This is a genomic window from Micromonospora chalcea, assembly GCF_002926165.1.
Taxonomy (GTDB): Bacteria; Actinomycetota; Actinomycetes; order Mycobacteriales; family Micromonosporaceae; genus Micromonospora; species Micromonospora chalcea.
This window is the reverse complement of sequence record NZ_MAGP01000103.1, coordinates 1-93,857: the sequence shown is the minus strand read 5'-3', so window position 1 is coordinate 93,857 and position 93,857 is coordinate 1. Positions and strand designations below refer to the sequence as shown.

General features: G+C 72.9%; 85 protein-coding genes. 29 read left to right on the top strand and 56 right to left on the bottom strand.

All coding sequences use genetic code 11. From position 1 onward, the window contains the following. Position 1: 1 nt before the first annotated feature. A complete protein-coding gene (locus BAW75_RS11685) occupies positions 2-655 on the bottom strand; it encodes a DedA family protein (RefSeq protein WP_104113582.1) in 654 nt (217 codons plus the stop codon). Positions 656-679: 24 nt separating this feature from the next. Beyond that, positions 680-1,036, bottom strand: coding sequence for a VOC family protein (locus BAW75_RS11680; protein ID WP_104113581.1), 357 nt, complete (start codon positions 1,034-1,036; stop codon positions 680-682). A 156-nt stretch (positions 1,037-1,192) separates the two neighbouring features. Here BAW75_RS11680 and BAW75_RS11675 point away from each other — a divergent pair, with 156 nt between their 5' ends. The 3 genes from BAW75_RS11675 to BAW75_RS11665 all read left to right on the top strand — a co-directional run bounded on the left by BAW75_RS11675 (position 1,193) and on the right by BAW75_RS11665 (position 5,549). Beyond that, positions 1,193-4,048: an aconitate hydratase gene (locus tag BAW75_RS11675; RefSeq protein WP_104113580.1), complete on the top strand. Its 2,856-nt coding sequence runs from the start codon at positions 1,193-1,195 to the stop codon at positions 4,046-4,048. 264 nt (positions 4,049-4,312) lie between these two features. After that, positions 4,313-5,269, top strand: a complete 957-nt coding sequence (locus BAW75_RS11670) for a trypsin-like serine peptidase (protein WP_233607910.1) — start codon at positions 4,313-4,315, stop codon at positions 5,267-5,269. Between the two features lie 73 nt (positions 5,270-5,342). Continuing rightward, the gene (locus BAW75_RS11665; RefSeq protein ID WP_043329680.1) at positions 5,343-5,549 is read left to right on the top strand and encodes a hypothetical protein; all 207 of its coding nucleotides are present in this window, start codon (positions 5,343-5,345) and stop codon (positions 5,547-5,549) included. 205 nt (positions 5,550-5,754) lie between these two features. Here BAW75_RS11665 and BAW75_RS11660 read toward each other — a convergent pair whose 3' ends face one another. Next, positions 5,755-6,159: an SRPBCC family protein gene (locus BAW75_RS11660; protein WP_043329676.1), complete on the bottom strand. Its 405-nt coding sequence runs from the start codon at positions 6,157-6,159 to the stop codon at positions 5,755-5,757. An 84-nt stretch (positions 6,160-6,243) separates the two neighbouring features. Here BAW75_RS11660 and BAW75_RS11655 point away from each other — a divergent pair, with 84 nt between their 5' ends. Further along, positions 6,244-6,714, top strand: a complete 471-nt coding sequence (locus BAW75_RS11655) for a YfbM family protein (RefSeq protein ID WP_205797677.1) — start codon at positions 6,244-6,246, stop codon at positions 6,712-6,714. 79 nt (positions 6,715-6,793) lie between these two features. Continuing rightward, positions 6,794-7,570, top strand: a complete 777-nt coding sequence (locus BAW75_RS11650; RefSeq protein ID WP_104113579.1) for a hypothetical protein — start codon at positions 6,794-6,796, stop codon at positions 7,568-7,570. 146 nt (positions 7,571-7,716) lie between these two features. Here BAW75_RS11650 and BAW75_RS11645 read toward each other — a convergent pair whose 3' ends face one another. Continuing rightward, the gene (locus BAW75_RS11645) at positions 7,717-8,448 is read right to left on the bottom strand and encodes an SDR family oxidoreductase (RefSeq protein ID WP_104113578.1); all 732 of its coding nucleotides are present in this window, start codon (positions 8,446-8,448) and stop codon (positions 7,717-7,719) included. Between the two features lie 95 nt (positions 8,449-8,543). Here BAW75_RS11645 and BAW75_RS11640 point away from each other — a divergent pair, with 95 nt between their 5' ends. Further along, positions 8,544-9,392 carry a LysR family transcriptional regulator gene (locus tag BAW75_RS11640; protein WP_104113587.1) on the top strand — a complete coding sequence of 283 codons (849 nt, stop codon included), beginning with the start codon at positions 8,544-8,546 and terminating at the stop codon, positions 9,390-9,392. A 9-nt stretch (positions 9,393-9,401) separates the two neighbouring features. Here the strand turns inward: BAW75_RS11640 and BAW75_RS11635 are convergent, their stop codons facing one another. The 8 genes from BAW75_RS11635 to BAW75_RS11600 form a co-directional block, all read right to left on the bottom strand. Then, complete coding sequence (locus BAW75_RS11635) at positions 9,402-9,884, bottom strand: GNAT family N-acetyltransferase (protein WP_104113577.1); 483 nt, start codon at positions 9,882-9,884, stop codon at positions 9,402-9,404. 11 nt (positions 9,885-9,895) lie between these two features. Then, positions 9,896-10,504 carry a GTP-binding protein gene (locus BAW75_RS11630; protein WP_043329666.1) on the bottom strand — a complete coding sequence of 203 codons (609 nt, stop codon included), beginning with the start codon at positions 10,502-10,504 and terminating at the stop codon, positions 9,896-9,898. Beyond that, positions 10,485-10,874 carry a DUF742 domain-containing protein gene (locus tag BAW75_RS11625; RefSeq protein ID WP_030503284.1) on the bottom strand — a complete coding sequence of 130 codons (390 nt, stop codon included), beginning with the start codon at positions 10,872-10,874 and terminating at the stop codon, positions 10,485-10,487. The genes BAW75_RS11630 and BAW75_RS11625 overlap by 20 nt, the downstream gene beginning before the upstream one ends. Then, on the bottom strand, positions 10,871-11,296 hold the full coding sequence (locus BAW75_RS11620; protein ID WP_030503283.1) for a roadblock/LC7 domain-containing protein: 426 nt from the start codon (positions 11,294-11,296) through the stop codon (positions 10,871-10,873). Before BAW75_RS11620 ends, BAW75_RS11625 begins: the two co-directional genes overlap by 4 nt. A 65-nt stretch (positions 11,297-11,361) precedes the next feature. Then, positions 11,362-13,842, bottom strand: coding sequence for a sensor histidine kinase (locus tag BAW75_RS11615; protein WP_104113576.1), 2,481 nt, complete (start codon positions 13,840-13,842; stop codon positions 11,362-11,364). Positions 13,843-13,922: 80 nt separating this feature from the next. Beyond that, entirely contained in the window at positions 13,923-15,464 is a 1,542-nt protein-coding gene (locus BAW75_RS11610) for a prenyltransferase/squalene oxidase repeat-containing protein (protein WP_104113575.1), read from the bottom strand. Then, a complete protein-coding gene (locus tag BAW75_RS11605) occupies positions 15,461-16,336 on the bottom strand; it encodes a terpene synthase family protein (protein ID WP_104113574.1) in 876 nt (291 codons plus the stop codon). The genes BAW75_RS11610 and BAW75_RS11605 overlap by 4 nt, the downstream gene beginning before the upstream one ends. Beyond that, positions 16,333-17,670, bottom strand: a complete 1,338-nt coding sequence (locus BAW75_RS11600; RefSeq protein ID WP_208635234.1) for a cytochrome P450 — start codon at positions 17,668-17,670, stop codon at positions 16,333-16,335. Before BAW75_RS11600 ends, BAW75_RS11605 begins: the two co-directional genes overlap by 4 nt. A 311-nt stretch (positions 17,671-17,981) precedes the next feature. On the opposite strand from BAW75_RS11600, the gene BAW75_RS11595 reads away from it, so the two are divergent. Beyond that, entirely contained in the window at positions 17,982-18,230 is a 249-nt protein-coding gene (locus BAW75_RS11595; protein ID WP_030503278.1) for a DUF2630 family protein, read from the top strand. Between the two features lie 51 nt (positions 18,231-18,281). Here the strand turns inward: BAW75_RS11595 and BAW75_RS11590 are convergent, their stop codons facing one another. The 3 genes from BAW75_RS11590 to BAW75_RS11580 all read right to left on the bottom strand — a co-directional run bounded on the left by BAW75_RS11590 (position 18,282) and on the right by BAW75_RS11580 (position 20,952). After that, positions 18,282-19,208 carry a serine protein kinase RIO gene (locus BAW75_RS11590; protein WP_043329659.1) on the bottom strand — a complete coding sequence of 309 codons (927 nt, stop codon included), beginning with the start codon at positions 19,206-19,208 and terminating at the stop codon, positions 18,282-18,284. A 197-nt stretch (positions 19,209-19,405) separates the two neighbouring features. Next, complete coding sequence (locus BAW75_RS11585) at positions 19,406-20,050, bottom strand: HAD family hydrolase (protein WP_104113572.1); 645 nt, start codon at positions 20,048-20,050, stop codon at positions 19,406-19,408. Positions 20,051-20,106: 56 nt separating this feature from the next. Beyond that, on the bottom strand, positions 20,107-20,952 hold the full coding sequence (locus BAW75_RS11580) for a carbon-nitrogen hydrolase family protein (RefSeq protein ID WP_104113571.1): 846 nt from the start codon (positions 20,950-20,952) through the stop codon (positions 20,107-20,109). A 104-nt stretch (positions 20,953-21,056) separates the two neighbouring features. Here BAW75_RS11580 and BAW75_RS11575 point away from each other — a divergent pair, with 104 nt between their 5' ends. The 6 genes from BAW75_RS11575 to mug all read left to right on the top strand — a co-directional run bounded on the left by BAW75_RS11575 (position 21,057) and on the right by mug (position 25,350). Then, the gene (locus tag BAW75_RS11575; RefSeq protein ID WP_030503274.1) at positions 21,057-21,629 is read left to right on the top strand and encodes a TetR/AcrR family transcriptional regulator; all 573 of its coding nucleotides are present in this window, start codon (positions 21,057-21,059) and stop codon (positions 21,627-21,629) included. Positions 21,630-21,731: 102 nt separating this feature from the next. Then, the gene (locus BAW75_RS11570; protein ID WP_104113570.1) at positions 21,732-22,634 is read left to right on the top strand and encodes a TIGR04222 domain-containing membrane protein; all 903 of its coding nucleotides are present in this window, start codon (positions 21,732-21,734) and stop codon (positions 22,632-22,634) included. Next, complete coding sequence (locus tag BAW75_RS11565; protein ID WP_104113586.1) at positions 22,631-23,449, top strand: MbnB/TglH/ChrH family RiPP precursor modification enzyme; 819 nt, start codon at positions 22,631-22,633, stop codon at positions 23,447-23,449. Before BAW75_RS11570 ends, BAW75_RS11565 begins: the two co-directional genes overlap by 4 nt. Next, positions 23,446-23,892: an SCO6045 C-terminal-like domain-containing protein gene (locus BAW75_RS11560; RefSeq protein WP_104113569.1), complete on the top strand. Its 447-nt coding sequence runs from the start codon at positions 23,446-23,448 to the stop codon at positions 23,890-23,892. Before BAW75_RS11565 ends, BAW75_RS11560 begins: the two co-directional genes overlap by 4 nt. Positions 23,893-23,924: 32 nt before the next feature. Next, positions 23,925-24,686: an SDR family oxidoreductase gene (locus BAW75_RS11555; RefSeq protein WP_104113568.1), complete on the top strand. Its 762-nt coding sequence runs from the start codon at positions 23,925-23,927 to the stop codon at positions 24,684-24,686. Between the two features lie 43 nt (positions 24,687-24,729). Further along, positions 24,730-25,350 (top strand): G/U mismatch-specific DNA glycosylase, encoded by a 621-nt coding sequence (gene mug / locus BAW75_RS11550; protein ID WP_104113567.1) that lies wholly within the window; start codon positions 24,730-24,732, stop codon positions 25,348-25,350. Between the two features lie 126 nt (positions 25,351-25,476). On the opposite strand, the gene BAW75_RS11545 is transcribed toward mug, so the two are convergent. From BAW75_RS11545 to BAW75_RS11535, 3 genes are all read right to left on the bottom strand, one after another. Beyond that, complete coding sequence (locus BAW75_RS11545; protein ID WP_104113566.1) at positions 25,477-27,459, bottom strand: ABC transporter ATP-binding protein; 1,983 nt, start codon at positions 27,457-27,459, stop codon at positions 25,477-25,479. A gap of 136 nt (positions 27,460-27,595) precedes the next feature. Next, a complete protein-coding gene (locus BAW75_RS11540; protein WP_064445313.1) occupies positions 27,596-28,363 on the bottom strand; it encodes an enoyl-CoA hydratase/isomerase family protein in 768 nt (255 codons plus the stop codon). Positions 28,364-28,409: 46 nt separating this feature from the next. Next, positions 28,410-28,637 carry a helix-turn-helix domain-containing protein gene (locus tag BAW75_RS11535; protein ID WP_007072022.1) on the bottom strand — a complete coding sequence of 76 codons (228 nt, stop codon included), beginning with the start codon at positions 28,635-28,637 and terminating at the stop codon, positions 28,410-28,412. Positions 28,638-28,939: 302 nt separating this feature from the next. Between BAW75_RS11535 and BAW75_RS11530 the strand changes: the two genes are divergently transcribed. Next, positions 28,940-29,542: a cadmium resistance transporter gene (locus BAW75_RS11530; RefSeq protein ID WP_244206085.1), complete on the top strand. Its 603-nt coding sequence runs from the start codon at positions 28,940-28,942 to the stop codon at positions 29,540-29,542. Positions 29,543-29,588: 46 nt separating this feature from the next. On the opposite strand, the gene BAW75_RS11525 is transcribed toward BAW75_RS11530, so the two are convergent. Next, positions 29,589-31,196 carry an ABC-F family ATP-binding cassette domain-containing protein gene (locus BAW75_RS11525; protein WP_064445312.1) on the bottom strand — a complete coding sequence of 536 codons (1,608 nt, stop codon included), beginning with the start codon at positions 31,194-31,196 and terminating at the stop codon, positions 29,589-29,591. A 247-nt stretch (positions 31,197-31,443) separates the two neighbouring features. Between BAW75_RS11525 and ypfJ the strand changes: the two genes are divergently transcribed. Further along, positions 31,444-32,358 (top strand): KPN_02809 family neutral zinc metallopeptidase, encoded by a 915-nt coding sequence (gene ypfJ, locus BAW75_RS11520; protein ID WP_043331134.1) that lies wholly within the window; start codon positions 31,444-31,446, stop codon positions 32,356-32,358. Between the two features lie 69 nt (positions 32,359-32,427). Here the strand turns inward: ypfJ and BAW75_RS11515 are convergent, their stop codons facing one another. From BAW75_RS11515 to BAW75_RS11460, 12 genes are all read right to left on the bottom strand, one after another. Beyond that, positions 32,428-33,639 (bottom strand): RCC1 domain-containing protein, encoded by a 1,212-nt coding sequence (locus BAW75_RS11515; RefSeq protein ID WP_104113564.1) that lies wholly within the window; start codon positions 33,637-33,639, stop codon positions 32,428-32,430. Positions 33,640-33,804: 165 nt separating this feature from the next. Next, the gene (locus BAW75_RS11510; RefSeq protein ID WP_167435557.1) at positions 33,805-34,443 is read right to left on the bottom strand and encodes an acVLRF1 family peptidyl-tRNA hydrolase; all 639 of its coding nucleotides are present in this window, start codon (positions 34,441-34,443) and stop codon (positions 33,805-33,807) included. 85 nt (positions 34,444-34,528) lie between these two features. Continuing rightward, positions 34,529-38,224: a reprolysin-like metallopeptidase gene (locus BAW75_RS11505; protein ID WP_244206084.1), complete on the bottom strand. Its 3,696-nt coding sequence runs from the start codon at positions 38,222-38,224 to the stop codon at positions 34,529-34,531. Between the two features lie 216 nt (positions 38,225-38,440). Further along, a complete protein-coding gene (locus BAW75_RS11500; protein WP_104113562.1) occupies positions 38,441-39,094 on the bottom strand; it encodes a LysE/ArgO family amino acid transporter in 654 nt (217 codons plus the stop codon). A gap of 414 nt (positions 39,095-39,508) precedes the next feature. Continuing rightward, positions 39,509-39,931, bottom strand: a complete 423-nt coding sequence (locus tag BAW75_RS11495; RefSeq protein WP_064446423.1) for a metal-sulfur cluster assembly factor — start codon at positions 39,929-39,931, stop codon at positions 39,509-39,511. A gap of 11 nt (positions 39,932-39,942) precedes the next feature. Next, positions 39,943-40,416, bottom strand: coding sequence for a Fe-S cluster assembly sulfur transfer protein SufU (gene sufU / locus BAW75_RS11490; RefSeq protein ID WP_064445308.1), 474 nt, complete (start codon positions 40,414-40,416; stop codon positions 39,943-39,945). Next, complete coding sequence (locus BAW75_RS11485) at positions 40,416-41,720, bottom strand: cysteine desulfurase (protein ID WP_064445307.1); 1,305 nt, start codon at positions 41,718-41,720, stop codon at positions 40,416-40,418. Before BAW75_RS11485 ends, sufU begins: the two co-directional genes overlap by 1 nt. A 6-nt stretch (positions 41,721-41,726) precedes the next feature. Continuing rightward, positions 41,727-42,500, bottom strand: coding sequence for a Fe-S cluster assembly ATPase SufC (gene sufC / locus BAW75_RS11480; RefSeq protein ID WP_064445306.1), 774 nt, complete (start codon positions 42,498-42,500; stop codon positions 41,727-41,729). Continuing rightward, the gene (locus BAW75_RS11475; protein WP_064445305.1) at positions 42,500-42,844 is read right to left on the bottom strand and encodes a non-heme iron oxygenase ferredoxin subunit; all 345 of its coding nucleotides are present in this window, start codon (positions 42,842-42,844) and stop codon (positions 42,500-42,502) included. Before BAW75_RS11475 ends, sufC begins: the two co-directional genes overlap by 1 nt. Next, positions 42,844-43,986, bottom strand: a complete 1,143-nt coding sequence (gene sufD / locus BAW75_RS11470; protein ID WP_069089093.1) for a Fe-S cluster assembly protein SufD — start codon at positions 43,984-43,986, stop codon at positions 42,844-42,846. Before sufD ends, BAW75_RS11475 begins: the two co-directional genes overlap by 1 nt. Positions 43,987-44,042: 56 nt before the next feature. After that, positions 44,043-45,473, bottom strand: a complete 1,431-nt coding sequence (gene sufB, locus BAW75_RS11465) for a Fe-S cluster assembly protein SufB (RefSeq protein ID WP_013287447.1) — start codon at positions 45,471-45,473, stop codon at positions 44,043-44,045. Next, on the bottom strand, positions 45,470-46,135 hold the full coding sequence (locus tag BAW75_RS11460) for a helix-turn-helix transcriptional regulator (RefSeq protein WP_244206086.1): 666 nt from the start codon (positions 46,133-46,135) through the stop codon (positions 45,470-45,472). The genes sufB and BAW75_RS11460 overlap by 4 nt, the downstream gene beginning before the upstream one ends. 208 nt (positions 46,136-46,343) lie before the next feature. On the opposite strand from BAW75_RS11460, the gene BAW75_RS11455 reads away from it, so the two are divergent. Beyond that, complete coding sequence (locus tag BAW75_RS11455; protein WP_208635232.1) at positions 46,344-47,306, top strand: COX15/CtaA family protein; 963 nt, start codon at positions 46,344-46,346, stop codon at positions 47,304-47,306. Positions 47,307-47,378: 72 nt separating this feature from the next. Further along, a complete protein-coding gene (locus BAW75_RS11450; RefSeq protein ID WP_069089091.1) occupies positions 47,379-49,046 on the top strand; it encodes a right-handed parallel beta-helix repeat-containing protein in 1,668 nt (555 codons plus the stop codon). Positions 49,047-49,681: 635 nt separating this feature from the next. Here BAW75_RS11450 and BAW75_RS11435 read toward each other — a convergent pair. From BAW75_RS11435 to BAW75_RS11425, 3 genes are all read right to left on the bottom strand, one after another. Next, complete coding sequence (locus tag BAW75_RS11435) at positions 49,682-50,599, bottom strand: ATP-grasp domain-containing protein (protein ID WP_069089090.1); 918 nt, start codon at positions 50,597-50,599, stop codon at positions 49,682-49,684. 9 nt (positions 50,600-50,608) lie between these two features. Beyond that, a complete protein-coding gene (locus BAW75_RS11430) occupies positions 50,609-50,941 on the bottom strand; it encodes a hypothetical protein (protein WP_013287454.1) in 333 nt (110 codons plus the stop codon). Positions 50,942-51,160: 219 nt separating this feature from the next. Then, entirely contained in the window at positions 51,161-52,120 is a 960-nt protein-coding gene (locus BAW75_RS11425; RefSeq protein ID WP_043329632.1) for a heme o synthase, read from the bottom strand. A gap of 264 nt (positions 52,121-52,384) precedes the next feature. On the opposite strand from BAW75_RS11425, the gene tkt reads away from it, so the two are divergent. The 6 genes from tkt (at position 52,385) to pgl (ending at position 60,819) form a co-directional block, all read left to right on the top strand. Next, positions 52,385-54,523: a transketolase gene (gene tkt, locus BAW75_RS11420; RefSeq protein ID WP_104113557.1), complete on the top strand. Its 2,139-nt coding sequence runs from the start codon at positions 52,385-52,387 to the stop codon at positions 54,521-54,523. Between the two features lie 16 nt (positions 54,524-54,539). After that, positions 54,540-55,718, top strand: coding sequence for a transaldolase (gene tal / locus BAW75_RS11415; RefSeq protein WP_104113584.1), 1,179 nt, complete (start codon positions 54,540-54,542; stop codon positions 55,716-55,718). Positions 55,719-55,797: 79 nt separating this feature from the next. Then, positions 55,798-57,366, top strand: coding sequence for a glucose-6-phosphate isomerase (locus BAW75_RS11410; protein ID WP_104113556.1), 1,569 nt, complete (start codon positions 55,798-55,800; stop codon positions 57,364-57,366). A gap of 50 nt (positions 57,367-57,416) precedes the next feature. After that, positions 57,417-58,931 carry a glucose-6-phosphate dehydrogenase gene (gene zwf / locus BAW75_RS11405; RefSeq protein ID WP_043329630.1) on the top strand — a complete coding sequence of 505 codons (1,515 nt, stop codon included), beginning with the start codon at positions 57,417-57,419 and terminating at the stop codon, positions 58,929-58,931. Positions 58,932-58,962: 31 nt separating this feature from the next. Further along, positions 58,963-59,979, top strand: coding sequence for a glucose-6-phosphate dehydrogenase assembly protein OpcA (locus BAW75_RS11400; RefSeq protein ID WP_043329629.1), 1,017 nt, complete (start codon positions 58,963-58,965; stop codon positions 59,977-59,979). Positions 59,980-60,048: 69 nt separating this feature from the next. Next, on the top strand, positions 60,049-60,819 hold the full coding sequence (gene pgl / locus BAW75_RS11395; RefSeq protein WP_104113555.1) for a 6-phosphogluconolactonase: 771 nt from the start codon (positions 60,049-60,051) through the stop codon (positions 60,817-60,819). A gap of 65 nt (positions 60,820-60,884) precedes the next feature. Here pgl and BAW75_RS11390 read toward each other — a convergent pair whose 3' ends face one another. The 8 genes from BAW75_RS11390 to rapZ form a co-directional block, all read right to left on the bottom strand. After that, a complete protein-coding gene (locus tag BAW75_RS11390; RefSeq protein WP_018788218.1) occupies positions 60,885-61,229 on the bottom strand; it encodes an RNA polymerase-binding protein RbpA in 345 nt (114 codons plus the stop codon). Positions 61,230-61,359: 130 nt separating this feature from the next. Continuing rightward, positions 61,360-61,620: a preprotein translocase subunit SecG gene (secG, locus tag BAW75_RS11385; RefSeq protein ID WP_043329626.1), complete on the bottom strand. Its 261-nt coding sequence runs from the start codon at positions 61,618-61,620 to the stop codon at positions 61,360-61,362. A 95-nt stretch (positions 61,621-61,715) separates the two neighbouring features. Further along, a complete protein-coding gene (tpiA, locus tag BAW75_RS11380; protein ID WP_043329625.1) occupies positions 61,716-62,507 on the bottom strand; it encodes a triose-phosphate isomerase in 792 nt (263 codons plus the stop codon). Next, on the bottom strand, positions 62,508-63,707 hold the full coding sequence (locus tag BAW75_RS11375) for a phosphoglycerate kinase (RefSeq protein ID WP_104113554.1): 1,200 nt from the start codon (positions 63,705-63,707) through the stop codon (positions 62,508-62,510). It lies immediately after the preceding gene. After that, on the bottom strand, positions 63,704-64,708 hold the full coding sequence (gene gap, locus BAW75_RS11370) for a type I glyceraldehyde-3-phosphate dehydrogenase (RefSeq protein ID WP_104113553.1): 1,005 nt from the start codon (positions 64,706-64,708) through the stop codon (positions 63,704-63,706). The genes BAW75_RS11375 and gap overlap by 4 nt, the downstream gene beginning before the upstream one ends. Before the next feature lie 263 nt (positions 64,709-64,971). Beyond that, complete coding sequence (gene whiA, locus BAW75_RS11365) at positions 64,972-65,952, bottom strand: DNA-binding protein WhiA (RefSeq protein WP_030503240.1); 981 nt, start codon at positions 65,950-65,952, stop codon at positions 64,972-64,974. A gap of 54 nt (positions 65,953-66,006) precedes the next feature. Next, positions 66,007-67,014, bottom strand: coding sequence for a gluconeogenesis factor YvcK family protein (locus tag BAW75_RS11360; RefSeq protein WP_043329623.1), 1,008 nt, complete (start codon positions 67,012-67,014; stop codon positions 66,007-66,009). Then, the gene (gene rapZ / locus BAW75_RS11355; protein WP_043329622.1) at positions 67,011-67,934 is read right to left on the bottom strand and encodes an RNase adapter RapZ; all 924 of its coding nucleotides are present in this window, start codon (positions 67,932-67,934) and stop codon (positions 67,011-67,013) included. Before rapZ ends, BAW75_RS11360 begins: the two co-directional genes overlap by 4 nt. Before the next feature lie 171 nt (positions 67,935-68,105). Between rapZ and recQ the strand changes: the two genes are divergently transcribed. Beyond that, on the top strand, positions 68,106-69,977 hold the full coding sequence (gene recQ / locus BAW75_RS11350; protein ID WP_104113552.1) for a DNA helicase RecQ: 1,872 nt from the start codon (positions 68,106-68,108) through the stop codon (positions 69,975-69,977). A 103-nt stretch (positions 69,978-70,080) separates the two neighbouring features. Here recQ and BAW75_RS11345 read toward each other — a convergent pair whose 3' ends face one another. The 5 genes from BAW75_RS11345 to rsgA all read right to left on the bottom strand — a co-directional run bounded on the left by BAW75_RS11345 (position 70,081) and on the right by rsgA (position 78,357). Next, positions 70,081-70,737 carry a C39 family peptidase gene (locus tag BAW75_RS11345; protein ID WP_104113551.1) on the bottom strand — a complete coding sequence of 219 codons (657 nt, stop codon included), beginning with the start codon at positions 70,735-70,737 and terminating at the stop codon, positions 70,081-70,083. Between the two features lie 769 nt (positions 70,738-71,506). Continuing rightward, a complete protein-coding gene (gene uvrC, locus BAW75_RS11340; RefSeq protein WP_104113550.1) occupies positions 71,507-73,456 on the bottom strand; it encodes an excinuclease ABC subunit UvrC in 1,950 nt (649 codons plus the stop codon). 75 nt (positions 73,457-73,531) lie between these two features. Further along, positions 73,532-74,020: a Rieske (2Fe-2S) protein gene (locus BAW75_RS11335; protein WP_064445299.1), complete on the bottom strand. Its 489-nt coding sequence runs from the start codon at positions 74,018-74,020 to the stop codon at positions 73,532-73,534. A 100-nt stretch (positions 74,021-74,120) separates the two neighbouring features. Further along, the gene (uvrA, locus tag BAW75_RS11330; RefSeq protein ID WP_104113549.1) at positions 74,121-77,069 is read right to left on the bottom strand and encodes an excinuclease ABC subunit UvrA; all 2,949 of its coding nucleotides are present in this window, start codon (positions 77,067-77,069) and stop codon (positions 74,121-74,123) included. A 208-nt stretch (positions 77,070-77,277) separates the two neighbouring features. After that, positions 77,278-78,357 carry a ribosome small subunit-dependent GTPase A gene (gene rsgA, locus BAW75_RS11325; RefSeq protein WP_104113548.1) on the bottom strand — a complete coding sequence of 360 codons (1,080 nt, stop codon included), beginning with the start codon at positions 78,355-78,357 and terminating at the stop codon, positions 77,278-77,280. A 221-nt stretch (positions 78,358-78,578) separates the two neighbouring features. Between rsgA and BAW75_RS11320 the strand changes: the two genes are divergently transcribed. Both BAW75_RS11320 and BAW75_RS11315 read left to right on the top strand, forming a co-directional pair. Further along, a complete protein-coding gene (locus tag BAW75_RS11320; protein WP_104113547.1) occupies positions 78,579-79,295 on the top strand; it encodes a maleylpyruvate isomerase family mycothiol-dependent enzyme in 717 nt (238 codons plus the stop codon). 8 nt (positions 79,296-79,303) lie between these two features. Next, positions 79,304-79,957, top strand: a complete 654-nt coding sequence (locus BAW75_RS11315) for an MBL fold metallo-hydrolase (RefSeq protein WP_043331130.1) — start codon at positions 79,304-79,306, stop codon at positions 79,955-79,957. Positions 79,958-80,002: 45 nt separating this feature from the next. Here the strand turns inward: BAW75_RS11315 and BAW75_RS11310 are convergent, their stop codons facing one another. Beyond that, positions 80,003-80,611, bottom strand: a complete 609-nt coding sequence (locus BAW75_RS11310; protein ID WP_069089083.1) for a DedA family protein — start codon at positions 80,609-80,611, stop codon at positions 80,003-80,005. 89 nt (positions 80,612-80,700) lie between these two features. Continuing rightward, positions 80,701-81,375, bottom strand: coding sequence for a class I SAM-dependent methyltransferase (locus BAW75_RS11305; RefSeq protein ID WP_043331125.1), 675 nt, complete (start codon positions 81,373-81,375; stop codon positions 80,701-80,703). Positions 81,376-81,556: 181 nt separating this feature from the next. Here BAW75_RS11305 and BAW75_RS11300 point away from each other — a divergent pair, with 181 nt between their 5' ends. Next, positions 81,557-81,760 carry a cold-shock protein gene (locus tag BAW75_RS11300; RefSeq protein WP_013287480.1) on the top strand — a complete coding sequence of 68 codons (204 nt, stop codon included), beginning with the start codon at positions 81,557-81,559 and terminating at the stop codon, positions 81,758-81,760. A gap of 51 nt (positions 81,761-81,811) precedes the next feature. Here the strand turns inward: BAW75_RS11300 and BAW75_RS11295 are convergent, their stop codons facing one another. The 5 genes from BAW75_RS11295 to BAW75_RS11275 all read right to left on the bottom strand — a co-directional run bounded on the left by BAW75_RS11295 (position 81,812) and on the right by BAW75_RS11275 (position 87,070). Continuing rightward, entirely contained in the window at positions 81,812-83,086 is a 1,275-nt protein-coding gene (locus BAW75_RS11295) for an MFS transporter (protein WP_244206083.1), read from the bottom strand. Between the two features lie 52 nt (positions 83,087-83,138). Next, on the bottom strand, positions 83,139-83,714 hold the full coding sequence (locus tag BAW75_RS11290) for an ArsR/SmtB family transcription factor (protein ID WP_104113545.1): 576 nt from the start codon (positions 83,712-83,714) through the stop codon (positions 83,139-83,141). A gap of 97 nt (positions 83,715-83,811) precedes the next feature. Beyond that, positions 83,812-84,720, bottom strand: a complete 909-nt coding sequence (locus tag BAW75_RS11285; protein ID WP_043329608.1) for a hypothetical protein — start codon at positions 84,718-84,720, stop codon at positions 83,812-83,814. Between the two features lie 170 nt (positions 84,721-84,890). Then, entirely contained in the window at positions 84,891-86,543 is a 1,653-nt protein-coding gene (locus BAW75_RS11280) for a CocE/NonD family hydrolase (protein WP_104113544.1), read from the bottom strand. Between the two features lie 2 nt (positions 86,544-86,545). Further along, the gene (locus BAW75_RS11275; RefSeq protein WP_064445294.1) at positions 86,546-87,070 is read right to left on the bottom strand and encodes a MarR family winged helix-turn-helix transcriptional regulator; all 525 of its coding nucleotides are present in this window, start codon (positions 87,068-87,070) and stop codon (positions 86,546-86,548) included. 134 nt (positions 87,071-87,204) lie between these two features. Between BAW75_RS11275 and BAW75_RS11270 the strand changes: the two genes are divergently transcribed. Beyond that, on the top strand, positions 87,205-89,340 hold the full coding sequence (locus tag BAW75_RS11270) for an MMPL family transporter (RefSeq protein WP_104113543.1): 2,136 nt from the start codon (positions 87,205-87,207) through the stop codon (positions 89,338-89,340). A gap of 74 nt (positions 89,341-89,414) precedes the next feature. Here BAW75_RS11270 and BAW75_RS11265 read toward each other — a convergent pair whose 3' ends face one another. Then, entirely contained in the window at positions 89,415-90,287 is an 873-nt protein-coding gene (locus BAW75_RS11265; protein WP_104113542.1) for a lytic transglycosylase domain-containing protein, read from the bottom strand. Positions 90,288-90,319: 32 nt separating this feature from the next. After that, a complete protein-coding gene (locus BAW75_RS11260) occupies positions 90,320-91,777 on the bottom strand; it encodes a DedA family protein (RefSeq protein ID WP_104113541.1) in 1,458 nt (485 codons plus the stop codon). Between the two features lie 131 nt (positions 91,778-91,908). Between BAW75_RS11260 and typA the strand changes: the two genes are divergently transcribed. Next, a complete protein-coding gene (gene typA / locus BAW75_RS11255; RefSeq protein WP_043329598.1) occupies positions 91,909-93,777 on the top strand; it encodes a translational GTPase TypA in 1,869 nt (622 codons plus the stop codon). Positions 93,778-93,857 lie beyond the last annotated feature (80 nt).

Below are 93,857 nucleotides of genomic sequence, written 5' to 3'. Positions count from 1 at the left end.
GTCAGCGGTCAGCCGCGGGGACCGGGTCGGAGGTGTCGGGGCTGTCCAGGGGCTGCAGGCGCTTGGCTCGGCGGCGCAGCCACGCGGTGCTCACCACGCCGGCCAGCACGGCCAGCACCAGCCCGGCCCAGGAGATGTCCTTGAGCCAGTGCTCGGCGGCCTGCCCCAGATAGAACAACAGGTAGGTGGTGCCGAACGCCCAGACCAGCCCGCCCGCGGCGTTGGCGACCAGGAACCGGCGGTACGGCACGCGCAGCGCTCCGGCGAGCGGCCCGGCGAGGATGCGCAGCAGCGCGACGAACCGCCCGAAGAACACCGCCCAGACACCGTGCCGGGCGAAGCTCAGCTCGGCGCGGGCCAGGTGCGCGGGGCCGAGGTGTTTCGGGAAGCGCCGGCCGAGCCGCTCCAAGAGGGGACGGCCACCGCGGCGGCCGACGGCGTACCCGACGGAGTCGCCGAGGATCGCGCCGGTGGCTGCGGCGGCGGCCACCCACTCGGGCCCGACGGCGCCGGTGGCGGCGAGCAGGGCGGCGCTGACCAGCACGATCTCGCCGGGCAGCGGGATGCCCATGCTCTCGACGCCGATCACCACGCCCACGAGCAGGCAGATCAGGCCCGGTGGGAGGGCGGCGAGCCAGTGCTGTACGTCGACCACCCCGCCGACCCTACCCGCGCCCGGTCACCCGGCGGGGGCCAAGAACTCCAGCCGGTTGCCGTGCGGGTCGTGCGTGTGGAACCGCCGCATGCCGGGAATCTCCTCGTCGCCCCAGGTCACGGCGTGGCCGCCAGCGACCAGGCGGGCGGCCAGCTCGTCCAGGTCGGGCCGCATCAGGGCCGGGTGGGCCTTGCGGGCGGGGCGGAAGTCGTCCTCGACGCCCAGGTGCAGCTCGGCGTCGTACCCGGTGAACCAGCAACCACCGCGGGCGGCGAGGGCCGGGGGTTTGGGCTTCTCGGTGAGGCCGAGCAGGCCGGTGTAGAAGGAGCGGGACAGATCCTCGGAGCCGCGGGGGCAGGCGAGCAGGACGTGATGGATCATGGTGGCACCTCCTCGTCCCGCAGCGTGGCACGAGGTTGCGTGAATAGCAAGACGGACGTACGGTTTTGTAGAGACCGACGCAGGTAAGTGTTGCCTAAGCACGGCGGCGCTCCGGTCGGTGCGACAAACTGCTCAGGACTACTCACGGTCGCTGGTGTGAAGGAGTACGACGTGGCGAGCCTCGACACCTTCGGTGCGAAGACCCAGCTACGCGTCGGAGACGCGAGCTACGAGATTTTCAAGATCGACAAGGTGGAGGGCCACGAGCGACTGCCCTACAGCTTGAAGATCCTGCTGGAGAACCTGCTGCGGACCGAGGACGGCGCGAACATCACCGCCGACCACATCCAGCAGCTCGGCGCGTGGGACGCCACCGCCGACCCGAGCGTGGAGATCCAGTTCACCCCGGCGCGGGTGCTGATGCAGGACTTCACCGGCGTGCCCTGCGTGGTCGACCTGGCCACCATGCGCGAAGCGGTACGCGACCTCGGCGGCGACGCCACGAAGGTCAACCCCCTCGCTCCGGCCGAGCTGGTCATCGACCACTCGGTCATCGCCGACCTGTTCGGCCGCGAGGACGCCTTCGAGCGCAACGTCGAGCTGGAGTACGAGCGCAACAAGGAGCGCTACCAGTTCCTGCGCTGGGGCCAGACCGCGTTCAACGAGTTCAAGGTCGTCCCGCCGGGCACCGGCATCGTGCACCAGGTCAACATCGAGTACCTGGCCCGTACGATCATGGAGCGCAACGGCCAGGCGTACCCGGACACGGTCGTCGGCACCGACTCGCACACCACCATGGTCAACGGCCTGGGCGTGCTGGGCTGGGGCGTCGGCGGCATCGAGGCCGAGGCCGCGATGCTCGGCCAGCCGGTCAGCATGCTGATCCCCCGCGTCGTCGGCTTCAAGCTCTCCGGCGAGATGCCGGCCGGGACCACCGCCACCGACCTGGTGCTGACCATCACCGAGATGCTGCGCAAGCACGGCGTGGTCGGCAAGTTCGTCGAGTTCTACGGCCCCGGCGTGAGCGCCGTGCCGCTGGCCAACCGCGCCACCATCGGCAACATGTCGCCGGAGTACGGCTCCACCGTGGCGATCTTCCCGATCGACGCCGAGACCGTCCGCTACCTGGAGCTGACCGGCCGCGACGCACAGCAGGTGGCGCTGGTCGAGGCGTACGCCAAGGAGCAGGGCCTCTGGCACGACCCGGAGCGCGAGCCGGAGTACTCCGAGCGCCTCGAGCTGGACCTGAGCACCATCGAGCCGTCGCTGGCCGGCCCGAAGCGCCCGCAGGACCGGGTGCCGCTGGGCAGCGCCAAGACGCTGTTCCGCTCCGCGCTCAGCGACTACGTGGCCGCCGACGAGACCGGTGGCGACCCGGGCCGCAAGCCGGGCGTGCCGCAGCAGGAGAAGCCGTTCGGCGCCGACGGCCCGGCCGACGAGGCGTCCGCCGAGTCCTTCCCGGCCAGCGACTCCCCCGCCAACGGCGTGCCCGACCGGGCGGACGCGCCGCGCGACCTGGAGACCGCCGCGGTGGGCGCGGGCGGCCGGGCCAGCAATCCGGTACGCGTGACCGGCGCCGACGGCGTCGAGTACGAGCTGGACCACGGCGCCGTGGTGATCGCCGCGATCACCTCCTGCACCAACACCTCGAACCCGCAGGTCATGATCGGCGCCGCGCTCCTGGCCCGCAACGCGGTGGAGAAGGGCCTGGCCCGCAAGCCGTGGGTGAAGACCACCCTCGCGCCGGGCTCGAAGGTCGTCATGGACTACTACGACCGCGCCGGCCTCACCCCGTACCTGGAGAAGCTCGGCTTCAACCTGGTCGGCTACGGCTGCACCACCTGCATCGGCAACTCCGGCCCGCTGCCGGAGGAGGTCTCCGCCGCCGTCAACGAGGGCGACCTCGCGGTCGTGTCGGTGCTGTCCGGCAACCGCAACTTCGAGGGCCGGATCAACCCGGACGTCAAGATGAACTACCTGGCGTCCCCGCCGCTGGTGGTCGCGTACGCGCTCGCCGGCACCATGGACATCGACCTGGCCAACGAGCCGATCGGCGAGGACGCCCAGGGCAACCCGGTGTACCTGCGGGAGATCTGGCCGAACAGCGCCGAGATCCAGGACGTCATCGCCTCCGCGATCGGCGCGACCGGCTTCAGCGCCGCGTACGCCGACGTGTTCGCCGGTGACGAGCGCTGGCAGTCGCTGCCGACCCCGACCGGCGACACGTTCTCCTGGGACGGCGAGTCGACGTACGTGCGCAAGCCCCCGTACTTCGAGGGCATGCAGCAGGAGCCGGCCCCGGTGCAGGACATCGCCGACGCGCGCGTGCTGGCGAAGCTGGGCGACTCGGTGACCACCGACCACATCTCCCCGGCCGGCTCGATCAAGGCGGACTCCCCCGCCGGCAAGTACCTGGCCGAGCACGGCGTGGCCCGGCACGAGTTCAACTCGTACGGCTCCCGCCGGGGCAACCACGAGGTGATGATCCGGGGCACGTTCGCCAACATCCGGCTGCGCAACCAGCTCGTCCCGGGTGTCGAGGGCGGCTTCACCGTCAACCACCTGACCGGTGAGCAGACCTCGATCTACGACGCCTCGATGGCGTACCAGGAGGCGGGCGTCCCGCTGGTCATCCTGGCCGGCAAGGAGTACGGCTCGGGCTCGTCGCGTGACTGGGCCGCCAAGGGCACGATGCTGCTGGGCGTGAAGGCGGTCATCGCCGAGTCGTACGAGCGGATCCACCGCTCGAACCTGATCGGCATGGGTGTGCTGCCGCTGCAGTTCCCGGGCGGCGAGACCGCCGAGTCGCTGGGCCTGACCGGCACGGAGACGTTCTCGATCAGCGGCGTGACCGCGCTGAACGACGGCGACACCCCGCGCACGGTGAAGGTCACCACCGACACCGGCGTGGAGTTCGACGCCGTGGTCCGCATCGACACCCCGGGTGAGGCGGACTACTACCGGCACGGCGGCATCCTGCAGTACGTGCTGCGCCGCATGATCGCCAGCTGATCCCGTACGGCTCACCGAGGGCCGCTTCCCGCTCCGGCGGGGAGCGGCCCTTTTGCGTGCCTCATCCACCCCGAAAAATTGCGACTGGATGGAATTCCCGCAGCGACCGATCGCACATCCGACAATGCACAGAATCGACATCCATGATTCATTGACAAGCGCCGAAGCCCGTCCATACGTTTCGGTTGTCGCGACGAACCACGGGGGCGCTCCAGTTTTCGATACGGGAATCGAAACACTGGGAAGGAATTCATGAAAACGTCGATGAGACTTCTGGCATTGCCGATCCTGATCCTGCCGACGATCCTCGCCGGCACTCCGGCTCAGGCCGCCACCGACACCACCTCCGGCACCGCCGCTCCGGCCGCGGTGACCTCGATCGAGCGCAAGGTGGGGTCGTCGGCCGGGCAGGCCAGGGCATACTGGACGGCCGAGCGGATGGCGGCGGCCACTCCCGCCGACGAGGTGGAGAAGGCCGCCGGCCCGGTCACCCAGAGCCCCACGGCGGAGCGGGTACGGCGCTTCGCGGAGGCGGTGGCGCCGAAGGACGGCAGCGGCTTCGGCGCCCAGCTCAACGAGTCGATCACGGTGGGGAAGATCTTCTACACCAGCTCGACCGACGGCCTGGGCCATTACTGCTCGGCGAGCGTGGTGAACAGCCCGGCGCGCAACATGGTCTTCACCGCCGCACACTGCGTGCACGACGGGCCGGGCCGGGACTGGCACACCGCGAACTGGATGTTCGTGCCGTCCTACCGCAACGGCGCGCAGCCGTACGGCACCTGGGACTGGTCCACGCTGGCGGTGCCCAGCGGCTGGATCAGCACCCGTGAGCGGCAGTACGACGTGGCCGTCGCGCTCGTCTACGGCAGCCGGTCGATCGTGGACGCGGTCGGCGCGAACGGCTTGCTCACCGGCGGTGGGCGCGCGTACCACTACGACGTCTTCGGCTACCCGAGCAACAAGGACAGCGGCGAGATCCAGTGGGTCTGCTCGGGCACGTCGCGGGACGCGGGCAGCAACCGGATCGAGATGAACTGCGGCTTCGGGGGCGGTTCGAGCGGCGGCCCGTGGTACTACAGCTACGACAACACCACCAGGCGCGGTGACGTGCACGGGGTGATGAGCTACTCGAGCGGCACGAACACGAACGGCTCGCCGTACTTCTCCGCCGCGGTGGTGGGGACGCTCTACAACACGTACGCGAACGACACCTGGTGAACGACGGTCCGCCTGGTGTGCCGCCGGCGCACCAGGCGGACCGGCACCGGTCGACCGGTCCGGAGGAGGCGACATGTCACATCGTGTACTGCTCGGCGCGGCCGCCGTCGCGGCGCTCGCCGTGGCTGTGGCCGTCGTGGTCGTCGCGGCGCGCGACGGCGGCGCGGCGCGGCCGGCGCCGCCCGGCCCGGTGGTCGCTACCCACAATCCGAGCCCGGGTGCCACCGACCCGTCCGAATACTGGACGAGGGAACGAATGCGGGACGCGATCGGCGACTGAATCAAGAATTGCATTCAGCGCCCAGGTACGTCGAATTTCGTCCCGCGCTCACGATCACCGGCCGAGCCCGGGTGGAGCAATTCCCATTTCAATCGGAGTCGGCGGGCGGTGGTCGGGTCGCTGTCGAGGTGGATCCGCAGCAGGGGCATGACGCGCCCTCCTTGCCACTGTCGGGGCCGGACTGCCGACTGACCACGCGCGCCTCTCAGCCGGCGGCGCTCTCCAGCACGGCTTTGAGCCGGGCCAGGTCCGCCTCGACCAGCGCGGTGTCCCGGTCGAAGTCCGTGTCGCTCATGCCGGGCATCCGGCGCAGGCTGAACACCACCTCGGTGGCGTTGCCGTCGGCGATGGCGCGCAACGGCACGTACACCGTCTCGCCCGACGGCGTCCGCACCTCGTGGTCGAGCACGCCGTACTCGTTGGCCGGGGCGAACGTGAGCCGCGCCCGCCCTTCGGGTGTGTCCACGAACCACTGGCCGTCGATGAGGTTCACCGAACCGCCGAGGCCCGGCGCCCAGCGGGGCAGGTTCGCCGGGTCGGCGGCGAAGGCGTAGACCTCCGCGACCGGACGGTCGATGTGGACGGCGAGGTGGCGGGTGTCAGTGGCCATGCGCCGATGGTGCCATGCCCGTCGCAAGCGCACGCTACGCTGCCGCCGATTCCGACCGGCACCCCTGAGAGGCACCCCGTGGGCATGATCTTCAACGCACGCCGGCTGTCCGCCGAGGAGCTGGCGGCGGTCCTCGCCGACCCGGAGAAGGTCGACACCCTGTTCCAGGGTGGCCCGGACGAGCTCGACCTCGACAAGGCGTGGCACGGGCTGCACTACCTACTGACCGGCGACACGTACGAGATCCGGGGCGACGCCGGGCCGGCCGTCCTGGGTGGTGACCCGATCGGGCCGGACCTGGGGATGGGCCCGGCCCGGCTGCTGATGCCCGACGCCGTCCGCGCTGTGGCCGGCGGGCTCGACGCGATCGACGAGGCAACGCTGCGGGCCCGCTTCGACCCGGCAGCCTTGTCGGAGGCCGAGATCTACCCGCACATCTGGGACGACGGCGCCGACGAGTTCGACGCCTACCTGCTGCCGAACTTCACCGCGCTGCGTGACTTCTACCGCGCCGCGGCCGAACAGGGGGACGGCATGCTGCTCGCCATCACGTGACCCGCCGGAAGCGTGCCTACGGAAGCGGGCCGGCGGAAACGGGTACGCGCCGACGATCGGGCGCCGGTAGCGTGCCGGCGTGGGACTCGACGCGTTCGTGTACTGCCGGTGCCGGCAGGACGGCCTCACCACGCCGTGCCCGGTCGGACCGGTCGGCATCGACGAGGACGGCTGTCTCGCGCTGTTGCGGCAGTGGGAGGGCAACGAGGCCGCGCACCGCACGTTCGACGCCTGGCTGGCGGAGGCGTGCCCGCACAAGGCCATGGAGCAGGCGAGCGAGCACGTTTCCAACTGGGCCGGCGTACGCCTGTTCCAGCAGGCGCTACGCGCCGCCGGCCCGGAGCGCTTCCCGACGCTCGCCACCGCGCTGCCGAACCTCAACGGCGGCTCGCTGCCGGCCGACCGGGCGGCGGTGGCGCTCGCCGAGCTGGACGCGTTCGCGCGCACCGATCGGATCACCGACGGGGTCGAACTGATCGACGAGGCGACCGGCCGGGTGCTGATGCAGTACGTCGAGAGCTACCACGGGGTGTTCATGCTCGGCCCGGACTTCCGGGCCGGGGTAGATCCGGACGGCTTCTTCGTCGTCGACACCGCCGACCCGCCGGTGACGCTGTTCCGGGCCGTCCGGTTCGGCCAGCGGCCGCTGCCCGGCGACCGGGTGGAGCTCACCGCCGGCGGGACGCGGACGGTGCTGGCGATGCGGCCGGTGGGCGAGCACGGCGAGCCGCCGCCCGAACGGCTCGCGGTGCGGACCCGGAGCCGGTCGGGCAACGACTTCGCCTACATCGTGGAGCCGCTGCGCCGGCTGTGCGCGGCGTCGGTGGCCACCGGCAACCCGGTGATGTGGTTCTGACGGGCCACCCTCGACAGCCGGTCCGCACCGCGCTCTGATGGACCACCGCATGTCCGGGCGTGTCGTCCGGGGAAGGTGGCGTCACCTGAGAGCGGTATACCCCGCCGTGAGCGTCACGCTCAGTCACGTCTAGAAGCTGACCGGAGTCACCACGGGATCGTGCCCGCATCCTCGAAGTAGCCGCCGGTCGGCCCGTCGTCGGGCAGCGTCGCGAGCCGGATCGCGATCGCCGCGCCCTGCTGCGGGGTCCGCACACCGCGGAAGCTGTTGAGGTCGGTGGCGGTGAAGCCCGGGCAGGCGGCGTTGATCAGGATGCCGGTGTCCGCCAGCGCCCGCGCGTACTGGATGGTCACCGCGTTGAGCATGCTCTTCGACGGCGAGTACGCCACCGACAGCGGCCCGGTCTGGTCCTCTCCGGTGGAGGCGCTCTGCCGGGTCAGCGAGCCGACACCGCTGGACATGTTGACGATCCGGGGCGACGTCGAGCGGCGCAGCAGCGGCAGCATCGCCTCGGTCACCCGGACCACCCCGATCACGTTGACCTCGACGGCGGTCCGGATGGTCGCGAGGTCGACGTCGCCCGGGTGCTGCGGCACGCCACCTGTCACGCCCGCGTTGTTGACGAGCACGTCCAGACCGCCGGCCTCCGTCTCCAGCAGCCGGGCGGCGGCGGTCACGCTCGCGTCGTCGGTGACGTCCAGCGGTACGCCGAACGCGTCCACGCCGCCCGCGCGCAGCTTCGCCACCGCCTCGGCGAGCCTCCGCTCGTCCCGGGCGCCGACGCCCACCCGCCAGCCGAGCGCGCCCAGGCCGGCCGCGATCTCGTACCCGATTCCCTTGTTCGCGCCGGTCACCAGCGCGATCGTCCGTTCGCTCATGCCCTCGATCCTGTCCGCGGGCCGCGCGGGCCTCCAACACCGCTTCGGTGGCGCGCGATACCCGGAAGGTATCGATGCGGCGGTACGGTGGCGGGATGGAGACGCGGGAGCTTCGCTACTTCGTGGCGGTCGCCGAGGAGCTGCACTTCGGCCGCGCCGCGCGCCGCCTGGGCATCGCCCAGCCGCCGCTGTCGCGAGCGATCCGGCAGCTCGAACGCCGTCTCGGCGTGACTCTGCTGGAGCGGGACAGCCGCAGCGTCGCGCTCACCGCGGCCGGGTCGGTGCTGCTGCGGGAGGGCCGGGCCGCACTCGACGCCGTGGCCGCCGCCGACCGCCGCACCCGACGCGCCGGGCAGGCCGCTACCGGTGGCCCCGGGCTGGTGCTGGCGACCAAGACCGGGGCGTCGAGCGAGCTGCTGCCGAAACTGCTCGGCGCGTACGCCGCCGAGCCGGACGCGGTCCCGGTCGAGGTTCTGCTGTGCGGCATCGGCGAGCAGGAACGGCTGCTGCGCGACGGGCGGGCCGACGTGGCGCTGCTGCACCTGCCGTACGACTCGACGACCGGGCTGGACACCGAAGAGCTGATCACCGAGCCGCAGGTGGCGATCCTGCCGGCCGGGCATCCGCTGGCCCGGCGACCGCACCTGCTGCTGGCCGAGGTGGAGGCGCTGCCGGGCCTGCCCATGCCGCGCTGGCCCCGGGCCGACGGGTCGTATCCGGACGGGCCCGGCCCCGAGGTCCGGGACCACGCCCAGTTGTTCCAGCTCATCGCGCTCGGCCGGACCGTGGTGGTGCTGCCGGAGTCGGCCCGGTCGCTGCTGCTCGCCGACCTGGCCACCGTGCCGGTGCCGGACGCGCCGGCGGTGACCACGGTCATCGCGTGGCCACCGCACAGCCGGTCCCGGGCGCTGGCCGGCCTGATCCGGACCGCCACCCGCCTCTGACGCCCGTGCCTAGGCGGGCAGGTCCTTGCGCATCTGCTGGGTGACCACCCGGTATCCCGACGTCTCGTACAGCTTGCGCGCCGTCTCGTTGGTGCCGAAGACGTTCAGCTCCAGCGCCTGGGCGCCGTGCTCCCGGGCCACCCGCTCCCCCGCCGCGAGCAGCGCCCGCCCGAGCCCCCGGCCCCGGTGCCCGGCGGCCACCTCGATGTCGTAGAGGAACGCGCAGTCGGCGAGACCGCGCGGGTGGGTCAGGCCGATCCACAGCCAGCCGACCGGTGAGCCGTCGGCAAGCTCGCCGACCAGGAACAGCATGCCGGGCGTGGCCATGCCCTGCGGCAGGAAGCCGGCGGTGGCCTCCCGGGCCCGGTCGAGCGCCTCCTCGGGCGTCCAGTTGCCGGCCGTGACGTGCTCGCGCGCGTACCCGGCGGCCAGCTCGTCCTGCCAGCTGTCGAACTCCTCCGGTGACATCGCCCGGACACTCAGCTCGGTCATGCGACGCAGCCTCAGTCGCCGGCGGCGCGGCGGCGCGCCTCGCGCAGCTTCATGGCGTGTTCCAGCAGCGTGATCAGCACCTCCTTGGCCGACTCACGCTTGCGCGCGTCGCACAGCACCACAGGTACGCCCGGGTCCAGGTCGAGCGCCGCCTGCACCTCGTCGAGCCGGAACTTCTTGGCCCCCTCGAAGCAGTTCACCGCCACCACGAACGGCGTGCCGCGCCCCTCGAAGTAGTCGATCGACGGGAAGCAGTCCGCCAGGCGGCGCGTGTCGGCGAGCACCACCGCCCCGAGCGCGCCGAGCGCCAGCTCGTCCCAGACGAACCAGAACCGGTCCTGCCCGGGCGTGCCGAACAGGTAGAGCACCAGGTCGTCGCTGATGGTGATCCGGCCGAAGTCCATCGCCACGGTGGTGGTCGACTTCTCCTCCACGCCGGACAGGTCGTCGATGCCGATCCCGGTTTCGGTCAGCACCTCCTCGGTGCGCAGCGGCTTGGTCTCGCTGACCGCGCCCACCATGGTGGTCTTGCCGACGCCGAACCCGCCCGCGATCAGGATCTTGATCGCGGTGGGCAGCGGCCCGGCGCCCGCCGGCCGCTCAGAGCGCCCGTAGTCCATTGATAACCGCCTCGAAAACGTGCTCGTCGGGAAGGCCGGCGGTGGTCGCGCGCGGCTCGCGTACCTGCACCAGACTGCGGGCGGCCAGGTCTCCGAGGAGGACCCGGACCGTGCCCACCGGCAGGTCGAGATGGGCGGCGATCTCGGCCACGGAGAGAATCCGCTGGCAGAGGCCGACTATCGCCACGTGCTCCGGGCCCAGCCCGGACTCCGACCCGACATCCGTGCGGGTCGCGGTGACCAGCGAGATCAGGTCGAACGTGCCGGTCACCGGGCGGGCCCGGCCGCCGGTGACCGCGTACGGGCGCACCACCGGGCCGGCGTGGTCGTCCACCCACTCCTGCTCCGCGGACTCCCCCCGGCCGGTCATCGTGCCGCGTTCTCGCCGAGGGGCTGTTCCCGGGTCGGTGACGCGACGAACCGGCCGACCCGGGTGACGAGCATGGCCATCTCGTACGCGATCAGGCCGACGTCCGCGTCCTCCGAGGCCAGCACCGCCAGGCAGGCGTTACGCCCGGCCGCTGTGACGAACAGGAAGGAGGACTGCATCTCGATGATGGTCTGCTGCACCTGCCCGCCGCCGAACCGCTTGCCCGCGCCACGGGCCAGGCTCTGGATGCCCGCCGCCATGGCGGCCAGGTGCTCGCCGTCGTCCCGGCTCAATCCGCGGGACGAGGCCATCAGCAGTCCGTCGGTGGAGAGCGCCACGGCGTGCTCCGCCTGCTTGACCCGGCCGACCAGGTCATCCAGCAGCCACGTCAGATCCGCGCTCGAAGCCGTCTTCTGCGCCACTCGTCGTCCTCTTCTTTCCGGCTGTGTGCCGTCAGCTTCCGGTTTCCGTCGCGTCGACGTCCCGGTCAGGTAACCTGCTCGTCCGCGTCGGCCGGCGCACCGCCGGCCCCCTGAGCCCCGCCGAGCAGGCGCGCGGCATCGGTACGGCCGCGTCGGGTGCCGCTCTGGTAGGAGCTCATCATCCGGCGCACCTGCTCCGGTGCACGCGCCGTGTCATCGTCGGCGGCGTCGTCGTCTGCCTCGGTCTGGTCGTGCCGCAGTTCCGGCGCGAGGCTGGCCTGGCGTACCCGGACCGGCAGTCCCGCGTCGGTGACCGGCGTCGTCTCCGCCTCGGTCTCCGGCTCCGTCGCCGGCGACGCCTCCGCCGCGGCGGTCGTGGCGGCGGGCCGCCGCTCCACCACCGCCAGCTCCGTGGTGGGCCCGGCCACCGCGGGCTGCCGCTTGCGGGTACGCGCCGGCAGCCCGGACGGGGTCAGCCGGGGCGCCCGCGTCACCGGCTCCGGCACCTGCGGGGCGGGCTCGGCCGGCTGGTCCGGTTCGGCGGCGCCGTCCGGGCCGGACGGGATCGCCGGCCCGTCGCCGGCCGGAGTGCTCCGCACCGGGTCCGGCGCGGGCGCCACGGGCAGGGCCGTCCCGGGTGCGGGAAGGGCCTCGGCCGCGTCGGCGCCGTCAGCGGTGATCAGTTCACGGGGGATCAGCACCACGGCGGTGGTCCCGCCGTACGCGGATTCCTTGAGCTGCACCTTGACGCCGTGCCGCTCGGTGAGCCGGCTGACCACGAACAGGCCCAGCCGGGCGGCGTCGGCCAGGTTCAGCTCGGACCGGTCGACGATGCGCGCGTTGGCGGCGGCCAGCTCGTCGGGGCTCATGCCGAGGCCCCGGTCCTCGATCTCGATGGCGAAGCCGTTCGCCACGAGCTGACCGCGAACCTCGACAGTGGTCTGCGGCGGCGAGAAGGAGAGCCCGTTCTCGATCAGCTCGGCCAGCAGGTGGATGACGTCACCGACGGCGCGGCCGGTCAGCGACACCTCGCCGAGCGGGCGCACCGTGACCCGGGTGTAGTCCTCGACCTCGGCTACCGCGCCGCGGACCACGTCGACCATCGGCACGTTGCGTCGCCAGGCCCGGCCGGGCGTGGAGCCGGAGAGCACGATCAGGTTCTCCGCGTTGCGCCGCATCCGGGTGGCCAGGTGGTCGACCCGGAACAGGTCCTCCAGCTCCTCGGCGTCGTGTTCCCGGCGTTCCATCGCGTCCAGCAGCGTGAGCTGCCGGTGCACGAGCGCCTGGGTGCGCCGGGCCAGGCTGAGGAAGACGTCGCGTACGCTGCGGCGCAGCTCGGCCTGCTCGACGGCGGTGCGGACGGCGGTCTCCTGCACGACGTTGAACGCCTTGCCCACCTGGCCGATCTCGTCGTCGCCGAACTGCAACGGCGGCGCCTCGCGGGCGACGTCCACCTCATCGCCGCGGCCCAGCCGCTCCACCACGCTCGGCAGCCGCTCGTGCGCCAGGTTGAAGGCCGCCTCGCGCAGCCGTTCGAGCTGCCGCACCAGCGACCGGGCCGTGGTGATCGAGACGACCACGGAGGCGATGACGGCGAGCAGGCCGAGACCGGCGGCGAGCACCAGCCGCACGATGACGCCGATCGCTACCGGCATCGCCCGGGACACGATGTCCTCGCCGCCGGCCAGGATCACCCCGCGCAGGTCGGCCATCGCCTGCTCGGCGGCGGCCTGCCACGCCGCTGCGGTCACCGGCGGGCGCACGTCGGCGCCCTTGGCCGCGAGGACCCGGTCCTGAAGGGTCTGCAACTGCTGGAACGCGTCGCCCTCGACCATCCGCTCGAAGCGTGCGCGGTCGGTCGGGGCGAGCTCCCGGGCGGTGCGGTCGGCGAGGAACCACTGCGCGCCGACCAGGCGGGCGAACGCGGTCTGCTCGGCCACGGTGATCCGGTTGGCCGCGATCGCGCCGGTGATCAGCGCGTCCTGTTGGGACAGCAGCTCCCGGGACCGGTTGAGGTCGATGAGCGCGGCGGTGTCCTTGGCGATCTCGTCGTCGTCGAGGCCGCCGAGCGCGTCGAAGACGGCGAAGATCGCGTCGACCGCCTCGTCGTACGCGGTGAGCGTGGCGGTCCGGTCGATGGTCTTGCGGCTCACGTCGGCGCGGACCTGGCCGATCTGGTCCAGCTCGGTCTTCAGCTCGCCGAGCCGCTGCATCAGCTCCTCGCTGGCGGGGATCTCGGTACGCCAGTCCTGCACCGAGCGCCACAGCGTGGCGGCGGTCTCGTCGGTGCGCGCGCGCTGGGCGTCCAGCTCCCGCAGCCGACTCGGGTCGGACTCGCCCAGATAGCGCAGCGACAGCCGCCGCTCGGCCTGCAGTTCCTGCAGCAGCGGGTCGCTCGGCTCGAAGACGCGCGCGTTGAGCGTCTGCACGCCGAGCAGGTTGAATCCGTCCCGCACGGTCACCCACGCGGCGAACGCCCACAGCGCGGTCAGCGACGCCAGCAGCGCGATGATCTTCGTACGGAGATTCGTACTGCGGGAACCCATCACACCGTCCTGGCCCGGTCTACGGTCGGCCCGAAATCCGATCGACTCCGGCGCACGCTAGCAGCCGTCGTGAACTACGTTCAAGCGATCCTGATCATGGTGGGTCCGGCCTCGACGGCACGGCCGGAGGCCGCCACCACCGCCGCGCGCACGATCTGTGTCGGGCGGTAGAGATCCTTGTCGTGCCATAGTGCCGGTTCGTCGTCGCATCCGTCCAGCTCGGACAGTCGACGGCGACCGCGGGCGAGCGCCGCGGCGATCCGCGCGTCCCCGGGACGGCCCGCGCCGGCCAGAGCGAGCACCGCGTACGCGGTCTCCTCCGCGGTGCCGTGCCACAGTCCCCAGGAGCCGTCCGGGCGCTGCGTGTCCAGCAGCCAGGCGACGCCCCGTTCGACGGCGGGGCGCGCCGTGCCGTCGGGCGCGTGGTCGGCCAGCGCCAGCAGCACCGCGTACGTGGCGTAGCAGGCCGAGGCGTGCCAGCGGTCCTCCCAGCGCCCGTCCGGCTCCTGCCGCTCCAGCAGCCACTCGGTGACCCGGCGGCGGGCGCCGGTGACGCCGGGTCCGCTCGGCTGCTCGCCGAGCGCGTCGAGCACGTGCGCGTTAGTGGTCAGCGACGCGCCGTCCTCCCCCGGCCAGGTGCAGAAGTGCCGCCCGGTGTCGAACCCGGCCAGCGGCCCGACGCCGGGGGCGCGGCCCAGCCGGGCCAGCGCGTAGAGCGCGACAGCGGTGGTGTCCGCGTCGGCGGGCAGGCCGGGCGCGGTGGCCGCGCCGGACGGGCCGACGGCGGCGCGCAGCTCGGTCAGCACCGGCTCGGGCGCGCCGACCGGCACACCGGCCCGGACCAGGATGCCGAGCACCCAGGCGCGCTCGAAGACGGTGATCGGGCTGGCGCAGGGCACCGGGCCGGGCCGGGCCACCGCGCGCAGGTAGTCCAGCGCCGGTCCGGGCTCCGGACGGCCCAGCCACGCGGCCGTGGCGGCCGGGGAGGCGCCCACCGCGCCGCTGGCCGAGGGACGCACTCCGGCCGCCCGGTACGCCAGCTCACCGGCGACCTCCAGCGCGTGCGCCAGCTTCTCCGGCACGGGCCGCCCGGCGGCCAGCAGCGCGCGTACCCGGGTCAGCCGGGCCGGGTCGAGACCGGCCGGCAGCGGCAGGCGGGGCCGGGCGGCCCACTCGGCCAGCCCGGGTGGCGGCCCGGCCGGTCCGGTGAGGTGCCGGTCCACGGCCGTGAGCAGCGCGGGCACGATCAGGTCGGTGGCCGGCAGGTCAGGCGGGGCGTCACCGCGCAGCGCGCCGGACAGGAACGCCAGTCCCCGGTGCGCCGCGGCGGCCGGCGCGGCGGCCGGGCCGTCGCGGCGCAGCACTGTCAGCAGCGCCTCGACCGCGCTCAGCGTCGGCACCACCGCGTACCCGCCGGGACCGCCCCAGCCGCCGTCCGGCCGCTGCCGGGCCAGCAGCCAGGCCAGGCGCCGGTCGTGGCCGTCCAGCCAGGGCGCGAGCGCGACCAGCCGGGCGGTCTCGTAGACCGACGGCGACGTCTGCCCGGCCGGCTCGCCGGTGAGCGCGGCGACCAGTTCACGCGCCGGCGCGGGCCGGGTGGCCGGGCCGGCGGTGAGCGTCACCGCACACCCCAGAAGTCGGTGTTCCGGTAGAAGCCGGTGGTGAAGCCGAGCTGCCGGGACAGGAAGTCGGCCTCCCGGGGCGCCTGGCCGGCCAGCTTCGCCAGCTGGACGCGGCAGTGCTCGACCTGCTCGGCGAACCGCCGTTCGACAGCGGCCGGGTCGTCCACCAGCAGCAGCGCGTTGAGGTCGCCGGACTCGGCGTCCCGGCGGTGGGTGCCGAGGTCGTTCACCAGCCGCAGGGCCCGCTGCACCTCGTCGCTGACGGCGACCGCGCGGTCCATCGCCTCGGCGGTGGACACCGATCCGGTGTGGATCCAGTGCGCCACGTTGACCACTGTGGCGGCGAGGTTGTCGGCGTTTGCGAGGTAGTCGGCGAGCGTGGGGCGACCGGCGCGCCGCCAGTCCCACTCGCGGGCCATCGCGTCGAGCGTGCGTCGCATCGCCGCACGCCAGTGGCCGCGCAGCGCCGGGTAGCCGGGCGCGGCGGCCACATCGTCGCGCAACTCGGCCAGGAACCGGCCCAGCGGGTCGTCGGTGTCGGCGCCGTCGAGCACGTCCAGGCAGACGCCGGTGATCCGGTCGACCTGGGCGCGGCTGGTCGCCTGATGGTCGACCAGCCAGTCCACGGCGAACCCCCAGAGCACGGCGCGGTTGGTCACCGCCAGCTCGGCCGCGCTGTGCCAGGGGGCGCTGAACGCCATCGCCTGGGCGATGCTGCTGAACAGCGTCGCGTCGAACGGGTCCGCGGGGAACAGCTCGGGATGCGCCGCGGCGGCCTTGCGCAGGCCGCGCTGGCCCTGCGCGGCGAGCGCGCAGACCCGGCCCTGCTCCGCGGCGGCGGCCAGCGGATCCGGTGTGGGCCCGTCGGTCATGCCCGCTCCGCCCGCCCGGCCGCGACGAGTGTCAGCTCCACCCGTTCGCGCGGCCGTAGCGCCGCGGCCAGCCGCAACCCGGGTACGCCGGGGCGGTGCAGCCGGAACCGGTAGCGGCTGAGCATGGTGGCGAGGATGAGCTGCGCCTCCAGGTAGAACAGGTACATGCCGAGGCACTGGTGCGGCCCGCCGCCGAACGGGAAGTGGGCGTACCGGTGCCGGGCCCGGACCCGCTCGGGCCGGAACCGCTCCGGGTCGAACTCGTCCGGGCGGTCCCAGAACTGCCGCATCCGCTGGGTGATCAGCGGGCTGACCGCCATCGTCGCGCCGGGCTCGATCGGCACGCCGTCGATGACGTCCCCGGCGACCGCGCGGCGCGGGATGATCCACCCGATCGGGTAGAGCCGCAGCATCTCGTCCAGCACCATCCGGGTGTACGTGAGCCGGCTCAGATGCTCGCGGCGTACCGGCTCGCCGCCGACCACCTCGTCGATCTCGGCGTAGAGCCGCTCGGCCACCTCGGGGTGCTGGTCCAGGTGCGGCCAGGCCCAGGTCAGCACGTTGATGGTGGTCTCGGTGGTGGCGGCGAACATGGCCACCGTGTCGTTGCGGACCTGTCGCTCGTCGAGCTGCCGCCCGTCGTCGGTGCGGGCCTGCCAGAGCGTCGAGATGACGTCGTCGCCCTGGTCGGCGGACTCGCGGGTCTCACGGACGATCGGCACCAGCACGTCGTCCACGATGCGTACGGCACGGGCGAACGTGCGGTCGCCCGGCATCGGCAGCGACAGCGGCGCGAACGGCACGATGATGCGGGGGATGACGGCGGTGGCGATCCGGTCCTGCGCCTCGATCACGCGCATCGCGTCCGGCACCGAGATGCGGTCGGCGAAGAGCACCTTCATGATCGCCCGGCTGACGATGCGCGCCTGCTCCACGCCGATGTCGACCGGACGGCCGGCGCGGCCCGGCTCGTCCAGCTCGTCGACCGCGTCGCGGATCGCGTCGGCCATGCCGTCGACCAGCGCCTCGACCCGTTTGGCGGTGAACATCGGCTGGAGCATGCGCCGGCTGGCCGACCAGATCTGCCCCTCGCCGAGGATGCCCTCGCCGAACAGCCGCTTGACCGGACGCCAGAACAGCCCGTCGCCGGCCCGTTCGTAGTTGTCCGCCCGGTCGCGCAGGACGTGCTGCACGTGCTTGGGGTGGGTGACGAGGTAGGGGCGGAACGAGCCGAGGTTCAGCCGGACCAGTTCACCTTCGGTACGGTTGCCGATGTCGATGAGCGCCCGGGCGGGGTCGCGGAGCACCGCCGGCAGGATCTGCCGCAGCGGCACGGTTCGGGGTCGGCCGGTGGGTCCCGGTGTGTCCGTTGGTTCGGGCACCTGAACGCTCCCTCGGTTGACTCAGGGTCGCGGCTTCGTATCGACCCGTGACGTTGCTCGCGAGCATGCCATCCTGAGCCGCAGATCAAAAGGCAGGTCGGAGGATATTTCACGTAACAACAATCTCTTTGTCGAGAATGGAGCCCGTGGGATGTGCGTCACTCCCGTACACAGTGGTGGTTGCGGAGCGCGAGCGGCGCTCACCTATCGCGGACGCCGGCAGAACGCGGGCGCGGACCCGTCCGCTGTGCCAAGCTTCGGGCATGGACGACAAGACCATCCTGAGCCGGATCTCGGAACTCGTCGACGAGGAGCACCGGCTGCGGGCCGACGCGCAGCAGCACGAGTCCGGCACCGACGACGAGGCCCGGGAGCGGCTGCGGGCCCTGGAGGAGTCCCTGGACCAGTGCTGGGACCTGCTGCGCCGTCGCCGGGCCGCGCGCCAGGCGCACGGCGACCCGGACGCCCAGGGCGAGCGCCCGGTGCCGGAGGTCGAGCGCTACCTGCAATGACCCGCACGGGTGGGCGTCCCGGGCGGCTCGACCACCCGGGACGCCCGCCCGTCAGCGGATCCCCGCCTCCCGCAGCAGCGCCTCGGTGAGCGCCTCCGGATCGGTGACGGTGGCCGGCATGCCGCGGGCGGCGAACCAGGCGGCCACCACCCGCACGTCCCGGCCCAGGAACTCGCCGCCCTGCGGGTTGGCCACCACGTCGACCACCTGCGGCAGGTCGATCATCACCAGCCGGCCCGCGTGCACCAGCAAGTTGTACGGAGACAGGTCGCCGTGGGCGTACCCGGCCCGGGCCAGCACGGTGAGCGCCTCGACCAGCTGATCCCACAGGTCACGCAGCTCGGCGGCGTCGGGCCGGACCTGCGCCAGCCGTGGCGCGGCCTCCCCCGCCTCGGCGTCGCCGACGAACTCCAGCATCAGCTCGGTGCCGAGCAGCTGCACCGGATAGGGCACCGCGATCCGCCCGGAGGCGGCGCCGATCTCCCAGAGCTGGGACAGCGCGGCGAACTCGGCCGCCGCCCACTGCCCGGCGATCATCTGCCGGCCGAACGCGGTCCGGCCGGTCATCGCCCGCATCTCCCGCGACCGGCGTACCCGGCGGCCCTCCAGGTAACCGGCGTCGCGGTGGAAGAGCCGGTGCTGGGCGTCGCGGTACCGCTTGACCGCCAGCAGGCACGAGCGGTCGGTGTCCGGCACGGCGCGGCGGACCAGGTGGACGTCCGCCTCCTTGCCGGTCTTGAGCACCCCCAGCTCGGTGTCCCGGGCGGCCAGTTCGGTGACCAGCCAGTCCGGGTACGGCTCGGGGCCGTGGACGGCCCGGTCCCAGGAGGACCAGCTGTCCTCCGCGTCGGGCTCGGCGTCCGGGTCGGCGAGGGTCGGCGTGGGCCGCCCCCGCTTCAGGAAGTCGGTTTCGTCGTCGTCGAAGCGGCTCTTGCCGCGGCCACGGCGCTGCGGCGCCGGGAAGTCATGATCGCGCACGGGTGGATCTGTCCTTCGATCGAGGCTGGTGGAGGCAGGTGGTACGACCCTGCGAAAACGGCCATGACCGACCTCCTCTCCTCGACCGGGCACCCCCGGCTGCGCACTCGCGCGGCACCATGCTCGTACGCGCCCCGGCGCGGGTCAACGGATTTCCGCGCGGTGCCGCCGCGCTGCCTGCCGGCCCGCGCCGCCGGTCAGCCGGCCAGCACTGCGGCGACGGCCGCGATCAGCCCGTCCTCGATCCGGGTCGGCGCGAACCGGGGGTCCGACCAGCGGCGCCCCCGGTGCAGCCAGACACTGGGCAGGCCCACCGCGGCCGCGCCGCCGATGTCCGCCTCCGGGCTGTCGCCGACCACCCACGCGCCGCGCAGCGGCATCCGGGCCCGCTGGGCGGCGAGCGCGAAGATCCTCGGGTTCGGCTTGCTGACGCCGGCCTCCTCCGAGATCACCCAGTCGGCGACGTAGCGGTCCAGGCCGGTCTTGCGGATCTTGGCGTCCTGTTGACGGGACGCGCCGTTGGTGACCACCCGCGGCACCCAGCCGGCGTCGGCGGCGATCCGCAGCGCGCAGGCCACCAGCGGATCGAGCCGCATGTGCGCCACCACGCCGTCGTGCAGCTCGTCCACCAGGTCGATCGAGGGGATGCGCAGCGCGTACCGGTCGCGGATCGCGTCCGCGACGTCCCACCGGTTGGTCAGCCCGTCGGCGTCCACCGACACCAGCCAGTCGAGGTCGGCGGGCGGCGCGCCGATGCCCGCCAGGAAGCGTTCTCCCCAGACACGGAACGGCCCGTCGCGGTCCAGCAGGGTGTTGTCCAGATCGAGCAGGAGCAACGGCACTTGGGCACCCTACGGGAACGCTCGGAGCACCGACAGGGCCCCGGGCCCAGCCACGGTCAGGCGACGAGCGCCGTACGGGCCGCGCCGGCGTCCACCGGCCGGTCGAGCAGCATGGTGTGCGCCGCGCGGGTGGCCGCCAGCGCGTCCGGGTCCAGCGTCGCCACCAGCACGTCCTCGCCGGTGTCGGCGCCCCGCGCCAGCGGCCGGCCCTCCGGGTCGTACACCGCCGCGCCGCCGTTGAACCGCCAGGGGTCCGCGCCGCCGACCGCGTTGGCGAACACGACGTACATCGTGTTGTCCAGCGCCCGGGCGGCGTAGTAGAGGTCGCGGCGGTGCGCCGAGCCGGCCAGGTAGCCGCTCGGGCAGAGGTATCCGTGCGCGCCGTCCCCGGCCGCCGCCCGCGCGTGCTCCGGGAAGCAGCCGTCGTAGCAGACGCCCAGGCCCAGCCGCCACGTGTCGACTTCGAGCGTGGCGCCCCGGCGGCCGGCGTCGAACAGCTCGCGCTCGCCGCTCCAAAGCTGCTGCTTGTCGTACGCGGCGGTGACCGTGCCGGCCGGGTCCACCACGAGCGAGGAGATGGTGCGCCGCCGGTCGGGGTGGCGGACGGCGGCGCCGTTCACCACTGCCGCGCCCGCGTCGGCGGCGGCGGTCCGCAGCGGGTCCAGCCGGGGGTCGGCGACCCGGCCGTCGGCGTCGGCGGCCACGTCGGTGCCCTCCGGGTCGGCGCCCAGCGTCGGCGGATGGTACGCCGGCAGGAACAGCTCGGGCAGCACCACGACCCGGGCGCCCTCGGCCCGGGCGACGAGGCGGGCGGCGGCGCGGGCGTTGCCGGCGACGTCACCGGGGACGGGCTGGGCCTGGACGGCGGCGACGGTGAGCGGGCGCGCGGGAAGGGCGGTCACACGCCGATCCTAACCATCGGACGCGGCCGGATGATCTTCCGAATTCGCATCTCAAGCCGTACGTACGGTTTGCATCACGCGGTTCCACCTGCGACGATCCGTTCGTGCCCAGAGTAAGTCAGGACCAGCTCGACGCGCGCCGGCAGGAGATCCTCGCGGCGGCGCGGGCGTGTTTCGCCCGGCACGGCTACGAGGGCGCCACAGTGCGGCGGCTGGAGGAGGCCACCGGCCTGTCCCGGGGTGCGATCTTCCACCACTTCCGGGACAAGGACTCCCTGTTCCTCGCCGTCGCCGAGGACGACGCCGCCGCCATGGTGGAGACGGTCGCCCGCAACGGCCTGGTGCAGGTCATGCGCGACCTGCTGGCCCGGGCGGTCTCGCCCGACACGACCGGCTGGCTCGGCAGCCAGCTGGAGGTCTCGCGCCGGCTGCGTACCGACCCGGCCTTCGCCAAGCGCTGGGCGGAGCGTTCCGAAGCCATCGCCGCGGCGACCCGGGAGCGCCTGGTACGCCAGCGCGAGGCCGGCGTGCTGCGCGACGACGTCCCGATCGACGTGCTTGCCCAGTTCCTGGAGCTGGCCTACGACGGCTTGGTGCTGCACCTGGCGATGGGCCGCCCGGCCGGCGACCTGGCCCGGGTGCTCGACCTGGTCGAGGAGGCAGTGCGCCGGCACTGAGCCCGCCGGTCTCGGTCCGGTAACTGCGCCGCTCCAGGAGATCGACTCTGGCGCGCCTGCTCCACAATGAGCCGCGACCCCTCCTCGCGACAGGAGCAGACGATGACCCCCTCCGACACCTGGGGCATCCCCGGCCCCGTATTCCTGCGCTGGTACCTCCTGCTCGCCGTCGTCCTGGTCATCGGCGCGATCGTGTACCGGCGTCGGATGCTGGCCGGCACGCCGGTGACCGATCACGGCGCGCTGGGTCCGCAGCAGGTCGCCTACCTCAACGGCGGCGACCAGCTCGCCGTCTGGGCCACGCTCGGCGCGCTGCGCCACGCGGGCGCGGTCGGCGTACGACCCGACCGGCGGCTCACCACCGGCGGTCCGCTGCCGGCCGGGGCCACCCCGCTGGACCAGGCGGTCCACCACGCGGCGAGCCGCGGCCTGCGGACCCGGGACCTGGCCGCCGACGAGTGGGTGCGGCGCGCGCTCGACGAGCTGCGCGACGGCCTGGTACGCCGGGGCCTGGCCCTGGACCAGGAGCGGCGCCGGACGCTGCGGGGCGGCGCGCTGCTGATCGGCTTCCTGCTGGCAATTGGCGTCGTGCGTGCGATCTCCGGCCTGCTCAACGACCGGCCCACCGGCTGGCTGCTGCTCAGCCTGTTCCCGCTCGGCCTCGCGTTCCTGCTGCTCAACCGCGTGCCCTGGCGTACCCGGGCGGCCACCGCCGCGCTGAACGACATGCGCCGCCGGCACGCCTGGCTGCGACCGGCCGCCTCCCCCGCGTACGCCACGTACGGCGCGACGGATGTGGCGCTGGGCGTGGCGCTGTTCGGCACCGCCACGCTCTGGACCATGGATCCGGGCTTCGCCGAGCAGGCCGAGATCCAGCGGCAGGCGATGGGCAACGTCGGCGGCGCGAGCTCCGGCACCTCCTGTGGAGGCGGCGCCTCCACGTGCGGCGGTGGCAGCTCCTGCGGCGGAGGCGGTGGCTGCGGCGGTGGCGGGTGCGGCGGATGAGCGGCCCGTCCGGCGTCGGCATCGGCTGGCGTCCCGAGATCGCCGGTTTCGTGGCCGGGCTGCCGGGGCTGCGTTTCGTCGAGGTGGTCGCGGAGGCGGTCGCACCGGCCGGGCCGCTCCCGGACGGGCTCGCCGAGCTGCGCGGACGCGGCGTCGATGTCGTACCCCACGGGGTGCGGCTGTCCCTCGGCGGCGCGGAACCGGTCGATCCGGCCCGGGTGGCGCACCTGGCCGCGGTGGCCGCGGCCCTGGACGCGCCGCTGGTGAGTGAGCACATCGCGTTCGTGCGGGCCGGCGGTCTGGAGGCCGGTCACCTGCTGCCGCTGCCGCGCAGCCGCGAGGCGGTCGCCGCGGTGGTGGCGAACGTGCGGCGGACGCAGGCGGAGCTGCCGGTGCCGCTGGCCCTGGAGCCGATCGCCGCGCTCTTCGACTGGCCCGACGACGAGCTGGACGAGGCGGACTTCCTCACCGAGATCCTCGACGCCACCGGCGCGCTGCTGCTGCTCGACGTCGCGAACGTGCACGCCAACGCCCGCAACCGGGGCGGCGAGCCGACCGCGCTGCTGGACCGGCTGCCGCTGGAACGCATCGCCTACGCGCACGTCGCGGGCGGCGCCGAACACGGCGGCTTCTACCACGACACGCACACCGACCCGGTGCCCGCCGCCGTGCTGGACCTGGTCCGCGAGTTGTGTCAGCGGCGCCGGCCGCCCGCGTTGCTGCTGGAACGCGACGGGCACTACCCGCCCGCCGCCGAGCTGCGCGCGGAGCTGGACGCGCTCGCCGCCGCCTCCGGCCACCCGGCGGTCACGTGAGCGGCGACCTGGCGGCCCGGCAGGCCGAGCTGGTCGCCGCGCTCGTCGCCGGTGGACCGCTGCCGCCCGGCTTCGCACCGGCCCCGGTCGAGGCGGCCCGCCGGGCGCTGCTGCGCAAGCGGGCCGCGGACGTGGCCCGGCACTGGCCGCTGCTCGCCGCCGGCCTCGGCGCGCACTGGCCGGCGACGTTCACCGCGTGGGCGGACGGACGCCCCTCGAACGGCTCCCTGCGCGACGGCTGGGACCTGGCCCGCGAGCTGCGCGACCGGGGCACGCTGCCGCCGCTGGGCGCGGAGGAGCTGGCCGCGCGCGAGGTTGCGAGCCGCTACGACGGCCACCGCCCGCCCCGGCCCCGCCTGATGCCGGCCGTCGCCCGGGCCGGCGGCGCCGTCGCGGCCCAGTTCGCCGGCCGGGTACGCCTGCTGCGGCCCGCCCCGCGCTGACACGCGCCCCCGGGTACGGCAGGATCGGGCGTATGGATCTCGGACTCGCCGACCGGGTGTACGTGCTGACCGGCGCCTCCGGCGGCCTCGGCTTCGCCACCGCCGAACAACTCGTCGCCGACGGCGCCCGGGTGGTCATCTCCGCGCGTACCCCGGAACGGGTGGCCGCCGCGATCGAGGCGCTCGGCGACCCGCAGCGGGCGATCGGGCTGACCGCCGACCTCGCCGATTCCGCCACCCCGGAGCGGCTCGTCGCCGCCGCCCGCGAACACTTCGGCCGCCTCGACGGCGCGCTGATCTCGGTCGGCGGCCCGCCGTCCGGCACCGCCGCCACCGTCACCGACGAGCAGTGGCGCGAGTCGTTCGAGACGGTCTTCCTGGGCAGCGTCCGGCTCGCCCGCACGGTGGCCGGCGCGCTCACCGACGGCGGCGCGATCGGGCTGGTGCTGTCCACCTCGGTACGCGGACCGCTGGCCGGCCTCGGCATCTCCAACGGGCTGCGACCGGGCCTGGCCGGCGTGGCCAAGGACATGGCCGACGAGTTCGGCCCGCGCGGCGTCCGCGTGGTCAGCCTGCTACCCGGGCGGATCATGACCGACCGCAACCGGGAGCTGCTGGCCGGTTCCGGCGATCCCGAGCGCGCCCGCGCCCAGGCGGAGGCGGCGATCCCGCTCGGGCGAATCGGCGACCCGGCGGAGTTCGGCCGGGTGGCGGCGTTCCTGCTCTCCCCCGCCGCCGGGTACGTCACCGGGGTGACCGTCCCGGTCGACGGCGGCGCGCTGCGCGGGCTGTGACAGTGGTCGCTGTGGTGGGCCGGGCGCCCGGGGCGGTGGGCCGGTGAGCGACCGACGGCGCCCGGGCGGTGGGCGGCCGGAGGCGGCCCCGGGGCCGGGCACGCCCGCCCGGCGGCACCCACGCCCCAGCCGCGAGCAGCTCGCGGCGGCGGCCGACCGGCTGCTGCCGGACGTCATCGCGCCCGGCCTGGACGTGCTCTTCGTCGGCATCAACCCGGGTCTGTGGTCGGCGGCGACCGGCTGGCACTTCGCCCGTCCGGGCAACCGGTTCTGGCCCGCCCTGCACCGGGGCGGGTTCACCCCGCGTCTGCTGCACCCCAGCGAGCAGGACGCGCTGCCCGCACTCGGCCTCGGGATCACCAACATGGTGGCCCGCGCCAGTGCCCGCGCCGACGAGCTGACCGCCGCGGAACTGGTCGACGGCGCGGCGACGCTCACCGCGAAGGTCGAGCGGTACCGGCCGCGCTGGGTGGCGGTGGTCGGCGTCTCCGCGTACCGGATCGGGTTCACCCGGCCGAAGGCCGGCTTCGGGCCGCAGCCCGAGACGCTCGGGCCGGCCCGGCTGTGGGTGCTGCCCAACCCGAGCGGCCTGAACGCCCACTTCACCCCGGAGACGCTCGGCGCCGCGTTCGCCGAGCTGCGTGCCGCGGTCGCCGCGGGTTAGGGCCCCGGTCGCCGTGAGCTAGGGCTGCGGCCGTCCGGGTCGCCACGGCCCGGCCGCTGGGTGCCCGTCCACCCGGTCGGTGCCGATCCACGCCCGTCGGCGCCGGGATTGAGGCCTCGCGGGCCGCTAGTTGGCTGCCGCCGGGGGCATGGCCTCGTGGGCGACGTAGGTGCCCATCGGCACAGTGGTCACCACCGGCTCCGGCTGCTCCGCCTCGGCGTGCGGCGCGGGCGAGTCGGTGACCGCGAACTGGGTGCGGTACAGCTCGGCGTACAGGCCGCCGACGGCCACCAGTTCGTCGTGCCGGCCGCGCTCCACGATCCGCCCCTCGTCGAGCACGAGGATCTGGTCCGCGTCGCGCACCGTCGAGAGCCGGTGCGCGATCACCAGCGCGGTACGGCCGGTCAGCGCCACCGACAGCGCCCGCTGCACCGCTGCCTCGCTCTCCGAGTCCAGGTGGGCGGTGGCCTCGTCCAGGATCACTATCGACGGGGCCTTGAGCAGCAACCGGGCGATGGCGATGCGCTGCTTCTCGCCGCCGGAGAAACGGTAGCCGCGCTCGCCGACCGTCGTGTCGAGCCCGTCCGGCAGCGCCCGGACCAGGTCGGCCACCTGCGCGCCGGCCAGGGCGGTCCAGATCTCGTCGTCGGTGGCGTCGGGCTTGGCGTACCGCAGGTTCTCGCGGATGGTCTCGTGGAACAGGTGCGAGTCCTGGGTGACCACGCCGATCTCGTCGCGCAGCGAGGCGAGCGTCGCGTCCCGCACGTCGACGCCGCCGACCAGCACCTGGCCCTCGCTGACGTCGTAGATCCGGGAGATCAGCATGGACAGCGTCGACTTGCCGGCGCCGGAGGGGCCGACCAGGGCCACCATCTGCCCGGGCTCGACGGCGAACGAGACGCCCTTGAGCACCGGCTCGTTCACCGTACGGTCGAGGGTCGAGACCTCTTCCAGCGACGCGAGCGACACCTCGGCGGCGCTCGGGTAGCGGAAGCGCACGTCGCGGAACTCGACCCGGCCGCTGCCGCGCGGCACCGGCACCGCGTCGGGCTTCTCCGCGATGCCCGGACGCAGGTCGAGCACCTCGAAGACGCGGTCGAACGACACGAGCGCGCTCATCACGTCGACCCGGACGTTGGAGAGTGCGGTGAGCGGGCCGTAGAGGCGGGTCAGCAGCAGCGCCAGCTTGACGACGGTGCCGGCGCTGACCGCACCGGTGACCGCCAGCCAGCCGCCCACCCCGTAGGTGAGCGCCTGGGCCAGCGACGCGACGAGCAGCATCGCCACGAAGAACGTCCGCGAGTACATCGCGGACTGGATGCCGATGTCGCGCACCCGCTCGGCCCGGCGGGCGAACCGGTCGGCCTCGACCTCCGGCGCGCCGAACAGCTTGACCAGCAGCGCTCCGGCCACGCCGAACCGCTCGGTCATGGTCGCGTTCATCTTCGCGTCGAGGTTGTACGACTCGCGGGTGATCTCGGCCAGGCGCCGGCCCACCCGGCGGGCCGGGATGATGAAGATCGGCAGCAGCACCAGCGCCAGCACGGTGATCTGCCAGGACAGCACGAGCATCGCGCCGGCGGTGAGCACGAGCTGGATGACGTTGCTGACCACTCCGGACAGCGTCGAGGTGAACGCCCGCTGCGCACCGAGCACGTCGTTGTTGAGCCGGCTCACGAGCGCGCCGGTCTGCGTGCGGGTGAAGAACTGCAGCGGCATCCGCTGGACGTGGTCGTAGACCCGGGTGCGCAGGTCGAGGATGATGCCCTCGCCGATGCGGGCCGAATACCACCGCTGGACCAGGGAGAACAGGGCATCGGCCACGGCGAGCGTGGCGATGATCAGGGCGAGCCGGACCACAGTCGTGCGGGCGTCCGGACCGCCGCCGGCGATCGCGTCGATGACGTCGCCGGCGAGCAGCGGCGTGGCCACGCCGATCACCGCGGCGATGATCACGGTGATCAGGAAGACGACGATGTCACGCCGGTAGGGCCGGGCGAACGCGACGATCCGCCGGGCCGTGCCGCGCTTGAGCTCGTGGGCGGAGACCTCGTCCCGGTTGCGCAGCGACCGGAGCATGCTCCAGCCGCCCATGCCGCCGCCGGCCATCGGGTGGGACACTCGTCACCTCCAGGTCGTCAGGCAGCATGAATCGTCGGAGTCCATTCTCCAGACGCCTGTGACAACCTCGCGAGTAACCCAGATCTTCCCGAACGGTCCTTACGAAAATCGCGCTCCGGGCCGGTTACTCGCCCTGGCCGGCCAGGTCCCGGATACGCCGGGTCTGCGCCTCCCGCTCGGCGCGCTGCTGCTCGGCGTGCGTACGGTCGGCCGCGCCCGCCAGGAGCGCCTTGATCTCGACGATCGCGTCCCGGTTGTTGGCGAGGAGCCCGGCCGACAGGTCACGCACCGCGGCGTCCAGCTCGTCGTTCGGCACCACGAGGGTGGCCAGGCCGATCCGGTCCGCCTCGGTGGCGTCCATCCGGCGGCCGGTGGCGCAGATCTCCAGGGCGCGCGAATAGCCGACCAGCTCGACCAGGCGGCGCGTGCCGGCCAGATCGGGCACCAGGCCGAGTGTCACCTCGGCCATCGAGAGCCTGGCGTCGGCGGCGAGCACACGCATGTCGCAGGCGAGCGCGAGCTGGAAGCCGGCGCCGATGGCGTGGCCCTGCACCGCGGCGATCGACACCACGTCCGGCCGGTGCAGCCAGGTGAAGCCGCCCTGGTACTCGGCGATCCGGTCGGCGCACTCCGCCTCCGGGAGCGCGGCCAGCTCGGCGAAGGAGCCCGGCCCGGTGGCACCGGCGACCGCCAGGTCCAGGCCCGCGGAGAAGGCGCGCCCCTCGCCGCGTACGACGACGACGCGGACGTCGCCGGGCAGGTCGCGGGAGAAGTCGCTCATCGCCCGCCACATCGCCGGGGTCTGGGCGTTGAGCACGTCGGGCCGGCACAACGTCACCGTCGCAACCGGCCCGTCGCAGTCGAAGCGCACTCCGGTCGTCTCGGCGGTCACCGGACGCCCCGGAACACTGCGCTGATGGACGACGCTGGGCGGCGGGTCACGCCTTCTTCCGGCGCCGGGCGCCGCCGCGCTGCCGCAGCTGCACGCCGGATTCGGTGAGCACACGGTGGATGAACCCGTAGGAACGGCCGGTAGAGGCCGCCAGAGCACGGATGCTCTCACCCCCGGTGTACCGCTTTACCAGGTCTTTGGCGAGCGTCTGACGCTCGGCCCCGACGATCCGGCGACCCTTCTCAGTGCTGGTGGCTGTGCCGGTGGCTGCCATGCTGATCCCTCACGTCCCAGACTGTGCGGTTCGGATACGGTCCCACCTATTAGACCGCCTCGGACGATCATGCGCCAGATATCAACTATTCGCCAACCGACACGCTACGCAATGTCAGCTTCCCGATAGAGTGATCCTTCCGACCGGCTGATCCGTACCGCCCCGCCGGACGAGCGCATCCTCCCCCATGATCGACACCACCTCCCCGAAGTGGCTGCGTCACCGTGCTCCGGACACCTCCACTTCGGCGAACTGGTGTGGATCATGCGACGGCCGGCGCGGCGGGCCGTATCGTGCCCGGGGTGATTGACGTGATCACGGCCGCGGCGGGTGCCGCCGGTGTCTTCGCCGCCACCAATCTCGACGACATCGTCGTGCTCACGGTGCTGTTCGTGGCCCTCCGGCACACCGGACGCCCCCGGCCCTGGCAGATCGTCGCCGGGCAGTACGCGGGCATCGGCGCGCTCGTCGCGGTCGCGGTGGTGGCCGCCGCCGGGCTGCTCGTGGTGCCGGACCCGTGGCCCGGCCTGCTCGGCCTGCTGCCGGTCGCGCTCGGCGTACGCGCGCTGATGTCCCGTGGCGACGACGACGAGCCGCCGGCGGTGGTCGGCAGCCTGCTCGGCGTCACCGGGGTGACCGTGGCGAACGGAGCCGACAACATCGCCGTCTACGTGCCGGTGTTCCGCTCCCTCGACCCGGCCACCGGCCTGGTCTGGCTGCTGGTGTTCGCGCTACTGGTGGCCGTGTGGTGCGCGGTCGCCGCCGCGCTCGGCGGGCACCCCCGGGTGGTGGCCCTGGTCGGCCGCGCCGGCCACTGGCTGGTGCCGGTGATCTTCATAGTCATCGGCGCGACCATCCTGCTCACCTCCGGCGTCCTCCCCCACCTGGCCGATCTCCTGACCTGACCGACCCGACCCGCCCCGACCCGGCCCACGGGGAAAAGAGGGCGGGTCAGGCCAGCTCGACCAGCTCCAGCAGGTCGTCGGACCAGGCGTCCTCGTCGCCGTCGGGCAGCAGGATGGCGCGGTCCGGCTTGAGCGCGCTGACCGCGCCCGGGTCGTGCGTGACCAGCACGATCGCGCCCGGGTAACGGGCGATCGCGTCCAGCACCTGCTCACGGCTGACCGGGTCGAGGTTGTTCGTCGGCTCGTCCAGCAGCAGCACGTTGGCGCCGGAGCAGACCAGCGTGGCCAGCGCCAGCCGGGTCTTCTCGCCGCCGGAGAGCACGCCGGCCGGCTTGTCCACGTCCTCGCCGGAGAAGAGGAACGCGCCGAGGATCTTGCGCAGGTCGGTGTCGGTCTGGTCGGACGCGGCGCTGCGCATGTGCTCCAGGATCGTCCGGTCCACGTCGAGCGTCTCGTGCTCCTGGGCGTAGTAGCCCAGCCGCAGCCCGTGCCCGGGGCGTACCTCGCCGGTGTCCGGCTCCAGCAGCCCGCCGAGCATCCGCAGCAGCGTGGTCTTGCCGGCGCCGTTGAGGCCGAGGATGGCCACCCGGGAACCCCGGTCCACCGCCACGTTGACGTCGGTGAAGATCTCCAGCGACCCGTACGACTTGGACAGGCCGGTGGCGGTCAGCGGCGTCTTGCCGCACGGGGCGGGGCTCGGGAACCGTACCTTCGCGACCTTGTCCGCGACGCGGACCTCGTCCAGGCCGGAGAGCAGGCGCTCGGCGCGCCGGGCCATGTTCTGCGCGGCGACGGTCTTGGTGGCCTTGGCCCGCATCTTGTCCGCCTGCGCCATCAGCGCGCCGGCCTTCTTCTCGGCGTTTGCGCGCTCCCGGCGGCGGCGCCGCTCGTCGGTCTCCCGCGCCTCCAGGTACGCCTTCCAGCCCAGGTTGTACGTGTCGACCACGGACCGGGTGGCGTCCAGGAACCAGACCTTGTTGACCACCGCCTCCAGCAGCGAGGCGTCGTGGGAGATCACGATCAGGCCGCCCTTGTGGTTGGCGAGGAAGCCGCGCAGCCAGGTGATCGAGTCGGCGTCGAGGTGGTTCGTCGGCTCGTCGAGCAGCAGGATGCCGCCGCCGTTCTCGCCGGCGTCGCGGAACAGGATCCGGGCCAGCTCGATGCGGCGGCGCTGACCGCCGGAGAGCGTGCCGATGGTCTGCGCCAGGGCGCGGTCGGGCAGGCCGAGGTTGGCGCAGATGCGGGCGGCCTCGGCTTCGGCCGCGTAGCCGCCGAGGGAGGCGAACTGGTCCTCCAGCGCGCCGTAGCGGCGGACCAGCCGCTCGTCGTCGGCGCCTTCGGCGAGCTTGTTCTCCAGTTCCTTCATCTGCGCCATGAGCACGTCCAGCCCACGGGCGGAGAGCACCCGGTCCCGGCCGGTGACGTCCAGGTCGCCGGTGCGCGGGTCCTGCGGCAGGTAGCCGATGGCGCTGCGCCGGTCGATCTGGCCGCCGTACGGCTGTCCCTCGCCGGCGAGCACCTTGAGCGTGGTGGTCTTGCCGGCGCCGTTGCGCCCGACCAGGCCGATCCGGTCCCCCGGCTGCACCCGCAGGGTGGTGTCGGACAGCAGGATCCGGGAACCGGCGCGCAGTTCCAGGCCGGTGGCAGTGATCATCTCGGAGTACTCGCTCTCGGGTCCGGAAGGGCTGACTCAGGGCACGCGAAAGCGCCGGCGGGTGGTGATTTCCCGTCGGCGCGGGGCGGTTCAGCCTTCGCAGCGCAGCACGGGGGCAAGTGTACCGGTCCCCGCGGGCCCTCTCCCCCGGATTACCGTGCAAGATCATCGGGTACGAAACCCGCCGTCCGGACCCGGTCCGGTACCGCAACCATCACAAACGGACACATCGGTGATCGGGGTCAACATGGAGCTGAACGAGAACGCGCGGGTCGACACCAGCCAGGTGGACGACCGGCGAGGGTCCGGCGGAGGCGGCGGGATGGGCATTCCGATCCCGATCGGCGGCGGCCGGGGCGGGATCGTGGGCATCATCATCGCCGTGCTCGTCGCCCTGGTGGGCGGCGGCTTCGGCCTCAACGCCGCCACCAACGGCGGCGGATCCGAGCAGGGCGACAACACCTCGCTGGAGCAGAAGTGCTCGGCGCAGGACGCGCTGGAGCAGCTCGACTGCCGCAACACTCTCTACGTCAACTCGATCCAGGCGTACTGGCGTACCGCGATGCCGGAGGCGTTCGGCGAGCAGTACAAGCCGTCGAAGACCGTGTTCTTCAGCCAGAACGTCAGCACCGCCTGCGGCGCCGCCGACTCCGGCGTGGGCCCGTTCTACTGCCCGGCCGACGACCAGGTCTACATCGATCTCACGTTCTACCGGCTGCTGGCCGACCAGCTCGGCGCCAAGGGCGAGTTCGCCCAGCCGTACGTGCTGGCCCACGAGTACGGCCACCACGTGCAGGACCTGCTCGGCACCGAGGCGCAGATGCGCCGCCAGCAGGAGCGTGACCCGCAGAGCGCGAACGCGCTGTCGGTGAAGCTGGAGCTGCAGGCCGACTGCTACGCCGGCGCGTGGGCGAAGAACGCCACCGGCACCGCCGACGAGCGCGGGCAGAAGATCTTCAAGAGCATCACCGAGGAGGACATCTCCCAGGCCATCGACGCCGCCGAGAAGATCGGCGACGACGCGATCCAGGAGCGTTCCGGTCGGCCGGTGAACCCGGACGAGTTCACCCACGGCAGCTCGGAGCAGCGCAAGCAGTGGTTCACCAAGGGCTTCACCACCGGTGACCCGAAGTCCTGCGACACCTTCGGCGCCGGGGCCTGATCCCCGCTCGGCGCATCGGCCCGCACCGCCACGGACGGCGGTGCGGGCCGATGTCGTTTCCGGGGCCGGTCAGGCCGGCAGTGTCACCTGAGCCGGAGTGGACCGGTTGACGGTCGTCCCGTCACCGAGCTGGCCTCCGCTGTTGTCGCCCCAGCACCACAGGCCGGCGTCGGTACGGATCGCGCAGCCGTGGTCGGTGACCGCGAGCCCGCCGGTCCAGCTGGTGGCGGTGCCGACCTGCGCGGGCGCGGACCGGTGGGTGGTGCTGCCGTCGCCCACCTGCCCGGCGGAGTTCTTGCCCCAGCACCACAGGCTGCCGTCGGTACGCGACGCGCAGGACGTGTCGCTGCTCGCGGCGATCCGGTTCCACGTGGTGGCGGTGCCGATCTGCACCGGCGCGGTCCGGTACGAGCCGCTCACGCCGAGCTGGCCGTATCCGTTCTCACCCCAGCACCACAGCCCGCCGGCGCGGACCCCGCAGGTGTGCGCGTACCCGGCCGCGACGCCGGTCCACCCGGTCGCGGTGCCGACCTGCGCGGGCGCGGTCTGCGGCGTCAGGTTGCCGAGCCCGAGCTGGCCGTCCGAGCTGGCCCCCCAGCACCAGAGCGTGCCGCCGGTCCGGATACCGCAGGTGTGCCCGTAGCCGGTCGAGACGCTCACCCAGTCGGTGGCCGTGCCGACCTGCAGCGGGGTGTTCGCGACGTACGGCGAGGCGCCGACGCCCAGCTGGGTGGTCCGGTTGAAGCCCCAGCACCAGAGCGTGCCGTCGGTGCGTATCGCGCAGGTGTGCTGGGGGCCGGCGTCGACCCGGGCCCAGGTGGTCGCGGTGCCGACCTGCACCGGGGCGCTGCGGCTGGTGGTGCTCCCGTCGCCGAGCTGGCCGCGGAAGTTCGAGCCCCAGCACCACAGCGTCCCGTCCGTGCGGACCGCGCAGGTGTGGCCGGTGCCGGCGTCGACGTTGGTCCAGGTGGCGGTGCCGACCCGCGTCGGGGCGCTGCGGTTCGTGGTGGTCCCGTCGCCGAGCTGACCGCCGTAGTTCGAGCCCCAGCACCACAGTCCCCCGTCGGTGCTGATCGCGCACGTGTGCGCGCCGCCCGCGGTGACGCTGCTGACGGTGGGCGCGGCGAGCGCGGCGCGCTGCGCCGGGCCCGCGTTCGCCGTACCGGCGGTGAGTGTGGCGGTGAGCACGAGGCTTCCGGCGCTCATTGCCGCCGCCGCGACGAGGAGTCTCGTCGCACGGCGCCACCGGGCTCGCAGCCGGCCGTCCTGATATCCGCTCATGAAGTTGTTGTCTCCCAACGATGTCGGCGCGTGATGGCGGAGGCGAAGCTGCCCCTGCGGGTCGCCCGGAGACCCGCCGCTTCGTGACACCGACGATAGGCATCGAGTCGATTCGATGCACCATCGAGGAGCGGGATTGCGCCGTCTTGAGGTGATCTTTCCTGTTCAGCGGACCAGGATGTGGACCGCCCGGGCGGCCGCGACGGCGGCCTCCAGCACCGCGTGCCGGGGCTCCGGCACGTCGAGCAGGCGCGGCGCGCGCAGCGCCGCCAGCGGGGCCAGCCGTCGGTCGGTCAGCACCGTGTCCACCGCGCGCCGGTCGCCGCCGCACACCAGCGTCGACAGCGTGCCGGCCTCCGGCAACAGCAGGCGTACGGCCAGCTCGGCCGCGTCGCCCAGGGCCGCCTTCGCCTGGTTGTCGCGCCGCCGGGCGAACCGCTGCTGGGACCAGCCGCCCGCCGCGGTACGTCCCTGCACGTACCGGGTGTCCACCTTGGAGACCACCAGGTCGGCGCCGTCGGCGACGCCGACCGCGACAGCGCCCTTGCGGGCCAGCAGCAGACCGATCCGGCGGGCCGCGGTGGCGGAGGCGACGAATCCGGGTACGTCCGCCGACGCGCTCGCCCCGGGCGGGGTGTGCAGCTCGGCGGTGGCGTCGTCCGGGGCGGTGAGGAGGAGCCCGTACTCCTGGACTGTGGTCGTGGGCGGGCCGTGCCGGTCGGTGAAACCCTCGACCCAGCGGGCGACGCGGCCGGGGTCGACCTCGACCCACCGGCCGCCGCCGGCGGCGGGTCGGCTGCTCATGGCCCGACGGTACGCCATCGGCGGGCCCCGCAACGCAGCGCGGGAGGACACCGTGACCGGTGCCCTCCCGCGTCTACCGGGTGGATCAGTGGACGGTGAGGTTGCCGCCCTTCAGCGTGACCTCGGCGGTGCCGCCGCCCGTCCAGTCGGACGAGAACAGCAGCGCGCCGCCCTTCCACAGCGTGACCCCGACGGTGTCGTTCCTGCCGGGGGCGCCCCGGTCGGTCACCGTGACGGCCACGGTCAGACCGGAGGCCACCAGCTTGCCCTTGTTGTCGTACAGGGCGGCCTGGTAGCGCACCTGGGCGACCTTGCCCGCCGAGGTGACGCCGAGCGCGTCGACGGTGCCGGACTTGATCGTGTACGCCTTCCCGCCGGAGCGGAACTCGATCTCGGCCTTGCCGGTGGCGGGCTTGTTCGCCTTGCCCGGCTTCGCGTTCAGCTCCACCTCGACGGTGGAGTTCACGTCGGCCGGGTAGGTGCCCGCCGAGCGGGTGGCGGTCAGGTGACCGCCACCGGTGAGGAACCCGCCGTCGGAGACGGCGACTGTGACCTGCGCGGTGGTGCTGCCCGTGTAGTTGCCGCCCACTGTCGCGGTGACGGTGTGCGTGCCCTTCGGCAGCGTGGCCTCGCACGCCGCGGACGCGCTCGTGGTGGCCGTGCCCAGCAGGGCCGGCACTGCGGCGCAGAGCGTCACGCCGTCCTTCGTGAAGGTGACGGTGGCGGTCCGGATGTCACCGGCTGTGGTGTCCGTCGCGCCGGGCAGCACCGAGCTGTCCCGGACCACGGCCCGCAGCAGGGCCTTGCCGGAGGCGCCGCCGGTCGCGGTGTTCACCAGCGTGTCACCGGCCCAGCTGACCGCCGCGTCCTCGGCGGTGACCGTGATCGTGAACGAGGTGCTGCCGGTCAGCCCGGAGCCGTCGGAGACGGTCACCGTGACCGGATAGGCACCCGGGGCCGCCGTGGTGGTGCCGGCGACCGTCCAGGTACGCGAGCCCGGCCGGGCGTCGGCCGCGGAGGTGCTCGTGACGGCCAGGGACAGGCCGGCGGGCAACCCGGTGGCGGCGGCGGTCAGGTCCGCGCCCGTGGTGTCGCCGTCGGTCGCGGTGACCGTGACGGCAGGCGAGAGCGCGTCGCTGTACTGGACGCTCACGCCACCGTCCGGGGCGGTGCTGGTGACGGCCGGTGCGGACCGGATGGTGAAGTCGGCGTCGTTGACGTCGAAGAAGACGTTGCCGACCGCCTCGATCTTGATCCGGGCCTTCCCGGTCGCCACGTTCGGCAGCGTCACCGTCGCCGAGCCGGTGTTGGCGGTCTGCTCCGCCAGCACGTACGGGAAGGTCAGCCCGCCGTCGGCGGACAGCGAGATCTTCACCTGCGCGGCGTTCACCGGCGCCACGTCGGTGCCGGCCACGTCCCACGTCACGGTCTGGGTCGAGCCGCCGTCCAGGACGGCGGCGGCGCCCTGCGAGGTCACCAGGAACGGACCCGCGTCCGGCGCCAGCACCACGGCGACGTCGCCGCTGCCGATGCCGCCGCCGCCCAGCCGCCCGTCCCGGGCGGTGAGCTTGAAGTGCAGGGTCCGGTCACCCGCGATGCCGACCCAGTCGCGGGTGGGCAGGAACTCGGAGTAGCAGTCGACAAGCTCGGCCGGCACGTTCGACGCGCCACCGGTGGCCGGCGGCGCCGGGGCAGCCGGGCAGGCGCCGGTGGCCGCGTTGGTGTTGCCGGCCAGGATCTGCCGCATGTCCGGGAACACCCGGGTCGAGTCGGTGGTGACCGCGTTCAGCCCCGGCGAGTAGTACTTCAGCGTGTCCGTCGGCGACACGATCGCCGCCTCGCCGAACACCCGGAACAGCGGACCGTTGACCTTCGTGTTGTTCGTCAGCGCGGTGCCGGTCGTGGCGCCCCTGTCGTTCTGCTCCCACAGGTACGTGACGGTGTCGCCGTCGGCGTCGGTGGCGCTGCCGGTCAGCGCGAACGGCGTACGCACCGGGATGGTGACGGTCTCCGGGACGGTGACCACCGGGGCGTGGTTGGTGGTCTCCTCGACCAGCCAGCCGCCGTTGTCGATGGCGCCGCCCTTGGCCGTCTCACCGACGAAACCGGAGGCGCCGGAGGCGTTCGTCAGCTCCAGCGACGCCACGTTGGTGGTGGCCAGCGTGCCGCCGAACGTCACCTGGAAGCCGTTGTCGTTGAGCGTGCCGCTGCCACCGAACGCGGCCACGGTGACCGTCGCGCCGGCCGGCCAGCCGGCGATGCCCTCGATGGCCGCCTTGATGCCCGCGGTGGTGTAGTTGACGCCCCGCGTGATCGGCGCCGAGTCGCTGCCCGCGTAGCTGATGGTGAACGAGTCACCGTCGGCGTCGAACCCGTACAGCGAGACGTTCTGCACCTCGTTGATGGCCGGGCGGTTCGACGTGACGTAGTTGGTGATCTCGGTGTAGCTGCGGTGCGACCAGTACGGGTCGCTGTGCGGCTGGAGGTTGTCCTGCTGGCAGATGCCCGCGTACGCCATGATCGACGAACCGCTGCCCGGCTCGTACGAGTTGGCCGCGCTGCGGTTGCCGCCCGAGCAGTTGTACTGGGTGCCGTTGAAGGTGTGGTTGCCGGCGAACTGGTGACCCATCTCGTGCGAGACGTAGTCGACCGCGTAGAAGTCGCCGACCGGTGTCGGCAGGCCGGTGCAGCCCTGCGCCTTGCCGTTGCCGCCGATCACGCCGAGGCTGGCCACGCCGCCGCCGTTGACGCCCAGGCCGACGTGGCCCACGTCGTAGTTGCTCGCGCCGACCAGCTGGCCGAGCACGATCCGGTTACGGCTGAGCGTGCCACTGCCGCAGGAGGTGAGCTGCGCCGGTGTGAAGCAGGCCGCCGCGCCGCACGGGCCGTTCGGCTCGGTGGCCAGGGCCGGCGTGTTCAGGTTGGTCTTGTCGGTGTCGTTGATCAGCACGAGCCGGATCGCCGTCTCGTCCTCGTAGATCTGGGTGACCCGGTTCATCAGCGTCACCTTCGCGGCGGTGACGTTCTCCGCGCCGAAGTAGGTGGCGTACGATGGGTCGGTCACCAGCGCCACCCGGTAGGTGCGCAGCTTCACCAGCGGCCCGGCCGGGACCTCCGCCTCGGCGATCTCCTCGGCCAGGGCGTGCGCCTCCTGCGTGACGTCCGCACGCTCGACGAACTCGCCCTCCGGGTGCTCCAGGTCGCGGGCGAAGTAGCTCGCGTACAGGCTCTGGTCACGCTGGTAGTACGGGTCGATGTACCAGTTGCCCTTGGCCGACCGGACCGAGGCGTGGAACCCGAGCGGGGTGAGGTCCGCGCGGATGGTCGCGGCCGGGTCGTCCAGGCCCTTGCCGGCGTACGTGGTGATCTCCGGGTGCCTCGCGGCCAGACCGGCCTCCATGACCGGCGAGTCGACCAGCTCGAAGCGCTGGAACGTGCCGTCCGGAGCGGGCAGCGACACCACCTGCTTCGCCACCCGGGCCACCGCGACGCGCTTCTCGGCCGGCGCCTTGTCCAGCAGGCCCTTCATGGTGCCGCGGTCCAGCTTGTACGCGGTCAGCCGCTTGGCCTTGATCGCGGCCTGGCGGCCCGCCTTGGTGGCCGCCGGCTTGCCGTCCACCTTCTGCCACGGCCCGTGGACGCCGGGTGCGGCGGAGGCGGGCGCGGGCGCCGCGAGAACGGGAAGCGTCGCCGCGGCCAGCGCGGCGACGAGGAGGGCAGCGGTCCGTCCGCGCCGGGCGGGTTGCCGGTCGCGCGGCGGACGCCACAGGGTGATCCTCAAGTCTTCTCCCTGCTGGGTCTGGTGTGGATCGACGCACGACCGGTGGGGATGACCGGATGTACGTGAACGGTCCACGGATTGTTCCGTGACCCTAGGACCACTCGCGACTCCGAACATCAGCCGCGAAGATGATGCGGTTGCGTCCGGACGATGCTCCAGGTCGTCCCGGCTCCCGGAATCCGATCGATGCCGTCGGGCCGCGGCCGTCCCCTTCGGTCAGACGCCGAGCACCGTGGCGACCGCGAGGGCGGCGATGATGGCGCTGGACAGCAGCGCGGTGACCCGCCGCCCACGGGGACCGGTGAGGGCCCGGCCGATCAGCGAGCCGCCGCCGGCGATCAGCAACTGCCAGCTGGCCGAGGCGAGGAACACCCCGGCCGTGAAGGCGATCGCACCTGCCCCGCCGGAGCCGAGCACGTCGCCCCGGCCGAGGACGAGCGCCACGAAGTAGACCACTGTGGCCGGGTTGAGCAGAGTCAGCGCGAGAACCGCGGCGAACGCCCGCACCGGCGTGTCCAGGCCACCCCGCGGACTCGGCTCCTGCGCCGGGGCGGGTGAGTCCGGCTCCTGCGCCGGGGCGGGTGGGCGCATCGCGCGCCAGGCGGTGAGGCAGGCGAGGGCCAGCAGCACCCCCGCGGCGATCAGCCGCAGCGGACCCGCGAACGGCGCGAGCCCGCTGGCCACCGCGGCCCCGCCGAGCGCCGCCACGGCCGCGTACATCCCGTCGGCGGTGGCCACGCCGAGCGCCGCCGCCGAACCGACCCGGAACGAGGTACGCGCGCTGAGCCCGAGAATGAGGATCGCGATCGCGCCGACCGGGATGGCGACGCCGTAGCCGGCGACCAGGCCGGCCAGGAACGCCCCGGTCACGACGAGGGGTGGCGGGCCGAGGCGGCCGGCGGCAGGATGCGCTGTCGACGCGCGGCGGTGGCCGCACGGACAGGAGCCTGCTTCGGGTACGCCTCGATCACCCGCTCATCCTGCCCCCTGGTTCCCCCACCCCGGAACCGGTTTTCCCGCGCCTCGGTTGGACTGAAGATCTTGGTACGAATCTGCCCCCGCAGGGGCGATCTCGTACCAAGATCTCGCTGTTCGGGGCACCAACGCCGGTGGCAGTGCCGCCAGGTCACCTTGATCGACACCACTTCGCCGATGTGGCGGCATCAAAGCCACTCCGACCACACCACATCGGCGTAACGGTGTCGATCATGCCGAGAGAACAGAACACCGCGGGCGCGGCACCCCTCAAGGGTGCCGCGCCCGCGGCGGTGACCGGGAGAACTGTCAGACGTTGAAGCCGAGCGAGCGGAGCTGGTCGCGCCCCTCGTCGGTGATCTTGTCGGGGCCCCACGGCGGCAGCCAGACCCAGTTGATCCGGATGTCGTTGACGAGGCCGCCACCGGGACCGGTGGTCAGCGCCTGCCGGGCCTGGTCCTCGATCACGTCGGTCAGCGGGCAGGCCGCCGAGGTCAGCGTCATGTCCAGGGTGGCCACGTTGTCGTCGTCGACGTGGACGCCGTACACCAGGCCCAGGTCGACCACGTTGATGCCCAGCTCGGGGTCGACGACGTCCTTCATCGCCTCTTCGATGTCGCCGATAGCGGCCTTGCCGCCGGCCGGCGCCGCCGCGCCCGCGGCCGCGCCGCCGGCAACAGCACCGTTGACGGCCGCGCCGTCCGTCGCCACCGCGCCAGCCTCGGGGGTCATGTTCTCGTCGCTCATGCCTTCACCTCCGGGCTCACGCCCACCCCGGCGCGTGCCGCGGCGTCCTTGAACGCCATCCACGACAACAGCGCGCACTTCACCCGGGCCGGGTAGCGCGCGACACCCGCGAACGCCACCCCGTCTCCGAGCACGTCCTCGTCCGGCGTGACCTGGCCCCGCCCGGACATCAACTGCACGAACGCCTCGTGCACCACCGCGGCGTCGCTCGCGGCCCTGCCGCGCAGCAGCTCGTGCAGGATGCTCGCCGACGCCTGGCTGATCGAGCAGCCCATCCCGTCGTACGAGATGTCGGTGAACACCGTGCCGTCGGTCGCCACCCGCACGGTGATCTCGTCGCCGCAGGTCGGGTTGACGTGGTGCGCCTCGCCGACCCGGGCGGCCGGGTCTGCCGCGTCCCGCAGGCCGCGGCCGTGCGGGTGCTTGTAGTGGTCCAGGATGATCTCCTGGTAGAGGGATTCGAGCTGCATCACTGGAACACCTTCCGCACCCGCTCCAGACCCGCCACCAGGGCGTCGATCTCCGCGGTGGTGGTGTAGAGGTAGAACGACGCCCGCGTCGTGGCCGGCACCCCGAACCGGGTGCACACCGGCCGGGCGCAGTGGTGGCCCACCCGCACCTGCACGCCGAGCGAGTCGAGCACCTGCCCGACGTCGTGCGGGTGCACGTCACCGAGCGCGAACGAGATCGTCCCGCCCCGGCCCACCGGCACCGTCGGGCCGAAGATCCGCAGGCCGGGCACGGTGGCGAGGGCGTCCAGCGCGTACGCCGTCAGCTCCTTCTCGTGCCACTGGATGGCCGGCATGCCGATCGCGGTGAGGTAGTCCACCGCGGCGCCGAGCGCGACCGCCTCGGCGATCGGCGGGGTGCCCGCCTCGAACCGGGCCGGCGGCGCGGCGAACGTCGAGCCGCCCATGGTCACCGTCTCGATCATCGAGCCGCCGCCCATCACCGGGGGCATCGCGGCGAGCAGCTCGCCCCGGCCCCAGAGCACGCCGATGCCGGTCGGGCCGCACATCTTGTGCCCGGTGAAGACGATGAAGTCGGCGTCGTGGTCGACCACGTCCATCGGCAGGTGCGGCACCGACTGCGAGCAGTCGAGCAGCAGCAGCGCGCCGACCTCGCGGACCCGCGCGGTGATCCGCGAGGTGGCGTTGACGGTGCCGAGGATGTTCGACATGTGCACCAGCGAGACGATCTTCGTCCGCTCGGTGACCAGGTCGTCCAGGCCGGACTCGTCGAGCCGGCCCTGGTCGGTGACCGGGAACCAGCGCAGCGTCGCGCCGGTGCGCTCCGCCAGCAGCTGCCACGGGACGATGTTCGAGTGGTGCTCCATCTCGGAGATCACGATCTCGTCGCCGGGGCCCAGCCGGAACCGGGGGTCGCCGTCCGCGCGCAGCGAGGCGTTGGAGAAGGCGTACGCCACGATGTTGATCGCCTCGGTGGAGTTCTTGGTGAACACCACCTCGTCCACGCTCGGCGCGTTGATGAACGCGGCGATCTTCGCCCGCGCGCCCTCGTACGCCTCGGTGGCCTCGGTGCCCAGCGTGTGCACCGAGCGCGACACGTTGGCGTTGTGCAGCGCGTAGTGCTCGGCGAGCACGTCGAGCACCTGCCGCGGCTTGTGCGAGGTGTTGGCGCTGTCCAGGTAGACCAGCGGGTGGCCGTTGACCTCCCGGTCGAGGATCGGGAAGTCGGCCCGCACCTTCGCCACGTCGAAGCGCGGCACGTCGTCGTACTGCGGCATGCCCGCCGGGATGGCCATCGAGGTCATGGCAGGTCAGGCCCGTGCCGCGCCGGCTCCGGCGACGTAGCGCTCGTAGCCCTCTTCCTCGAGCTTGTCGGCCAGCTCCCGGCCGCCCTGCTCGACGATCCGGCCGGCCACGAAGACGTGCACGAAGTCGGGCTTGATGTAACGCAGGATGCGCGTGTAGTGGGTGATCAGCAGCAGGCCGGTGTCACCGGTGTCGCGTACCCGGTTCACGCCCTCGCTGACCACGCGCAGCGCGTCCACGTCCAGGCCGGAGTCGGTCTCGTCGAGGATCGCCATCTTCGGCTTGAGCAGCTCCAGCTGCACGATCTCGTGCCGCTTCTTCTCGCCGCCGGAGAAGCCCTCGTTGACGTTGCGCTGGGCGAACGCCGGGTCCATCTGGAGGCGCTCCATGGCGCCGCGCAGCTCGCCGCCCCAGGTGCGCAGCTTCGGCGCCTCACCGTCGATGGCGGTCTTGGCGGTACGCAGGAAGTTGGCCACCGACACGCCGGGGACCTCGACCGGGTACTGCATGGCCAGGAAGAGACCGGCGCGGGCCCGCTCGTCGACGGACATGGACAGCACGTCCTCGCCGTCGAGGGTCACCTCGCCGCCGGTGATCTCGTACTTCGGGTGACCGGCGATCGAGTACGCCAGCGTCGACTTGCCGGAGCCGTTCGGGCCCATGATGGCGTGCGTCTCGCCGGAGCGCACGGTCAGGTCGACCCCGTGCAGGATCGGCTTGAGCTCACCCTCGGGCAGCTTGACCGACACCTTCAGGTCGCGGATCTCCAGGGTGCTCATCAGCGGGTCACTCCATTGCTCGGCAGCGGACGGCCGTCGCCGTCCACGGAAAGGTAGATGTCGCCGTCGCGGACTTCGACGGAATAGACGGGTACGGGTTCGGTCGCGGGCAGCCCGGTGGGCTCACCGGTACGCAGGTCGAAACGGGATCCGTGCAGCCAGCATTCCAGCGTGCAGCCCTCGACCTCGCCCTCGGACAGCGCCACGGCGGCGTGCGAGCACTCGTCGTGCACCGCGTAGAACACGTCGTCCTCGCCGTGCACGATCGCGACCTGCACGCCGTCCACGTCGGCGCTGATCGCGGTGCCCTTCGGCACGTCCTCGGTGGAGCAGATCTTGAGCATCAGGCGCCGGCCTTCGCCAGCCGGGCCTCGATGGCGTCACCGAGGCGCTCGCGCAGGTCCTCGACCGGGATCTTGTTGATCAGCTCGGCGAAGAAGCCGCGCACCACCAGGCGCCGCGCCTCGGCCTCCGGGATGCCCCGGGCCATCAGGTAGAACAGCTGCTCGTCGTCGAACCGGCCGGTCGCGCTGGCGTGCCCGGCGCCGGCGATCTCGCCGGTCTCGATCTCCAGGTTGGGTACGGAGTCGGCCCGCGCGCCGTCGGTGAGCAGCAGGTTCCGGTTGATCTCGTACGTGTCGGTGCCGGTGGCCTCGGCGCGGATCAGCACGTCGCCGACCCAGACCGTGTGCGCGTCGTCGCCCTGCAGCGCGCCCCGGTAGCCGACGTTGCTGCGGCAGTCCGGCACGGTGTGGTCGACCAGCTGCCGGTGCTCCAGGTGCTGGCCGGAGTCGGCGAAGTAGACGCCGTACAGCTCGGCCTCGCCGCCGCGCTGGGTGTACTCCACCGACGTGTACTGCCGGACCAGGTCGCCGCCGAGGCTGACCTGCACGTGCAGGATCCGGGCGTCGCGGCCCAGCCGCACCTTCAGGTGCTGCGCCTGCACCGCGTCGTCGGCCCAGTCGGCGACGGTGACCAGGGTCAGCTTCGCCCCGTCGCCCACCGACACCTCGACGTTGTCGGCCAGCGTGGCCGAGCCGACGTGCTCGATCACCACGGTGGCCTCGGCGAACCGGTCCACCTCGACGAACGTGTGGCCGAAGGCGAGCGCCTCGGCGTTCTCGCCGACCACCCGCAGGCGCACCGGCGCCTCCACCACCGCGTCGCGGGCGACCCGCACCAGCAGCGCGCGGTCGGCCCCGCCGTACGCGAGCGCGCTGACCCGGTCGAACGGGGTGAGCACGCTGCCCACCCGGGGGTCGTCCCGGCCGATCCGGTCGACGGTGACGCCCTCGGGCAGGTCACCGTACTCGTGCCGGACCGCGCCGGTCGCGCCCTGCGCCGACCCGGTCAGGCCGCGCAGGCGCTTGAGCGGGGTGAAGCGCCACTCCTCCTCCAGGCCGGTCAGGGCCGGGAAGTCGGCGACGTCGTACGAGCGGAGCGCCTGCGACTTGGTCGTGGGCGGCGCGGAAGCCTGGGTAGTCATCTCTTCCTTGTGTTCTGCGACGAGGTGTCAGGTGAGGCGGAGGACGGGGGCCGGCGTCAGCCGACCGCGCCCTCCATCTGCAGCTCGATCAGGCGGTTGAGCTCCAGCGCGTACTCCATCGGAAGCTCCTTGGCGATCGGCTCGATGAAGCCGCGCACGATCATCGCCATCGCCTCGTCCTCGCTCAGGCCCCGGCTCATCAGGTAGAAGAGCTGGTCCTCGCTGACCTTGGAGACGGTCGCCTCGTGCCCCATCGACACGTCGTCCTCGCGGATGTCGACGTACGGGTAGGTGTCGGAGCGGGAGATCGTGTCGACCAGGAGCGCGTCGCACTTGACCGTGCTCTTGCTGCTGGTCGAGCCCTCCAGCACCTGCACCAGACCGCGGTACGAGGTGCGGCCGCCGCCCCGGGCGATCGACTTCGACACGATGGTCGAGGAGGTGTGCGGCGCGGCGTGCACCATCTTGGCGCCGGCGTCCTGGTGCTGGCCCTCGCCGGCCATGGCCACCGAGAGCACCTCGCCCTTGGCGTGCTCGCCGGTCATGTAGACCGCCGGGTACTTCATGGTGACCTTGGAGCCGATGTTGCCGTCGACCCACTCCATGGTCGCGCCCTCGTGGCACACGGCACGCTTGGTGACCAGGTTGTAGACGTTGTTCGACCAGTTCTGGATGGTCGTGTACCGGCACCGGGCGTTCTTCTTGACGATGATCTCCACGACCGCGCTGTGCAGCGAGTCGGAGGAGTAGATGGGCGCGGTGCAACCCTCGACGTAGTGCACGTACGCGCCCTCGTCGACGATGATCAGCGTCCGCTCGAACTGGCCCATGTTCTCCGTGTTGATCCGGAAGTAGGCCTGCAGCGGGATGTCCACGTGCACGCCCTTCGGCACGTAGATGAACGAGCCACCGGACCAGACGGAGGTGTTCAGCGCGGCGAACTTGTTGTCGCCGACCGGGATGACCGTACCGAAGTACTCCTTGAACAGGTCCTCGTGCTCCTTGAGCGCGGTGTCGGTGTCCAGGAAGACGACGCCCTGCTCCTCCAGGTCCTCACGGATCTGGTGGTAGACCACCTCGGACTCGTACTGCGCCGCGACACCGGCGACCAGGCGCTGCTTCTCCGCCTCCGGGATGCCGAGCTTGTCGTAGGTGTTCTTGATGTCCTCGGGCAGGTCCTCCCAGGAGGTGGCCTGCTTCTCGGTGGACCGCACGAAGTACTTGATGTTGTCGAAGTCGATCCCGGTGAGGTCGGCGCCCCAGTTCGGCATCGGCTTGCGGCCGAACAGCCGCAGGCCCTTGAGCCGCAGGTCGAGCATCCAGGCCGGCTCGTTCTTCTTGGCCGAGATGTCCCGCACCACCGCCTCGCTGAGGCCGCGCTGGGCGGACGCCCCGGCGACGTCGGGGTCGGCCCAGCCGTACTCGTAACGACCGAGGGCCGCGAGCTGCTCCTCCTGGGTCAGGGGCTGAACGATCTGCTCGGTCATCTATCTGTCCTCACAGTGGTGACGGTGGAACCGGACTGGGCGGGAATGTGCGTGGTGCACACGCCGTCGCCGTGCGCGATGGTGGCCAGGCGCTGTACGTGGGTGCCGACCAGACGGGAGATGACCTCGGTCTCGGCCTCGCACAGCTGAGGGAACTCGGCGGCCACGTGCGCCACCGGGCAGTGGTGCTGGCAGAGCTGGCCGCCGGGCGCGATCGTGGACGCGTTGGCAGCGTAACCCTCGGCGGTGAGCGCCCCGGCGAGCGCCTCGGCCCGCGCGAGCGGCGCGTCTCCCGCGTCCTCCATGGCCGCCCGGCAGCGGGTCTCCAGCGCGGAGACCTGCTCGGCCGCGAACGCCGCGACCGCCTCGGCGCCGCCGGTACGGGCGATCCACCGCAGCGCGGCGGTGGCCATGTTGTCGTAGTGGTGGGTGCCGCAGCGGCCCCGGGCCGCCTCGGTGAGCGCGAAGACCTTGGCCGGCCGGCCCCGCCCCCGGCTGCCGCGCACGACCTGGTCGCGGGCGACCACGTCGCCGTCGGCGAGCATGGCGTCGAGGTGCCGGCGGATCGCGGCCGGGCTGAGGCCGAGCGCCGAGCCGAGCTGCGCTGCGGTGGTGGCGCCCCGCTCCAGCAGGAGCTGGGTGACCCGGTCACGGGTCGACAGGTCGGCCGGAGCGGACTCCCGCTCGACGTGCCGGGTGCCACGACGCGACCGCGAACCGTCGGTGACCGCACCGGTCACCGACGCCCGGGACAGCGCCGCCGCGTTTTTCACAACGGCAACGTTACGTAAATCGTCCGGGGCCCGCAAACCCGGGTCCGGTGATTCCGACCACCGGGGTTGCGGAGTCACCCGATCGGGATCAACTACGGTGCGTAGGATTCGCTCCGTGAAGCGTTCCGTCCGGTTCCCGGTCTCGTCCACGCTGCTGCGCCGCCTCGCGCTCGCCTCGATCATCGCGAACGTCGCGATCGTGGTCACCGGCGGGGCCGTCCGGCTCACCGCGTCCGGCCTCGGCTGCCCCACCTGGCCCCGGTGCACCGACGACTCCTACACCACGACCGCCGAGATGGGCGTGCACGGGGTGATCGAGTTCGGCAACCGGCTGCTCACCTTCGCGGTGGGGATCATCGCACTCGCCGTCGTGCTGGCCGTGCTGGCCCACCGTCCCCGCCGGCGCGGGCTGCTCCCGCTGGCCGTCGGCGTGCTGTTCGGCATCCCGGCCCAGGCGGTCATCGGCGGCATCACCGTGCTGACCAACCTCAACCCGTGGGTGGTCGGGCTGCACTTCCTCGCCTCGATGGCGGTCATCGCCGCCGCGTACGCGCTCTGGCGGCGGATCAAGGAGCCGGACGGGCCGGTCAGCCCGACCGTGCCGGCGCCGCTGCGTACCCTCGCCTGGATCACCACGGCGGTGAGCGCGTCGGTGCTGGTGGTCGGCACCTGGGTGACCGGCAGCGGCCCGCACGCCGGCGACCGCGGCGCGGCCCGCAACAGCCTGGACCCGACGCAGATCTCGCAGGTGCACGCCGACGGCGTCTTCCTGCTGATCGGTCTCTCGGTGGCGCTGTACTTCGCGTTCCGGGCGGTCGGCGCGGAGCGCGCGGCGCGGGCCGCCGCGGTGCTGATCGCGATCGAGCTGGGCCAGGGCGTGATCGGCTTCGTCCAGTACTTCACCCACCTGCCCGGCGTGCTCGTCGGCGCGCACATGCTCGGCTCCTGCCTGGTGCTGCTGGCCACGCTCGGCGTCCTGTTCGCGACCCGGGAGCGGCTGCCGGCCGCCCCGCCGGCCCCGGCCGAGCCGGTCGCCGAGCCGGTGGGCGCCGGCGCCTGAGCGGGCGTTATCGCGCGACGGGAACGGGAAAGCGGTCCGGGCCACGGACCGTACGCCCGAGGGGAGTTCCCGGTGCCGCGCAAGAGCCTCGCCACCACCACGCCGCAACGGCTGACGCCGGTCGCCGGCGCGCCGCTGTGGTGCGACGCCCACGAGCACGGCCTCACCGGCGACGGGGTGACGAACGACCAGCCGGCGCTGGCGGCCCTGGTGGACCGGCTCGGCGCCGGGTACGACGCCGACGGCCGGGCCCGGGTGATCTACTGTCCGCCCGGCCTGTACTCGATCCGCGACGCCGGCACCGTCTGGCGCAGCGGTGTCTCGCTGATCGGCGCCGGACCGGCCGCGACCCGGTTCCTGCTCAGCAACGAGGGCGACCGCAGCGCACCGGTCCCGCTGGCGTACTGGACCACCGTGCAGCACGGCGCGGACCGGGACCGGCACATCGCCGACTGCACGTTCGCCGACTTCGAGATCGACGGCTCCGGGGTCGCCCAGACCTCCTACGACTACCTGGCCAAGGGGCTGGGCCTGCAGTACGTGGTGCGCGGCGTGTTCCGCAACCTCTACATCCACCACACCGGGGCGACCGGCCTGGGCTGTGACTTCCTCCAGGACAGCCTGATCGACGGCGTGGTCGTGGTGGGGTGCGGCCGGCTGGACAACGGCGACCAGATGGGCGGCGCCGGGATCGGCGTCGGTATCGGCGGCTGGGGCGACGTGGAGCGCCTCACCATCGCCAACTGCACCACCATCGGCAACGGCACCAACGGGATCTTCCTGGAGTTGCAGAAGGACTACTGGACCCCACCGCGCGGTTTCCGGATCATCGGCTGCCACAGCCAGGCCAACCGGTTCGGCATCTCCGACTGGGGCGCCGACGGGTTGATCGTCTCCGGCTGCACCATGACCAACAACCTGGAGGCCGGCTTCGACGTGTCCGGCAACGGCACCGCCGGGGTGGCCGGGCGCGGCGGCCTGCTCACCGGCTGCGTGATCGACGCCAACGTCGGCGACGGGATCAGCATGGGCAACACCCCCGGCCCGTACACCGTGCAGGGCAACCGGATCAGCCGCAACGGCGGTTTCGGCTACCACGAGCACGACCTGGGCCACGGCTACCGGGGCGCGGCGGCCGACGTGGTGATCCAGGACAACGACATCCGGGAGAACGCGCTGGACGGCATCCGGATCGACCGGCCGATGCTGGACACCTCGATCGTGGGCAACCGGATCCGGGACAACGGCCGCCGCTCCGCCCCGGCCTGCTCCGGCTCCGGCGAGGCGGTGCGCTACGGCCCGCGCGAGCTCACCGACGGCAACGCGGACTGGCCCGACGGCGGGCACCGGGGCAAGGTGGTCCGGGTCGGCTCACGGGACGCGGTGGTGTCCGACAACAGCGCCACCCGGCTCTCCCTGGCCGAGGTACGCCCGGACGGCACCACCGGCTGGAACGAGGCCACCCCGGGGCCGGGCACGAGGTACGAGCTGCCGGACGGCCCGCCGGCCTGCGGCGGCATCACCATCGCCGCGCCGTTCGACTCGGCCACCGTGCGCGGCAACCGGATCTGGCACCGGGACGCCGACACCCAGGCGTACGGCATCTGGGTCACCGAGGCGGGCAGTTGCGTCTCGTGCGCGTTCGAGGACAACGACCTGGCCGGCACCGAGGCCGCGCTGCGGCTGGACACGCCGCCGATCGGCGGCCGCTGGGCACGTAACCACAGCGACCGCGACTGACCTCCCGGCGGCGCGGGCGGCACCGGCGGCTCCGGCGGCTCCGGTTCAGCCGGGCCGGCGTCGGTGGTGACAGCCAGCATGACCAAGCTGCCGTTGCTGACCGCGTACGCGACGATCAGCACCCAGAGATCGCCGTCGCGGTGCAGCAGCCTGGCGACGTGCAGGCCGAGCAGCGCGCGCTGATGGTATCGAAGACGCTGCCCGGTGGGCCCCGGCGAAAGCCGCCGACGCCACGATGGCGGCGACGGCCGGCAAACGCGCCGCCAGCCCGAGTGGAAACGCGCCCCCTCGTGCCACTCATGGCGTTCCACTCACGGCACGGACGGATCGCGAGTGGAACACCATGGGTGCCTGGACAGCCCTGAGACACCCATGCCGTTCCACCCAGGGCCCCGGCAGACAGCGAGTGGAACACCGTGGGTGCCTCGAGCCCTGAGACAGCCTGGCGTTGCGTGCACCGCGTTGGGTGGGTCGGCGAGGTGCGTCCGCAGCCGGGAGGGTCGCGGTCCCGGGCCCGCTGCCAAAGCCCGGACGCCGCCAGGGCCGGCACGCTCGCCACGGCCACGGCCACCGCCAGGCCCACAGCCACAGCCACAGCCACAGCCACAGCCACAGCCACAGCCAGGCGGGACGGGTCAGGCGCGGGGGGTCAAGTGGGTGAGCACCGCGTCGGCGAGCCGGTCCGGGGCGCCGTCGGCGTACCCGACGAACAGGCTCGGCTCGGTCAGCTCCAGCTCGACCAGCACCGGCGTGCCGTCCGGGCCGGGGATCAGGTCGACCCGGGCGTAGAGCAGCCGGTCCGGGCCGCCCGGCACGGCTGCCAGCACCTTCTCGGCCACCGCGCGCTGCTCCGCGGTGGCGGTGCGCGCGTCAATGCGCTCCTCCTTGTAGAGCGCGGCCTCGCCCAGGTCCGGCCCGGTCAGCATCGGACCCTTGCGGATCGCGTGGCTGAACGCCAGGCCGTCGGGCCCGGCCAGGAACAGCAGCGCGGTCTCCCCGGCGGTGTCCACCGCCTCCAGGTACGGCTGGACCATGGTGACCCGCCCGGCGTCGGAGAGCCGCCGTACGTGGGCCACCGCCAGTTCCCGGTGCTCCCTGTCGGTCAGGTCGTAGCGGCCGGTGTCCTGGCTGCCGGCGCTGACCGCCGGCTTGATCACGTACTCGCCGCCCGCCGGTGGGGTCCACTCCCGCCCGGGCTCGACCCACTGCGTCGGCACGGTGGGCGCTCCGGCGGCGGAAAGCTCGGACAGGTAGCGCTTGTCGGTGTTCCAGGCGACCACGTCGGCCGGGTTGACCAGGGCCGGCACGGTACGCGCCCAGGCCACGAACTCGTCGCGCCGCCGCGCGTAGTCCCACGGGGAGCGGATCACGACCAGGTCGTACCCGGACCAGTCGACGGCCGGGTCGTCCCAGACCGCGATCTCGGTGGTGACCCCGCGGGCGGCGAGCGGGCCGAGCGCGAGCCGGTCGTCCGGGTCGAGGTCGGGCAGCTCGGCGCAGGTGACGAAAGCGACCCGGGGTCTCCCCCGGGTCGACTGGTGGTGGTTGGTCATTCGGTTATGTCAACGGGCCATCGTGCGCCGGGCCATCGACCGCCACAGGTCGTTGCTCGGACGCATCTGGTCCATCAGTTCACGCTCCCAGGCGTTCTCGACGTCGACCCCGGCCTTCGCGCAGGCCTGCCGCGCGACGTCGGTGCCGTCGGCGAACTGGTCTGCCCATACCCCGTCGGAACCCACGAGGACGATCCGTGCGCCGCGCTTGCCGACGTACTCGATGACCGCCTTCGCGCCGCCGTGTCCGGCGGCGAACGACTTGATGCCCGCGACCAGGCCGTTGGGGGCCTGCTCCGCGGTCTTGTCAGCCGTCAGCGTCGTATCGGAACCATCTGCCATGACGCGAAGCCTAAGCAGAGTTCCACCCGGATGTGCGAGAACCATGAACTGAATGTGATGCCAATTACCCGCCGGTTTAAGAAGAACCACAGGTAATTCGCCTGCATATGTCGCTTATATCTGGGCGAAGCGGGCGGGCGAGATCGTCACAATCTGTCCGGGTTGGACCCCTCCGGGGAAGCCCGAAAAAAATTTCTGATGAACCGCCGGACGGGCGCGTCAGAGCAGCGCGTCGAGCGCGACGGCCGCGAAGAGGATCGTGAGGTACGTGGTGGACCAGTGGAACAGCCGCATCGGCTTGACCGCCTCGCCGCGCGTCGCGCGACGGCACAGCTTGTGCGCCTCGACGAGGAAGATCCCGCCGACCACGAGCGCGGTGACACCGTAGATCGGGCTCATCCCGAGCGGCCAGACCGCCAGCGAGGAGAGCACGGTCAGCCAGGAGAACCCGATGATCTCGGCGTTGACCCGCCGGACCGAGGCCACCACCGGCAGCATCGGCACGCCGGCGCGCGCGTAGTCGGCCTTGTACTTGATGGCCAGCGCGTAGAAGTGCGGCATCTGCCAGAAGAAGACCACGGCGAACAGGCCCCACGCGGCCGGCGCCAGCGAGCCGGTGACGGCGGCCCAGCCGATCAGCACCGGCGCGGCCCCGCAGATGCCGCCCCAGAACGTGTTGGCGGCGGTGGTCCGCTTCAGCCACAGCGTGTAGACCAGGTCGTAGTAGGCGATCGCGGCGAGCGTCAGCACCGTCGCCAGCCAGTTGGTGGTCGCCGCCATCAGCGCCACCGAGACGGCTGCCAGCACCAGACCGAAGATCAGCGCGCTGCGCGGCGAAACCGTGTGCGCGGGCAGTGGGCGGCGCTTGGTGCGCCGCATGAGCTGGTCGATGTCCCGGTCGATGTAGCAGTTCAGGACGCTCGCCGCGCCGGCCGCGAGCGAGCCGCCGACGAGCACGACGGCGACCAGCCACAGCGACGGCATGCCGCCGTCCGCGAGCATCATCGCCGGAACGGTGGTGACCAGCAGCAGCTCGACGATCCGCGGCTTGGTCAGCGCCACGTACGCCGCCACCACGGCGCGTACGTCCCGCCGGCCGCTCGCCGGCGCCTCCGCCACCGCGCCCACCGGCGGCTGCCCGGCAGGGTTGCTGACGGGGCGCTCGGTGATCATGCTCACGGATTGCCACCTTCCGGCATCGGCGGGGGGAGGTCGTTCGGCCCGGACCCGTCGAGGTCCACACACCGCCCCACACACTACGCGGCGTCGTTTTGGCTGCCCCGCAGACCCGGCAACGGTGCGAGCCGTCACACCTGGGGTTGAACGACCGGACGTCCGCGATCCGTACAGAACAGCATGCTGAGATCCCCGGGCGGACGTTTAGCACCGCTCGATAGGGTCATCAGTGAGGGTTCCGCCCATCTGCCGAGGAGCACAACCATCGTGGCTGCCAACCGACCCGAGCTTCCCGCTCTCAACTGGTCCGACCTCGACCGCAGGGCCGTCGACACGGTCCGCGTGCTGGCCATGGACGCCGTGGAGAAATCCGGCAACGGCCACCCGGGGACGGCGATGAGCCTCGCCCCGGTGGCGTACCTGCTCTTCAACCGGGTCATGCGGCACAACCCCGCCGACCCGAACTGGGCCGGGCGCGACCGGTTCGTGCTCTCCGCCGGCCACTCCAGCCTGACGCTCTACATCCAGCTCTTCCTCTCCGGCTACCCGCTGTCGCTGGACGACCTCAAGGCGCTGCGCCAGTGGGGCTCGCTCACCCCGGGTCACCCGGAGCACGGCCACACCCCGGGCGTGGAGACCACCACCGGGCCGCTCGGCCAGGGCCTCGGCAACGCGGTCGGCATGGCGATGGCGGCCCGCCGCGAGCGCGGCCTGTTCGACCCCGAGCCGGACCGCGCCGACTCGCCGTTCCGGCACGACATCTGGTGCATCGCCTCCGACGGTGACATCGAGGAGGGCATCACCCACGAGGCCAGCGCGCTCGCCGGTCACCAGCAGCTCGGCAACCTCTGCGTGATCTACGACGACAACGAGATCTCGATCGAGGACGACACCCGCATCGCCAAGAGCGAGGACGTGGCGGCCCGCTACGAGGCGTACGGCTGGCACGTGCAGACCGTCGACTGGCGCAGCGGCGACGCCGACCAGGGCGACTACCACGAGGACGTGGAGGCGCTGTACCAGGCGCTGCTGGCCGCCAAGGCGGAGACCGGCCGGCCGTCGTTCATCGCGCTGCGCACCATCATCGGCTGGCCCGCGCCGAACAAGAAGAACACCGGCAAGATCCACGGCTCGGCGCTCGGCGCGGACGAGGTGAAGGCCACCAAGGAGATCCTCGGCTTCGACCCGCAGCGCACCTTCGAGGTCGACGAGGAGGTGCTCAAGCACGCCCGTCAGGTGCTGGAGCGTGGCGCGCAGGAGCAGGCCGAGTGGACCACCGGGTTCGACGCCTGGGCGCAGGCCAACCCGGAGCGCAAGGCGCTGTGGGACCGGATGGCCACCCGTACGCTGCCGACCGGCTGGACCGACGCGCTGCCGACCTTCCCGGCGGACGCCAAGGGCGTCGCCACCCGGGCCGCCTCCGGCAAGATCCTGGAGGCCCTGGCGCCGGTGCTGCCGGAGCTGTGGGGCGGCTCGGCCGACCTGGCCGAGAGCAACAACACCACGATGAAGGGCGAGCCGTCGTTCGTCCCGGCCGCGCACGCCACCAAGGACTTCCCCGGTGACGAGTACGGCCGCACGCTGCACTTCGGCATCCGCGAGCACGCCATGGGCGCGATCCTCAACGGCATCGCCCTGCACGGCGGCACCCGCCCGTACGGCGGCACGTTCCTGGTGTTCAGCGACTACATGCGCCCGGCGGTGCGGCTGGCCGCGCTGATGAAGCTGCCGGTGACGTACGTCTGGACGCACGACTCGATCGGCCTCGGCGAGGACGGCCCGACGCACCAGCCGATCGAGCACCTGACCGCGCTGCGGGCCATCCCCGGCCTGGACGTGGTGCGCCCGGCCGACGCCAACGAGACGGTCTGGGCGTGGCGGCAGGCGCTGGAGCACACCGACCGGCCGACCGCGCTGGCGCTCAGCCGCCAGGCGCTGCCGACGTTCGACCGCACCGACCTGGCCGGCGCCGAGGGCGTCGCCAAGGGCGGGTACGTGCTGGCCGAGGCGTCGAACGGCAAGCCGCAGGTGATCCTCGTCGGCACCGGCTCCGAGGTGCAGCTCTGCCTCACCGCACGGGAGCGGCTGGAGGCCGACGGCACCCCCACCCGGGTCGTCTCCATGCCCTGCCAGGAGTGGTTCTTCGCGCAGGACGAGGCGTACCGGGAGTCGGTGCTGCCGCGCGGGGTAAAGGCACGGGTGAGCGTGGAGGCGGGCATCGCGATGTCGTGGCGCGCGATCGTCGGCGACAGCGGCGAGTGCGTGAGCATCGAGCACTACGGCGCCAGCGCGCCGCACACCGTGCTCTTCGAGCAGTTCGGGTTCACCCCCGACCGGATCGTGGCCGCCGCGCACGCGGCGCTGACCCGGGTGGGCGACATCACCGGTTTCACGACCGGCAACTGAGGGGAGCGTGGACGGCATGACGGACAGGCTGAAGGAGCTCCAGGGCGCCGGGGTGGCGATCTGGCTCGACGACCTTTCCCGGGTACGGCTGAGCTCCGGCGGGCTGGACAAGCTGCGCCGGGACAGCCACGTAGCCGGGGTGACCACCAATCCGACGATCTTCGCCAAGGCGCTGAGCGACGCCGGCGAGTACGACTGGCAGCTTCGTGACCTCGCCGTACGTGGTGTGGACGTCGAGGAGGCGGTCCGCATGCTCACCACGTACGACGTGCGGTGGGCCTGCGACGTGATGCGCCCGTCGTACGAGACCAGCGGCGGCGTGGACGGCCGGGTGTCGATCGAGGTGGACCCGCGCTCGGCGCACGACGCGGCGAAGACCGTCGCCGAGGCCAAGGCGCTGTGGTGGCTGGTCGACCGGCCGAACCTGTTCATCAAGATCCCGGCCACCGAGGAGGGCCTGCCCGCGATCACCGCGACGCTGGCCGAGGGGATCAGCGTCAACGTCACGCTGATCTTCGGCCTGGACCGGTACTCGCAGGTGATGGAGGCCTTCCTGGCCGGCCTGGAGCAGGCGCAGGCCAACGGGCACGACCTGTCGAAGATCGGCTCGGTCGCCTCGTTCTTCGTCTCCCGGGTCGACACCGAGGTGGACAAGCGGCTGGAGAAGATCGGCTCGGACCGGGCCAAGGCGCTGCGCGGCAAGGCCGCTGTCGCCAACGCCCGGCTGGCGTACGAGCGCTACGGCGAGGTGTTCTCCTCGGCGCGCTGGCAGAAGCTCGCCGACGCGGGCGCCCACCCGCAGCGCCCGCTGTGGGCCTCCACCTCGACGAAGAACCCGGACTACCGGGACGTCATCTACGTCGAGGAGCTGATCGCGCCCGGCACCGTCAACACCATGCCGGAGCCGGTGATCCACGCCTACGCCGAGCACGGCGAGACGAAGCCGGACACCGTCACCGTCGCGTACGACGACGCCCGCCAGGTCTTCGCCGACCTGCTGGCGGTGGGCGTTGACCTGTCCGACGTGATCGCCACGCTGGAGCGCGAGGGCGTGGAGAAGTTCGAGGCGAGCTGGGTGGAGCTGCTGGAGGGGGTCAAGAAGTCCCTCGCCGAGGCGGCCAAGGGCTCGGGCAGCCCGCACCGGGCCGCCGGGAAGAACGCGCAGGCGGCGCAGCAGGCCGGCGGCAACGCGTGACAGACGGCGTCCGACGCGTCCCGGGGCCCGGCCCCGGGGCGCGTCGCGCCGTACCGTGGTTTGGGTGAGGGGCGGCACCGTGAGTGACCTGCTGGCCGGGCGGGCCGACATGGCCGCCGGTCTGGCCGTGCGCGGCGCGGACGCCCTGGGCGCGTCGGCGCGCGCCACGCTCGTCGCCCACGACGTCCCGGCCCGGCTCGCCGCCGCCGACCCGGCCCTCTGGGGGCCCGCCGCCGAGTCGGCGGCCCTCGACCGGCTGGGCTGGCTGCACGCCCACCGGCGCAGCCGGGACCTGCTCCCCCAGCTCGCCGAGCTGGCCGCCGAGCTGAGCGACCTGGACCACGTGGTGCTGGCCGGCGCCCCCGACGACACGCTCGCCGCCGAGGTGCTGGCCGAATGCCTGGGCCGGCCGGTGACGGTGCTCGACACCGCCGATCCGGGGCCGGTCCGGGCCGCACTCGCCGACCGCCCGGCGCGTACCCTCCTGGTGCTCGCCGCCCGGCACGGCCTGGACCGGACCACCGACGCCCACCTGCGGGCCTACCGGCAGGCGTGGGCGGACGAGGGCCCGGATGCCGCCCGGCACGTCGTGGTGGTCACCGAGCCCGGCACGGACCTCGCGGCGCGCGCCGACGAGCTGGGCGCGGTGGTGCTCCCGGCCGAGCCCGGCGTGGCCGGGCCGTGGGCCGCGCTCACCGCGTTCGGCGTGGTCCCGGCGGCGCTGGCCGGCGCGCCGGTCGCCGAGGTGCTGGACGAGGCGGAGGCGCTCACCGCCGCGCTCGACCGGGACCGGGACAATCCGGGCCTCGCGCTCGGCGCGGCCCTGGGCGCGGCGCCCGGCGAGGGCCGGCACACGGTAGCGCTGGTCCCCGACGGCACCGGACTCGACGGCCTGGGCCGCTGGGCGGGGGCGCTGCTCGCCGACGCCACCGGCGGACGGCTCCTGCCGGTGGCCGTGGAGTCCCCCGACTCCCCCGGCGCCACCGGGCCGGGCGTGCTCACAGTCGGTCTCGGCGGCGCCCTCGGCGCGGGCGTCGGCCCGGGCGTGGCCGCCGACGTCGCCGTCAACGGGCCGCTCGGCGCGCACCTGCTCACCTGGACCTACGCCGCCGCGACCGCCGCGGTGACGCTGCGGACCGACCCGTTCGCGGCGCCCGCCGCCGCGGCGGCCGACGACGAGGCGGACAGCGGGCCGCCGTCGTCGGTGGAGGACGCGATCGAGGTGTACGCCCCGAGCGGCGCGCCGGCCGACCTGACCGGCGCGCTGTGCTGGCTGCTCGACGAGCTGGGCGAACGGGAACACCTCGCGGTCACCGCGTACCTCGACCCGCGGGCCGACGCGGCGCTGGCCGGGCTGCGCCCGCTGCTGGCACGGCACACCCGGCGGCCGGTCACCTTCACCTGGGGACCGCGCCGGCCGGAGCACACGGACACCCGCGGCCGGCACCTCCAGATCACCGGTGCGGTCACCGATGATCTGGAAGTGCCCGGTCGTCCGTACACCTTCGCGCAGCTCCAGGCGGCCCAGGCCGCCGGTGACCGGCGGGCCCTGGCCGGCCGGGAACGACCGGTGCTGCGACTGCACCTGACCAAGCGGGCGGCTGGCGTCGCCCAGCTGCTGGATACGGCCGGACGGACACGCACGTGACGATCAATGACCTGGAATCAGCGGACCGAGACGCAGGAGGAGGTGGCCCGGTGAACCCGCTGCGCGACGTCCAGGACCGGCGGTTGCCCCGGATCCCCGAGCCGTGTGCCCTGGTGATCTTCGGGGTGACCGGCGATCTGGCCCGCAAGAAACTACTGCCGGCGGTCTACGACCTGGCCAACCGGGGGCTCCTGCCGCCCGGTTTCGTGGTGCTGGGCTTCGCCCGCCGGGACTGGGGCGACGGCGACTTCGAGTCGGTGGCGCACGAGGCGGCCAAGAAGCACGCCCGTACCCCGTGGCGGGAGGAGGTGTGGGCCCGGCTGGCCGGCAACATCAAGTTCGTCGGCGGCTCGTTCGACGACGACGCCGCGTTCGACCAGCTCGCCGCCACGCTCGACGAGCTGCGCGACTCGCACGGCATCGCCGGCAACGCCGCCTTCTACTTCTCCATCCCCCCGGCGGCGTTCCCGGTGGTGCTCAAGCAGCTCGCCCGCACCGGCATGGCCGACAACGACAGGTCCGGCGGCTGGCGCCGCGTGGTGGTGGAGAAGCCGTTCGGCAACGACCTGCCCTCGGCCAAGGCGCTCAACGACCTGGTCGACGACGTCTTCACCCGCCAGGACGTGTTCCGGATCGACCACTACCTGGGCAAGGAGACGGTCCAGAACATCCTGGCGCTGCGGTTCGCGAACAACCTGTTCGAGCCGCTGTGGAACTCCAAGTACGTCGACTCGGTGCAGATCACCATGGCCGAGGACGTCGGCATCGGCACCCGGGCCGCCTTCTACGACTCCGTCGGCACCGCCCGTGACGTGCTCCAGAACCACCTGCTCCAACTGCTCGCGCTGGTCGCGATGGAGGAGCCGACGAGCTTCGACGCCGACGAGATCCGTGCCGAGAAGCTCAAGGTGCTCAAGGCGATCACCGTGCCGCACGACGTCTCCGAGGACACCGTGCGGGGCCAGTACCTGCCCGGCTGGGTGGGCGGCGAGCGCGCCAAGGGCTACCTGGAGGAGGAGGGCGTCCCGGCGGGCTCCACCACCGAGACGTACGTGGCGGTGAAGCTGGGCATCCAGAACCGGCGCTGGGCCGGGGTGCCGTTCTACATCCGGGCCGGCAAGCGGCTGCCCCGGCGGGTCACCGAGGTGGCCATCATGTTCAAGAAGGCGCCGCACCTGCCGTTCAACGCCGCCGACATGGAGTCCCTCGGTCCCAACCAGCTCGTCATCCGCGTGCAGCCGGACGAGGGCGTGGTGCTGAAGTTCGGCTCCAAGGTGCCGGGCACCACGATGGAGGTCCGCGACATCGCGATGGACTTCCAGTACGGCGAGGCGTTCACCGAGTCCAGCCCCGAGGCGTACGAGCGGCTCGTGCTGGACGTGCTGATCGGCGACCGGACGCTGTTCCCGGACGCCGCCGAGGTCGAGCAGAGCTGGCAGGTCGTCGACCCGCTGGAACACGCCTGGGAGGGCACGACGCCGGAGCCGTACCGGGCCGGCGAGTGGGGACCCCGGGCCGCCGACGAGATGCTGGCCCGCGAGGGCCGGGCTTGGCGGAGAGCGTGAGCGAGCACTGCGAGCGAACCAGGAGGCTCCATTGATCGGGCTGTGGGACACCACCGGCAACGAGGTGGTCAAGGCGCTGGCCGCGGAACGGCGCAGCGCGGGCGGGGTGGCCAGTGGCATGGCGCTCACGCTGATCGTGGTGGTGGACGAGAAGCGGGTCCGGGAGGCCGAGGCGGCCGCCACCATCGCCGCGGCGGCGCACCCCTGCCGCCTGCTCGTGGTGGTCCGCTCCGACGTGGAGCGCGACCGCAACCGGCTGGACGCGGAGATCGTCGTGGGCGGCCGGCTCGGGCCGTGCGAGGCGGTGGTGACCCGGATGTACGGGCGGCTCGCGCTGCACGCCGAATCCGTGGTGATGCCGCTGCTGGTCCCGGACGTACCGGTGGTGACGTGGTGGCACGGCGAGCCGCCGGAGGAGATCGCCACCGACTTCCTCGGTGTGGTGGCCGACCGGCGGATCACCGACTCGGCGCAGGCGGCCGACCCGATCGCCGCGCTGCGGCAGCGGGCCCACGACTACGCCCCCGGCGACACCGACCTGGCGTGGACCCGGATCACCCCGTGGCGCACGCTGGTGGCGGGCGCGTTCGACACCACCCAGGCCCGGGTCACCGAGGCCAGCGTGGTGGCGCCCCCGTCGGACCCGACGGCCGCGCTGATGAGCGGGTGGCTCAAGGCCCGGCTCGGCATCGAACCGACCTGGGAGCGGACCGACGAGTTCCCGCGCATGCGTCAGGTGCAGCTGCGCTGCGCCAACGGCGACGAGCTGACGCTGACCCGCGACGACAGCATCGCCGTGTTCCGGCGTACCGGGCAGGAGGACCGCACGCTGCCGCTGGTCCGCCGGCCGCTCGGTGACGAACTGGCCGAGGAGCTGCGGCGGCTCGACGCCGACCAGGTGTACGCGGAGGCGCTCGGCGCTGCGGCCGGGATCACCGGACTCGACCAGCGGCCGGCCCAGCGGGTGCACGTGTGGAAGGATCCGGCGACCGCCCAGCGGGCCGAGGCCGGCGTGACCGCGCACGCGGGCGCGACCGCGAACGAGTGACCGCCCGGACCGGGTGGCCGGAAGCACAGGTGACCGCCGGTGGGCGGTCGGAACACGAGGGCTCGACGGATGACTGAGGCGAGTGTCGCCGTACACGCCGACCCCGACCTGCTGGCGCAGGCGGTGGCGGCCCGGTTGGTGGTGAAGCTGCTCGACGCGCAGGCCGAGCGCGGCCAGGCGTCGGTGGTGCTGACCGGCGGGCGGATCGCCGCTGCGGTGTACCGGGCGGTCGGGCAGCTGCCCGCCCGGGACGCGGTCGACTGGTCCCGGGTCGACGTGTGGTGGGGCGACGAGCGGTTCCTGCCCGCCGGCGACCCGGAGCGCAACGAGACGCAGGCGCGGGCGGCGCTGCTGGACGCGGTGCCGCTGGACCCGGCCCGGGTGCACCCGATGCCGGCGTCCGACGGCCCGGCCGGTGACGACCCGGAGGCGGCCGCCGCCGGGTACGCGCGGGAGCTGGCCGCCGCCGCCCGGCCCGGGAACGCGATCGTGCCCCACTTCGACGTGCTGATGCTCGGCGTCGGCGAGGACGGGCACGCGGCGTCGGTGTTCCCGGAGCATCCGGTGCACCACGACAACCGCCCGGTCAGCGCGGTACGGGGCAGCCCGAAGCCGCCGCCGGTGCGTACCACGCTGACCCTGCCGACGATCAACACGGCCGAGGAGGTGTGGCTGATCGCCGCCGGGGCGGACAAGGCCCGGGCGGTGGGCATGGCGCTGGCCGGGGCCGGGCCGGTGCAGTTGCCGGCCGCCGGGGTGCAGGGCGTCTCCCGTACGCTCTGGCTGCTCGACCGGGCCGCGGCGGCCAACGTGCCGCCGCGCCTGCGCAGCCTCCGCTGAGGTGTAAGGAAGGGCTCCTTCTTAACGTCTCCGGTAGAGAAGGGGCCCCTTCTTAACGCCTCGGCTCAGGCGCGGCCACGACGTCGGCGCAGCGCGTCGAGGGCCTCGGCGAGCAGCGCCTCCCCCTCCTCCGGCGTGCGCCGCTCCTGCACGTACGCCAGGTGGGTCTTGTAGGGCTCGGCGCGCTGGCGGCCCGGCGGGTCGCCCGGGTCGGGGCCGGCCGGCTCGCCGCAGCGGGGGCACTCCCAGGTGGCCGGCGTCTCCGCCTCGGCGGCGATCAGGAACTCGACCCGGTGCCCGTGGCGGCACCAGTAGACGACCGGGCGGCGCGGCGCGGGCTCCACGCGCTGGTCGAAGCGCTCGGGGGCGGACCCGATCCGGGTGCCGCGGATGACGTTGTTGCTGGGCACGGTTGCTCGCTCCCTGTCGTCGGAGGGGACCGCCGCCGGAGGGGGTGGGCGACGGGCGACGCGCGGAGAAACAAAACTGCGCGCGGTCCGTGACGGACCGCGCGCAGATTGTACGCTTCTCAGCGCCGACTCAGGTGCCGTTGGCCATCTGCAACCGCAGCCAGAGCCCGAGCCCGATGATGCAGGCGAACCAGACGATTCCCACCAGAACGGTGTAGCGGTCGAGGTTCTTCTCGGCCACGGACGAGCCGGCCAGGCTGGAGCTGACGCCGCCGCCGAACATGCTCGACAACCCGCCGCCCTTACCGCGGTGCAGGAGGATCAGCAGGACGAGCAGCACGCTGGTGATGACCAGCAACGTGATCATCGTGTAGGCGAACCAGATCGGCATGGCGGGGGTCAGTCCTCTCGTTGCGATCACTGCCCGGACCTGTCGGGCACTGCGGCACCGGCCGGTGGACGGGCAGCGTCAAGGATAGCGAGCGATCAGCGGGCGGTGTGCTCCGGGAACCGGCAGATCTGCGCGAACTCCTCCGCGTCCAGGCTGGCGCCCCCGACCAGGGCCCCGTCCACGTCCGGCTGCGCCATGATCGCGGCGACGTTCGACGCCTTGACCGACCCGCCGTACAGGATCCGGACCTGCTCGGCGGTGCCCTCGTCGTAGGTCTCGGCGATGCGCTTGCGCACCGCGCCGCAGACCTCCTGGGCGTCCTCCGGCGTGGCCGTCTTGCCGGTGCCGATCGCCCAGACCGGCTCGTACGCGACGACGACCTTGGTGACCTGCTCGGCGGTGAGCCCCTTCAGCGCGCCGTCGAGCTGGTCGCAGCAGTGCCGCACCTGCCCCGACTGTTCCCGGACCTCCAGGCCCTCGCCGATGCAGAGGATGGGGGTGAGACCGTTCGCCAGCGCCGCCGACACCTTCGCGTTGACCAGCGCGTCGTCCTCGTGGTGGTACTGCCGCCGCTCGGAGTGGCCGACCACCACGTAGCCGCAGCCCAGCTTCGCCAGCATCGGCCCGGCGATGTCACCGGTGTACGCGCCGGACGGATGCGGCGACAGGTCCTGCGCGCCGTAGCCGATCAGCAGCTTGTCGCCGTCCACAGCGGTCTGCACGGTACGCAGGTCGGTGAAGGGCGGCAGCACCACGCACTCGACGTCGGTGAGCTGCTTCTCGTTCAGGCTCGCGGCCAGCTTCTGCACCAGCAGGTTGGCCTCGAGGTGGTTCAGGTTCATCTTCCAGTTGCCGGCCATCAGCGGCCGGCGGGTCGTGCTCGCCATTCAGTTCTCCAGAGCCGCGATGCCGGGGAGGGTCTTGCCCTCCAGGTATTCCAGGGAGGCGCCACCGCCGGTGGAGATGTGCCCGAACGAGGACTCGTCCAGGCCCAGCGCGCGCACCGCCGCGGCCGAGTCGCCGCCACCGACCACGCTGAACGCGTCGGCCTTGGTGATCGCCTCGGCCACGCCCCGGGTGCCGTTGGCGAACGCCGCCATCTCGAACACGCCCATCGGGCCGTTCCAGAAGATGGTCTTCGCCTGCGACAGCGCGGCCGCGAAGCCGGCCACCGTCTCCGGGCCGATGTCCAGGCCCAGCCGGTGGCTGGGGATGCCGTCGGCGGGCACGGTGTCGTGCGCGGCGTCCGGCGCGAACGCGTCGGCGGCCACCACGTCGACCGGGAGCATGATCTTGCCGGGCGCGCGCTCCATCAGGTTGCGGCAGGTCTCGACCATGTCCTTCTCCAGCAGCGACGTGCCCACCTCGTGGCCCTGGGCCTTGAGGAAGGTGAAGCACATCCCGCCGCCGATGAGCAGCCGGTCCACGGTCGGCAGCAGCGCCTCGATCACGGCCAGCTTGTCGGAGACCTTCGAGCCGCCCAGCACCACCACGTACGGCCGCTCCGGGGAGCCGGTGAGGCGGCTGAGCACCTCGACCTCGCGCAGCACCAGCCGGCCGGCGAAGTGCGGCAGCCGGGCCGGCACGTCGTGCACGCTGGCGTGCTTGCGGTGCACAGCGCCGAACGCGTCGTCCACGTAGGCGTCGCCGAGCGCGGCGAGCTGGTCGGCGAACGCGCCCCGCTCCGCGTCGTCCTTGCTGGTCTCGCCCTTGTTGAACCGCAGGTTCTCCAGCAGCGCCACCTGGCCGTCGGCCAGGTCGGCCACGGTGGACCGCGCCGAGTCACCGACGGTGTCCTCGGCGAAGGCCACCGGGGCGCCGAGCAGCTCACCGAGCCGCCCGGCGACCGGGCGGAGGCTGAACTGCGGGTCCGGCGCGCCCTTCGGGCGGCCCAGGTGCGAGCAGACGACCACCTTCGCGCCGGCCTGCACCAGCGCGCTCAGCGTCGGCAGGACGGCCCGGATCCGGCCGTCGTCCGTGATCTCACCGGTCTGCTTGTCGAGCGGGACGTTCAGGTCGGCGCGCACCAGCACGCGCCGACCCGACACCCCCTCGGCGAGCAGGTCGTCGAGGTTGCGGATGCTCACAGCGAGCTACCGACCAGCTTGACCAGGTCCACCAGGCGGTTCGAGTAGCCCCACTCGTTGTCGTACCAGCCGACGACCTTGACCTGGTTGCCGATCACCTTGGTCAGCGGCGCGTCGAAGATGCACGACGCCGGGTCGGTCACGATGTCGGCGGAGACGATCGGGTCCTCGTTGTAGGTGAGGATGCCCCGCAGCGGGCCCTCGGCGGCGGCCTTGAGCGCGGCGTTGACCTCGTCCACAGTGGTCTCCCGGCCGACCGTGACGGTCAGGTCGGTGGCCGAGCCGGTCGGGATCGGCACGCGCAGCGCGTAACCGTCCAGCTTGCCCTTCAGCTCCGGCAGCACCAGGCCGATCGCCTTCGCGGCGCCGGTCGAGGTCGGCACGATGTTCAGCGCGGCGGCGCGGGCCCGGCGCAGGTCCTTGTGCGGCGCGTCCTGCAGGTTCTGGTCCTGCGTGTACGCGTGGATGGTGGTCATCAGGCCCTGCTGGATGCCGAACGTGTCCTGCAGCACCTTCGCCATCGGCGCGAGGCAGTTCGTGGTGCAGGAGGCGTTCGAGATGATGTTGTGCTTGGCCGGGTCGTACTGGTCCTGGTTGACGCCCATGACCACGGTGACGTCCTCGTTCTTCGCCGGCGCGGAGATGATGACCTTCTTGGCCCCGCCGTCGAGGTGCGCCTTCGTCTTGGTGCCGTCGGTGAAGAAGCCGGTGGACTCGATGACGACGTCGGCGCCGACCTCGCCCCACGGCAGGTTCGCCGGGTCCTTCTCGGCGTACGCCTTGATGGTCTTGCCGCCCACGGTGATCTCGTCGGCGGTGGCCTTCACCTCGTGCGGGAGGCGGCCCAGGATGCTGTCGTACTTGACAAGGTGGGCGAGCGTCGCGTTGTCGGTCAGGTCGTTGACCGCCACGACCTCGATGTCAGCGCCGGACGCCAGCACTGCCCGGAAGAAGTTGCGGCCGATCCGGCCGAAGCCGTTGATGCCAACCCGGATGGTCACAGGTCCCATCTCCTCGCGTTCTGGTCCGCCGGCGCCAGACCGGGGCCGGCGGAGGTGTGTGCGCCGACCGTTGGAGCCGGCCGTCGACATGTCATCTCGGCCACCCCGCCGCGGTCACGGAGACCTGACCGCCCGAGGCGGTGAGCACGGCGAGGGATGCCTGTGCGCGGCCCCCTTGCCGTACGCAGCGACCATATCCGAGCGTGCGGCGTCGCGCTGCGGCGGGTGGTGATCCCGCTCGCGTGCTCGCCGCCCGAGTCCTATCAGACCACGAGCATGTCGGGCGTGACTGCCGCTTCCGTATCCGGGATGCCCAGGTCGCGGGCGCGCTTGTCGGCCAGCGCGAGCAGCCGGCGGATCCGGCCGGCGATGGCGTCCTTGGTCAGCGGCGGCTCGGCGAGCGCGCCCAGCTCCTCCAGGGACGCCTGACGGTGCTCCAGCCGCAGCCGGCCGGCCGAGGTCAGGTGGTTGGGCGCGTCGTCGGCGAGGATCTCCAGCGCGCGGGTCACCCGGGCGGCGGCGGCCACCGCGGCCCGGGCCGAGCGGCGCAGATTGGCGTCGTCGAAGTTGGCCAGCCGGTTGGCGGTGGCGCGCACCTCCCGGCGTACCCGCCGCTCCTCCCAGGCCAGCACGCTGGAGTGCGCTCCTATGCGGGTGAGCAGCGCGGCGATCGCGTCGCCGTCCTTGACCACCACCCGGTCCACGCCGCGCACCTCGCGGTTCTTCGCGGTGATGCCGATGCGGCGGGCCGCGCCGACGAGCGCCAGCGCCGACTCCGGGCCGGGGCAGGTGATCTCCAGCGCGCTGCTGCGGCCCGGCTCGGTCAGCGAGCCGTGCGCCATGAACGCGCCCCGCCAGGCCGACACGGCGCAGCAGACGTTCGCGGCCACCACGTGCGGCGGCAGGCCACGCACCGGGCGGCCCCGCACGTCGAGCAGGCCGGTCTGCCGGGCGAGCGCCTCGCCGTCCTTGACCACCCGCACGATGAAGTGGCTGCCCTTGCGCAGGCCGCCGGAGGCGAGCACGTGGATCTCGCTCGGGTAGCCGTAGACCTCGGCCACCTCCCGCCGCAGCCGGCGGGCCACCGCGCCGGTGTCCAGCTCCGCCTCGACCACGACGCGGCCGGACACGATGTGCAGGCCGCCGGCGAAACGCAGCAGGGCGGCCATCTCCGCCCGCCGACAGCAGGGCTTGGGCACGTCGACCCGACTCAGCTCGTCCTTGACCGCAGCCGTCATCGCCATAGTGCGCCCCCTCACGGACCGGTTCCGGCGTGTCGCCGGTGATTACGTACGTGTCTAACGATCGGCGCGCAGGACAGGCACCAGCGCGGCGCCCAGTGCGGCTGGATCATGACGGGGCGTGCCGTCGAGGACGGCGACGGGAGCGAGGACCAGCCGGGCACCAAGCGATTCTGCCGCACGTTCGACCGCCGCGGGATCACCCACCGCCGTGGAGTCCGCCAGCACCCGGTCCACCTTCAGCTCGGGCAGATAGCGCCGCAGCGTGTCCAGATGGTCGGGCAGGGAGAGCCCCGAGGTCTCCTTCTCCGCCACCAGGTTGAGCGTCACCAGCCGCCGCGCCGGACTGGAGACGATCGCGTCGGCCAGGCCCGGCACCAGCAGGTGCGGCAGCACGCTCGTGTACCAGCTGCCCGGCCCGAAGATCAGCCAGTCCGCGGCGCGTACCGCTGTCACCGCCTCGGCGCACGCGGCCGGCGCGGGTGGGTTGAGCCGCAGCGACTCGACGGTGCCCGGGGTGACCGCGACCTGGTGCTGCCCGCGCACGGTGGACACCTCGTCCGGATGGGCCGGGTCCGCGCCGCGGACCCGGGCCTCGATGCCCACCGGCTGACGGGACATCGGCAGCACCCGCCCCACCGCGCCGAGCATCGCGCCCGCGTGGTCGAGCGCGGCCACCGGATCGCCGAGCAGCTCGGTCAGGCCGTGCAGCAGCAGGTTGCCGACCGCGTGGCCGGCGAGCGAGTCGCCGGCGCGGGCGGCCGGAACCGGCGCGGCGAGCGTTGGCGGGGGCGGCGTCGCGGTGGTGAAGCGGTACTGGAACAGCGCCGCGCTGCGCCGGGTGGCCGGATGGTCGCCGGCCAGCGCCACGAGCGCCTGACGCAGGTCACCCGGGGGCAGGCCGCCGCGCTCCGCGCGCAGCCGCCCGCTGGACCCGCCGTCGTCGCCGACGGTGACCACCGCGGTGATGTCCAGGTCCAGTTCGGGTACGCAGTGCCGCAGCGCCCGCAGCGACGCCGAGAGCCCGTGCCCGCCACCGAAGGCGACCACCCTGGTCGGGGTCACTCCCGCCCCAGGTCCCGGTGCTGGGCGTTGGCGGCGATACCGGAGCGGCGCAGCCGGGCGGCCAGCTCCTCGGCGATCGCCACGCTGCGGTGCTTGCCGCCGGTGCAGCCGACCGCCACGGTCAGGTAGCGCTTGCCCTCCCGCTCGAAACCGGCGGTGGTGGCGTTGACCAGGTCGGCGTACCCGGCCACGAAGGCGTCCGCGCCCTCCTGGCCCAGCACGTACGCGCTGACCGCCTCCTCCCGGCCGGTGTGCTCGCGCAGCTCCGGCACCCAGTACGGGTTCGGCAGGAACCGGGCGTCCATCACGAAGTCGGCGTCCGGCGGCAGGCCGTACTTGAAGCCGAACGAGATCACGGTGATCCGCAGCCGGCGGGCGTCCTCGCCGCCGAACAGCTCCTCGACCCGGCGCCGAAGCTGGTTCACGTTCAGGTGGCTGGTGTCGATGATCACGTCGGCCTGCTCGCGTGCCTCCTCCAGCAGCGTCCGCTCGACGGCGATGCCGTCGGCCAGCCGCCCGTCGCCCTGCAGCGGGTGCGAGCGGCGCACGCTCTCGAACCGGCGGATCAGCACCTCGTCGTCGGCGTCGACGAAGACCACCCGGGGGGAGAAGCCGCGCTCGCGCAGCTCCCGGATCGCCCCGGCCAGGTCGGTGGAGAAGGCGCGCGAGCGCACGTCCAGCACCATCGCCGTGCGCCGGGCCGCGCCGCCGGCCTTGAAGGCCAGCTCGGCCATGTCGAGCAGCAGCGCCTGGGGCAGGTTGTCGACCACGTAGTAGCCGACGTTCTCCAGCGCCCGGGCCACCGTGCTGCGCCCGCCGCCGGACAGCCCGGTCACCACCACCAGTGAGGTGTCCGACTCGGCCGGCGCCGTCTCCGCCTCGCTCGGCCCCAGGTCACCCGCTGTACGCGCCTCGCTCACCCGCTACCCCCAGCCGTGGCGCCGCGGCCGGTCGGCCGCGCATGGTCAATCAGCGACTCTAACGGCTGCGACCCCGTCCGGGATTCCACGGGGTGACCACCGGAACATGTCGCCACCCCCGGACCGGCTCGCCGGACGGGCGCTGTCGGGGGACGCTCGTAGACTGCGCGGATGGTCTCCCCCACCGACGAGCGGACCACCTCCGCACCGGCCGGCTCCCCACCGACCGGCGACGCGCTCGACGTGTTGCGGCGGGTCTTCGGGTACGACGCCTTCCGCGGCTTCCAGCAGGACGTCGTCGAACACGTGGTGTCCGGCGGCGACGCGCTGGTGCTCATGCCCACCGGTGGCGGCAAGTCGCTGTGCTACCAGATCCCCGCGCTGGTCCGCGACGGCGTGGCGGTAGTGGTCTCCCCGCTGATCGCGCTCATGCAGGACCAGGTCGACGCGCTCACCGCCGTCGGCGTACGCGCCGGTTTCCTCAACTCGACGCAGGACCCGGCGCAGCGGCGCCGGGTCGAGGCGGCCTACCTGGCCGGCGAGCTGGACCTGCTCTACCTCGCCCCGGAAGGGCTGGCGGTACGCTCCACGCTCGGCCTGCTGGAACGCGGCCGGATCGCGCTGTTCGCGATCGACGAGGCGCACTGCGTGTCGCAGTGGGGGCACGACTTCCGCCCCGACTACCTCAACCTGTCGATGCTGCACGAACGCTGGCCGGACGTGCCGCGCATCGCGCTGACCGCCACCGCGACCCGGGCGACCCGCACCGAGATCGCCACCCGGCTGCGGCTCACCGAGGCCCGGCACTTCGTGGCCAGCTTCGACCGGCCCAACATCCAGTACCGGATCGTGCCGAAGCGGGAGCCCCGCCGCCAGCTGCTCAGCCTGCTGCGCGACGAGCACCCGGGCGACGCCGGCATCGTCTACTGCCTGTCCCGGGCCTCGGTGGAGAAGACCGCCGAGTTCCTGGTCGCCAACGGCATCCCCGCGCTGCCGTACCACGCCGGGCTGGACGCCACGACCCGCGCCACCAACCAGCAGCGCTTCCTGCGCGAGGACGGGCTGGTCATGGTCGCCACGATCGCGTTCGGCATGGGCATCGACAAGCCCGACGTACGCTTCGTCGCCCACCTGGACCTGCCGAAGTCGGTCGAGGGCTACTACCAGGAGACCGGCCGCGCCGGGCGCGACGGCTTGCCGTCCACCGCCTGGCTGGCGTACGGGCTACAGGACGTGGTGCAGCAGCGCAAGATGATCGAGACGTCGGAGGGCGACCTGGCGCACCGGCGCAACCTCGCCGCCCACCTGGACGCGATGCTGGCGCTCTGCGAGACGGTCCGCTGCCGCCGCGCCCAGCTGCTCGAATACTTCGGCGAGACCGGCGTGGCCGCCTGCGGCAACTGCGACACCTGCCTCGACCCGCCCGAGTCCTGGGACGGCACTGTCGCCGCGCAGAAGCTGCTCTCCACCGTCTACCGGCTCGACCGCGAACGCAACCAGCGCTTCGGCGCCGGGCACAGCATCGACATCCTGCTCGGCAAGCACACCGACAAGATCGACCAGCACGGCCACGACTCGCTCAGCACGTTCGGCATCGGCGCCGAGCTGCGCGAGACCGAGTGGCGTGGCGTGGTACGGCAGCTGCTCGCCGAGGGTCTGCTCGCCGTCGAGGGCGACTACGGCACGCTGGCGCTGACCGAGGCCAGCGCGGACGTGCTCGGCCGCCGCCGTACCGTCACGCTGCGCAAGGAGCCGGAGCGGCCGGCGGCCGGCCGGTCCGCCAAGCCCCGGGGCGCGGCCACTGTGGTCGCCGACCTCTCCCCCGCCGCCGCGCCGGTCTTCGAGCGGCTCCGCGCGTGGCGCGCGGCCACCGCCAAGGAGCAGGGCGTCCCGGCGTACGTCATCTTCCACGACGCGACGCTGCGGCAGATCGCCGCCGAGCCGCCGGCTTCCCTGGCCGAGCTGTCCCGGGTCAGCGGGGTGGGCGAGAACAAGCTCGCCAAGTACGGCGACGCGATCCTGGCCGTCCTCACCGAGTCCTGACGTACGCGCGGAAGGGCCCGACCCCCTGTGGTGGGGGTCGGGCCCTTCCGGTGTGCGTGCTGCCCGTTCTTGCTCTGCAGCCATGGGTGCGGCGGTGTTGGTCTTAGCTGGTGCTGTAGCCGCGGGTGGCGATCCAGTCGGCGAGGTTGTCGATGCTCATCCGGTAGGTGGCGGTGTTCGGGTCGGCGCTGTCTGCGATGGTGACGGTCTTGCCGTCGTCGCGGTAGCCGATGACGCTGATGTAGTGGCCGCCTTCGAAGGAGTGGGTGTTGCCGTCGGTGTCGGTGGCGGTGCCGGCGATGTTGGCGACCACGGCCCGGCCGGCGTCGACGGTCTTCACCACGTCGGCGCGCAGCTTGTCGGTCTGCTTGTCGTCGGCCTTGGGGGTGCTGATCTCGACCGACTTGTAGGCGTCCTTGGCGCCGGTCTCCTTGTTCAGCACCGGGGTGATGTCGTTGATGGAGTTGGTGCCGGCCTCGGTGGTGCCCATCTCGCGGGCCATGGCGTGCACGTCGATGTTCTTGCCCTGCACGCTCAGCGCGTTGCGGGCGGCGGCGGGGCCGCAGAAGTAGAAGTTGGGCTGGGCCTCGTAGCGCACGTCCAGCTCACGCTCACCATGACCGCTCTTGCGGTCGGCGACGATGGCGGCCTTCTCGGCCGGGGCGGCGTGGGCGGCGACGGCGGGGCCGGCGATGCCACCGGCGGTGGCGACGACACCGGCAGCGGTCAGAACGGTCTTGCGCAGCAGAGTGGTAGCCATGATGGTTGCCTCCCTGAAATGGGGGATACGCGGCGGGGGTGCCGCGGAGGGGAAAAGTCTTGGGGGGCGCCCGTCGAGCGGGCTGGCACGCGGGCGACCCGAGAGGGGGCTGCTCCGCGGCTCGGGGATGTAACGACCACCGGGCCGGGGTCATTCCCGCCGGCGGGGGTGCTCGTCGTCGGGGGATGTAACGACGGCTGGGCCGGGGCGATTCCCGTGACCTGCCCCGTGGCGCCGGGCGGACCGGGGTTGAGCGCTCGGCCCTGGTGCCTGGGCGGTCAGCCATGTACAACGCCTGCACCCCACCCCGGATTCCGCCGTGAGCATGGCGCCGACCACAACGCCCCGGCAAACCGGACACCGGCCCCAGGGCGCACTGGGCGGCGCCTTCGCGGTGCACGCGCACGGCAGACCTTGCAGCCGGTCCCGGATAAGCCTCACAAAGCGGTCATACGTTAGGCACGAACTGCAAGGATGACGGTTTCGCCCACCGGGAACAACCATGGCTGGAACGCCGTATGTGTCAAAGGCGGGCGGAGACACCCATGGCGTTCCACCCGAGGCACCTGGCGACGGCGACTGGAGCGGCATGGGTGTCAAAAGCAGCCCGAGACACCCACGGCGTTCCACCCACGGCACGCGACGGCGGTGGCGGGCCGGCGGGCCGGACAACGGGCGTTGGTTGACGCACGCTGGACAGCGGCCGGGGGCCACGACGGCAGGCGCGAGCAGGCGCGAGCAGCGCGAGCAGGCGCGAGCAGGCGAAGGGTCAGGAACGGGGGGCGGCCGTGGTGGCGTCGGTGGAGCCGTCGAGCGCGGCCAGGATCGCCTCGGCCGTACGCCTGCCCACCCCGGGCACCTCGGTGATCTCCTCCACGGTGGCCGACGACAGCCGCTTCAGCGAGCCGAAGTGCCGCAGCAGCGCCTTGCGGCGTACCTCGCCGAGGCCGGGGACGTTGTCCAGCGCCGATTCGGTCATCCGCTTGGAGCGCCGCTGCCGGTGGAACGTGATGGCGAAGCGGTGCGCCTCGTCGCGGACCCGTTGCAGCAGGTAGAGCGCCTCGGAGGTGCGGGGCAGGATCACCGGGAACTCGTCGTCGGGCAGCCACACCTCCTCCAGCCGCTTCGCCAGCCCGCACAGCGCCACGTCGTCGATGCCGAGCTCAGCGAGCGCCTTCGCGGCAGCGGCCACCTGCGGCGGGCCACCGTCGACCACCACGAGCTGCGGCGGGTACGCGAACTTGTGCGGCCGCCCGGTGGTCGGGTCGATGCCGGGGCGGTCCGGGTCGGAGGCGGTCTCCTCGCCCAGCTCCCCGGTCTCGGCGCGGGCGTCGAGGTAGCGGGCGAAGCGCCGCCGCAGCACCTCGGACATGGCCGACAGGTCGTCGGCGGCGCCGCACACGATGAAGCGGCGGTACTCGCTCTTGCGGGGCAGCCCGTCCTCGAACACGACCATGCTGGCGACCACGTCGGTGCCCTGGATCTGGGAGACGTCGTAGCACTCGATGCGCAGCGGCGAGGTGTTCATGCCGAGCGCGTCGGCGATCTCGTCGAGCGCCTGGCTGCGGGTGGTCAGGTCGCCGGCCCGCTTGAGCTTGTGCCGGGCCAGCGCGTCCTTGGCGTTGCGCTCGACGGTCTCCAGCAGCGACCGCTTGTCGCCGCGCTGCGGCACCCGCAGCGACACCCGGCTGCCCCGGCGGGTGGAGAGCCAGTCGGCGAGCGCGTCGGCGTCGCCTGGTAGCTCGGGCACGAGCAGCTCGCGGGGCACGTCGGCCTCGCCCTGCTCGCCGCCGTACACCTGGGTGCAGAAGTGGTGCACGAGGTCGCCGGTGCTCAGCTCCTCGGTCTTCTCCACCACCCAGCCGCGCTGGCCGCGCACCCGGCCGCCGCGGACGTGGAACACCTGCACGGCGGCTTCGAGCGGGTCGTCGGCGAAGGCGACCACGTCGGCGTCGGTGCCGTCGCCGAGCACCACGGTCTGCTTCTCCATCGCCCGGCGCAGCGCCGCGACGTCGTCGCGCAGGCGGGCGGCCCGCTCGAACTCCAGTTGCTCGCTGGCGTCGAGCATCTCCTTCTCCAGCCGGCGGACCATGGTGTCGGTGCGGCCCGCCATGAAGTCGCAGAAACCGTCGACGATCTCCCGGTGCTGGTCGCTGGTGACGCTGCCGACGCACGGCGCGGAGCACTTGCCGATGTAACCGAGCAGGCAGGGCCGGCCGACCTGCCCGGCCCGCTTGAACACCCCGGACGAGCAGGTCCGCGCCGGGAAGACTCGCAGCAGCAGGTCGAGCGTCTCGCGGATCGCCCAGGCGTGGGAGTACGGCCCGAAGTAGCGCACGCCCTTGCGCTTGACGCCCCGCATCACCTGCAACCGGGGGTATTCCTCGTCGAGTGTGACCGCGAGATAGGGGTACGACTTGTCGTCGCGGTAGCGGACGTTGAACCTCGGGTCGTACTGCTTGATCCAGGTGTATTCCTGCTGGAGCGCCTCGACCTCGGTGGCGACGGTGATCCAGTCGACCGACTCGGCGGTGAAGACCATCTGCCGGGTGCGCTGGTGCAGGCCGACCGGGTCGGCGAAGTAGGAGTTGAGCCGGCTGCGCAGGTTGCGCGCCTTGCCGACGTAGATCACCCGGCCGGTGCCGTCGCGGAAGCGGTAGACCCCTGGCGACTCCGGAATGGTGCCGGGCGCGGGACGGTACGTCGAGGGGTCAGCCACGCTGTCAAGCCTAGTCCGCACCCCTGACACCCGGCCGCCGCCGCGCCCCCGGGTGACCGGGGGCGCGGCGGGTGGTCAGGCCAGGCGGATCTGGTCGCCGTCGACGGTGATGTCCTTCGCGGCGAGCGGCTTGGTGGCCGGGCCGCCCTTCACCGAGCCGTCGACGATGGAGAAGCGGCTGTTGTGGCAGGTGCAGTTGATCGTGCCGCCGTCGACGTTCGACACCGGGCAGCGCTGGTGCGTGCAGATCGGGTCGAACGCCTTGAACTGGCCGGCCTCGGGCTGGGTGATGACCACGCCCTGGCTGGCGAAGACCGCGCCGCCGCCGACCGGGATGTCCGAGGTGCGGGCCACGGAGTTGCTGCCGGCCCGGTCGCCGCCGCCGGCGTCCCCGGTGGCGGTGGCGCCGGGCGGGCCGCCGCTGGTCGGGGCGAGCCCGGGCGAGGCCTCGTCGTCGCTGCCGCAGCCCGCGAGGACCACTGCCGCGCCGACCGCCCCGGCTCCGGCGAGCAGGGCACGGCGGCTCTGGGTGACCGGTCGGGTCAACGCCTGATCATCACTCATATCCGGCCTTTCTCTCGGCTTACTGCGGAAACACGCACCAGCGTGGGGCACGGTTCATACTGGCGCGTCAACGTACCGGGCATCGCATGGAGGACGTCGGTCAGCGCGCCGCGGCCGGCACCTTGCGGGCCCGCGGCTTGGCGCCGCCGTTGCCGTTGGCCTTGGCCGCCCGGCTGGTGGCCGCCTTGGCGCCCTTGGCCTTGCCGTCGAGCTTGAGGATCGGCCGCAGGAACTGGGCGGTGTGGCTCTCCGGCACCTCGGCGACCTCCTCCGGCGTGCCGGTGGCGAGGACCGTGCCGCCCCGGTGGCCACCCTCCGGGCCCATGTCGATGAGCCAGTCGGCCGTCTTGATCACGTCGAGGTTGTGCTCGATGGTGATGACGGTGTTGCCCTTGTCGACCAGCCCCTCCAGCACCATCAGCAGCTTGCGGATGTCCTCGAAGTGCAGGCCGGTGGTCGGCTCGTCGAGCACGTAGACGGTGCGGCCGGTGGAGCGCTTCTGCAGCTCGGAGGCGAGCTTGACGCGCTGCGCCTCACCGCCGGACAGCGTCGGCGCGGGCTGGCCGAGGCGCACGTAGCCGAGGCCGACGTCGACCAGCGTCCGGAGGTGCCGGTGGATGGCCGGGATGGCGGAGAAGAACTCGGCCGCCTCCTCGATCGGCATGTCCAGCACCTCGGCGACCGTCTTGCCCTTGTAGTGCACCTCGAGCGTCTCGCGGTTGTAGCGCGCGCCCTTGCACACCTCGCAGGGGACGTAGACGTCCGGCAGGAAGTTCATCTCGATCTTGATGGTGCCGTCGCCGGAGCACGCCTCGCAGCGCCCGCCCTTGACGTTGAACGAGAATCGGCCCGGGCCGTACCCCCGGACCTTGGCCTCGGTGGTCTCGGCGAAGAGCTTGCGGATGTGGTCCCAGACCCCGGTGTAGGTGGCCGGGTTGGAGCGCGGGGTACGCCCGATCGGCGACTGGTCCACGCCGACGACCTTGTCCACGTGCTCCAGGCCGGTGATGCGGGTGTGCCGGCCGGGCACCAGCCGGGCGCCGTTGATCTGGTTGGCTAGCACCGTGTAGAGGATGTCGTTGACGAGCGTCGACTTGCCCGAGCCGCTGACTCCGGTGACCGCGATGAGCTGGCCGAGCGGGAAGCTCACGGTGAGGTTGCGCAGGTTGTGCTCGCGCGCGCCGTGCACCACCAGCTCGCGGCCCGGTGTCTGCGGCCGGCGGCCGGCAGGCGTCGGAATGGACTTGCGCCCGGACAGGTACGCCCCGGTGACCGACTCGGTGTTGTCGAGCAGCGCCGGCACCGAGCCGCTGTGCACGATCTTGCCGCCGTGCTCGCCCGCGCCCGGGCCGATGTCGACGATCCAGTCGGCCACCCGGATGGTGTCCTCGTCGTGCTCGACCACGATCAGCGTGTTGCCCAGCCCGCGCAGCCGCAGCAGCGTCTCGATGAGCCGGTGGTTGTCGCGCTGGTGCAGGCCGATCGACGGCTCGTCGAGCACGTAGAGCACGCCGACCAGGCCGGAGCCGATCTGGGTGGCGAGCCGGATGCGCTGCGCCTCGCCGCCGGAGAGCGTGCCGGCGGGCCGGTCCAGGGAGAGGTAGTCCAGCCCGACGTCGAGCAGGAACTTCAGCCGGGCGTTGATCTCCTTGAGCACCCGCTCGGCGATCATCTTCTGCCGGTCGGTCAGCTCGATGCCGGCGAGCAGGTCGGCGGCCTCGCCCACGGACAGGTTGCAGACCTCGGCGATGCTCTTGCCGGCCAGGGTGACCGCGAGCACCTCGGGCTTGAGCCGTGCGCCGCCGCAGGCCGCGCAGGGCACGTCCCGCATGTAGCCCTCGTACTTCTCCCGGGACCACTCCGACTCGGTGTCGGTGTGCCGGCGCTCGATCCACTGCACCACGCCCTCGAAGCCGGTGTAGTAGGAGCGCTCGCGGCCGTACTTGTTGCGGTAGCGCACGTGCACCTGGTCGTCGGAGCCGTGCAGGATCGTCTTCTGCGCCCGCGACGGCAGCTTCCGCCACGGCGTGTCGATGTCGAAGTGCTCGGCCTCGCCGAGCGCCTCCAGCAGCCGCAGGAAGTATTCGAGGTTGTGCCCGGTGGCCCACGGCTGGATCGCGCCCTCGCGCAGCGTGCGCTCCGGGTCGGGGATGACCAGCTCGGGGTCGACCTCCTTCTTCGTGCCCAGGCCGGTGCACTCGGGGCAGGCGCCGTAGGGCGCGTTGAAGGAGAAGACCCGGGGTTCCAGGTCCTCGATCGCGAGGGGGTGGTCGTTCGGGCAGGCCAGGTGCTCGGAGTAGCGGCGCTCCCGGGCCGGGTCGTCCTCCGGCAGGTCGACGAAGTCGAGCAGCACCAGGCCGCCGGAGAGACCGAGCGCGGCCTCGACCGAGTCGGTCAGCCGCTGCTTGGCGCTGGGCTTGACGCTGAGCCGGTCGATCACCACCTCGATGGTGTGCTTCTCCTGCTTCTTGAGCTTCGGCGGCTCGGTCAGCGGGTGCACCACGCCGTCGACCCGGGCCCGGGCGTAGCCCTTGGCCTGGAGCTCGGCGAACAGGTCGACGTACTCGCCCTTGCGGCCGCGCACCACCGGCGCGAGCACCATGAACCGGGTGCCCTCGGCCATGGCCAGGACCCGGTCGACGATCTGCTGCGGGCTCTGCTTGGAGATCCGCTCGCCGCAGATCGGGCAGTGCGGCTCTCCGATGCGGGCGAACAGCAGGCGGAGGTAGTCGTAGACCTCGGTGATGGTGCCGACGGTGGAGCGCGGGTTGCGCGAGGTGGACTTCTGGTCGATGGAGACGGCGGGGCTGAGACCCTCGATGAAGTCGACGTCGGGCTTGTCCATCTGCCCGAGGAACTGCCGGGCGTACGACGACAGCGACTCGACGTAGCGGCGCTGCCCCTCGGCGAAGATGGTGTCGAACGCCAGGCTCGACTTGCCCGAACCGGACAGCCCGGTGAAGACGATCAGGGCGTCCCGGGGCAGGTCGAGACTGACGTCACGCAGGTTGTGCTCGCGCGCGCCACGGATGATCAGTCGGTCGGCCACGGTGCGTGTGCTCCCGGAAGAAGAATATGAGGCGGATCTGTGCACCAGACGCCGGGTCTGGGTGGTTTTCACAGGTTGTCGGGGCGCAGAGAAGACGCCTCAGCAACTCTAGCCCCGACGTATGACAACTTCCGTCTCGCGAACATTCCCCCAGCTCAGGCCGGTCGGGCGGGAACCACTCACGCCCACCCGACCGGCTCGCGCAGGTTCAGAATGCCCCGGGTGCCGGGGGCGGCGCCGGACGCCCGGTACGTCGCCGCCCGCCCCGCCAGCCGCCCCGCCGTTCGGCCGCCAGCCGGGCCGCGCGCCGGCCGCCCTCGAAATCGATCTCCCGCTGCAGCCGGCGCCAGCTCTCCCAGCGGCGCACCGGCAGCGCGCCGTCCTCCAGCGCGTCGCGCACCGCGCAGCCCGGCTCGGCGTCGTGGGCGCAGTCGCCGTACCGGCAGCCGGCGGCCAGCTCGGCGATGTCGGCGAAGGCACGGTCCAGGCCGGCCGCGCCGTCGAGCAGGCCGACCGCCCGTACGCCGGGGGTGTCCAGCACCGCTCCCCCACCCGGCAGCGGCACCAGCGACCGCCAGGTGGTGGTGTGCCGGCCCTTGCCGTCGACGCGGCGGATCGCCTGGGTGCGCATCACGTCCGCCCCGGCCAGCGCGTTGACCAGGCTCGACTTGCCGGCGCCGGAGGGGCCGAGCAGGCCGAGCGTGCGCCCGGGGCCGACGAACCGGCGCAGCGGCGCCAGGCCGGCGCCCCGCTCGGCGCTGACCGGCAGCACCGGCACGCCCGGCGCGAGGTCGGCCAGCTGCCGGGCCACCGCCTCCGGGTCGGCGGCCAGGTCGGCCTTGGTGAGCACGACGAGCGGCTGCGCCCCGGATTCGTGCGCCAGGGAGAGCAGCCGTTCGATCCGCGCGGCGTCCGGTTCCGGGTGCACCGGCTCGACCACCGCGGCGGCGTCGAGGTTGGCGGCCAGCACCTGGCCGCTGGCGTCCTTGCCGGCGGTACGGCGCACCAGCGCGGTACGCCGCGGCAGCACCGCCTCCACCGTGACCGGGCCGTCCGGCCAGGTGGACAGCAGCACCCAGTCGCCCGCGCAGGGCAGCGCGGTCAGGTCACGGGCGGCGGCGGCGAGCACGGCGCCGCCGAGGCTGGCCCGCACCGGCCCCTGCGGGCTCAGCACGGTGCAGACGCCCCGGTCCACCCGGGCGACCCGCCCGGGACGGTGGCCGGCGCGCCGGTCGAGGTGGGCCGCCCAGCCGGCGTCCCAGCCGAGGGCGGTCAGGTCGAGAGTCATGGTGTCCTCTTCGGTGTCGAGGGATACGTGGTGGAGCACACGCGCTGCGACCGGCATGCACACCACCTCCTCTCCGACTCCCGGTGCCGCGTTGGCGACGACGCGGACCGGGCGGCCCAGGTCGTCGGCCCCGACGGTAGGTGCCGCGCCGACGCGCCGAAAGCGATTTCCCCGGCGGCGCGCCCTGCCCGGGCCCGCTAGTGTCGAACCGTGAGAACGCGATGACCACCGACCCCCTGCTGCTGACCGGTCCGCTGGCCGAGGCGAACGACCGTCTCCTGCGTACCGTGTCCGGCCTGACCGCGGCGGACGTCGCGGCGCCCTCGCTGCTGCCGGGCTGGTCCCGGGCGCACGTGCTCACCCACCTGGCCCGCAACGCCGACGGGTTCGTCAACCTGCTCACCGCCGCGCGCACCGGCGAGGACATCCCGATGTACGCCTCGGCGCAGGCCCGCGCCGCCGACATCGACGCCGGCGCCGACCGGGGTCCGGCCGACCTGCTCGACGACGTACGCCGCAGCGGCCAGCGCTTCGACGCGGCGGTCGCGGCGATGCCCGTGGACGCCTGGGGCGCCACCGTGCAGACCCGGCGCGGCCCCTGGCCGGCGGCGATGCTGGTCTGGGGCCGGCTGCGCGAGGTCGAGGTCCACCACGTCGACCTGGCGGCCGGTTACCTTCCGGCGGACTGGCCGGAGGCGTTCGCCCAGCGGCTGCTGCACGAGGTGGTGACCGGGCTGTCCGGCAATCCGGCCGCGCCGGCCATGGTGCTGCGCTTCGACGGCGCGGCCTCCGAACTCGTCGTGGGTGACCCCGAGGGGGCGCCCACGGTCACCGGCCCCGCGCCGGAACTCGCCGCCTGGCTGACCGGCCGGGGCGCGGGCGAGCTGCTCACCGTCGACCCCGACGGCCCTCTGCCCAACCCACCGGAATGGATCTGAACATCGTCATGACCTACACCGGAGACGTCACGCCCGGCGGGCCGCCGGCCGTGCGCGAGCTCGACCGGCTCACCGTCACCAAGCTGTCGGTGGGCCCGATGGACAACAACGCCTACCTGCTGCGCTGCAACGCCACCGGCGAGCAGGTGCTGATCGACGCCGCGAACGAGGCGCCACGCCTGCTGGAGCTGGCCGGCGACGGCGGGCTGGCCGCCGTGGTGACCACGCACCAGCACATGGACCACTGGGTCGCGCTGGAAGAGGTGGTGGCCAAGACCGGGGCGCGCGCGCTCGTGCACGCCGACGACGCCGAGGGCCTGCCCATCTCCGCCGAGCGGCTCGGCGAGGGCGACACGGTGCCGGTCGGCGACTGCGCGCTGGAGGTCATCCACCTGCGCGGGCACACGCCGGGCTCGATCGCGCTGCTCTACCGCGACCCCTCCGGCACCCCGCACCTGTTCACCGGCGACTCTCTCTTCCCGGGCGGCGTCGGCAACACCGACCAGGACCCGGAGCGCTTCGGGCAGCTCATCGACGACGTCGAGGCCAAGCTCTTCGACCGGCTGCCCGACGACACCTGGTTCTACCCGGGCCACGGCAAGGACAGCACCATCGGCGCCGAGCGGCCCGCGCTGCCGCAGTGGCGCGCCCGCGGCTGGTGAACACGCCCGGTCCGGCCTCCCCCGTGGCGGCCGGGCCGGGCGCGGTCAGCCGGTGACCGCGCGCAGGCGGCGCCGGGTGGCGAGCAGCACCGGGCCGGCGAGCAGCAGCCCGACCGCCATGGTCAGCACCGTGGGGTTGAGCGCCGCGGGCAGCAGCCCGGTCAGCGCCCGCGCGGTCAGGCCCAGCGCCACGTAGAGCCCGGCCCAGGCGGTCGCCCCCGCCGCCGCGCAGGCCAGGAACCGCCGGTACGACATCCGCAGCCCGCCGGCGGCCAGCGGCAGCAGCGCGTTGAACACCGGCAGGAACGGCGCCACCAGCACGATCCGTCCGCCACCGCGGTGCAGCAGCGTCTCGGCGGCGGTCCACCGGGACTCGCCGATCCAGCCGCCGACCCGGCTCTCCCGCAACTGCCCGCCCCAGCGCCGTCCGGCGAAGAAGCTCAGCGACCAGCCGGCCAGGCAGCCGGTGACCACCGCGGCGACGGTCAGGGCCCCGCCGGCCGGGCGACCGGCGCCGACCGCCGCGAGGACCGCCGCGTCGCCGGGCACCAGCACCCCGATCAGGGGTACGGCGTCGGCGAGCATCACGATGCCCAGCAGACCCATCAGGAGGGTGGTGGGCAGCTCACCGGCGGCGGCCACGAGATCGTTCATGAGCTGCACGCTATGGCCCGCCGGTCACCCGGCACATCGGGCATGATCCCCCAGTGGCCCCCGACACCCGACCCGGAGATCCCTGAGGGTCATCGGGGTCGCAGCACCTGCACCCGGCGTACCGGGGAGTCGACGGAGGGCTCGGTGGTCGGCACCGGGTAGCTGGCCACCAGCTCCAGCCCGCCCGGCGGCAGGTGGCCCCGGTCCGGGTCGCCGACCAGCACCTCGACGCCGTGGTCGGCGCAGCGCCGCAGGTAGGGCAGGACCCGCGCGGCCAGTCCGGCGTCGTAGAGCACGTCCCCGGCCACCAGCAGGTCGGCGCCCGCGACGCCGTCGAGCAGGTCGTCGCCGTCGGCCGCCACCCGGACCCGGTTGGCGCGGGCGTTCACAGTGACGGCCGCCACCGCGTACGGGTCGATGTCGTTGGCGACCACCTCGTCCGCCCCGGCGAGCGCGGCGGCGATGGCGACCAGCCCCGATCCGGCGGCCAGGTCGAGCACCCGCCGCCCGGCGGCCAGTTCGGGGTGGTCGAGCAGGTGCCGGGCCAGCGCCTGCCCGCCGGCCCAGACCGACGCCCAGTACGGCGGCGGCAGCGACCGACCGGCGGCGGCCTCCATCCGGGCCCACCACAGGATGGCGTCCTCGGCCAGGTGCAGGCGCACCTCGGGCACGAACGGCGTGTCGACCAGTCGCAGGCGGTCCGGGCCCGCGCCGGGCACCGCGATCTCCTGTTCCAGGTCGGCCAGAGCCGTCTGCGTGCTCATCGGGGCAAGCATGCCGCGCCGCGCCCGGCGCCGGGGTCATTTTCCCGGCGCGGCACGTATTCACGGGCGCGCCGCGCGCTTCCGGCAGCGGATTGCGGTCCGGACGGTTACTGTCGGGGTGGTACAGGGCGACCACCGGCCGCGGGGCCGGCGCTCGCCCGCATTGAACAGGGAGAGACGCATGGCAACCGGCACGGTCAAGTGGTTCAACTCGGAAAAGGGCTTCGGCTTCATCGAGCAGGACGGCGGAGGCCCGGACGTGTTCGTCCACTACTCGGCCATCCAGAGCAGTGGCTACCGCGAGCTGAACGAGGGTCAGAAGGTCGAGTTCGAGGTGACCCAGGGCCAGAAGGGCCCGCAGGCGGACAACGTCCGTCCGATGTAGTGACGTGCCGGTGGCGGCGGTCGGGGCTCCGACCGCCGCCGCAGCGCATCATCAGGACGGCGCGGCCGGCAGGTCGCGCCGTCTCCGTAGCGGCCCGGCCAGCAGGATCAGCGGGGTCAACGCCAGCCACGCGGTCATCACCCGGATCGCGCCACCCGGCCCCCAGGCCGCGCCCAGCGCGCCGGCGAGCAGGGCGGCCAGCGGAATGGTGCCGTAGTTGAGCAGATGCATGCTCACCGTGACGCGGCCGAGCAGCCGGTGCGGGGTGTACGTCTGCCGGAAGCTGCCCTTCACCACGTTGCCGATCGCGACGCCCAGGCTCACGAGCACACCGCCGAGCACCAGCCAGGCGGTCCGCGCGCCGGGACCGGCGAGCGGGATGAGCAGCGCGGGCGGCCCGGTGAGGGCGCCGGCGACCAGCAACGTCCGGGCGCTGCCGATCCGGCGAGCCAGGCGCGCGGCGAGCGCGGCGCCGATCACGCCGCCGAGGCTGGCGAGTCCGATCAGGAGGCCGACCAGGCCCGCCGGGAGTTCGGCCGAGCGGACCAGGAACACCACGAGCACCGCCTGGTAGCCGGTGAGCCCGATGTTGCTCGCCGCCCCGAAGACCGTCAGCACCCGCAGGTACGGGTCGCGGACGACGAACCGCAGTCCGGTGGCGACCTCGCGGCGCAGCGACGTCGTCCCGGCGTCCCGGTGCGGCCGGGCCTCGACCGCGCTGATCCGGCGCAGGCAGAGCGCGGACAGCAGGAAGGTGAGCGCGTCCAGCGCCACCGCGGTCACCGCGCCGACTGGCTGGGCGACGAGACCGGCCAGTCCCGGGCCGACGAGGTAGCTGGCGGTCTGGGTGGCGTGCAGCCGGGCGTTGGCCTCGGGCACCTGCTCGGGACGCAGCAGCGTGGGCAGGTAGACCTGGTCGGCGGTCTCGAAGAAGACCCGGGCCAGTCCGGCGCCGAGCGCCACGACCAGCAGGTGACCGACGGTGAGCAGGCCGAGCAGGGCGGCCACCGGGACGCTCGCGAACAGCGCGGCGGCGGCGAGGTCGGCGGCGATCATCACCGGGCGACGGCGGACCCGGTCGACCCACGCCCCGACCGGCAGGCCGGCCAGCAGCCAGGGCAGCCACGCCGCGGCGGTGAGCACCGCCACCTGGAACGTGCTCGCGTCGAGCACGAGCACGGCGACCAGGGGCAGCGCCACTGCGGTCATGTTGCTGCCGACGGCGCTCACCGTGTGGCCGGTCCAGAGCAGCCGGAAGTCGCGGTGCCGGAACAGCCCTCCGCGCGTCGGGGCGGCCGGCCCCGACATGCGCGCGGGGGCGGTCACGACGGGCGTCCCGGTAAGGCGTTCCCGCACGGCGCCGGAACGCGGTGGACGGTCACGGCCGGCTCGGGACGCCGTGGGCGAACACGAAGACCGGCTCGCGGCGCTGCCCGTCCTCGGGCGCCGGCCGGTCGGCCCACCGTGCGAACAGCGCGATCACCTCACGGCTGAGCTCGGCCAGCTCGTCCGGGGTCAGGTGCAGCCACTTGTCGGTGCTGAACGGCCCCTCTCCCCACGCGGCGTGCGCCTCGTCAGGGGCGGCGTGCCAGGCGCGGACCAGCTCGGCGTGCCGCTCCAGGTTGAGCGAGCTGGCCGCGTCGGCCACCACCCGGGCCGCCGGGTCGTCGTCGAAGTCGCTGTTGGACCAGCGCACCCCGCGATCGCGCAGCCGCCACCAGCGTTCCCGGCGGTCGCGTGCCAGCTCGGGCGCCTCGACCAGCAGGTCGGCGGCGGCCAGCACCTTGAGGTGGTGGCTCACGTTCGCCGGCGCCTGGTCGGTGCGGTCGGCGAGCATGCCGACGGTGCACGGGCCGTACACCTTGAGCACGTCCATGAGCCGGCGGCGCAGTGGGTGGGCGAGCGCGGCGAGCACCCGCGAGTCGGTGATCTGCCGGACGGTCCGCTGTTCCATGCGCCCGAGTCTCACATCCGCAAGAGCTGTTGCGCAACAGCTCTTGCGGAATGCGCCGGCCGACGGCGCCGCGACCCGCGGTCGCGGCGCCGGACCGTCAGGCGATCAACCGCCGGGACAACTCGTCGGCCACGTCCCGGGCGATCTGCGGCGGGATGGCCTCGGCGATCTTCTCCGGCGGCAACCCGGCCAGCACACCGGAGACGATCTGCTGCTCGTCGGTGAAGTCCCGGCCGGACAACTCGTTCACCTGCGCGACCAGCGCCGGCCAGGCGCGCAGCATCGCCAGCATCTGCTGCAACGGCGAGTTGGGCATGGGCGGGTTGACCAGCCCGGTGGTGTTGGCCGGCGAGATCAGCCAGTTGCGCAGGTTCTGCAGGTCGGCCAGGACGTCGCCCACAGTGCGGTTCTTCGAGCCGGTGTCCTTGATGAGCCGGTCGGTCTGTTCCATGTCGTCCTCCGGTTTCGCGGTGGCGATCATTCCGATCGCGGTCAGATAGCGGCGGAACAGCGGGGTCAGGTCACGCCCCGCCTTTGTCGAGTCACGGAAGAAGCTGAAATGCGTGTGGTACAGGTGGCTGCTGTCGCCGCTGGTGCGCCGTCCCAGCCGGTCCCAGCGGCGCACAGTCCGCCCGTCCGGGGAGTAGATGATCTCCCGGATGTCCCGGGTGTCGGCCGCGTTCGCCACGCACTGCGCCACCATCCAGGTGGAGAACGTCCGCAGGTTGTGCGTACCGCCGCCGGAGCGGACGGAGAACGTGCCGACGTCCAACGCGGACGCGTACAGGGTCAGGCCGGACCGGTCCCGGGTGGACTCCACCACCGAGTAGTCGTTCGTCACGACCCGGTCGGATCCGCAGTGGTAGCCGCCCCGGTGGTTGGGGTCGCCGACGATGCCGACCTCCGCCGGCTCCAGATCGTCGGCGCGTACGGCCTTCTTGTCGACGTTGAGATAGGTGAGCAACAGGTTCCGGACGGCCAGCAGGTTCGCCGGGGCCGACGTCATGGCAGATCCCCTTCCGATCGATGACCGGCGAGGGCACGACAATCACACCGCGTGATGGCGTGCGATCCGCGGACGCGCCCCGCCGGATAACTGCACGGCACCGGGCACTTGCTCCGAGCTTAACCACGGTTAGGCAGAAGTGCCCAGCTCAGGGACGGTTTTTTGGACTATCAGCCCGCTGTGGACGGTGTCCGCGTGAGCGGCAGCTCCAACCCCGAGGGATGCTCACGATCGCTGAGAATCTCTCGCCAACCAGCACGAAGAGTCACGGCAGTGCCGAGTGGCTCACCGGTGCCGGGGTTGCGCGCGTACCGGGGGTGGGCGCCACCGGAGACCTGGACCCGCAGCCGGTGCCCGGGCGCGAAGCGGTACGCGGTCGGCCAGAGCGTCACCGGCACGGCGACCACACCGGACGGATCGCGCGGGAACCGGCCCGGCTCGACCCGGACCAGCCCGTCGCAGACGTTCCAGGAACGCCCGCGCCGGTCCACGTCGCACAGACGCACGAACACGTCCAGGTACGACAGTTCGCTGCGCACGTGGATCTCGGCGCGTACCGGCCCGGCCACCTCGACCGGCTCGGGCAGCGGCCCACTGGTGTAGGTGAGCACGTCCGGCCGGGCCTCCACCGGCCGGTTGTCGACCGCGCCGGCCCGCTGGGCCACGAGCAGCGGCCCGCCCAGCGACGGGGTCGGGTCGGCCGGGTCGTACCAGAAGCGGTCGGGCGTGGCGCCGGGCTCCGGCGGCTCCGGGGCGAGCCCGCCGCCCGAGCGCAGGTGCCACCGCACGGGCGTGGCGGGCGGCGGCCAGTCCGGCAGGTCACGCCCGCCGCCGCCGGCGCCGCCGACGTGCACCCGCACCGGCGCGCGCTGCGGCGCGGGCCGCCCCGCCAGGTGCGTGTCGAGCCAGTCCAGCCCTTCGCGTAGCGACGCCAGGAGCAGCCCCGGGCTGCCGTGGGTCCAGGGGCCGACGACCAGGCGGGGTCGCGCTCCGGCGGCCCGCAGGCGGGCGTAGTCGTCGAGCTGGGCCGGCAGGAAGATGTCCTGCCAGCCGCTGACCATGGCGACCGGGGCGCGCACCTCGGTGATCCGTTCGCCGAAGACCCGGGTACGCCAGTAGTCGGCGTCGGGGGTGTGGTGGCGCAGCCACTCCTGGAAGAACGGCACCGTGACGCCGGTGGCGACCCGGTCCGCCTCGGCCAGCGGCAGGTGCGCCAGGGCACGGACGAGGCGGGGCTGACCGCGCTTGAGTTCCCACTGCCGGGCCAGCCAGGGCACCGTCTGCGCCTGGAGCAGCTCGGCCCAGGTGAGCACCGTGTCCAGGGCGAACGACTCCCCCGCGTACGTGGAGTCGCGGGTGCCCGACGCGGTCACCACGGCGACCATCGCGCGCAGCTCGTCGCCCGCCTCGGCGGCGAGCGCCCACTGCACGAAGCCCTGGTAGCTGGCGCCGAACATGCCGAACGCGCCGGTCCACCACCGCTGGCGGCGCAGCCAGTCCAGCGTGTCGAGGCCGTCGTCGCGCTCGTGCACCAGCGGCGCGAACTCGCCGCCCGAGCCGTACGTGCCGCGGCAGGACTGGATGACCACGTGGAAGCCCCGCTCGGCGATCAGGCGGCCGAGCAGGCGGATCGGCCCGCCCCGCCCGTACGGGGTGCGGATCAGCACGCAGTGCGCGCCGGGCAGGTCGGGTGCGTAGTGGTCGGCGCGCAGCGTCACCCCGTCGCGGACCCGGACCGGGATGTCCCGGGTGACGGTGACCTGCCCGGTGCGGGCGGCCGGTAGTCGCAGCGCCGCGGCGGCGGCCCGGGTGACCAGCCGCACGGTCAGTCGCCCTCGCCGGGGCCGGGTGCGGCGCCGCGGCGGGGCGCGGCGCGGATCTCGTCCCGGTGGGTACGCATGGAGCGCACCATCTCCGCCATGAACCGCTGCACCACGGCCAGCTCGTCGTCGGTGAAGCGGTCCATCACCTCGTCGGTGCGGCGCCCGAGCGGCCCGAAGAAGCTCTGCGCCAGCGTGGCGCCACGGTCGGCGTAGTGCAGGAGGATCTTGCGGCGGTCGGCGGTGTCCCGGTCGCGGCGGATGTGACCGCCGCGTTCCAGGCGGTCGACGAGCGCTGTCACCGACCCGGAGGAGATGTTGAGCGCCTCACCGAGGCGGCCCGGGGTGATCGGGTCGCCGACCAGCTCGGCCTCCATCACCGCGATCAGCGCGTGCAGGTCGGTGGCGTTGAGCCCGTGCAGCCCGGCGAAGGCGTGCCCGATGTGCTGGGCGTCGACGGAGTAGCGCCGCAGGTCGTTGGTGATCTCGGCGATCATTCGCCCGCGCGGGTCGTCCCGTCGCCGGTACATCCTGTGCGCCACCGCTCGCCGACACCCCCTGCCCGAACTGATCCGGTTGCAGCATAGAACCACCCCGGATAATCTCGCTTATCAAGATACTCGTTCAGAGAGAATCCTCCGCGACCAAATAGTGAGGGCATCCGATGTCACTGTTCTCCCGCGTCGTCCGGGGCCGGCTCGCCGCCTGGCTCACCCTGGCCGTCGCGCTCGTCGTCGGCGTAGTCGCCTTCGGGCTGCCGAAGCCGGACAATCCCGACCCGGTCTCCGGCACCGGCCTGTCCGTGAAATGGCAGTCGACGCAGGTCGAACGGCTGCAGGACCAGTTGCCCTCCAAGGACGCCCAGACCGCCCTGGTGGTGGTCAGCCGCGCCGACCAGGCCCCGCTGAGCGGGGCCGACCGGGGCCAGCTCGACGGCCTCACCGGCCAGCTGAGCTCACTCGCCGCCGGCGGCCGGGTCTCCCCCGCCCAGGTCTCCCCGGACGGGACCGTGGCGCTGGTCGCGGTGCCGCTGTCCACCGAGGGCGGCCCGTCGGCGGTGGTCGACGAGGTGGAGAAGCTCCGCGAGGCGGTCGGTGACCTGCCCGGCGAGCTGACCGTCGAGGTCACCGGCGGGCCCGTGCTCACCGCCGACCTGGGCAAGGTGTTCCAGGGCGCGGACACCACGCTGCTGCTGGTCACCGCCGCCGTGGTGGCGGTGCTGCTGCTGGTCACCTACCGCAGCCCGTTCCTGTGGCTCGTACCGCTGCTCGTGGTGGGCGCGACCGAGCAGATCACGCTGCGCGTGGTGGAGTCCCTCGTGCCCGCGTTCGGCATCTACCTGCCCAGCGGCCAGGTCACCGGCATCGCCAGCGTGCTGGTGTTCGGCGCCGCGACCAACTACGCGCTGCTGCTCATCGCCCGCTACCGGGAGGAGCTGCGCCGGGAGGAGGACCGGTTCGCCGCCATGCGCTCGGCGCTGCGCCGCACCGCCGAACCGATCCTGGCCAGCGGCAGCACCGTCGTCCTCGGCGTGCTCACGCTGCTGCTGTCCGAGCAGGAGACCAACCGGGCGCTCGCCATCGCCTGCGCCACCGGTGTGATCCTCGCCATGCTCTCCGCCCTGTTCGTGCTCCCCGCGGCCCTGCTGCTGTTCGGCCGGGGCCTGTTCTGGCCGTTCATCCCCCGCGTCGGCAGCGCCGCCCGCGAGGGCCGGATCTGGGGCCGCCTCGGCGAGATGGTCATCCGCCGGCCGCTGCCGATCGCCGCGCTCGCCGTCCTGCTGCTCGCCGGCCTGGCCCTCGGCGGCCTCGGCATCCGCACCGGCCTGTCCGAGACCGAGCAGTTCAGCGAGAAGCCGGAGGCGGTCGCCGGGGCGGAGACGCTCGCCCGGGCGTTCCCGGCCGGCAGCACCCAGCCGGTTGCGGTGCTCACCAACCCGCAGGCCGCCCCGGCGGTGCTCGCCGCCGCCTCCGACGTCGACGGGGTCGCCTCGGCCCGGCCGGGCGCCGCCGGAGACCGGGTCGCCCAGATCGACGTGGTGCTCACCGCCGAGCCCGGCAGCGCCGCCTCCGACCGGGCCGTGGTGGCGCTGCGCGACGCCGTGGCCGCCGTACCGGATTCCGCGCCGCCCGCCGTGGACGGCGCGGACGCCCCCGACGGCGCCCTGGTCGGTGGTTCGGTCGCCGCGACCTACGACTCGAACGAGGCGAACACCAAGGACCTCAAGCTGATCCTGCCGCTCATCCTGCTGCTGGTCGGCGCGGTGCTGGTGCTGCTGCTGCGCGGAATCCTGGCGCCGCTGCTGCTGGTGGTGACCGTGATCGCGTCGTTCTTCGCCAGCCTCGGCGCGGCCTGGCTGCTCTTCGACCACGTGCTGGACTTCCCGGCGCTGGACAGCGGGGTGCTGCTGCTCGCGTTCGTCTTCCTGGTGGCGCTCGGCGTCGACTACAACATCTTCCTGGTCACCCGGGCCCGGGAGGACGCCCGGCGCACCGGCACCCGCGACGGCATGCTGTCGGCGCTGCGGGTCACCGGCGGCGTCATCACCAGCGCGGGCGTGCTGCTCGCCGCGGTCTTCGCGGTGCTCGGCGTGCTGCCGCTGATCACGCTCACCCAGATCGGCATCATCGTCTGCATCGGTGTGCTGCTGGACACGCTGCTGGTCCGTACCGTGCTGGTGCCGTCGCTGGCGTTCCTGCTCGGCGACCGGTTCTGGTGGCCCGGCCGGATCACCCGAGACGCCGACGCGCCCGGCGACGCCGTCGACGCGCCGGCCGAGCCGGTGCCCGCGCGGGACTGACCTGGACGGACAGGGCGGGGCCGGCACGTTCGCCGGCCCCGCCCGTTCGTTTGTCCGCTCGTTCGCTCGTTCGCTCAGAAGCTCAGGCACTCGCACTCGGTCATCAGCGCCCGCACGTTGCGCACGTACTGCGGGTTGGGGATGGTCAGCGGCTGATCCTCCCGCGCCACCGCGCCGTGCCCGTAGTTGTACGCCGCGATCACGGCGTTGAGCAGGCAGGAGTTCAACGTGGACGTGCACAGCGAGGCGTCGAGGCGGTAGTCGGACTCGAAGTACATGTCGCCGATGTACTTGGTCAGCCAGGCCAGGTACGTGCCGCCCAGGTAGGCGTTGTCGCGGTAGGCGTCGATGTCGTACGACTGCCCGAACCGCTGGTTCATCCACTCCGCCGTGGCCGGCATGACCTGCATCAGCCCGACCCCGGTGTCGCAGGCGATGATGTTGGACTGCCACCCGCTCTCCTGCCAGGCGGTGGCCTTCATCAGGGCCGACGGGATGCGGATGTCCGGCGCCGAGGTCGGCCAGTACGTGCGCGCTGCGGCGTCCGCGAGCGCCGCTTTCACCTGGCTCTGGCTGGCCTTGGTGCCCCGGTAGCTCGGCTTACAGCCCTCGTCCGCCGGCTTCGGCGGGGCGGGAGGCACCTGGGTCTCGGTCGGCGGCTTCGGCTTGGCCAGCGGGGCCGTGGACGTGCGGGACGGCTTCGCGGCCGGTTTCGGTTTCGCCGACGCGCTCGGGCTGGGCCGCCCACCCATCGCCGCGACCGCCGGTGGCTCCTCGCTGGGCGCGTCGGCGGGCGCCTCCTGCGGTTCGTCCGCCGGCGCCGCCGTGGGCAGGTCCGCGGCGACCTCGCGGACCGGCCGTTCCTGTTCGCCGCACGCCGTCAGCGTGCCCGTCGCGAGCAGCGCCGCCACCGCCATCGCGGCCCACCTGCCGAATCCTCGCCGCATCCGACCTCCCCCGTCGTTGCCGTCGGCGCACCCTAACAAGGATCGGCAGGTCCGCGGGGTACCCGAGACGCCGACCGGCGCCGCCGGGGCCGGGGCGGCGCGTCCCGTGGGGCCGGATCCCCGTCCGCCGGGTCCGGCCGCTCGGCGCCGTCCGCCAGCCGGTCCCGGGTCGCCCACGCCACCACGAACACGGTGGTCCAGGCGATGCCCAGCAGCACCGCCGTGACGGTGCCGCTCGCGGTGCTGAGTCCCAGGTAGAGCCGCGCGCCGGTGACCATGACCACGCCTGCCGACGCGGCCGTCCAGACGGCCACGCCGGCCGGCCAGCGCACGCCGCGGGACAGCAGCCAGGCCAGCGTGCCGAGGCTCGCCGTCACCACCGCGTTCTGGGTCGGGAACAGGTCACCGGCCCGGTCCGGGCCACCCGGATCGGTCAGCTCCGCGACAACGACGAGCAACACCAGCGGCACCGCCGCGCCGACGGTGCCCAGCACCCCGAGCGGGTCGGCCCGCCACGGCCGGCCCCGCCCCGTCACCACGGCGGCCACCACGGCGACCGCGGCGATGAGCAGCCAGCCGCGCAGCCCCGACACCGCGGCCTGCGCCGCGTCGACCACCCCGGGGGTACGCCGGGCGGCGAACCAGTCGGAGACCAGCCCGTCGAGGACGCCCAGCCCGCTGTGCCGGACCACCGCCTCCAGCAGCAGCGCCACGGCCAGCCCGGCGACGAACAGCAGCGCCAGCCCCAGCACCAGGTTGACCAGCAGGCTCCAGGCCGGGCCGACCCGCATCGCGACCAGGAAGAACAGCACGCCGTACCGGGACCGCAGCCAGCGCAGCGGCGGCAGCGCGGCGGCCCGGGCGGCCAGCGCGCGCACCGGGTCCGGGTTGCGCCCCAGCCAGCGGCCCGCCAGCACCACGCCGAGCAGGCACAGCAGCAGGGCCAGCACCGCCCCGGTGGCCTGGCCGAGCAGCTTCGACACCCGCTCGTACGACTCCCCGGCCAGGTAACCGGCCAGCACCGAGGCGCCGACCCAGCTCGCCACCCCGGCGAGGTTCCACGGCGCGAACCGCCGGTACGGCATCCCGGCCGACCCGGCCAGCCGGGGCGCCAGCGTACGGGCGAACGCGATCCAGCGGGCGGCCAGCACGCCGCGACCGCCCAGCCGGTCCAGCAGCGAATCGGCCCGCCGCCACCGGTGCGCCCCGATCCGGGCACCCACCCCCGAGGCGCGCAGCCGTGGGCCGTACCGCCGCCCGGCCCGCCACGCGAGTGTGTCTCCGATCACGGCGGCGGCGGTCATGGCCACCAGCACGGGCGCGAGGCGCAGCGTCCCCGCGTACGCTAGGAAGCCGACCAGAAGCAGGGTCGCCTCGCCGGGCATCAGCAGCCCGACGATCACCGCGGTCTCCGCCGCGACGATCGCCGCGGCGGCCAGGTAGATCAGCAGGGGCGGCAGCTCCTGCAGCCAGCTCAGCAGGTCAGGCATCGGACACCCCGCACGGGTGTCAGCATGCCAGTCGCTGGAACGGTCGGCACAGCACTTTCGACGCAGATCCGGGCGATCTCGGGGTGACCCCGAGGCGTGCCCGGGCTACCGCAGACAGGAGTATGGAGGGTATGCAGCTACGCACCGACCTCCGCAACGTCGCCATCATCGCCCACGTCGACCACGGCAAGACGACCCTGGTCGACGCCATGTTGCGGCAGGCCGGCGCCTACGGCGCCCGCGGTGAGAACACCGAGCGGGTCATGGACTCGATGGACCTCGAGCGGGAGAAGGGCATCACCATCCTCGCCAAGAACACCGGCGTGCGGTATCTGCCGGCGGACGGCTCGGAACCGGTCACCATCAACATCATCGACACCCCCGGTCACGCCGACTTCGGCGGCGAGGTCGAGCGCGGCCTGACCATGGTCGACGGTGTGGTGCTGCTGGTCGACGCCAGCGAGGGCCCCCTGCCGCAGACCCGGTTCGTGCTCCGCAAGGCGCTGCGCGCGCGGCTGCCGATCATCCTGGTGATCAACAAGGTGGACCGTCCGGACGCCCGGATCAAGGAGGTCGTGGACGACACGTACGAGCTGTTCCTCGACCTGGACGCCGACGAGGAGCAGATCGACTTCCCGATCGTCTACGCCTGCGCCCGCGACGGCATCGCCTCGCTGACCCAGCCCGCCGACGGCGCGGTCCCGGATGACAGCAGCAACCTGGAGCCGCTGTTCCGCACCCTGCTGGACACCATCCCCGCGCCCGCGTACGACGAGGGCGCGCCGCTGCAGGCGCACGTCACCAACCTCGACGCCTCGCCGTTCCTGGGCCGGCTCGCGCTGTGCCGGGTCCGCCAGGGCACGATCAGCAAGGGCCAGACCGTGGCCTGGTGCCGCACCGACGGCAGCACCCAGCGGGTACGCATCTCCGAGCTGCTGATGACCGAGGGCCTGGAGCGCAAGCCGGCCGAGTCCGCCGGGCCGGGCGACATCATCGCCGTGGCCGGCATCCCGGAGATCATGATCGGTGAGACACTCGCCGACGCCGAGAACCCGGTGCCGCTGCCGCTGATCACCGTGGACGAGCCGGCCATCTCGATGACCATCGGCACCAACACCTCGCCGCTGGTCGGCCGGGTCAAGGGCGCCAAGGTCACCGCCCGGATGGTCAAGGACCGGCTCGACAAGGAGCTGATCGGCAACGTGTCGCTGCGGGTGCTGCCCACCGAGCGGCCGGACGCCTGGGAGGTGCAGGGCCGTGGTGAGCTGGCCCTGGCGATCCTGGTCGAGCAGATGCGCCGCGAGTCCTTCGAGCTCACCGTCGGCAAGCCGCAGGTCGTCACCCGGGAGATCGACGGGAAGACCTGCGAGCCGGTCGAGCGGCTGACCATCGACGCCCCGGAGGAGTACCTCGGCGCGATCACCCAGCTCCTGGCCACCCGCAAGGGCCGGATGGAGCAGCTGGTCAACCACGGCACCGGCTGGATCCGGATGGAGTGGCTGGTCCCGGCGCGCGGCCTGATCGGCTTCCGCACCGAGTTCCTCACCGAGACCCGCGGCACCGGCATCCTGCACCACGTCTTCGAGTCGTACGAGCCGTGGTTCGGCGAGCTGCGCACCCGCAACAACGGGTCGCTGGTCGCCGACCGGGCCGGCGCGGTCACCGCGTTCGCGATGACCAACCTCCAGGAGCGCGGCCAGCTCTTCGTCGAGCCGGGCACCGAGGTGTACGAGGGCATGATCGTCGGCGAGAACTCCCGCTCCGACGACATGGACGTCAACATCACCAAGGAGAAGAAGCTCACCAACATGCGCTCGTCGACCGCCGACGAGACCGAGAAGCTGATCCCGCCGCGCAAGCTGTCCCTGGAGCAGGCGCTGGAGTTCTGCCGCGAGGACGAGTGCGTCGAGGTCACCCCGGCCGCGGTGCGCATCCGCAAGGTGGTGCTGGACCAGACCCAGCGCGGCCGGATGGCGGCCCGCCGCAAGCACGCCGGCTGACCCACCCCGCCCCACCCGGCGCCCGGCCCGCCCAGGCGGACCTGGCCGCCCCGCCCCCCCCCCCCCGCCCTGCCCCGCCC

Bases quoted from the DNA above. Each gene is read 5' to 3' on its own strand.
- BAW75_RS11680 (WP_104113581.1), bottom strand. From the start codon at position 1,036: ATGATCCATCACGTCCTGCTCGCCTGCCCCCGCGGCTCCGAGGATCTG.
- BAW75_RS11670 (WP_233607910.1), top strand. From the start codon at position 4,313: ATGAGACTTCTGGCATTGCCGATCCTGATCCTGCCGACGATCCTCGCC.
- BAW75_RS11665 (WP_043329680.1), top strand. From the start codon at position 5,343: ATGTCACATCGTGTACTGCTCGGCGCGGCCGCCGTCGCGGCGCTCGCC.
- BAW75_RS11660 (WP_043329676.1), bottom strand. From the start codon at position 6,159: ATGGCCACTGACACCCGCCACCTCGCCGTCCACATCGACCGTCCGGTC.
- BAW75_RS11655 (WP_205797677.1), top strand. From the start codon at position 6,244: ATGATCTTCAACGCACGCCGGCTGTCCGCCGAGGAGCTGGCGGCGGTC.
- BAW75_RS11645 (WP_104113578.1), bottom strand. From the start codon at position 8,448: ATGAGCGAACGGACGATCGCGCTGGTGACCGGCGCGAACAAGGGAATC.
- BAW75_RS11640 (WP_104113587.1), top strand. From the start codon at position 8,544: ATGGAGACGCGGGAGCTTCGCTACTTCGTGGCGGTCGCCGAGGAGCTG.
- BAW75_RS11635 (WP_104113577.1), bottom strand. From the start codon at position 9,884: ATGACCGAGCTGAGTGTCCGGGCGATGTCACCGGAGGAGTTCGACAGC.
- BAW75_RS11630 (WP_043329666.1), bottom strand. From the start codon at position 10,504: ATGGACTACGGGCGCTCTGAGCGGCCGGCGGGCGCCGGGCCGCTGCCC.
- BAW75_RS11625 (WP_030503284.1), bottom strand. From the start codon at position 10,874: ATGACCGGCCGGGGGGAGTCCGCGGAGCAGGAGTGGGTGGACGACCAC.
- BAW75_RS11615 (WP_104113576.1), bottom strand. From the start codon at position 13,842: ATGGGTTCCCGCAGTACGAATCTCCGTACGAAGATCATCGCGCTGCTG.
- BAW75_RS11605 (WP_104113574.1), bottom strand. From the start codon at position 16,336: ATGACCGACGGGCCCACACCGGATCCGCTGGCCGCCGCCGCGGAGCAG.
- BAW75_RS11595 (WP_030503278.1), top strand. From the start codon at position 17,982: ATGGACGACAAGACCATCCTGAGCCGGATCTCGGAACTCGTCGACGAG.
- BAW75_RS11570 (WP_104113570.1), top strand. From the start codon at position 21,732: ATGACCCCCTCCGACACCTGGGGCATCCCCGGCCCCGTATTCCTGCGC.
- BAW75_RS11565 (WP_104113586.1), top strand. From the start codon at position 22,631: ATGAGCGGCCCGTCCGGCGTCGGCATCGGCTGGCGTCCCGAGATCGCC.
- BAW75_RS11555 (WP_104113568.1), top strand. From the start codon at position 23,925: ATGGATCTCGGACTCGCCGACCGGGTGTACGTGCTGACCGGCGCCTCC.
- BAW75_RS11545 (WP_104113566.1), bottom strand. From the start codon at position 27,459: ATGGCCGGCGGCGGCATGGGCGGCTGGAGCATGCTCCGGTCGCTGCGC.
- BAW75_RS11535 (WP_007072022.1), bottom strand. From the start codon at position 28,637: ATGGCAGCCACCGGCACAGCCACCAGCACTGAGAAGGGTCGCCGGATC.
- BAW75_RS11525 (WP_064445312.1), bottom strand. From the start codon at position 31,196: ATGATCACTGCCACCGGCCTGGAACTGCGCGCCGGTTCCCGGATCCTG.
- ypfJ (WP_043331134.1), top strand. From the start codon at position 31,444: ATGGAGCTGAACGAGAACGCGCGGGTCGACACCAGCCAGGTGGACGAC.
- BAW75_RS11515 (WP_104113564.1), bottom strand. From the start codon at position 33,639: ATGAGCGGATATCAGGACGGCCGGCTGCGAGCCCGGTGGCGCCGTGCG.
- BAW75_RS11510 (WP_167435557.1), bottom strand. From the start codon at position 34,443: ATGAGCAGCCGACCCGCCGCCGGCGGCGGCCGGTGGGTCGAGGTCGAC.
- BAW75_RS11495 (WP_064446423.1), bottom strand. From the start codon at position 39,931: ATGACCCCCGAGGCTGGCGCGGTGGCGACGGACGGCGCGGCCGTCAAC.
- sufU (WP_064445308.1), bottom strand. From the start codon at position 40,416: ATGCAGCTCGAATCCCTCTACCAGGAGATCATCCTGGACCACTACAAG.
- BAW75_RS11485 (WP_064445307.1), bottom strand. From the start codon at position 41,720: ATGACCTCGATGGCCATCCCGGCGGGCATGCCGCAGTACGACGACGTG.
- sufC (WP_064445306.1), bottom strand. From the start codon at position 42,500: ATGAGCACCCTGGAGATCCGCGACCTGAAGGTGTCGGTCAAGCTGCCC.
- BAW75_RS11475 (WP_064445305.1), bottom strand. From the start codon at position 42,844: ATGCTCAAGATCTGCTCCACCGAGGACGTGCCGAAGGGCACCGCGATC.
- sufD (WP_069089093.1), bottom strand. From the start codon at position 43,986: ATGACTACCCAGGCTTCCGCGCCGCCCACGACCAAGTCGCAGGCGCTC.
- sufB (WP_013287447.1), bottom strand. From the start codon at position 45,473: ATGACCGAGCAGATCGTTCAGCCCCTGACCCAGGAGGAGCAGCTCGCG.
- BAW75_RS11435 (WP_069089090.1), bottom strand. From the start codon at position 50,599: ATGACCAACCACCACCAGTCGACCCGGGGGAGACCCCGGGTCGCTTTC.
- BAW75_RS11430 (WP_013287454.1), bottom strand. From the start codon at position 50,941: ATGGCAGATGGTTCCGATACGACGCTGACGGCTGACAAGACCGCGGAG.
- tal (WP_104113584.1), top strand. From the start codon at position 54,540: ATGACGGACAGGCTGAAGGAGCTCCAGGGCGCCGGGGTGGCGATCTGG.
- pgl (WP_104113555.1), top strand. From the start codon at position 60,049: ATGACTGAGGCGAGTGTCGCCGTACACGCCGACCCCGACCTGCTGGCG.
- secG (WP_043329626.1), bottom strand. From the start codon at position 61,620: ATGCCGATCTGGTTCGCCTACACGATGATCACGTTGCTGGTCATCACC.
- tpiA (WP_043329625.1), bottom strand. From the start codon at position 62,507: ATGGCGAGCACGACCCGCCGGCCGCTGATGGCCGGCAACTGGAAGATG.
- whiA (WP_030503240.1), bottom strand. From the start codon at position 65,952: ATGGCGATGACGGCTGCGGTCAAGGACGAGCTGAGTCGGGTCGACGTG.
- recQ (WP_104113552.1), top strand. From the start codon at position 68,106: ATGGTCTCCCCCACCGACGAGCGGACCACCTCCGCACCGGCCGGCTCC.
- BAW75_RS11345 (WP_104113551.1), bottom strand. From the start codon at position 70,737: ATGGCTACCACTCTGCTGCGCAAGACCGTTCTGACCGCTGCCGGTGTC.
- BAW75_RS11335 (WP_064445299.1), bottom strand. From the start codon at position 74,020: ATGAGTGATGATCAGGCGTTGACCCGACCGGTCACCCAGAGCCGCCGT.
- rsgA (WP_104113548.1), bottom strand. From the start codon at position 78,357: ATGACTCTCGACCTGACCGCCCTCGGCTGGGACGCCGGCTGGGCGGCC.
- BAW75_RS11320 (WP_104113547.1), top strand. From the start codon at position 78,579: ATGACCACCGACCCCCTGCTGCTGACCGGTCCGCTGGCCGAGGCGAAC.
- BAW75_RS11315 (WP_043331130.1), top strand. From the start codon at position 79,304: ATGACCTACACCGGAGACGTCACGCCCGGCGGGCCGCCGGCCGTGCGC.
- BAW75_RS11310 (WP_069089083.1), bottom strand. From the start codon at position 80,611: ATGAACGATCTCGTGGCCGCCGCCGGTGAGCTGCCCACCACCCTCCTG.
- BAW75_RS11305 (WP_043331125.1), bottom strand. From the start codon at position 81,375: ATGAGCACGCAGACGGCTCTGGCCGACCTGGAACAGGAGATCGCGGTG.
- BAW75_RS11300 (WP_013287480.1), top strand. From the start codon at position 81,557: ATGGCAACCGGCACGGTCAAGTGGTTCAACTCGGAAAAGGGCTTCGGC.
- BAW75_RS11290 (WP_104113545.1), bottom strand. From the start codon at position 83,714: ATGGAACAGCGGACCGTCCGGCAGATCACCGACTCGCGGGTGCTCGCC.
- BAW75_RS11285 (WP_043329608.1), bottom strand. From the start codon at position 84,720: ATGACGTCGGCCCCGGCGAACCTGCTGGCCGTCCGGAACCTGTTGCTC.
- BAW75_RS11275 (WP_064445294.1), bottom strand. From the start codon at position 87,070: ATGTACCGGCGACGGGACGACCCGCGCGGGCGAATGATCGCCGAGATC.
- BAW75_RS11270 (WP_104113543.1), top strand. From the start codon at position 87,205: ATGTCACTGTTCTCCCGCGTCGTCCGGGGCCGGCTCGCCGCCTGGCTC.
- BAW75_RS11265 (WP_104113542.1), bottom strand. From the start codon at position 90,287: ATGCGGCGAGGATTCGGCAGGTGGGCCGCGATGGCGGTGGCGGCGCTG.
- BAW75_RS11260 (WP_104113541.1), bottom strand. From the start codon at position 91,777: ATGCCTGACCTGCTGAGCTGGCTGCAGGAGCTGCCGCCCCTGCTGATC.
- typA (WP_043329598.1), top strand. From the start codon at position 91,909: ATGCAGCTACGCACCGACCTCCGCAACGTCGCCATCATCGCCCACGTC.